Raw genomic sequence first — 93,691 nt, forward strand, 5'->3', positions numbered from 1 at the left:
CGGTACAGCCTCCTCACGGTACGCCTGCGCTGTGCATTGAAGCGCGACGAGGGTATCGGATGCCTGCGCGCGGGGATATGCCGGTGTCGCAGCAAGGATAGCCCCGGTCGCTGGCGGACGTTCTTCGCCTGCTCCGGCAACGGCCTGCGCAATCGATAACCCGACGTTATCAACTGGTGCCTGTAAATGTCGTTGGAATGTAAACAGGGATGCTAATAGATTTGAATCGTCCCTCTTTCCTGGGGCCCCAAAAACAATAAAAGGAAACCCGTCGTGACGACCTATAAGCATGACCGCTGCCGCTCAACAACAAGTTCGCCCCAATGCATATCGCCAAGTAAGCCATATGCACAATGCGAAGGAGGCAAGGTATGAATCGCTGCGACGACATCATTTGCGTAAAGAACGTCTATAAAGTGTTCGGCACTCATCCGGAACTGGCGATGAAGTTGATCGAAGAGGGCGCCTCGAAAGCCGAAGTGTTCAAGAAGACCGGCCAGGCCATCGGCGTGTTCGACGCCAACTTCTCGGTTCGGCGCGGCGAGATCTTCGTCATCATGGGGCTGTCCGGTTCGGGCAAGTCCACCATGGTCAGGCTGTTCAACCGCCTGATCGAACCCACCAGCGGCAGCATCTTCCTCAACGGCAAGGAAATCACCGGCCTGGGCGACAAGGACCTTTTGCAGGTGCGGCGCAAGGACATGGGCATGGTGTTCCAGTCGTTCGCCCTGATGCCCCACATGAGCGTCATCGACAACGTCAGCTTTGGCCTTGAGATCAGCGGCGTCGGCGAAAAGGAACGCTACTGCCGGGCCATGGGCGCCCTGGAACAGGTCGGCCTGGCCGGCCAGGAATTCAGCTTTCCCCATCAACTGTCCGGCGGCATGCAACAGCGTGTCGGCCTGGCCCGAGCCCTGGCCAACGACCCGGCGATCCTGCTGATGGACGAGGCGTTCTCCGCCCTCGACCCGATGATCCGCAGCGAAATGCAGGGCGAGCTGATCAAGCTCCAGGCCGAACAGGACCGCACCATCATTTTCATCTCCCACGACATCGAAGAGGCCGTGCGCATCGGCCACCGCATCGCGATCATGGAAGGCGGGCGCGTGGTGCAGATCGGCACGCCGCGCGAGCTGCTGTGCAATCCGGTCAACCAATACGTGCGGGACTTCTTCAACGGCTTCGACACCAGCCGGATCCTCAAGGCCGGCGACATCGCGCAGCAGGACGCGGCCATCACCTATACGCCGGGGCAGCAGACGCCCATCCGCGCCGAGGCCTCATTGAAGGAAATATTCCATCTTGTCGCCGCGTCGGCCGCGCCCATTCCGGTGGTGGATGAAGTGGGCCTTTATAAAGGTTCGATCTCCCAGGGGCATCTGCTTAGTTGCCTCTGCAATAACTGAACAGTTGTTCTTTCGAAATGCCAAGCGGTAGATGAAGGCGAGGTAGCATCATGTCGGACTTTAACTTTATGGATCCTTTCCAAAGTTTGAACATTCCTTTGGGAACTTGGGTCGAGACCGTCCTTAAATATCTGGTTCATAACTTCCGGGACGTGTTCCGTTCCATTCGCTGGCCGGTCGACCAAGTGCTCGACGGCGTCCAGTGGAGCCTGCTGTCGGTGCCGCCGACGGTGTTCATCCTCATCGCCGGCCTGATCAGCTGGCAGATCGGCGGCAAGCGCATCGCGATCTTCAGCGTGGCGACGCTGACCGGGCTCGGCCTGATCGGCGTGTGGAACGACGCCATGGTCACCCTGGCGCTGGTGCTGACCTCGCTGCTGTTCTGCGCGGTGATCGGCATCCCGCTGGGCATCCTCTGCGCCCGCAGCGACCGCACCGAAATGGTCATCCGCCCGGTGCTCGACGCCATGCAGACGCTGCCCGCGTTCGTGTACCTGGTGCCGGTGGTGATGCTGTTCGGCATCGGCAACGTGCCGGGGGTGATCGTCACGATCATCTTCTCCGTCGCGCCGCTGGTGCGCCTGACCAACCTCGGCATCCGCCAGGTGCCGGCGGACAAGGTCGAGGCGGCGCGAGCGTTCGGCTGCACGCCGACGCAGATGCTTATGAAGGTGCAACTGCCGCTGGCCGCGCCGACGATGATGGCCGGGCTGAACCAGACCCTGATGCTGTCGCTGTCGATGGTGGTCGTCGCGTCGATGATCTCGGTCGGCGGCCTGGGCTTGATGGTGCTCAGCGGCATCGGCCGCCTCGACATGGGCCTGGCCAGCGTCGGCGGCGCCGGGCTCGTGCTGCTGGCGGTGTTCCTCGACCGCCTGACCCAGGCCATGGGCGAGCGCAGCAGCGACCTGGCGACCGGCCAGCGCTGGTACCAGACCGGCCCGGTCGGCCTGGTCATGAAACTGAAGAAAAAGAAGAACGTGGCCCGCGCGGTCATCAACTGATCCTTTCTGCTCACCGAACAACACTCCTAAGCGTGGTGAAACATGAAATTGGCAAACCTTAAGCAAAGCGTCGTGGCGACCGTGGTGGCGTCTGTCCTGGGCACCTTTCTGAGCGCGGCGGCTTTCGCGGCCGACGCCGCCAAGCCCGGCGCCGGCGTGTCGATCACCCCGATTTTCCCGACCATCGCCGAAGAGCGCTTTCGCGGCGAGGTGGTGATCGCCGGCCTCAAGGAACTGGGCTACGACGTCAAGCCGCCGAAGGAGACCGACTACCCGGCGATGTTCCTGGCGCTGTCCTACGGCGATGCGGATTTCACCGTGCACGAGTGGGAGCACCTGCACGAATCGTTCTACGAGAAGGCCGGCGGCGACGACGTGATGGTCAAGGTCGGGCAGATCATGAAGGGCGTGCTGCAGGGCTACCTGATCGACAAGAAGACCGCCGAGGCCTACCACATCAAGGACCTCTCGGACCTGAAGAAGCCGGAGATCGCCAAGCTGTTCGACAGCAACGGCGACGGCAAGGCCGACCTCACCGGCTGCAACCCCGGCTGGGGCTGCGAAGTCATGGTCGAGCACCACATGAAGGCCTACGGCCTGGGGCCGACGGTGGTCGACAACCGCGGCTCGTACTTCGCCCTGATGGCGGACACCATCGCCCGCTACCAGCAAGGCAAGCCGGTGCTGTTCTTCACCTGGGTGCCGCAGTGGATCTCCAGCGTGCTGGTCGAGGGCCGCGACGTGGTCTGGCTGCCGGTGCCTTACACCGACCTGCCCGAGGGCAAGGAAAGCCAGGACACCTTCTACGAAGGCAAGAACCTGGGCTTCCCGGTGGACACGATCAACGCCGTGATGAACAAGGACTTCGCCGCGAAGAACCCGGTGGCCCGCAAGTTCCTGTCGGAGGTCAGCATCAGCACCGCCGACGAGAGCGCGCAGAACCTGCGGATGCAGAACGGCGAGAAGTCCCTGGCCGACATCAAACGCCATGCCGCCGAGTGGATCAAGGCCCACCAGGCCGCTTACGACGGCTGGCTCAGCGATGCGCGGGCCGCTGCGGGCAAGTGAGCCCGGGCGGCAGACAGGCGGCCGGGCAACGGCCGGTTCAACGAAGGTCAAGGGGAGGCGCGAGATGGACACTTTCCAGAGCACATTGAAACTGCAGAACATCGGGTTCCGGCCATCCGCGCATTCGGCGGGGCATGAGCGCACCGTGCGCGTGGCGTTCATCCTGCTCGACCATTTCTCGCTGACCAGCCTGTCCACCGCCATGGACGCCCTGGCCACGGCCAACCTGATCAACGGCGACACGTTCTACAAGGTCTCCACCTGGTCGTTGCAGGGCGGCCCGGTGGACAGCGACGTGGGCGTGCCGCTGTCGTCTGGCCGGTTGGTGGCCGAAGGCTTCAGCCATGACGCGGTGATCGTGGTCGGCGGCCAGCGCGTGCGGCTGTCGCCCCAGCCGCTGCTGCGCCGGGTGCTGAAACGCACGGCCGCCGGCAAAGGCGTAGTGGCGGGGTGCTGGAACGCGGCGTTCTTCCTGGCCGACGCAGGCCTGCTCGACGGCCAGGACTTCGCCTGCCACAGCGACAGCCGCGCGTTGCTCGGCGAGTACTTCCCGCACTTGAGCGACAGCGGCTGCGACGTCGCCTTCGGGCAGCGTCGGGCCACCTGCGCCACGGCGCCCTCGGCCCTGGACATGATGCTGGCGATCATGGAGGAACTGGGAGCGGGCAGCGATGCGTCGCGGGTGGGCGAAATCAAACGGGTTCACCAACCCCGGCCGCAGGTTCCGCCGCGCGGCGCCGAGGTTCGCCCGGCGCTGATCCCCAAGCCGCTGGACGCCGCGCTCTCGCTGATGGAACGGCACATCGAGGAGCCGCTGGAGATCGACGAGATCGCCAGCCACGTCGGTGTGTCCCGCCGGCAACTGGAGCGACGGTTTGCCCAGTACCTGAAGGCGGCGCCCAACCGCTATTACCTGGAACTGCGCCTGACCCGGGCGCGGCAACTGATCGTGCAGAGCGACCGCTCACTGACGGACGTGGCGCTGGCCACGGGGTTCGTCAGCTATCCGCACTTCTACAAGCGGTTCAAGGACCTGTTCGGGCTGCCGCCGATGACCTTCAGGGACTACCACCATGTGCATGAGCACCAGGGCGGGCGCTACGCCGTCGCCGCCGGCTTCTGACTGAAGCGCCTCCACCGGCGCTCCGTTCGACAGTTGTTCTCATCAAACGCCACTGCGCGCGTTCGCCGCGTGCCGGGTGCGGTTTGCCCTTTCGACACTAAACGGTTCAACACTATGAAAGTCAGTTCGTTGCCCGCCGATGATGACAGCTGCGGCTGGTTCCACTTAAGCCGCCCGCGCAGCCCCGAGCCCGGCCACCGGGGGCACACCAGCGCCCGTTGGGTGGTGGTGGGCGCCGGTTTCACCGGGCTCGCGGCGGCCCGGCGGCTGGCGCTGAATTTCCCCGACGACAGCGTGGTGCTGGTCGAGGCCCAGGAAGTGGGGCTGGGGCCGTCGGGCCGCAACGCCGGGTTCGCCATCGACCTGCCCCACGACATCGGCGCCGAGGACTACATCGGCGACATCGGCCTGGCCCGCACCAGCCTCAAGCTCAACCTGGCCGGGCAGTCGATCCTGCGCGAGCTGGTGGACCAGTTCGGCATCGAGTGCCAGATGAAGGCCTGCGGCAAGTACCAGGCCGCCGTGGAGGACCGCGGCATCGCGGTGCTGGATGCCTATCGCCTGGGCCTGGACAAGCTCGGCCAGCCTTACCAGATGATCGATGAGGACGAATTGCCCGAGCACCTGGGCACGCGGTTCTACCGCCGGGCGCTGTACACGCCAGGGGCGGTGCTGCTGCAACCGTCGGCGCTGGTGAAAGGGCTGGCGGACAGCCTGCCGGCGAACGTCACCCTGTACGAGCGCACGCCGATCCTGGAAGTGGAGTACGGCGCCAAGACCGTGCTCCGGCACGCCTACGGCAGCCTCACCGCCGACAAGCTGATCCTGGCCAACAACTCGTTCGGCATGCGTTTCGGTTTTCTGCAGGGCCGCATGCTGCCGATCTACACCTACGCCAGCATCACCCGGCCCCTGACCGCCGACGAGCAGGCGCGGCTGGGCGGCAAACCCTACTGGGGCGCGATCCCGGCCGACCCGTTCGGCACCACCGTGCGGCGCACCCCGGACAACCGCCTGCTGATCCGCAACAGCTTCAGCTTCAACCCCGACGGGCGCAGCAACCGCAAGTACAACGAACGCTTCGTGCGCCGCCACAAGGCCTCGTTCGACCAGCGCTTCCCGATGCTGCCGGACGTCACGTTCGAGTACACCTGGGGCGGGGCGCTGGCCATGTCGCGGAACCACAACGGCTTTTTCGGCGAGCTGGCGCCCAACGTCTACGGCGCGCTGGGCTGCAACGGCCTGGGCGTCACCCGCGGCACCGTCACCGGCCAGTTGCTGGCCGACTGGCTGGCCGGCGCGCGCGACCCCTTGATCGATTTCCTGCTCGAAGCCCCGGGGCCCAACGGCAATCCGCCCGAACCGTTCCTGTCGCTGGGGGTGAACATGAACCTCAAGTGGGGGCAGTACCGCGCGGGCCGGGAAAGCTGAACGCCACGTTTTCGCAACCGTTTGAACATCGCACACACTGGAGAAGACCCATGAACTTTGACGGCATCTTTACCCCCGCCATAACGCCGCTGTCCGCCGATGGCCAGATCGATTACGCCGCGTTCGCCGAGGTGATCGAGCACCTGATCGAATCCGGCGTGCACGGCATCGTCATCGGCGGTTCCACCGGCGAGTACTACGCCCACACCGCCGCCGAGCGGCTGAAGGTGGCCGAGCAGGCGAAGGCGTTCATCAAGGGCCGCGTGCCGCTGGTGATCGGCACCGGCGGCATCCGCACCGAAGACGCGGTGTACTTCGCCGAACACGCCAAGTCCCTGGAGGCCGACGCCATCCTGGTGGGCTCGCCGCCCTATGCGCTGCCGACCCAGCAGGAAATCGCCGCCCACGTACTGGCCGTGGACGAGGCCGCGGGCCTGCCGATCATGCTCTACAACTACCCGGCGCGGATGGGCGTGGGGATGGGCAACGAATTCTTCGACGCCATCGCCGGCTGCAAGAACATCGTCGCGATCAAGGAAAGCTCCGGCGACACCGCGCGCCTGCACCGTCTGGCCCACGCCCATCCGTCGATCCAGCTGTCCTGCGGCTGGGACGACCTGGCCCTGGAATTCTTCGCCTGGGGCGCCCGCAGCTGGGTGTGCGCCGGCTCCAACTTCCTGCCCCGCGAGCACGTCGCGCTGTATGAAGCGTGCGTCCTGGAAAAGAACTTCGACAAGGGCCGGCGGATCATGTCGGCGATGCTGCCGCTGATGGATGCGCTGGAAAGCGGCAAGTTCGTCCAGTCCATCAAGTACGGCTGCGAGCTGGCGGGCCTGCGCGCCGGCGGCGTGCGCAAGCCGATGCTGGCGCTGGACGCCGCCGAGCGGCAGGCGCTGGAGCGCGTCGTCACGACGCTCAAGGACAACGTCGCCCGCATCGTCGGGGAGGCCTGACATGAGCGATCTTCTGAGCCGTCAGCAATACCGGGACCTGGCCGCCGGGCTGGAACTGCGCAACCGCGCCTTCATCGACGGCGCGTTCTGCGCGGCGTTGTCCGGCAAGACCTTCACCACCACCAACCCGGCCACCGACGAGGTGCTGACCGAGATCGCGGCGTGCGGCGCCCAGGACGTGGACGCCGCCGTCGCCGCCGCCAAGCGGGCGTTCGACGACGGCCGCTGGCAATCGCTGGCGCCGTCGGCGCGCAAGTCGGTGCTGCTGCGCTTCGCCCAACTGCTGGAGGACAACGCCCACGAACTGGCGCTGCTCGAAAGCCTGGACAGCGGCAAGCCGATCCGCGAATGCCAGACCATCGACGTGCCCGAGACGATCCATACGCTGCGCTGGCACGCCGAACTGATCGACAAGGTCTACGACGCGACGGCGCCCACCGGCTCCGGCGCGGTGACGATGGTCGTGCGCGAGCCCATCGGCGTGGTCGGCCTGGTGCTGCCGTGGAACTTCCCGCTGCTGATGCTGGCCTGGAAAATCGGCCCGTCCTTGGCCGCCGGCTGTTCGGTGGTGGTCAAACCCGCCAAGGAAACCACCCTGAGCACCCTGCGCGTGGCCGAGCTGGCGCACCAGGCCGGGATCCCGGCGGGTGTGTTCAACGTGGTGCCCGGCGGCGGCAAAGAGGCGGGCGAGCCGCTGGGCCGCCACCCGGACGTGGCCATGGTCAGCTTCACCGGCTCCACCGACACCGGCCGGCTGTTCCTCAAGTACTCCAGCGAATCCAACCTCAAGCGCATCGTGCTGGAGTGCGGCGGCAAGAACCCGGCAGTGGTGATGAACGACGTCGAAGACCTCGACCACGTCGCCCGGCATGTGGTCAACGGCGCGTTCTGGAACATGGGCGAGAACTGCTCGGCGTCGTCGCGGCTGATCGTGCACGCCGACGTCAAGGAAGCCTTGCTCGAACGCATGCTGGCGCAACTGGCGGACTGGAAGATGGGCGACCCGCTGGATCCGGACAACCGCCTGGGGTCGATGATCAGCAAGGCGCATTTCGACAAGGTCCGCGGCTACCTCGACGAAGCCAGGGACCGACAGCTCTCGCTGCGGGTCGGCGGCGACACGGCCAAGGGCATCTTCGTCGAGCCGACGATCATCGATGGCGTCACCCGTGACAGCCGTCTGTTCCAGGAGGAAATCTTCGGCCCGGTGCTGGGCGTGACCACCTTCACCACGGTGGACGAGGCCATCGACCTGGCCAACGACACCGCCTACGGCCTGGCGGCGTCGGCCTACACCGGCAGCCTGCGCCATGCGCTGAAACTGTCGCGGGGCATTCGTGCCGGCATCGTCACGGTGAACTGCTTCGGCGAGGGCGACGCCTCCACGCCGTTCGGCGGCTACAAGGAGTCCGGCTTCGGCGGGCGCGACAAGTCGATCTGGGCCCACGACCAGTACACGGAGCTGAAGACGATCTGGATCGACGCCTCTTGACGCGCAGGCGTTAAGGGCCGGCGGCGTCTTCCACGGCGCCGTCGGCCGCCGGCTCGTCCCAGATCAGCCGCGGGTCGAAGCTCATCGCCGAGAGCATGGTGAACACCACCACCAGCCCGAAGAACAGAATGCCCGGCCGTGGCTCGATGTCGCCCAGGGCCTGGAACTTCACCAGTGCCGCCACCAGCGCCACCACCAGTACATCCAGCATCGACCAATACCCGATCAGCTCGACGAAGCGGTACAGCTTCGAACGCTCGCGCCGGGCCCAGGCGCTGTTGCGCTGCACGCTGACCAGCAGCAGCGACAGGGCGACGAACTTGATCCCCGGCACCGCGATGCTGGCGATGAAGATGATCAGGGCGATGTCCCAGGCGCCGTGCTCCCAGAACTCGATGACCCCGCTCATGATCGTGCTGTCGGCGCCGTTGCCCAGCAGGGTGGTGTTCATCACCGGCAGCAGGTTGGCCGGCACGTAGAAGGCCAGGGCCGCGAACATGTAGGCCCAGGTGCGCGCCAGCGAGTTGGTCTTGCGCCGGTGCAGCGGGGCGTCGCAGCGCGGGCAGGTGTGCGGTTCGCCGGTCATGTCGCAGGCCAGCCCGCAGCTGTGGCACAGGCACAGGTTGAGTTCGGCGGCGGTCGGCGGTCGGTTCATGGCAGCTCCCAGAGGTCGCGCACGTCGCGCCCGGCGATGCGGATCAGCAACAGGCTCAATACGGCGAGGGCGAACAGGCCGATGCCCGGCAGCACATCCAGCATGCCCGCCAGCTTGAACACCGCGACCATGGCGCCGAGCAGGCACACCTCCAGCATGCTCCAGGGGCGCAGGGTCTCCAGCCAGCGCATGCACAGCTTGAAGCCCGGCGCCCGGTGCGCACCGAGGGCGAAGCACAGCACCCAGATCAGCAGCACCAATTGGAACGCCGGGGCGATGATGATCGCGATCGCCGCGACCATGGCCATGAAGGTGATCGGCCCCTGGCTCAGGGCGAGCACCGAGTCCCACAGCGTCGCGCTGTTCTTCAGGCCCTTCATGCTGATGCTCATCACCGGGTAGAAATTGGCGAACAGCCACAGCATGGCGGCGGTGAAGCTCAGGGCCAGGCGCTGCTGCACGGTCATGCCGCTGTAGCGCTGGAGCACGCCGCCGCAGCGCACGCAGAGGGTCTTCTGGTGCTTGGCGAGCGTGGCCTTGCGGTACACGCCATCGCAGTGCTCGCAGATGATCAGGTCGGTGCTGGCCATGGGCGCGCTCGACGGAAAACGAAAGGGCGGGGACTCATTGAATATAGAAGGGCGGGGGCAATCGGCAAGCGCAAAAAAAACGGCCCGGAGGGGATTCCGGGCCGCTGGGTGGCGAGCGGTTAAAGGTGATCGGCGTCGATGATGGCCTGGGCGAACGCCTTCGGGTTCTCCTGGGGCAGGTTGTGGCCGATGCCGCCGTCGATCAGGCGGAACTGGTATTTGCCGGTGAAGCGTTTGGCGTAGTCCTCCGGGGCCGGGTGCGGCGCGCCGTTGGCGTCGCCCTCCAGGGTGATGGTCGGCACGCCGATGGACGGCGCGGTGGCGAGCTTCTGCTCCAGCGCCTCGTAGCGGCTCTCGCCCTGCACCAGGCCCAGGCGCCAGCGGTAGTTGAACACGGTGATGGCGACGTGGTCGGGGTTCTCCAGGGCCTTGGCGCTGCGGTCGAAGGTGGCGTCGTCGAAGGCCCATTTCGGCGAGGCGGTCTGCCAGATCAGCTTGGCGAAGTCGTGGGTGTTCTTCGCGTAGCCGGCGGCGCCGCGGTCGGTGGCGAAGTAGAACTGATACCACCATTGCAGCTCGGCCTTGGGCGGCAGCGGGTTCTTGCCGGCGGCCTGATTGCCGATCAGGTAGCCGCTGACCGACACCAGGGCCTTCACACGCTCGGGCCACAGCGCCGAGACGATGTCCGCCGAACGCGCCCCCCAGTCGTAGCCGCCGAGCACGGCTTGCTTGATCTTCAGGGCGTCCATGAAGTCGATGACGTCGCTGGCCAGGGCGGCGGGCTGACCGTTGCGCGGGGTCTGCTCGGACAGGAAACGGGTGTCGCCGTAGCCGCGGGCATACGGCATCAGCACGCGGTAGCCCTTGGCCGCCAGCTGCGGTGCGACGTCGTCGTAGCTGTGGATGTCGTAGGGCCAGCCGTGCAGCAGGATCACCACCGGGCCGTCGGCCGGGCCGGTTTCGGCGTAGGCCACGTCCAGCAGACCGGCCTTGACGTGCTTGAGCGGGCCGAACGGCAGGTCGGCTTTCACGCTGGCGGCGGCAGGCTGGGGCGCTTGCGAAGTGGCGGCCTGGGCCACGCCGAACGCGCCGAACTGCATCAGCGCGGCGGCAAGCACCGACAGGCCCAGCAGACGGCGGCTGGTGGCGCAAGAGGTGGCGTGCAGGGCTGGCTTCATGGGAACTCTCCTTGGCATGGGATGGGCGAGGGGTTCCGGCTGAACCCTTCAGGCTTGGGATCCATTAAAGCCCAGGGACGTATCCGGGCTGTTTCCGGTTGCGATGCCAGATGCCGGGGGATGTATCCCGAAGGCGTCTGTACACACTGAGATACAAACCTGCTGCAGTGGGAACCAGACCTGTGGTGTGCATGAATCTTGTGAACACCTGGGATACCTGTGGGAGCTGGCTTGCCAGCGATGGCGGTGGGTCAGGCAACTGAGATGTTGGCAGTGCTGGCCTCATCGCTGGCAGGCAAGCTCCTACAGGTTTTGCGGGGTGCCTGGATCTTGCGGGCAACCGGGATACCTGTGGGAGCTGCGGTGCGACGACTCGACTTGCCAGCGATGGCGGTGGGTCAGGCAACAGGGGTGTCGGCAGTGGTGGCCTCATCGCTGGCAAGCCAGCTCCCACAGGTTTCTGAGGTGTACAGGGATGCTGCGGGCAGCCGGGAATCCTTGTGGGAGCCAGCCTGCTGGCGATAGCGGTGGCTCAGGCAACAGCTGTGGTTCAAGCCGCAGGCGGTGGTTTCGCCAACTCGATGCCCTCGGCGCCCAGGCGTTTGAGGATCTCGAACAGCAGGTCGCTCTTGGTGATGCCGACGATCCGGGGGCTGGCGACGTAGCCGGTGACGGTCAAGGTGATGCCGTCGGGCGAGAGTTTGCTGAAGCGCACGAACGGCGCCGGTTTTTCCAGGAGGGTCTCGTGTTCGCGGTAGGTGTCCAGCAGCAGGTTCTTCACCTGCTCCGGGTCGATGTCCAGCGGGAACATCAGCTCCAGGGTCGCCACGCCCTGGGCGCTGCCGCCGAGGGTGACGTTGCGCAGGTTCTGCGAGATCAGCTGCGAATTGGGCACGATCACGATCGAGCGGTCGCTCAACTGGATCTCCGTGGCGCGCACGTTGATGCGGCGGATGTCGCCCTCCACGCCGCTGATGCTGATCAGGTCGCCGACCTTCACCGGCCGTTCGGTGAGCAGGATCAGGCCGGAGACGAAATTCTTGACGATCTCCTGCAAGCCGAAGCCGATACCCACCGACAGGGCGCTGACGATCCACGCCAGGTTCGTCCACTGCACCCCCAACGATGACAGCGTCAGCAGGATCACGAACGCATAGCCGATGTTGGAGAACAACGTGCTGAGGGACGCGCACATGCCCGGGTCCATGTCGGTCTTGGGCAGGAACTCATTGTCCAGCCAGCGGCGCAGGGCGCGGATCAGGTAGATGCCGATCATCAGCGCCAGCACCGCGTTGAGCAGATGCCCCGGCACGATGTTGAGCTTGCGCAGGCCGGCGCCGCCGAGGATCGCCACGATGTTGCTGACCAGTTGCCCGAGCGTGGTGCCGATGCCGCCGACGAACAGGGTGATCACCGTCAGCAGCAACAGCGCGGCGCGGCCGAAGCCGGCCAGCAAAATCGACAACTGATCCAGGCGCCGGTCGCTCATGCCCAGCAGGTGCTTGAGCGCCTTGCCGCTGGCGTGGCGGGGTGAGAACAGGAATTCGCAGCCGTCCTTGAACAGCTGCATCAGCAGGTAGAAACCGGTCAGGACGATGTAGCTCCAGATCAGCTCGTAGATCACGAAGCGGGCCAGGGACACGTACCCGGTGAGCAGGGCGATCAGCGAGACCACCATCGACACGCTGGTGATGGCGTAGATCGCCCCGGCCAGGGTGCTGACCTCCGCCGACGCGCCGTTGGCCATCACCAGCGCCTTGCGCACGTTGCCGGTGCGCACCAGCATCGTCACGATGATCGCCAGCACGAACAGGGCCACCAGCCCGCGGATGCCCATCACCAGTTGGCTGCTCATGCCGGCGGCGGCGCACATCTGCGACAGCGTCACCAGCACCAGCAGCGTCCCGGCCAGCAGCCGCGCAAACGGCTTGAGCGCTTTCGCCACCGGGTCGGCGATGTCTGGCAGGCGCCACGACGGGTGCTCGGTGGACAGCAATGCCCGGCTCAGGCCGGTGATCATCACGCAGGCGTACACGGTCTTCTCGAACTCGGCGGAAAAGCTCGCCAGCATCGGCGTCAACGGCTCGTTGCGGGTGCAGGCGTAGTACAGCAATTGCAGGGCCACGCCGGTGGTGAGGATGGTGGCGATCGCCGAGGCACTGGCCAGCGCGCTGCGGCGCAGGCGGCCCTCCGGCATGCGGTGGATGCAGAACTGCGCCATCTGGCGGTCGGCGAAGCGCCGGCCCAGCGTCCAGATCAGCAAGGCCAGCAGCACCAGCACCGTGGTGTAGAAACGCTGGCCGGGCTTCCACACCTCGGCGCCGGTCGCCTTCACCTGAGCGATGAATTCGCCCAGGCGCTGACGGTCGTCCGCCGACGGTTCGAGCATCGGCCGCCAGAAATCCGGGTTGAGGATGCTCAGCGTGCCCAGGGTCAGTTCGCTTTCCAGCAGGTTGCGACGGATGCCGGCGATCTGGTTGATCAGGTCGGCGGCGCTTTCCTTGAGGGTGGCCAGGTTCTTCAGGGCGGTGTCGACCCTGGCCTTCTGCGCCGTGAGCGAGGCCCGCTGCGCCGCGATGTCGGCCTGTTCCGGGGCCACGCCTTCGGCCGGCGCGGCGCCGAGCACGCCCAGTTGCACCGTCAGTTGCGCCTGTTGCGGCAGCAGCGCGGCGGAGAGCCGGTCGATGTCCAGGATGTAATCCTGCACCCGGTCCTGGGGCGCTTCGAGCTGGTTGTAGTTGCTGGCCGAGGAAATCTCCTGCTTGAGGCCGTCGAGCCGTTGTTGCAAGGCCTGCAGGTCATCCGTCGACACCCCCGGCAGCGGCGCGGCGCCGGCATCGGCGGCTTGCGCCACATCCTCGGCCGACACGCCGACGGCCATCGGGCCGAACAGCACCAGGGCGACGAACAGCAATGACTTCAAGGCGTTGCGCATGGGAAGGCTCGATTCCGGTTGATCACACAGTCTATGAGGTTAGGTGATCGAACCCGGCGCCGATGAAAAGTTTCACCACGCCCGGGGCCTGTCCGTAATCCTGGCTTAATGCCTGTCCGGTGAGATCGCCGGCACGTGTCCACCCACCCGCGTTTGCACGCACCCGAAGGCGCCACTAGACTCCTGGCCATGAAACGCTACCTGCGGCTTTGTCTCATCTTCCTGATCAGCCTGGCGCTTCCCCTCAGCGGGATGGCGGGCGTTCCGGCGCCGACCGAGCCTTGCCCGATGAAAACCATGGGCATGGCGATGATGGACGGCATGGGGATGGACTGCTGCCAGGACATGGGCAAGGACACCAAAGCCTCTCACGGCACGCCCTGCAAACCGGGCCAGGAATGCAAGACCGGCGGCCTGTTGCAGGTCGCCGTGTTCAAGCCGCCCGTCACCGTGTTCAGCCCCGTCACGCAATCCTTCTTCAGCGATTCCCTGCCGGCCTCGACCCCGTCCGGGGTGTGGCGACCGCCCCGCGCCTGATTCCTGCAATCCATTGAAACCCATTCCGCCCGACGCGGAATGAATGGGCTGTGCGCGCCGTTTGGCCCGCGCACAGCGGATGTGCACAGGAATCGACACCATGAAACTCAAGTGCTATGGCACCGGGTGGCCGCTCGCGGTCGGCCTGGTCGCCAGCGTGCTCGCCGGACCGAGCCTGGCCGGCAGCCTGACCCTCGACGAAGCGCTGCGCCTGGCCGAAACCGGCGCGCCGTCGTTGACCGCGCAGGACGCCAAGATCCAGGCCGCCGGCAGCGCGGCCATTCCGGCGGGCGAACTGCCGGACCCCAAACTGCTGCTGGGCGTGCAGAACTACCCCATCGGCGGGCCCGACCGTTGGAGCCTCGACCAGGACTTCATGACCATGCAGACGGTCGGCCTGCGCCAAGAGGTGCCCAACCGCGACAAACGCAACGCTCGCATCGAGGTCGCCGACGCGGCGGTGGAACGCGCCACCGCCGAGCGCCGGATCGAACGGCTCAAGGTGCGTCAGGCCACGGCGCTGGCCTGGATCGGCGCTTATTCGGTCGAACGCAAAGCCGCGCTGCTGGACGGCCTCAACCGGGAAAACCGCCTGCTGGCCGACACCGTCCGCGCCCGCATTGCCGGCGGCCGGGCGGAACCGGCGGACGCCGTGACGCCCAAGCAGGAAGCGGCGCAACTGGCCGAGCGCCAGGACGACCTGATCCGCGAACGCGCCCAGGCCCAAGCGGCGCTCAAGCGCTGGATCGGCCCGGCCGCCAGCGACACGCCGGCCGGCAGCCTGCCGGACTGGCCGGTGGACGCCCAGACCTTCAACCACCAACTGCAGCATCACCCGGAACTCGCCGCGTTCGCGCCCATGACCCGTGAAGCCGAGGCCAAGGTGCGGGAGGCCGTGTCGGAAAAACGCTCGGACTGGAGCTGGGAAGTGGACTACCAGCACCGGGGCCGCGAGTTCGGCGACATGGTCAGTGTGCAGCTGTCGTGGGATTTGCCGCTGTTCCCCGAGACCCGGCAGAACCCGAAGATCGCCGCCCGCCAGGCCGAACTGAGCCAGTTGGAGGCCGAGCGCGAGGCGCTGTCCCGCGAGCACACCGAGCAACTGGAAACCGACCTGGCCGAATACCAGCGGCTGGACCGTGCGGTGGCGCGCAACCGCGACAGCTTGGTGCCGCTGGCGAAGGAGAAGGCCGACCTGAGCCTGGCCAGCTACCGCGCCGGCAAGGGCGACCTCAACGCTGTGGTCAACGCCCGCCGTGAGCTGATCGAAACCCGCCTCAAGCAGATCGACGTGGAAGAACAGCGGGCCCTGACCGGCGCGCGCCTGCACTTTGCCTATGGAGACACACGCCCATGAACCTCAAACACTGGAACGGGGTACTGCTGGCCGGCCTGGCGCTGGCGATAGGCGCGGCCGGCGGCTACGGGATCGCCCGGCAAGGGCAGGGCGTTGAAGCAGTCGCTTCGGCGCCAGGCGCGCCGGCGCCGGACGAGCGCAAAGCGCTGTACTGGTACGACCCGATGTTCCCTGCGCAGAAATTCGATAAGCCCGGCAAATCGCCGTTCATGGACATGCAACTGGTGCCCCGGTACGCCAGCGGCGCGGGGGAGAGCGCCGCTGTCAGCATCGACCCCGGCCTGACCCAGAACCTGGGCCTGCGCCTGGCGCCGGTCAGCCGTGGGACGTTCGCCTCAAGCCTCGACGTGACCGGCGTGCTGGCCTTCGACGAGCGCGATGTGGCGGTGGTGCAGGCGCGCACCGCCGGGTTCGTCGAGCGGGTCTACGCCCGGGCACCCGGCGACGTGCTGCCCGCCGGCGCCGCCCTGGCGGACCTTCTGGTGCCCGACTGGGCCGCTGCGCAGACCGAGTTCCTGGCCCTGCGCCGCAGCGGCGACGCGGCGCTGCTGGCGGCGGCCCGGCAACGGCTGCAACTGAGCGGCATGCCCGCCGGCCTGATCGCCCAAGTGGAGCGCAGCGGCAAGGTGCAAGCCAACCTGACCGTCACCAGCCCGCTGGGCGGTGTGTTGCAGGAACTCAACCTGCGCACCGGCATGACCGTGGCCACCGGCGAGACCCTGGCCCGGATCAACGGGCTGGGCAACGTCTGGCTGGCGGTGGCCGTGCCGGAATCGGAAACCGGCTCGATCAGCGCCGGGCAAACCGTCGAAGCGCGGTTGCCGGCGTTTCCCGGCACGGTGCTGCGCGGCACGGTCAGCGCGATCCTGCCGCAGACCAACCCCGACAGCCGCACCCTGCGCGTGCGGGTCGAACTGCCCAACCCGGCCGGCCGCCTGCGGCCCGGCATGACGGCGCAAGTGCGCCTGACCCGTACCACCGCGCAAAGCGTGCTGTGGGTGCCGAGCGAAGCGGTGATCCGCACCGGCCGGCGTGCGCTGGTGATGCTCGCCGAAGACGGCGGCCGCTACCGCCCGGTGGAGGTGCGACTGGGCCAGGAAAGCGACGGCAAGACCGCGATCCTCGGCGGCCTGGAAGACGGGCAGCAAGTGGTCGCCTCCGGCCAGTTCCTGCTCGACTCCGAAGCCAGCCTCAAGGGCATCGTCACCGCGCCGCTGGACACCGACGGTAACGCAGCGGGGAACCAGCCATGATCGCCGCACTGATCCGCTGGTCCGTCGCCAACCGCTTCCTGGTGCTGTTGGCCACATTGTTCGTCACCGCGTGGGGCGTGTGGTCGGTGCAGAGCACGCCCATCGACGCGCTGCCGGACCTGTCCGACGTGCAGGTGATCATCCGCACGCCGTACCCCGGCCAGGCGCCGCAGATCGTCGAGAATCAGGTCACTTATCCGCTGTCCACGACGATGCTGTCGGTGCCCGGCGCGAAGACCGTGCGCGGCTATTCGTTCTTCGGCGACAGCTTCGTGTATGTGCTGTTCGAGGACGGCACCGACCTGTACTGGGCCCGCTCGCGGGTGCTGGAGTACCTGAGCCAGATCCAAGGCCGCCTGCCGGCCAACGCCAAACCGGCGCTGGGCCCGGACGCCACCGGGGTCGGCTGGATCTACCAGTACGCGCTGGTGGACCGCAGCGGCGGGCATGACCTGGCGCAGTTGCGCGCCCTGCAGGACTGGTTCCTCAAGTTCGAGCTCAAGACCCTGCCCAACGTCGCCGAAGTCGCCACGGTGGGCGGCATGGTCAAGCAGTATCAGGTGCAGCCGGATCCGGTCAGGCTGGCCAGCCTCGGCATCACCCTGGCCGAAGTGCGCGAGGCCATCGCCCAGGCCAACCAGGAAACCGGCGGCGCCGTGCTGGAAATGGCCGAGACCGAGTTCATCGTCCGTGCCTCCGGCTACCTCAAGACCCTCGACGACTTCCGGGCGATCCCGCTCAAGCTCGGCGCGGGCGGGGTGCCGGTGACCCTGGGCGACGTCGCCACGGTGCAGACCGGCCCGGAAACGCGCCGGGGCATCACCGAGCTCGACGGCCAGGGCGAAACCGTCGGCGGCGTGGTGATCCTGCGCAGCGGCAAGAACGCCCGCGAGACCATCGCGGCGGTCAAGGCCAAGCTCGACGACATGAAAAGCAGCCTGCCGGCCGGCGTGGAGATCGTCACCACCTACGATCGCAGCAAGCTCATCGACCGCGCCGTGGACAACCTCAGCCACAAACTGCTGGAGGAGTTCATCGTGGTGGCGCTGGTGTGCGGGATCTTCCTGTGGCACCTGCGCTCGTCGCTGGTGGCGATCATCTCGCTGCCGGTGGGCGTGCTGATCGCGTTCATCGTCATGCGCCACCAGGGGCTCAACGCCAACATCATGTCGCTGGGCGGGATCGCCATCGCCATCGGCGCCATGGTCGACGCCGCCGTGGTGATGATCGAGAACGCGCACAAGAAGATCGAAGCCTGGCACGCGGCCAATCCGGGGCAAGACCTCAAAGGTGAGCGCCACTGGCAGGTGATGACCGAAGCGGCGGCGGAGGTGGGGCCGGCGCTGTTCTTCTGCCTGCTGATCATCACCTTGTCGTTCATCCCGGTGTTCACCCTGCAAGCGCAGGAAGGGCGGCTGTTCGGCCCGCTGGCGTTCACCAAGACCTACGCCATGGCCGCGGCGGCGGGGCTGTCGGTGACGCTGGTGCCGGTGCTGATGGGCTACTGGATCCGCGGCAAGATCCCCGACGAGCGCCGCAACCCGCTCAACCGCTGGCTGATCCGGCTCTACCAACCGGCGCTGGACGCCGTGCTGCGTCGGCCGAAGCTGACCTTGGCGGTGGCGCTGCTGGTGTTCGTCAGCGCGGCGTGGCCGATGTCGCGGCTGGGTGGTGAGTTCCTGCCGCCGCTGGATGAAGGTGATCTGTTGTACATGCCGTCGGCGCTGCCGGGGCTGTCGGCGCAGAAAGCCGCGCAACTGCTGCAGCAGACCGACCGCCTGATCAAGACCGTGCCCGAGGTCGAGCACGTGTTCGGCAAGGCCGGGCGCGCCGAATCGGCCACCGACCCGGCGCCGCTGGAGATGTTCGAGACCACCATCCAGTTCAAGCCCCACGCGCAATGGCGCCCCGGCATGACCCCGGAAAAACTGGTGGAAGAACTCGACCGCGTGGTGCGGGTGCCGGGCCTGACCAACATCTGGATTCCGCCGATCCGCAACCGTATCGACATGCTCGCCACCGGGATCAAGAGCCCCATCGGCGTGAAGGTCGCCGGCAACGACCTGACCCAGATCGACGCCGCGACCCAAGCCGTGGAGCGCGCCGCCAAAGGCGTGCCCGGCGTCAGCTCGGCCCTGGCCGAACGCCTGACCGGCGGGCGCTACATCGACGTGGACATCGACCGCAGCGCCGCCGCCCGCTACGGCCTGAACATCACCGACGTGCAAGCCATCGTGGCCGGCGCCGTCGGCGGCGAGAACGTCGGCGAAACCCTCGAAGGCCTGGCGCGTTTCCCGATCAACGTGCGCTACCCGCGCGAATGGCGCGATACCCCCACGGCCCTGGAGCAACTGCCGGTGTACACGCCGTCCGGCAGCCAGGTCACCCTGGGGATGCTGGCGAAGGTCAAGGTCACCGACGGCCCGCCGATGCTCAAGAGCGAAAACGCCCGGCCGTCCGGCTGGGTGTACATCGACGTGCGCGGCCGCGACATCGCCTCGGTGGTCGGCGACCTGCGCCGGGCGGTCGGCGAGCAGGTCAAGCTGCAGCCCGGCATGAGCCTGAGCTACTCGGGCCAGTTCGAGTTTCTGGAACGGGCCAACGCCCGCCTGAAACTGGTGGTGCCGGCCACGCTGCTGATCATCTTCGTGCTGCTGTACCTGACCTTCGCCCGCTTCGACGAAGCCCTGCTGATCATGGCCACGCTGCCCTTCGCGCTGACGGGCGGGGCGTGGTTCCTGTACCTGCTGGGCTACAACCTGTCGGTCGCCACCGGGGTCGGCTTCATCGCGTTGGCCGGGGTGTCCGCCGAGTTCGGCGTGATCATGCTGCTGTACCTGAAAAACGCCTGGGCCGAACGCCAGGACCAAGGCGAAAACGGCGAAGCCGATCTTGTCGCCGCCATCCGCGAAGGCGCCGTGCAACGCGTGCGCCCCAAGGCCATGACCGTGGCCGTGATCATCGCCGGCCTGCTGCCGATCCTGCTGGGCAGCGGCACCGGCAGCGAAGTCATGAGCCGCATCGCCGCGCCCATGGTCGGCGGCATGGTCACCGCGCCGCTGCTGTCCCTGTTCGTCATCCCGGCGGCGTATCGCCTGATGCGCCGTCGCCGCCTGCCCGTTGCACACACTCAACCTGAAGGAGTCACCCCATGAAACTCATCCCCATCACCGTCGCCGGCACCCTGGTCGCCTTCGCGTTCGCCGCCGGGGCAGACGACATGCCCGGCATGAACATGGACGGCATGCCCAACATGCAAACGACCCCCGCCACCCAGCAAACCCCGGCGGCCGAGGCCCAAGGCACGATCAAGGCCCTCGACCCCGACAAACACACCGTGACCATCGCCCACGGCGAAGTCCCCACCCTGCAATGGCCGCCGATGACCATGGGCTTTGCCGCCACCTCGGCGCAGTTGGCCGGGTTGGCGGTGGGGGATCGGGTGAGGTTTTCGTTTCGGATGGAGGGGAGTAAAGCGGTGATCGTTTCGATCAAGCAGTAAGGTGCAGGCGTAAAAAAACCGGCGCGAGGGTTCGCGCCGGTTTTTATTTGTGCGGTGTTCAGATCGACCGCTGATTCACCCGCTCCGTCAGCGCCTGCGCCGACTCCTTGCGTTCCGAATAACGGTCCACCAGGTCCGGCCGCTCGCGCAGCAGCAGCGTGAACTTCACCAGTTCCTCCATGACGTCCACCACGCGGTCGTACAGCGCGGAGGGCTTCATGCGGTTGTGTTCATCGAACTCCAAGAACGCCTTGGGCACCGACGACTGGTTGGGGATGGTGAACATCCGCATCCAGCGGCCCAGCACGCGCAACTGGTTGACCACGTTGAACGACTGCGAACCGCCGCACACCTGCATCACCGCCAGGGTCTTGCCCTGGGTCGGGCGGATCGCGCCGAGGGCCAGCGGCACCCAGTCGATCTGCGCCTTGAACACCGCCGACATTGCGCCATGGCGTTCCGGCGAACACCAGACCTGGCCTTCCGACCACTGCATCAGCGTCAGCAGCTCCTGCACCTTGGGATGGTCGCTCGGCGCGTCGTCCGGCAACGGCAGGCCCGACGGATTGAAGATCCGCGTCTCGGCCCCGAAATGCTCCAGCAGCCGCGCGGCTTCCTCCACCAGCAAACGGCTGAACGAGCGCGGGCGGTTGGAGCCGTAAAGCAACAGGATGCGCGGCTTGTGCGCGGTCGCTTCCCGGTCGCCGGTTTGAATCAATGAAAGGTCGAGGTTAGGCAGCTGGGCAGTCATAAAAGGCTCCGGTTACAGGGTGCCGATGCGGTCGAGCTCACGCTTGAGCGCGTCCCGGTCCAGTTGGGCGAAGGGCAGGGCGAAGAAGGCGCGGCAGCGGGTGTCGATGCGGGCCAGGGTGGCGTGGAAGGCCGCGCGGACGGCGGCCTCGTCGCCCACCACGTCCGACGGATCCTCCAGCCCCCAATGGGCCTTCAGCGCCGGGCCGAAGTACACCGGGCAGGCTTCCCCGGCGGCCTTGTCACACACGGTGATGACGATGTCCGGCGGGTTCGCCGCAAAGGCGTCGTTGCCTTTGCTGCTCAACCCCTCGACGGCAATGCCGGCCTCGCGCAGCGTGGTCAGGCTGCGCGGCAGCACCTGGCCCTTGGGGAAACTGCCGGCGCTGACCGCCTCGAAACCCGCGGGCGCCAGGTGATTGAACAGCGCCTCGGACAGGATGCTGCGGCAACTGTTGGCGGTGCACATGAACAGAACACGCATGATGATTCCTCAGCAGCAGGCGGTTGAATTGAGCGGGCGATCCCCCATGGCCGCGAGCCGCGCCGTGTTGTCCGCAAGCCACGCCGCGTTGGCCGCCAGCGTGAGGTCCAGCATCTCGCGCACCCAGGCCGGCAACTGTGGATTGAGCCGGTAATACACCCACTGGCCCTGACGCCGGTCGAGCAACAGCCCGCAGGTGCGCAGCTGCGCCAGGTGCCGGGAAATCTTCGGTTGGCTGTCGTCCAGCGCACACACCAGCTCGCACACGCACAACTCGCCTTCGCGGGCGATCAACAGCGTTGCGCGGGCACGGGTCTCGTCGGCCAGGCATTTGAAAACGGAGGCGGGGTTGAGCATGGGGGAGGGCTCGGGGATATGTGAGGGTGCGAATATACGGATATCCATATATGTCGGGCAAGGGCTGTTTTGAAACGAACGCGGGTTATCGGACGAGATAACCCGCTTGTAGAGAGGGACGAGGCTGCATCGGCCTCAACGCTTGCTGAACGCCAACCGCGCCGCAAACAGCACAAAGATCATCCCGGTGGTGCGGTCCATCCAGCGGATCACGCTCTCGCGGCGCAGAAACCCCGACAGCGGCTGCGTCGCGCCGATCAGCACCATCGACCACACCAGCCCCAGCACCACATGAATGCTCACCAGCCCGAACGTCCACGCCACCAGCGGCTGCCCCTGGGGAATGAACTGCGGCAGAAACGACACATAGAAAATCCCGACCTTGGGGTTGAGCACATTGCCCAGCATCCCCTTCAGGAACCAGTTGCCCCCGGCCTTGCCGCTGGCCTCGGCCGGCGCCAGCGAACGGCGAGGGCGCAGCAGCATGTTCACCCCGAGCCACGCCAGGTACGCCGCGCCGCAATACTTCAGCAGGTTGTAGCCCAACTCCGACACCGCAATCAGCGCCCCCAACCCGAACGCCACCGCCGCACCCCACACCAGGCACCCGGCATTGATCCCTATCGCCGCCCGAAACGCCTGCCGCTTGCCCTCCACCGTGGCGGTGCGCAACACCAACGCCGTGTCGAGCCCCGGCGTGAGGGTCAACAGCGTGGCGGCAAACGTGAAGGCAAGAAGGTTGTCGGCGATGGACATGACGGCACAGGCTCCGGGTGAAGGTGCGGGCACGTTAGCCTGTTCAGGCCGGCGGATCCAGCAACGACACCAACCGCGCCTCCAGCGAACCGCCGTCCACCTCCAGCAACACCAACGTCACCGGCAACCTGAACCGCCGAGGCCCGGCACTGCCGGGGTTGATGTACAACCGCCCGTCGCGCCGCTCGATCAAGGGTTTGTGGGAATGGCCGGTGATGACAAGTGAAATGGCCGGGTCGAGATCGGCGGGGACGTCGGCGATGTTGTGCACGAGGAGGGTGGGGTGGCCGTGCAGGTCGAAGGTGAGCAGGTCGGGCAGATCCTGCGCCCAGGGACTGTTCACGTCGTTGTTGCCGCGCACGGCGTGGACGGGGGCGATGGCGGCGAGTTGGGTGAGGATGTCCGGGTTGCCGATGTCACCGGCGTGGATGATGAGGGAACAGCCTTGGATCGCGGCCAGGGCTTCGGGGCGGAGGAGGTTGTGGGTGTCGGAGAGGATGGCGGTGGGCATGGGGGGATCCCGGGTTTTTATAGGTGAAATGCGGAGAGCCAACTTGAACATTCTTTTGCCGTTTTCTTCCTGACTCACGTTTATCTGCTAGACATGATGAAGGCAAGTTGCCGCTTTGTATTCATAGGTGTGGTTGTACTGCGCCAAGGAGTAGGTGGGTGACGATAATTCAGGAAATACAAGCGTGGTCTAAAGGGCTGCCTGCTTGGCAGCAAGATGCAATCGCTCGTCTCTACCATGACCGCGTGCTCAGCTCCTCCGATCTCGACGATCTCTATGCTTTAGCCAAAGCCGCATCAGGGCTCCCTGATCCTGAGGGGCGAAGCTGCAAGAAGCTTGAGGATGCACTAATAGCTCAATCTAGCGATTTGGCAAGGCTAGTTCAGGTAACTGCGATCAAGAAGCTTCTCAATGTAAATGCTTTAGCTAATGGGGGAAGTGTCCCAATTTCCCCAATTGGCCTAACCGTTATTTACGGGGAGAACGGTACAGGGAAATCGGGCTACTCTCGGGTATTCAAACATGCGTGTCGCGCTAGGGATCGTCGTGAGCCAATTCTTCCCAACGCTAACCTAAATCCTAAGACTGCCGGTGTCGCTCAAGCTGTATTTGAAACTTTAATCGATGGTGTTGCTACAGATCTCCCTTGGCAATACGGTGGTGTTGCACCTGAACCACTTTCGGATATTGCAATTTTTGATACTTATTGTGCTCGTGCATACATTGATAATTATGGTGATTTTGCTTATGCGCCATATGGGTTAGATATTCTGGAAGGTTTGGCTGGTACATGTAACAAGCTTAAAACTCGTGCCATTCAGGAGAAAGCTGCAAATGCCCCAACTGATGCAGCTTATGCCGCCCTTGCGAGAGACCAGACACGAGTTGCTGCAGCATTACTCGGTATCCCGAGCACCACCCTCCCCGAGCAAATAGAGGCCTTGGCTACACTCGCGCCAGTCGAGATGGATAGATTAAATCTCTTGACTAAAACACTTGCTGAAGCAGATCCAAAGCAAAAAGCACAAGCATTGCGCCAAAAAGCAACGCGCTTCTTGGGTTTAAAGGATCGCTTAGCTACAGCAATTCCATTAGTTGGTGATAGTGCGGTCAATCAACTTAAGCAGTTAATTGAGAAGTCAAATGCTGCAAAAGCTGCGGCGGAGTTAGCTGCTCAGGAGTTTAAGAGAACGCCGGGTCAACTTGCGGGCACTGGAAGTGAAGAATGGAAGGCGCTGTTTGAAGCGGCCAGAGTTTTCGCTTTGCAGAGCCATCCTGGCCATGAGTTTCCAGAGCTTTCTGAAAAGTCTGAATGCCCTCTTTGCCAAAATGATCTTGGCAGGGAGGGGGTCGCGAGATTAGTCCGCTTTGATGCGTTCATTAAACAGGCAGCTGAAAGGGCTGCGAAGGAGGCCCGCGATACTGCGGCCAAAGCGTACAAAGTAGTACAAAAGGCTGGGCTTGATGTGATGTTTCGCGACGGGCTGGTAGAAGAGTTAACTGAGCTGGCTCCCGAACTCGCGGCAAACTGTACATTGATGCAGACATGTCTAAACACCCGACAGACTTCGATTCTTCGAGCTGCTGCGAGTGAAATTAAGTGGGAGGAGATAGTGGCACTCCCGATGGATCCGTGCCCAAATTTATCCATTATGATCGATGACTTACTAAATCAATCCAAAGCGCTGGACGCTACGGCTGATGAAAAAGTTAGAGCTCAAATGACGTCGGAGAAGCGAGAGTTAGATGCGCGAGTACATTTGGGTGAGATTAAACCTTCTGTTTTGGAAACGATGGCCAAGTATGAGGTGAGTCGAAAGCTGCAATTGTGCATTGATGGCTTTGACACCCGAGCTATCTCCAGAAAATCTACCGAACTTTCACGGACTACCGCTAGTCAGGAACTGGCGGACGCTCTTAACGACGAGTTAAAACAACTCAAGTTGCATCAGCTCCAAATTGTGATGAAGCCAGAGTCGCCAGGGGGTAAAACCCAATTTAAGCTCGTTTTGCAATTGCCTGGCGGAGGTACTCCAGCGGCTATTCTCAGTGAAGGGGAGCAGCGAGCTATCGCTATTGCATCCTTCCTTGCCGAGATCAGGCTTGGTAAAGGGCGTGGTGGAATAGTTTTAGATGATCCGGTCTCATCACTAGATCACAGACGCAGGTGGGAGGTTGCAGAGCGCTTAGCTTTGGAGGCACTACAACGGCAGGTGATTATCTTTACTCACGATATCTATTTTCTTTGCATTTTGGAGCAGAAAGCTGAGGAGCTTGGAGCCCAGTTGACCAAGAATTACATTCGTCGCACCGCAGACGGATATGGTGTGCACTCTCAGGATCTGCCATTCGACGTTATCGGAACAAAAGAACGTCTGGCAAGACTTCGACAAGAGTTGGTTGAGGTTCGAAAAGCACAGAAAAGTGGAGATGAAGATGAGCATCGTCGCTTGACCGCAGCTTGCTACGGTCGATTGCGTCTGGCATGGGAAAGATGTGTTGAAGAAGTTTTGCTAAACGGAGCAGTCCAAAGATTTGGCGAGGGTGTGTCGACACAGCGTCTGAAATTGGTCGTTGTCACCGACGATGATTATCGAGAAGTAGATAGTGGGATGACTAAGAGCTCAAAGTTTGAGCATGACGCGGCATCGCAAGTTGGAAGGCTTCCAATACCAGAACCTGACGAACTGGAGGCGGATATAGAAAGGCTAGCGGCGTGGAGGAGTACTCTAGATAAGCGTTCTAAAGAAACAGCTAAGGCTAGGGGCTAGCTAATGTTTGGGCCTATCCCGTGTCAACGAATGGGGCTTTATCTAATCACGGTTCACACCTCCAGCAGCACCGGCGTATCCGGCAACTTGAATCGCCGAGGCCGGCGCTGCCGAGGTTGATATGCAACCTCGCTTCGCGCCGTTCGTTCAGGAGGAGGCGATGATGACGATTTGGATGGGCGGGGCGAGATCGGTGGGGACGTTGATTTTGGATGAGGAAGATGGGGGAGCGAAAGTCGCAGCTGAGTAGATCGGGGAATAGGGGCGGGCGAGGGCGGAGAGTTGAGGATGTCGGGGTCGCCATGTCGCCCGTGTGAATGATGCGGGAGCGGCCAAGGCTTCAAGACGTTGTGGGTGTTGGAGAGGATAGTGCTGGGAAGGGCTACTTTCGGCCAAAGGCTGTCAAACAGGCTCTGCAAGATTGATGGCAACTCACCGCTTCAACCTGCGTTGAGTTAAAATTGTCGGCCACTCACATCAAACGTCATCTATATGAACTTCAAAGCTCTCGTTGTCGCCGCAATTATCGCTGTCTCCGCGATCGGGATAATTTGCTTTATCTATATCCTTGCATTCGGAACAACTCGCTCTGCGGATCCCGCGATCTGGGGGCAGTTTGGCGACTACTTCGGAGGAGTATTGAATCCGCTGTTCGCCCTTGCTGCGTTCTTATCTGCACTTTGGTCGATTAGCTTGCAGCAACGAGAATCTCGATTCGCCTCAAAGCAACTGGCGGAACAAACCGAGATTGCACTGAAAGAACTGGAGACACTGAGCTCCGAGAGGTTAGGAGAGGAATTCCTGCTCGTGATTCGGGATATTGATCAGCGACTCTCCACTCTGCTTCTAGAGGTCATATCCCCTCCGCATGCGTCTCAGATGGTCACAATCTTTCAAATGGTTGCTGAGGCTGACCGTATTGCGATGCACGGTGGGAGTTCTCCCGCGTTCACTGAATTCCTTCACTTCGCGAACGCTCCTGGTTCGGTAGTGGAAGCACCTGTTCGTGAAGTCAAATATCTCGTGAACAAACTGCGAGAGTTCTTGGATCTCTACTCAAAACACAAGGCAAAAGGCTTCGCGCCGGTTCTCGTATATTACGCTGACAAAGCCTATCAGCTCATGAACTTGCTAGAGGCGATTGGAGGAATGCCTCCTGATACTCGAGTATTTTTTGCGAGCGTTAGCACCACTCCCCATGGCTAAGCTCTTTCCTTTCCGCAAAAGTGATGACTCTTGCTACTTGTCCCATATATAAAGCGCCAAGATGGAGATGGATCTATTTTATATAGATATGTCTCCATCTTGGCGAAAAAATGCGAAGCTGCTTACTTTATTTTTCTTTTGTTTGTTTTTGAGTTTTATCTATGCTGGGTGGATCGGTTTCCAATGTGGTTGGAGACCGTGAGAAAGGAATTTTCCTGTCCATTAATCAACCCAATAAAGTCAAAATAGTTAACATTTATATTTGACAAAAGCCATTGTGTTTTTAGGTAGTCTCTGAAGACAACAGTTTTTGTATACCTGTCATTTATAGAGAAGGAAGCTGCCAGGCTGCAGACTATTTCTCTTGCCGCCTCGTCGAAAATTGGGGTGTCAGTTGACATTGCATCTAAAAACGCAAACGAGCCTGCCCAGTGACGTACATGATAAATCCCAACAGATGTCGCTCTATAATGTAGTTGGTCGTGGCGCTCATGCTCCGCAACCTGTATTTCACGATAATGTGCGTATGGCGTTTCAATTAGTCGTTTCGCAGCCAGAGCTTTGAAAGCCCTACTGATTTGATCATCTACGTAACCATGGCCAGTAAACTCCGCAGTTATGTTTCTACCAGATAGAAAGCCATCATTGTCTACAATTCCTGTGTTGGAACTCAGATAGGCAATAATAAGAAGTGATAGGAAGTGTTCGCGCGGATCTGCTGCGCCCATAACATCAAATATGTTGCACGCAACTAATGATGACTGCGAATTGAAGTAGGCGTACTCGCCTAGCAGACTATGCTTTGTAAACTCATGAAGTGGTATTCTGTACGCGCCCCTTTCTTCTTCAATTTTTACTATTTTCTTAGAGTCAACATTAGGGCTTCCAAAAAAACCAGTTATCAGTTCGATAACCGAACGGGTATTTCCTCCGGTTATATTGCTCAAGAATTGTTTAATGGAATCGCTGGTTCTTATTGATCGCAAAGTTGCATTCAAGAAAAGTACGACATTTTTCAAGTTTAGTCTAATGTCTTGCAAGGCAGCTGGTGCCACTTTGCCCTCAGCGACTCTTACAGCAAAAATTAGTCTTTTCTGGATTACTTCGTCGGCGGGTGGGGGAGATATGGTGAGAACCTTGTTTTGATATGCAGAAAGTGCACCTGTCGTTTTTGAGAGATAAAATGTACTAGGTCGCAATGCCACGAATACTGATAGGTTTCTAGATGCTGCAAACTCCTGGGCAATAAGGAACGTTTCTTGCTGTACTTCAAATGAGCGCTGGTCAGCATTGTCCAGAACCATTATGATTTGTTTGCTTCGGCCACGACTTAGATGTCCCAGTGCTGCCTGTAAATGCATATCCTTTTGATCAATTTTTTTAGTTAGAAATCGTGCTCGCTCTAAATTGTACTGTTCTGGGTTTGAATTTTTTAGGCTTCCATTGACAGTGCTGTCGAAGTCTATCAGGTCCTTGTGGTATATCGCATTTGCAAAATTTGCAGTATTGATGTCGATACTGTATTTGGTTTTAAGTATTCTTGGGACTTCCTCTAGTATGTAGGTTTTTATATCTCGGCTCAAAGTCGCCTTTATTCCGAGGTTGATGTTTAGGAAGTAAGTATTTGCCTGGTCTGTGCTGGAAAGGCTTTCAAATAAATTTTCAAAAAATGACGTTTTTCCGACGCCTACATCTCCAATTACGACTATGGGGCGAGAACCCATTTTTCCAAGTAGGGAAGGGTCGTTAATTTGTAAATTTCCATTTTGATCGATCCCTGTAATCTCATCGAGGGCTGAGGGTGCAACGCCGAGTTCGCCGGCCCGTCGGTAACGAGCGGTAATTATGCTTTTACTTAAAAGGAGATGCCTGTTATTGGCCTCAATGCCGATATAGCACTCTTTGTAGAAGTCGGACTTCAGCTCGGGGTTGTCCTCGATCTCTTCAAGAAGTAGAGATGATAACGATCTTAGATTCTCTTGAAATTCATTCCTGTATCGATATTTGAAAGGTTCGGCGATTACTGTAGAGCCTTTGGGGGGTATTCTCGGGTTACGATGAAGTGCTAGGTCTCGGTTCGCATGGTTTTCCTCTATTCCCTCTGGTGACAGTAATTTCCATAGAAGCGGAAAGTAGTCAATATACGACTGAAAACCATTAAAGAAGTAGCATTCGCCTTCTAAGGGACGGAGTCCCGGAGTGATTGCTTGAAAAATTGCAATCTGTGGCCCATTGCAGATAATCGCGATTTGTGCACCTTTTATTGCGCAGTAGGGAATGACCTGGGTTATGGCATCTTTAAAATTTTTGGATGCGGTAATTAAAGGTTGAAGCTTTCGAAGCAAAATGGTTGAGTTGGAAGGGGGGATGTCAAAAAGAATTGCCTCTTTTTTTGCTTCTAAAATTGCCTTCACGGGCAGCCCCAGTGCGTAATCCGCCCTGCCGTTCAGCTCATCCGTTAGCTCAACAGTAATATTAGGCTTTTCCCATCCCAAACACTCAGTCAGCAATCTGTCAATAAACTGAAATCGGTTTTGTGCCTCATTCCAATGTTCACTCCCAATGGGGTGGTTTTCTAATATTTTGCGCAGGCACACCATTCCCTCGGTCATTTCAAATGGTGCTCGCATAAGTTTCTCCCTGATGATCTGATAATGCTAATCACCATAGATCAAAGCACGAAAAAGAAAAGCCTACGTCTATCCAGCTAATGAAGCTGGTGCTTGAAAACACCGTTGATACCTATTTTTTCGTGCATTCGAAGTCAATCACGCCGTCACCTGACAGTTTCTCTTGGCTGCTAGTGAATGACGGCTGTTGGCCGAAACCGTCAGTCATGACGGCCCTCGGCCAAGTTCCGCTGCGATTAAAACTCACACGCCAGCCGCTGAACCCCCAAACCTACTTCGGCTCAACGTTATCCAACGCCTGATTCACCGCGACTTCCCCCAGCATCACCAACTGCGCAATGCCGATGGCCGTCTTGCGGTGCATCGGTTCCAACACCGCGGCAAAGTTGTTGAGCATCGCGCTCGCGGAGCCGAGGGATTCGCTGGCGTTGGCCAGTAGGGATTCGGTGTCGTAGACCGGGTTGGCCAGGTACATGGGTTCGGGTTCTGGGCGGGTGCCCATGATGTTGGGTGGGGGATTGAGGTAGTGGTCGAGGGCGCGTTCGGCGGCTTCGTTGAGTTTTCGGGACTCGGGGGATTCGTAGGGGGATGCCGGGTCGGTGACTGGTGGGTTTGGTGTTGGTTTGATCATGGTTAAACTCCCTTGTGTCGTCATAAGGAGCCATCACCCCCTCGCTACCAAACGATGGGTGGCGGCCATGCACAGGTTGGTAGACCGGGACACAAGGAGACCGGCGCGCCCGAAGACGCCCTGTGCATGACCACCATAAAACCGAGACGATAGAACGCCGCGATGGTGAGCTGTGCACCTTGTGTTGATCTCGGGCTACCAAACCCGATCACCGTTTTTCGATGACCCGGAAACAGTAAAACCCGCACCCTAGACGCACAAGCCGGCGGATTCTGGCGCAGGCGTAGGCAACGGCGCAAGGCGTTGTAGCCTTGGGGAAGTAACGGCGGGTGTCTTTAAACGCTATAAGAAAAGATTAAACGCGCCGCATGTTTCGCCGGGTTGAGGGTGCTGTTTTCCAGGTGCGCGAGAGCCGTTGGGGTCAACGGGTGGAGGCTTCGATACTGACTCGAAATGGAATAGTCAGACCTGACCTTGGAATCCCCAAACCCGCCCTCATAACATCGCCTACACCCACACCCCGAGAGGACAGACCATGACCCGTCAAACCGAAACCGCCATTCTCGCCGGCGGCTGCTTCTGGGGCATGCAGGATCTGCTGCGGCGCTATCCCGGCGTGCTGCACACCCGCGTCGGCTACACCGGCGGCGAGGTACCGAACGCCACGTACCGCAATCACGGCAACCACGCCGAAGGCATCGAGATCGTCTTCGATCCTGCGGTGATCAGCTACCGCCAGATCCTCGAATTCTTCTTCCAGATCCACGACCCCACCACGCCCAACCGTCAGGGCAACGACCGGGGGCCGAGCTACCGTTCGGCGATCTATTACCTGAACGAACAGCAACGGGACATCGCCGAGGACACCGCCGCCGATGTCGATGCGTCGGGCCTGTGGCCGGGTCGGGTGGTCACCGAGATCGAACCGGCGGGGCCGTTCTGGGAGGCGGAGCCGGAGCATCAGGATTACCTGGAGCGCATTCCGAACGGTTACACCTGCCACTTCATCCGGCCGAACTGGAAGTTGCCGAAGCGGGGTTGAGTCCGCAGGGGTGGGGGGGCCGGCGGCCTAAGGCGCCGGCAACTCAACCCGCGCCACCAACCCCGTCCCCGGCCGGTTGTGCAGCGTCAGATCCCCACCTTGCTCGCGCACAATCGCCCGCGCCGACGAGAGCCCCAGCCCGACGCCGCCGGTGTCGCGGTTGCGCGAGGTCTCCAGGCGCACGAACGGGTCGAACACCCGCTCCAGCGCGTCCTCGGGGATGCCCGGGCCTTCGTCGCTGACCTCGATGCAGATCGCGTGGGGGCCGACGCTCAGGGCGATGCGCGGGCGGCGGGCGTATTTCTCGGCGTTCTCCAGCAGGTTGACGATCACCCGTTTGATGCCCAGCGGACGGCCGTCGTACACCAGGCGGGCGGGGCCGCTGAAGTCGACGTCGATGCCCTGGTCGCGGTAGTCGTCGACGATGGTTTGCAGCAGCTCCGACAGGTCGAACGCGGTCGGCGCTTCCGGGCGGGTGTCTTCGCGGAAGAACGTGAGCGCGGCGTTGATCATCGACTGCATTTCTTCGATGTCGCGCACCAGTTTGTCCTGTTGGCTGAGGTCGTCCATGAATTCGCTGCGCAGGCGCATGCGGGTCAGCGGGGCGCGCAGGTCGTGGGAGATCGCCGCGAGCATGTGGGTGCGCTCGCCGATGAAGTGCTGGATCTGCGCCTGCATGGTGTTGAAGGCGATGATCGCCTGGCGGATCTCTTCCGGGCCTTCGGCCTTGATCGGCGGCGCGTGCAGGTTGCGGCCGAAGTGCCGGGCGGCGCTGGCGAAGCGTTGCAGCGGCCGCGCCAGTTGGCGGGTGGCGACCCAGGCGACCAGCACGGTGGCGATCAGGCCGAGCAGGATGACGATGGCGATGCGGGTGTGGATCTCCAGGCCCCAGCTGCGCGCCGGCGGCGTGAACGACAGCCAGCTGCCGTCGGCCAGCCGCAGGAGGGCGACGTAGCGGCCCTCGGTGCTGCCCGCCGGCCAGTCATTGGGGTTGTAGACCTCGATCGTGCGTCCGGTGCCCAGCAAGGTCTGCAGCACGGTCTCTCGGCCTGCCGAGGCGTCGTCGTCCACGTTGATTTGGCTGCCTTCCCCCGGCAGGCCGAAGTCGGCGCGTTGGGGCTTCCAGACCACATTGAGCAGCGGGCTGCTGGCGGCGCTGGCCAGTTGCGGCCGCAGCGGGGCGGGCGCGGCGTCGATCACGCGCACGGTCATGGCGATCTGTTCCAGCAGGCCGGTGCGCTCGATGGGCGGGCGCGCCCAGATGCCCGCCACCTGGACGAACAGGGCGTTGAGGGCCAGCGAGGCGACCATGGCCGCGACGATGGTCAGCGCGATGCGCCGGCTCAGGGTGTCGCGCCGCAGCAGTCGGCGGATCATGGGCGGGTGACCTTGGCGGAGAACATGTAGCCGCCGTTGCGCACGGTGCGGATCAGGTCCGGGCGTTTGCTGTCGGGCTCGATCTTGCGCCGCAGCCGGCTGACCTGCACGTCGATGCTGCGGTCGTAGACGTCGTGGCCCTGGCCGTGGGTCATGTCGATCAGTTGTTCGCGGGTGAGGATGCGTTGCGGGTGTTCGAGGAACAGTACCAGCAGGTCGAATTCGCCGCCGGACAGCGGGATCATCACGTTGTCCGGGGAGCGCAGTTCGCGGCAGGTGATGTCCAGGCGCCAACCGGCGAAGCCGATCACCGGCCGCGTGGGCTCGCTGACCGGGTCGGGCCGTTCGCCGGTGCGTCGCTGCACCGACCGCAGCCGGGCGAGCAACTCCCGCGGGGCGAAGGGTTTGGTCACGTAGTCGTCAGCGCCCAGCTCCAGGCCGACGACCCGGTCGCTGAGCTCGCCCATGGCCGTGAGCATGATGATCGGGATGCCCAGTTGCGTGTGCACCTTCTGGCACAGGCTCAGGCCGCCTTCGCCGGGCAGCATCAGGTCGAGGATGATCGTGTCCGGCCGCTGCCGGGCAATCGCCGCCCACATGGCCTGGCCGTCGGCGGCCACGTCCACCTCGTAGCCGTGCTGGACGAAGAACTTCTTCAGCAAGGACAGGATTTCCACATCGTCGTCGACGATCAGCAGTCTGCTCACGTTCACGGGGTTCCCTGGCGGCCCAAAAGAGGTGCGACTCTAAAACCATTCGGGTGTGCGGGTCATATATTTCAATCGAGCAACATTTCTGCGGCCCGGACATCAAGCGGACATCCTGCCGCAAAACCCCTCGTGCACTCTGCTCGCCATTCCAAACGAGGGGGCTTTATGACGATTCAGAAAAGCACATGCATTGCCGTCCGCCACGCCACGCAGCGCCCGTTGGTGCTGCGCCAGCGCACCACGGTGCCCAAGCACGACAAGCCGATCCTGTTCCAGGAGTCCTGCCTGGGCTTGAGCGACGACCAGAGCCAGATCGTGCTGCGCCGCTATTTCGAGCGGTACAGCCCGTCCGGCACCGAATGGGTGGAGTACGTGCACACCCTTCCGACGGCCGACCTCATCCACTGGATCATGATTCATGGCCAGCTGCGCGTCGAAGGCTCGGAAACCATCCCGCCCGCCCAAGCCTCCGCCTGACGGACACCCAGGAATTGCACGGATGAAAAACAGATATTCGGTATCGCTGCTGTTCGTCGCCACCTTGAGCCTGTCTGCGTGCAGCAGCAAGAAGGTCGAACCGGCCACGAATGCGGGCTTTCTGCGCGACTACAGCGTTTTGAAGGAACACCGCACGCCTTCCGGACAGACCGCCCTGAGCTGGGTCAGCCCGGCCTTGAAGCGGGGCCGGTACAAGCAGGTCTACATCGCGCCGAGCCGGTTCTACCCCGACGTCGCGCCGACCGAACGCATCCCCCAGGGCACGCTGTACACCGTGACCGCCTACTACGATGCCGCGCTGCGCTATGAGCTGGGCAAAGTCGTGCAACTGTCGTCGAAACCCGGCCCGGACACCTTGACGGTCCGGCCCGCCATCACCCGCGTCGCCGCCAGCACCCAGAGCCTGCGTTATTACGAATGGCTGCCGGTGACGCTGGTGGCCGCGGGCGTCAGCACCGCCACCGGCATCCGAGACCAGGACAGCGAAATCACCACGGAAGTGTCCTTCGAGGACGGAGCGACCGGCGAGGTCGTCGCCCAGGTGATGCGCAAAGGCACCGGCATACCGCTGGACGACGACAAGCAAGTGATGACCGCGGCCAACGTCAAGTCGGTGCTGGATGGGTGGGCCAGTGATTTGCGGGAGTCTTATGTGAGGGGGTATCGGTGAACGTCGCCGGCGTCGGCGGTGTGTGACGCTGCCGGTTTCTTCAGATCCCAATCGAGTGATAGCATGTGGCCTTCATGGAGGTGAGGCCCGGCTATCGGCCGCCTCGGTCACAGTGCAGGGACACGCGATATGAAGAACAAACTGGCCATCGGCAAACGTCACGAGTTCGCCATTTGGGGTGATTTGCTGAAGGAGGGGTTCGACGTCTTTCCCTCTTTGGTCGATGACAAAGGCATCGACGGCATCGTCGGGCACAATGGCCGTTACTTCGAAGTCCAGATCAAGAGCGGCCTCAACTGGAACAATCAGCGCGGGCTGAGTCGCGCCGCGGTCAGCGCGAACCCTGACCGGATCTTCCTCATCTACAACACGACAGCACGCCAAGTCCGCTACTTCACCGGTCAGCAGATCCTGAGTGAGGATGAATGGGCGCAGTCCATCGATTGGCGCCTGTCTCAAATCAAGCTTCCACAGCGCATGCTCGATAAGTACCAGACCCATAACTGGGACGGTTTTGTCGCTTATCTGCGCGCGGATCCATCGATTCCGGCCTGAGCCGCGAGCCACACTTTTCTTGCAGGGCAATGCGGTCGCGCAGTGCCTTCTTCCTTCCGCCCCATGCGAGCCGGCCGTCAACGATGACGTTGCCGGCGTTTCTTCAATACAGGGATTTACCACGTGAAAAAAATTGCCGTACCGCTGCTTGCATCGTTTCTGGCCTTGCAGGGCTGTGCAGAGATGCCGGACTACTCGAACGCAAACGCCGGTGAAACGGTCGATGAAGCGCGCTACACGGTGCTGGAAACCGAAACCTACGCAGTAAGGCCTCAGCGCCACTTTCTGGATCTTCAGCCGGACCTGAACATCATCAGGGTCAACGACGAGAAAGTGGGGAACATCCCGTTCTCCACCTACTACTACAAGAATGACTCCCCCCAGCGTGCGGTGTTGAAGCCCGGCAAGTACACGGTCCAACTGGAGTACCACTTGCCCAGGAAGTTCTTGTTCACGAACCTTGAGTTCGAGGGCAAGCCTGGCCAGAAGATCATTGCCCGCTCCAAATACGTGGGGCTGGACCGGCTGCAGATCTGGCTGGAGGATGTCGCGACGGGTGAAGTGGTGAGCAAGGGGATGCACTGACCGGCGTTCTTGAGCCCGAGTTGAAGGCGTTGGTTCGGTGCATCAAGTTTCGGTACATACGTGACAGGCACACAGACAACAAAAAGCCCGGCTGTTGAAGCCGGGCTTTTTGTTGTGCGCGTTGATCAAACCCACGGATTCAGACTGCCCGACGTTCGGCCAGACGGTCTGCGCCCCCTTCGGCGATGGCGTCACTGAACAGCGGGTCGGTCTCGGTGGCGGCGACCGCATCACTGAACAGCGGGTCGGTCTCGGTGGCGGCGACCGCATCACTGAACAGCGGGTCGGTCTCGGTGGCGGCAACGGCGTCGCTGAACAGTGGATCGGTTTCAGTGGCGGCAACGGCATCGCTGAACAGCGGGTCGGTTTCAGTCGCGGCAAAGGCGTTCAGGGCGAAGAGCGAGAAGGCGATGCCGAGGAGGGTTTGGCGTTTCATGGTGATCTGCTCCGGTGTAGTGGTTGGGTATGGCGCCGATCCTACGCTCCGGGGCAGATAAGAGAATTTCATTGAGTTAATGGTTGTTATTGATGTGGTCAATTATTCAGTCGCTGAACGACCCATCCTGATTCACCCCGATTCCAGCAACAGTGTTTGTCCAATCCCCCGATTTTTGCCCCGCCCGCCACCCCTTAGCATCGTCCCCAATCCGTGAATGAACACGGTTCCCCCAGAGACGGTGAACATCATGAACCTCAAGAAAATGGCGTGGGTTGTGCTCCTCGGCGGTTTCGGCGCGCAGGCGTTTGCGGCCACGGCGGACGCCGAAAACCTCCCGGTGGAGACCTACAGCTCCGCGACGCAACTGGACATCGAACACGTGATTTCCATCACCGAACCCGCCAACGAGTGCGCCCCGGTGCCGGTGCGGATGACGTATGAGGACTCCCACGGCGAGCGGCATGTCCTGCAGTATCAAGTGATGGGTTCGGGCTGCTCCAACGGTTGAGCCCGGTGCACGGGATGGAGGGTCGACACTCCATGTCCGCTGCGTTCAAACGGCCTTTGCGCCGACGATGTCTTCATCCGATGCCAGCAGTTGCGGTATCGCGGTCTTGAGAAACTCCACCCAGGTCTTGATCTTCGCATCGACGAACTTGCGCGACGGGTAGATCGCGAACAGGTTCAACTCCTCCAGCCGGTAATCCGCCAGCACCCGCACCAATGTCCCCGCCCGCAGGCCGTCCACGGCCGATGCGATCGGCTGTATGCCGATGCCCATGCCTTTTCTGATCGCGATGCTCATGCCGTCGGCGGTGTTGATGTGGAAGGGCGACAGGGGAATGGTGATGGTTTGCGTGCCTTCAGGCCCTTCGAATGTCCAGTTCTCCACCGGCATCACCGTGTTGACGATGCGCAGGCACTCGTGCGCGCTGAGTTCGCCGGGGGTGGCGGGTTTGCCGTGCTTGGCCACATAGCCGGGGGCGGCGCAGAGGATGCTGTAGGTGATGCCCAGGCGTTGGGCGACGAAGCCGGAGTCGGGCAGGTCGCGGGCCAGGACGATGGACATGTCGTAGCCTTCTTCGAGCAGGTCCGGGACGCGGTTGGTCAGGGTCAGGTCGAACATCACCGTGGGGTGGATCTCGCGGTAGCGGGCGATGGCGTCGATCACGTAGTGGTTGCCGATGGCGGACATGGCGTGGATCTTCAGGCGGCCGACGGGCAGGGTCTGGGCGGTGCCGGCCTCTTCGTCGGCTTCGCGCACGTCGTCGACGATCTTTTCGCAGCGTTGCAGGTAGCGCGCGCCGGCCTCGGTGAGCGCCAGGCGCCGGGTGGTGCGGTTGATCAGGCGCGTGTGCAGGCGAGCTTCGAGAGCGGAGACGGCCTTGGAGACATTGGTCGTGGTGGTGTCCAGCAGTTCGGCGGCGGCGGTGAAGCTGCCGCTTTGGGCCACGGCGATGAAGCAGCGCATGCTTTGGAATACGTCCATCGGGGTCGTCTCGGGTGGGGTGCGGGCATTATAGGGGCGGCGCAGGCGCTTTTTGTGGTGAGGGAGCCAGCGCCCTCACCACAGGGGCAAGTCAGCGTTTGTGGGTTTGGGGGATGAAGCCCGGCACGCCGGTTTCGACCACGGAGTTGAAGCGGATCCGCGTGGCGATGTCGTCCTTGATCTCCTGCATCGCCCGCATCGGCAGAGTGTCGATGTCGATGTTCTCCTGAATGTGCCCCGGCGTCGCCGACGTGGTGAGGAACGCGGTGCCGCGCTGCACCGCCCAGGCCAGCGCGACCTGGGCCGGGGTTTTGCCGACGCGCCGGGCGATGCCGGTGAGGACCGCGTCGTCCAGCACGTTGGGCGTCATGCCGTGGCCCAGCGGGGCGAAGGCCAGGAGGATGATGCCGTGGGCCTTGCAGAAGTCGAGCATCTCCCATTCCGGCAGGTACGGGTGGGATTCGATCTGCACGACGGCGGGTTTGATCCGGGCGGCGGCGACGATCTCCTTCAGCGCCTCCAGGGTGATGTCCGACAGCCCGATGGACTTGCAGCGGCCTTCATCCACCAGGCTTTCCAGTGCCCGCCAGGTGTCGATCAGGCGCACCTCGCCATCGTAGATAACGTGGCCGAACACATCGCGCGGATCCTGGTCGTCGCCGGCCTTGAAGGCGAACGGCGTGTGGATCAGGTAGCAATCGATGTAATCGGTGCCCAGCCGCTGGCAACTGGCCTCGAAGGCTGGTTTGACCCGCTCGGGGCGGTGATTGGTGTTCCACAGTTTGGTGGTGATGAACACGTCTTCGCGGCGTATGGTGCCGGCGGCGAACGTCTGCCGGAAGGCCTCGCCGATCTGCGCTTCGTTGCGGTAGCGCTCGGCGCAGTCGAAGTGGCGAAAGCCGGTTTCCAGCGCGCATTTGACCGCGTCGGTGGTGGTGCTCAGGTCGCGGAACAGGGTGCCGAACCCCACGGCGGGCATCGCGCCTGCGCCGTTGTTGAGCGGCAGGCGGGTGTCGCGCAGGGTGTCGTGGAAGGCTTCGTAGGTCATGGCGTTTCTCCGGGAGCGGGCGTTAAAGGGTGGTCGGGGCCGGGCGGCTGGCGAGGCGTTGGTTGTGGGCGCCGACGGCGTTGCCGCCGAGGGCCACGTACAGGCGCACGGCGTCGAGGTAGCGCGAGGTCTTCACCTGGATCTGCCCCAGCAGCGCCTGCTGATAGGCGCGTTCGGCCTCCAGCACTTGCAGCAGGCTGTTTTCGCCTTGGGCGAAGGCCTGCCGGTTGAGGCGCAGGCTGGTGTCGGCGGCGCGCAGGGCGTCGCTTTGGGCCTGGTCCTGTTCGGCGCTGTGGTTGATCGATTGCAGGGTGTCCGCCACTTGGCCGAAGGACTGGATCACCGTCTGCTGATAGCGGGCGAGGGCGGCGTTGTAGCCCTCGACGGCGCCTTGGCGTTCCGCCTCCAGGGTGCCGCCGTTGAAGATCGGCGCGGTCAGCCCGGCGGCGAAGCCCCACAGCGCGGCGCCGCCGTTGCCCGACGCGGCCTGGGCCAGCGAGGCCGACAGTTCGACGTGCGGATAGAGGTTGGCCGTCGCCACGCCCACCGCGGCGCTGGCGATGTGCAGCTCGGATTCGGCTTGCAGGATGTCCGGGCGGGTGCGGGCCGTCTCCGACGGCAGGCTGACCGGGATGTTCGACGGCAGGGCGAACTCGTCGAGGGTGAAGTCCGGCGCGATCCAGTCCGCCGGGCCTTTGCCGGCCAGCACCGACAGCGCATGCCGCGCCGCGTCCCGTTGCTGGGCCAGGGGCGGCAGCAGGGTGCGGTCCTGGGCCAGGCGGGTTTCGGCCAGCGACACGTCGATCCGGGTGCTGACGCCGCTCTGCTGCGCCTTGCGCACCAGGTCGAGGTTCTTCGCGTCGTTGGCCAGCAGGGTCTGCACCGCGCCGATCTGCGCGTTGGCCGAGGCCAGCAGCAAGGCCTGGCTGGCGACGTCGCCGGTCAGGGTGAGGTACGCGGCTTCGTAGCGGTGCCTTTGCAGGTCGGTCGCGGCTTGCTGCGCCTCGACCTGGCGCTTGTTGCCGCCGAACACGTCCAGGTCGAACGCGACCCGCGGACCGATGGCGTAAAAGTTCGACACGCTGGGCTGCGGGCCGTTGTGGGTGCGCTGGCGTCCGGCGGTGGCGGCGAAGTCCACCTGCGGGTACAGCGCGCCCTCGGCGGCGGCCACCGACGAGGCGGCCTGGCGCAGGGTGGCGTCGGCGGCCGCCAGTTCGAGGTTGCCGTCGATGGCGCGGCGCATCACTTGATCGAGCTTGGGCGAGCGCAGCGCCGCCCACCAGTCGCCGTCGAGGCGCTTGCCCATGTCGAAGCGCTGCTCGGCCTGCGGATCGTAATGCTGCGAGGTGGTGGTGGCGGGCCGCTGGAAGTCGGGCCCGACGGTGCAGGCCGACAGCGACACCAGCAGGGCCAGTGCGCTGAAGGCGGTCGGGATCGCAGACGGGGTGAAGCGTGCAGAAGTGTTCATAGTCCAGACTCCACGAAAATCAGTTGGCCGAAACGGGCTTGCGCAGGAACAGCACCAGCGGGCTCACCACCAGCATCGCCACCAGCAGGATCTTGAATTGGCCCATCACGGCGATGAACGCCGCCTGGTGGGTGACCAGGTGATTGAGGCCTTCGAGCGCCGGCAGCGAGGTCGGCAGGGCCGTGCGGTAGGGCGTCAGTTGGCTGACCAGCGCCGAATGCACCGCCTGGGTGTTGTTGAAGAAAAAGATCTGCACCACCGCCACCCCCAGGGTGCTGCCGTAGACGCGAATCAGGTTGAACAGGCCGGTGGCCTCGGGGCGCAGCTTCGGTTCGAGCGTGCTGAAGGCGACCTTGCTCAGGGCCGGCATCAGGATCCCCAGGCCGACGCCCTGGATGAACCCGCTCACCGCCACGGGCGTCCAGTCCATCAGCGGCGAATAGCCGAGCATGAGCCAGTTGGCGTAGCTCACCAGGGCAATGCCTGCGGCGATCAGCCAACGGGCGTCGACCCAGGCCGGCGCACGGATCGCCAGCAGGAACGCGCCGACCAGGCCGATGCCGCGCGGCACGGTCAGCAGGCCCGTGGTGTCCGGCGGGTAGCCGAGGATCTCGTCGAGCATCGGCGAGGTCAGGGCCATGGTCGACAGCAGCACGAAGCCGAAGGCGAAGAAGATCGCCATCGACAGCAGGAAGTTGCGGTCGGCGAACAGGGCCTTGTTGAAAAAATGCGCCTTGGCGGTCAGCACGTGCACGGCGAACAGGTAGAACCCAAGGGCGCAGGCCAGCGCCTCGGTCCAGATTTCCGGCGAATCGAACCAATCCAGCCGTTCGCCGCGGTCCAGGAGCATCTGCAGGCCGATCATGCCGAGGGTGAAGGCGCCGTAGCCGAAGAAGTCGAACGAGGGGCGCTGTTCGGCTTTCTTCTGCGCCAGCAACAGAGTGACCGCCAGAAAGATGTACGCCACCAGCGGCAGGCTGAGGTAGAACATCGGTCGCCAGTCGAAGTGCTCGCAGATCCAGCCGCCCAGGCTCGGCCCGCTGACGATGCCGAGCAGCACCAGCGCCGTCCATTTCGGCCCGAAGGCGGGGCGGCGTTCGGCGGGCAGCGTCTCCAGGGCGATACCCATCGACAACGGCGCCAGCACCCCGGCGGCGAGGCCTTGCAGGATGCGCGCGGCAATGAACGCCAGCGGCGTTTCGGCCAGGGTGGCGAGCCACAGGCCGAGGGCGAACGCGACCAGCGCCGTTTGATAGACGCGCTTGAGCCCGAAGCGCCCGGCCAGCCACTGCGCCACCGGCGTGGTGACGGCGCTGGCGGCCAGGTAAGCGGTGAAGATCCAGCCGGCCTGGTCGTCGGTCATCGACACGCTGCCCTGGATCAGGCGCAGCGCGGCGTTGGGCAACGGCAGGTTGGCCGATTGCAGGTAGGTCGCGAGCAGGGCGACGTACCGCAGCGCCCGCGCATCGGCCGTCGTGGACGCGGTGGCGGCGTTCATCACGCGTTACCTGCGCTGAGCAGCGATTTGAACGGATACCACCACGGCGTGCGGTGCCCGGTGTCGACGGTGACCGTGGCGCTGGTGCCGGAGAACAGCGGCAGGGCCGGGTCGACGTCGTCCAGTTCCAGACGCACCGGAATCCGCTGCACCACCTTCACCCAGTTGCCGGTGGCGTTCTCCGGCGGCAGCAGGGCGAAGTCGGCGCCGGCGCCGGGGCTCATGCTGATGACATGGGCCTGGAATTCGCGGTCCGGGTAGGTATCGAGGGTGATGGTGGCGCGCTGACCGGGCCGCATGTGGGTCAGCTGCGTCTCGCGGAAGTTGGCTTCGACCCAGACCTCCCGGTCGGAGATCAGCGCCAACGCCGCTGCACCGTTATTGACGTAGTTGCCCACCTGCAAGTCGTCGACCTTGGCGACGATGCCGTCCTCGGGCGCGGTGACCGTCGCGTAGGACAGGTACAGCTGCGCTTCGTCGAGCTGGGCCCGGGCCTCGCGCACGGTCGGGTGGCTGTCGGGGGCGATGTCCGGATTGCCGTTGAGGGCGATGACGGTGCTGGCGATCTGTTGCTCGATGGAGGCGATGCGCTGGCGCGACACCTTCAAGTCAGTCTCGGCGCGCTCGTACAGGGCCCGGGAGACGAACTCGGTGGCGATCAGGGCCTTCTTGCGGGCGAACTCCTTTTGGTCGAAGTCCGCCGACTCCTTGGCCGATTGCAGTTGCGCCTGCTGTTCGCGGTAGCTGGCCTTGAGGCCGTCGATGCGCAGGCGGGCGTTGCTGAGTTGGGCTTCGGCTCGGTCGACGGCGATCTGCAAGGGTTTGGGGTCGATGCGAAACAGTACCTGGCCCTTGCGCACGGACTGGTTGTCGTCGACGGCGATCTCGATGACCTGCCCGGACACCCGTGCATTGATCGATGCCTTGGGCACGCGGGCGTAGGCGTTGTCGGTGGACACGAACGGTTCGCCAGCCCGGTAGTGGCTGTAGCCGACCACGGCGAAGAGGGCGGGCAGGCCGGCCATCAGCCACGGTCGCAGCTTCTGCTTGAGGGGCTTTCTCGGCGGCGCGTCGTTCAGGCGCGGGCCTGGGTGTTCGTGGGCCGGTGCGGCGGTGAGGTCCAGTTGCTGTGTCATGATCGATACACCCTTGTCCGGGACATCGGGCCGACCGGTGCGCATTCGCCCGCGGCCCTGACGTGATTGGTTGCTGTGAGTCATCAAGTCCATGGGCGGCGGGAGGATCGCTCCACCGCTGTTTCGTCGTCGCTGCACCCGGTCCGAGCGCTGTTACAACAAACCCTGCCAACCAAGGAATTTCTGGTTCCTTGTTTTTGTGCGATGGTGTAAGAATATGAGCGAGAAATCTTTCCCGCAAGGAATTTATACGAGATGGCACAAAATAAACCGACAACAGGAAAAGGCCGCGGCCGCCCGCGTGCCTACGATCCGCAAACGGCGTTGCAACAGGCCCTGGGCGTGTTCTGGAACACCGGCTATTCCGCCGCCTCGCTGGACAGCATCGCCAGCGCCGCCGGCATGAACCGCCCGAGCCTGTACGCCGCGTTCGGCGACAAGCACGCGCTGTACATCAAGGCGCTCGACCAGTATTGGGACACGGCGCACGCCGCCATGCAGGCGGCGCTGAACGACGCCAGCCTGACCCTGGAACAGGCGCTGACGCGGTTCTACGAAGGGCAGTTGTCGATCTACTTTTCCGGCGACGGCGCGCCGCGAGGCTGCTTCGCCATCGGGACGGCGACCACCGAGGCGGTGGAGGATCCGGAGATCCGCGAGGTGCTGTCGCGGCGCCTCAGCCAGCTGGATGCGGACCTGGAGCAGCGCCTGCGCCGGGCCGTCGAGTCCGGCGAGCTGAAGGCTGGCGTGGATGCGGCGGCGTTGGCCCTGCTCGCGTCGTCGCTGCTGCACAGCATTTCGATCCGGGCGCGGGCGGGCAAGTCCCGTCAGGAACTGACCGAACAGGCCAAAAGCGCCGTGCGGGTAATCTGTGGGTGAGGGTGGCCATGGACGGGCTTGAGGACATTCTGGCGCCGGGGCTGTCCGTGGTGTTCTGCGGGATCAATCCCGGTTTGCTCGCTGCGGCCCAGGGGCACCATTTTGCGGGACGGGGCAACCGTTTCTGGCGCACCCTGCACCTGGCCGGGTTCACGCCCGACGAGCTGCGCCCGGAACAGGATCGCTCGATCTTGTTGCACGGCTGCGGGTTGACGGCGGTGGTGGAGCGGCCGACGGCGAGGGCGGATCAGTTGGCCGCCCATGAGTTCAGCGCGGCGGCAGCGGCGTTCGAGGGCAAGATCCTGCGCTACGCGCCGCGTGTCGTGGCGTTCCTGGGCAAGGCGGCCTACGCCGGGCTGACCGGCCAGAAGACGGTGGCGTGGGGGCTCCAGGCGCAGGCGTTCGGCAACGCGGCGGTGTGGATCCTGCCCAATCCCAGCGGACGCAACCGGGCGTTTTCACAGGATGAACTGGTGGCGGCTTATCGCCCGCTGCGCGAGGCGGTGGTTCAGCGGTCCTGAAGCCAGGTGTTCACCACTCGCCGGTCCAGCTCTTCCCAGTCCGCCATGCCCAGCACCCGCGTGGTGTTCAGCCCGCGCAGGTAGCCGCGCAGCTGATTGGCCACCGCCGTGACGCGCTCCGGTTCGGTCGCCTCGCCCAGGGCAGTCTCGTACTCCACCAGGTAGTCGGCCACGCGGTCGCGGAATTCGGGCAGGACGGTGTCGCGGATCAGGTCAAAGGTTCGCACTCGGGGTTTCCTCACGGGTTGTTCTGATTGTGGTCGCACGGCTGCCAGTCTGCACGGCGGGCAACTATTGCTTCAAGTAATAGTGACCATCAAGAAACGCAAGTTCTGCTTTGCGGCCGATGGGCGGAAAATCGCCTCCATCGAAACGCAGCTCAAGGAATTTGCGCGATGAAGACTCTGACCCGACTGGCTATGGTCGCCCTGATGATGGGCGGGGTGGCCGCGACCGCACCGGCCAACGCAGACGACGCCCGGTCGTGCCATTTTCTGCCCGTCGCCGCCAGTTCGGCAGGCTTGCAGCACTCCCAGACCGTTGGCGTGCTGTACAGCGAAAACACCCTGGAAAACCTGCAATACCTTGAGCGCTACCACGATGTGGCGGTGAACGGCGCCAAAGGTGCGCTGGATGCGCGGATCCGCGACGCCTTCGTCAGCAGCTCCGACCCGGAACTGGCCATCGATTGGCTGATGAGCTCGCTGCAACAGCAGTTTCTCTCGGTGACGGTCTACGACAGCCTCGATGCGCTGGTGCAGGCCCACCCGGACGTGGTGGTGATGCTCGACACCCACAACCGTCTGCTGACCCAACGCAACAGCCAGGTCGAGGCGCGTTTCGCCGCACGGTTCTACGACGCCGACCTGCAATACATCGGCAAGGCCGAAGGCGCCGTGGAAAAACAGATGCCGTCGGTGTGGGTGCATAACAAGGCGGCGCCGGAGATCGCCGCGCAGATCGCCCGGCAGCGCGACCTGCAACTGAACGCCCTGCGGCAGTTTGACGACTCGCTCAAGGCCCTGGTGGCCGCCGGCTGATCCGGGGCCCCGAAAAACACAACGGCAACGACGGCGCCCGTGACGCCAAACGTTGCCGACGAACCGAACCTTTGTTTTCAGGATGTGATCCATGCGTGCTTTTTTCTTCTCCGCTTTCGCCTTGGCCGTCGCGACGCTCGCCGGCTGCGCCAGCGCACCGAACGACCCGAGCCTGACCTTGCAGACCAGCAAGACACCCGCCGAGTACGCCGATTGCGTCGTGCCGAAACTGCAGGGCCGTGCGCTGAACCCGAGCGTGTCGCAGACCCAGCGCAGCTACCGCATCGTGGTGCCGAGCAAGGTCGCCGCCGACAACGTGCTGGAGGCCTACAAGTCCGGCAGCGGCGGCAAGGTGTTCGTCTACGAGCGCCACTTGCTGGCCTCCAACTTCACGCCGTCGAGTTTCGAACGCGCCGCCCAGGACTGCCTGTAACACGCAATACCCGCTTGCTCTGAACGCTCCTTTGGTTGGCCGCAACCAACCAAATTCCCTTGCCCCGCTCTGCGGGGCTTTTTTTTGCGCGCGCGGCCGGGCCGGCGTCTACAGTTCCCGGACGTCAACCGGAGAGGGCAGCCATGAACACGGAAAACACCCAATCAGCCTCCGCACTCATCGACCGAAGGATCGCCGAACTGGCCGACTGGCGCGGTGAAACGCTGGCGCATGTCCGCGCACTCATCCATCAGGCCGTGCCCGAGGTGGTGGAGGAATGGAAGTGGCGGGGCGTGCCGGTGTGGTCCTGCGGCGGCATCCTCTGCACCGGGGAAACCTACAAGTCTGCGGTCAAGCTGACCTTCGCCAAGGGCGCAGCGCTGGACGATCCCGCGGGGCTGTTCAACGCCAGCCTTGAGGGCAACACCCGGCGGGCCATCGATGTGCATGAGGGCGAGCGCCTGGACGAGGCGGCGTTCAAGGCGCTGATCCGGTCGGCCGCGGCCCTGAACGGTGCGAAGAAAAAGGCCTGAAGAACGGACGGATCGCGCAGGAACCGGACAGATCGCGCAGGGATTTGCGGCGGGCGGTGTTTTGTCATATTGAGCAACATTTGATTCCCGATAGTGGCCAGCCCAACGGTTTTCCATGAGGCTGCACTGTGTTCCGACGTCTTCTGTGTTCGCTGTCCGTTTTGAGCGTGTCCATCGCCACCGCCCAGGCCGCTGCCCTCGATACGCCTCGCCTGCAAGGCATCGACAACTTCCGCGACATCGCCGGCACCACCGACGCGTATGCCACGGCCCACGACGGCACGATGCGGGCCGGGGTGTTCTACCGCACCGCCGGCAAGGACCGCACCGTCTGGACCGCGGCGGTGCTGCGGAGCATCGCCGGGGTCGACAGCGCCACGATCATGAGCAAGCACCTGGCGACCAACGACTACACCGCCGCCCGGGTGGCGAAGACTGAAGCCTATGCCACAGGTATCCCGGGTGCTTGCAGGATCCAGCACACCACAGAACCTGTAGGAGCTTGCCTGCAAGCGATGAGGCCATCACAGCCGACATCTTCGGTGCCTGGCCCACCGCTATCGCCAGCAGCCCGTCTCCTACAGGCGCAAGCCTTTGCGCAACGCTGCCGGGCTCACGCCATAGGCTTGCTGAAAGTACTGGCAAAACCTGCCCATATTGCTGAAGCCCAACCGCAGCGCCACGTCGGTCCACCGACGGCGCGCCGCTCCGGGCCAGGATGTCGTGCGCATGCTCAAGCCGTACCCGGCGCTGATAGGCGACGACGGACATCCCCGCGAACCGTCGGAACCCGTCCTGCAAGGCGCGCAGGCTGACGTTGCTCAGCCGCGCCAATTCCGTGCCGCTGACCGGATCGTCGGGATGGGCCTGAAGGTAGTCGATGGGCCAGCCCGGTGCGGGCGACCCCCACCGATTCGGTGCGGTGGCTGAAGAGGATCTTGCCCGCCGTGGGCAGGACGAAAGTGATCTCATCGAACGGCTCCGCAAACGCCACCGGACAATCGCCCCGGTAATATGCGCCGGAAACAGCCCCGTGAACGGCGGCGCCGTCGCGACGGGCCCAATGCCTGCCGCGACGGCGTCGGGCGATCGTCAGCTCAACGTCCCCGGCGCGACCCCCAGCAACCCGGACAAGGTGTTGACGATGGCCTGCTGGCGGGCCCGGTCGGCCTGGTGCTGCGCTTCGGCGGCGGCCACGTCGGCGTCGCAGTGCGGGCATTGCGTCTCGTGGGCGTGGATGTATTGCAGGCAGTGCCTGCACAGCGCCAGTTGCTCGGGGATGCGGCCTTCCTCCGGGGATTTCTGCCCCTGGTTGAGCCAGGCCAGTTTGACCACTTGGCCGCTGTCGCTGACGCTGCTGACCCGCTCGCCGGTGTCGATGCGCTCGGTGATCAGGTCGAAGCGCCCGACGGCGAAGGACTGCGGCGCGGCGTCCTGCAGTTTGACGATGCGCTCGCGCAGCCCGCGCTTTTGCAGCTCCAGGGTGCGGTAATGGCAGTAGGGGTTGTTGCCGGGCTTGCCCAGCAGCGAGTGCGACGTCCAGGTGCAGCCGCCCCGGCAGACGTCGTTGTAGTAGCAGGTGCGGCAATGGCCCCACAGGTCGTCGACCGAGCGCAGCCGGCCGAAGTGGATGCCTTCGCTGTAGTGCCAGATGTCGTGCAGGCTCATGTCGCGCACGTTACCCCCGGAGAAGCCCACCGTCGCCAGGGACGGGCAGCCCTTGACCGTGCCGTCGGCCTCCAGCGCGAGCACGGTCTGGCCGGCGGCGCAGCCGCTCCAGTGCACGCGCTCGTCGCCGAAGCCGCGCCACAGATGTTCGTAAGGGCCGTAGTAGCCGATGTTGTTGCCGACGTTCATCAAAAGGCCGCGGTCCAGGCCTTCGCGGTAGAGGCGGGCGAGCAGCGGCATCACTTCCAGCAGTTGGTAGGGCTGCAGCAGCAGCTCCGGATGATCGACCGCGTTGCCCATGGCCACGGTCAGCTGGATCTGCCAGTGGGTGGCGCCCAGGCCGATGATGGTGTCCATCAGCTCGGGCAGGTCGGGCAGGGTGGCGGCGCCGATCTGGGTATTGACGCTCACCGCCAGCCCCGACGCTTTCGCCCGGCGCAGGGTGTCCACGGCCTTGTCGAACGAGCCGGGCACGTTGCGCACCGCGTCGTGCAGCGGCGCGAGGCCGTCGAGGGACACACCGACGCCATTGAGGCCGGCGTCCACCGCCGCCTGCATCTTGGCCGGCGTCAGGTTGCGGCCGCCGGTCTGGATGGCGCAGTACATGCCGTGGTCGCGGATGGCCTGGATCAGTTGCGTCCAGTCCTTGCGCAGGTAGGCTTCGCCGCCGATCAGGGTGACCTCGCGGGTGCCGAGGGCGGCCAGGGCGTCGATCACGTCCAGGCATTCGCGGGTGCTCAGCTCGCCGGTGCGCCGGTGGCCGGCGCGGGAGCCGCAATGCAGGCACTTGAGGTCGCAGGCCAGGGTGATTTCCCAGACCACGTGGACCGGCACGTAGCGTTTGAGGTCGGACTCGCTCAGGTAGCGGGCAGGGAGGGTGTCTGTCATGGCAGGTCCTTGCGCACGGTCGCGTGCGCGACACGGAGGGAGGGCGACAGAACCCGGCGGGGCCGTCGTGGCCCCGCCGGGGAGCGACGGTCAGCGCGCTTCCAGTCGGGCGATCTCCGCGTTCAGTTGCTCCAGGGCACTGCGCAGCGAGGCCTCGTGGGCCACTTGCTGTTCACCCTGCTGCACCACGGTCTTGAGTTGCGCCACGTCGCCGCCGGCCTGGGCATGCTGCACGGCCACGGCATACAGCGGGATGTGCGGATGCGGCACCGGCTTGACCTCGACGCTGGGCGCCTGATGCACCGCAACGTGCCTCACCACATTCCACTGGCCCTCGTACTCGTAGCGGTAATCGGCAAAGCCGCTGGCCCAGTCGTCGCCCAACAGGCCCTTGAGGTGGAACGTCTGGGCGATCTGGCTGAGCGGGCCGCTGGGGCTGCCGGCGAGGTCGAGGATGATGTGGTGCTCGGCCGAAGGCGCCAGCTTGAGCTGACTGTAGTTGCCCCAGACCCGGGCGTGGAAGTTGACCGGCGGCCAGGTGCTCTGAAAGACGCTGGCCACGCCGCTGACTTTCTTGGAGACGGTGTTGACGACAAGGTCCAGGGTCAGGACCGGTGCGCCCAGCAAATCGTTTCTGACGATGAGGCGGGTATGGAAAAGTCCGATCGACATGATGCTGCTCCCTAAAGTGAATGACGGTTCCGGTGGCCGATCAGCGGCTCAGCAGTTGGCTGAGTTCTTTCTTGGCGGATTCCAGCGCGATGCGCAGTTGCGGCAACTGCTCCAGTTGCTGCTTGCCGAGCTTGGCGAGGTTTTTCATCTGCGCCAGGTCGCCGGCGGCGATGGCGCTTTGGATCGGCGCGGCGTACAGCGGCATGATCGGGCGGTACGGCTCGATCACAGGGCCCGGCTCGAACGGCGGCAGCACATGGGACGGCACCGGTTGCAGGTGCGCCGGCACGTTGTTGACCTCAACCCACTGGGTGCCGTTGAGGTATTGGTAGTTGGCGACGCCTTCCTTCCAGTCGGTGCCGACCACCAGGTGCACCCTGAAATTGACGATGCTGTTTGAGCCCGGTCCGCCGTGGTTGCCCTGGGCGGTGATGAGGATTTTGCTGACCCCAGGCTTCATGACGGTCAGGTAGGTGTACTCGCCCCAGACATCGGAGTGCACGTCGAGCGGCGGGTTGGTCGCCTGGGTGACGGCGGCGGTGCCGGTGACTTCCTGCTGCGGCGTGGAGATCAGCAGGTTGAGCGCCAGGCTTTGCGCGCCGGGCTGGCCCGTGCCGATCCGGTAGCACACCGGGAACAGGCCGACGTTGTGTTGCGAAACAGAACCAGACATGGTGATTGCCTCCATTGCAATGCGGGTGATGGCCTTAGGGTCTTTCCAGACGGGACACTTCCTGGGCCAGTTTTTCGTACGCGGTTGTAAGCTCCTTGGCTTCAGGCTTCGTTGAATCGCGCTGCTTCAACAAACTCTTCATTTTCTGCAGGTCGCCGTCCGTGATCGCGCTCTGGATGGCGACCCCGTAAGGGGGAATGTTGTGAGACTTCGAGTCGCTCATGCCGAAGGTTTCCTTATGGGTGTGCACACTGTCCCCTGTCGTGCAGGGGGCCTTTCCTGGCGGTCAGGCCGAACGCCTGCACAAGAAAGGCTTCAGTGAGCTTTCCTGGCGGCGCGGGCCGGTCCGTCCGGATCCGATCAAAGGGCAGGGCGCGGGCGTGCGGGGCACGGCCGTCGCCTCAGGGGCAGGCGGCGTCAGCCGAAGCCGTCGGGGCTGGCCTGCGGGGCGGTCGCGAGGGGGTGTCGCAGCGACAAGGGGGTGGAACGCGCCTGTGCGTCGGTCATCTTTCTGTCCTTGATAGAAAGCCACGAACCACAGGGATCGCTCGAACGGTCCGCGAGCCTGCGCGTGCTTGCGCAGGCAAAAGAGACATCCCTGTTTTCCTTTCCAGTGCTGCTCCTGGCGTGCGTCCGGAGGACGGTGGCCGACGTGCTGGCATATCGCTGGCAACGCAACCCTAGATCCGATTCGGCGGGCCTGCCAGAAAAAGCGCCGAACGGTAGTGACCGGCGGGTCACGCTGTCTGGCCGACGGAGCCATCAGCGCCTGGGGAGGTGACTCAACCGGTTGATTCCCAAGAAAAAAGCCTCGCTGGCGCTGGCGGCCCGACCCCGTGGAACCAATCGAAATAACGCCGCCCCGATTCAGGCGTTTTGCGTTGCGCTCACACCGGCGGCAGGGCGCGCATCCCCCGCATCGGGTCGTCCAGCAGGCTGAACTGCTCGACCAGGAAATCGATCAGCTTGCGCAGCGACGGCAGCATGCCCTGACGGGTCGCGAACACCGCGTAGATCATTTCGGTGCGCGGCGTCCAGTCTGGCAGCACCACGGCCAGTTGCCCGCGTTCGATGAAGTCGTGCACCAGCGACATCGGCATCTGCGCCACGCCGATGCTGTCGATGGCCGCGCAGCGCAGCATCGGCAGGCCTTTGGTGATCAGTTGCGGGCGGTGCGCAAGGGTGAACTCCGCGCCGTCCTGGTGGAACAGCGTCCAGCTGTAGTCGCGCTGCGGGCTGCCGTGGTGGACGCTGGGGAAACGCGCCAGGTCCTGCGGCGCCTGAGGCTCGCCCAGGCGCGAGAGCAGCGCCGGGCTGGCCACCAGGCACTGCGGGCGCTGCGACAGCACCCGGCTGACCAGGTCCGAATCCTGAAGGGGCGGCGGGCGCACCCGCAGGGCCAGGTCGACGCCCTCGGCGACCACGTCCACCTGACGGTCGCAGGCGTCCAGGTGCACCTCCACCCGCGGGTGCTCGGCCATGAAACGGGTGATGAGGGCGCCGACGCATTCTTCCAGCAGCGTGGTCGGGCAGGTGACGCGCAGCACACCGCCGGGTTCGGCGTGGGTCAGGGCCACGGCGGCCTCGGCGGCTTCGGCTTCCTTGAGCATGGCGCGGCAACGGGCGTAGTAGGTCTGGCCCAGTTCCGTCACGGTGAAGTGGCGGCTGTTGCGGGTGATCAGGCGCACGCCCAGGCGTTCTTCCAGCAGCGCGATGCGCCGGCTCAGGTTGGACTTGGGAATGCCCAGGGCCCGCGCCGTCGGGGCAAAGCCGCCGTGGTCCACCACCATTACGAAATACTGCAGGTCATTGAGGTCCAGCACGGGGGACATTCGCTTGGCCGAGGGACGCCCACTATACAAGCGCAAAGGTCCGCCGTGTGGGACGCAGCGGACCGTTTTTCGCCTCTGGCGGGCGTGCCGGTCGAACCGCAGGATGGGCGGCTTTTGGAGGCCGGCCTTGAACAAACTCAACGAGATGCAAGCGTTCGTCACCGTGGCGGACACCGGCAGCATGTCCGAAGCCGCCCGGCAACTGGGGGCCGCCAAGTCCATGGTCAGCCAACGCATGGCGCAGTTGGAGAAGCGCCTGGGCAGCACGCTGCTTGAACGCGGGCGCCAGGCCCGGCTGACCGAGTCCGGCGAGGTGTTCTACCGCTATTGCCAACGGATCCTGGCCGAAGTCGATGAGGCCGAAGAGGCGGTGCAGGCGTTCGGCGCCAGCGTCAGCGGCACCTTGCGGCTGGCGGCACCGATGGCCTTCAGCGTGCGCTACCTGGCCCCGGTGCTGGCGGACTTCGCGGCGCGCTATCCGCAGTTGCGGCTGGACGTCGAGGTCGACGACCGTCGGGTCAACCTGCACGAAGAACGCTACGACGCGGCGATCCGCATCGGCGAACTGCCGGACTCCTCGCTGGTGGCCAAGACCATCACCGCCAACCGCCACATCATCTGCGCCAGCCCCGCGTACCTGGCCGCCCATGGCACACCGCAGACCCCGCAGGAATTGGCCCGGCATTTCGCGATCCACTACGTGAACCGCGAGCCCCACGGCACGTGGACGCTGCCGGTGAACGCTGGGCTGGAGTCGTTCCGGGTGCGCGGCCGGATGCGCACCAACAGCGGCCATCAACTGATGGCGGCGGCCAGGGCGGGGCTGGGCCTGACCATCCTGCCGACCTTTCTCGCCGCGCCCGACATCGTCTCCGGCGAACTGGTGGAAGTGCTGGCGCCCCATGCGCCGCGCGGGGGCAGCATCTCGATGGTGTACCGAAGGTCCCAACGGGCGTCGCCCAAGCTGCTAGCCCTGGCCGACTTCCTCGGCGAGCGGCTCGGTAACCCGCCGCCGTGGGAACGGATGCTGGCGGACCACGCCGCCGCCCGCCGCTGAACCGTTCGGAAAAAGCGAAACCGCGATTCGTTTTTCTGCGGCTTATGGGCCTGTCGGGCCTTCCCTAAGCTGGCGGGCGACAGGCGCGCTTCGACGCCTGACAGGGAAGAAACGCAATGAACGATACCCTTGATAATCCTGCCCGCCGCACCGTGCTGGCCGGTGGCGTCGTGGCGGCGGCCACGCTGGCGGCGGGCGGCCTGGCCCAGGCGCTGGAGTCCGCCGACAACACCAAGGCCGGTGCGCGGGCGCCGGTCGATGTGATCATCGTCGGCGCCGGTTCGGCCGGCGCGGTGCTGGCCCGGCGCCTGAGCGAAAACGGCCAGCGGCGGGTGCTGTTGCTGGAGGCGGGGCACAGCTATGCGCCGGACCGTTATCCCGCGACCGTGGCCAGCAGCGACATCGTCGGCGCAAACGGCAACCGCGAGTTCGAGTGGGGCTACACGGCCCGGCCGGGTTATGTCGGGCACCCCATCGGCGCCCTGCGCGGCAAGGTGCTGGGCGGCAGCTCGGCGATCAACGGCGCGGTGGCGATCCGCGCCCGCCGCGAGGATTTCCGGCGCTGGAACCTGCCGGGCTGGAGCTTTGAAGAGCTGCTGCCGGCGTTCAAGAAACTGGAGCGCCACAGCGGCGGCGCCAGCGCGATCCACGGCCATGACGGGCCGTTGCCGGTGCGCCAACTGTCCACCGCGGACGTCACGCCGATGCAGAAGGCGTTCATCTACGCCACGGTCGCCAACGGCTACCGGATGGTCGACGACTTCGACGGCGCCCAGGCCAACGGCGTCGGCCCGTACCCGATGAACATCGTCGACGGCGTGCGGGTCAACACCGGCATGGCTTACCTCACCGACGAGGTGCGGGCCCGCAAAAACCTGCAGATCCGCGCCGACAGCCTGGTGGACAAAGTGCTGTTCGAGGGGACGCGGGCGACCGGCGTGCAACTGGCCAACGGTGAGCGCCTGCCGGCGGGTGAAGTGATCCTGTCGGCGGGCACCTACGGCAGCGCGGCGATCCTGCTGCGCTCCGGCATCGGCCCCGGCGACGACCTGCGCGCCCTGCAGATCCCCCAGGTGGCCGAGCTGCCGGTGGGGCAGCGGCTGGTGGATCATCCGTTCTACTACAACGCCTACGCCGCCAAACCGGACCTGATCGGCCGCCAGTCGCCGGCCATCGGCGCCAAGCTGTGGACCCACAGCCGCAGCGCCGCACCCGGCGAGTTGGATCTGCACATCACCGCCACCCACCTGTTTCCCCATGAGCAGAGCCCGACCCAGGTCGGCTTCGTGCTCGCGGTGGCCCTGACCCGGCCGCTGTCGCGGGGCCGGCTGAAGCTGGCCAGCCGCGATCCGTTCGCCGCGCCGGACATCGATCTGAACTTCCTCGCCGAGCCCGCCGACCGCCGGCGCCTGCTGGACGGCATCCGCCTGGCGCGGCGGATCGGCGCCACCGCGCCGCTGGCCGGGATGATCCATGCCGAGCTGAACCCGGGACCGGGCAACGATTCCGACGAGGCCCTGCTGACCAGCGCCCGCGCCACCCTCGACACCTATCACCACCCGACCTCCACCGCGCCCATGGGACGGCCGGGGGACGCCCATGCCGTGGTCGACCTGCAAGCGCGGGTGATCGGCACGCAAGGGCTGCGGGTGGTCGATGCGTCGATCTTCCCTGACGTGCCTTCGGTCGCCACCAACGTGACCGTGATCGCCACCGCCGAACACATCGCGGGCCTCTACGCCTGACCCCAAGAAGCTATCCCAAGAAGCTATCCCAAGGAACTTTACCCATGAACAACACCCCGGTCTTGAACTGGATCGACGGCCTTTGGCTGGACTCCGGCGTACACCACGACTCCTTCGACCCGGCCACCGGCGAACGTATCGGCCACTACGCCGAAGGCGGCCTGGCCGAAGCGCAATTGGGCATCGCGGCGGCCCGCCGGACGTTCCGTGACACCCCGTGGAAGGACGACCGCGCCTGGCGCGCCCGTGCCTTGCTGGAACTGGCGGACGCCTTCGAGCGCCACGCCGAAGCGCTCATCGACACGTTGGCGCTGGAGAACGGCAAGATCCGTCCCGAGGCTGGCTTCGAGGTCGCCATGGTGCCGTCCAAGCTGCGCTACTACGCGGGCCTGGCCCGCACCGAATACGGCCGCGCCGCCGAGCCGAAGCCAGGGCGGATCTCGCTGGTGCTGCGCCAGGCGGTGGGCGTGGCGGGGATCATCGTGCCGTGGAACTCGCCGGTGGTGCTGATGATCCGCTCGCTCGCCCCGGCGCTGGCCGCCGGTTGCACTGCCGTGGTCAAGATGCCGGGGCAGACCGCGCAGACCAACGCGCTGGTGGCGAAGATCCTCAGCGAAGCGCCGTCGTTGCCCCGTGGCGCGGTGAACCTGTTCAGCGAGCAGGGCGCGGCCGGTTCGATCCACCTGGTGGAGTCGCCCGACGTGCCGGTGATCAGCTTCACCGGCAGCACCGGTACCGGCCGGGCCATCTCCGCCGCCGGGGCGCAGCACCTCAAGCGCTTCGGCCTGGAACTGGGCGGCAAGACGCCGATGCTGGTGTTCGACGATGCCGACCTTGAGACCGTCGTGCCGGTGCTGGTCAAGGCCCTGACCGTGTTCGCCGGGCAGTTCTGCATGACCGGCTCGCGCCTGCTGGTGCAGCGGGACATCGCCACGGCGCTGACCGAGCGCCTGGCCGAACGCCTGAGTGCGGTGCGGGTCGGGCCGTCGGCGGATCCGGCCAGCGACATGGGGCCGTTGATCGACAAGGCCAACGTGCAGCGGGTCGACCGGGCGGTGGAGGAAGCCATCGCCGCCGGGGCGCAGGTGATCGTGCGCGGTGGCCCGGTCACCGACGGACCGCTGGCCCGGGGCGCGTTCTATCGCCCGACGCTGCTGCGGGTCAGCGACCCGGACCTGGCCATCGTCCGGCAGGAGACCTTCGGCCCGGTGCTGACCTTGCAGGTGTTCGACAGCGAGGCCGAGGCCGTCGAACTGGCCAACCGCAGCGAGTTCGGCCTGGCGGCCAGTGTCTGGACGCGGGATGGCGACCGCTCCCTGCGGGTGGCCCGTGAACTGGAGGCCGGCACCGTGTGGGTCAACGACTGGGCGGTGGTCTACGACGAGTTCGAGGAGGGCGGCTTCAAGCAGTCGGGGCAGGGGCGGCTGAACGGTGTGGCGGCGCTGGACGATTTCGTCGAGTACAAGCACATCGCCCTCAACCCTGGCCGGGGTGAGGCGTGAGCCCGATGCGAGCGACCCGACCCGTTGTTGTCGCGCTGCTGGCGGGGGCGCTGGCCGCGTCCCCGACCTTCGCCGCCGACCTGTCCCCGTCCACCACAAGGAGCGCTTCCGTGCCTGAGGACACACTCTATGACGCCTTGCTCGATGCGCTGCAGGCGACCTTCGGCCACCATCCCGGCTTTCGCGCGACCCACGCCAAAGGTGTGCTGGTGACCGGCACTTTCGTCGCCTCGGCGGCTGCGGCAGGCCTGAGCCGCGCTGAACATTGGCAGGGCCAGGCAGTGCCGGTGGTGCTGCGGTTCTCCAACTTCAGCGGCGTGCCGGCGACGGCGGACGGCGATCCGCTGGCCAGCCCGCGCGGGTTGGCGGTGCGCTTCAGCCTTTCAGACGGGACGTTCACGGACATCGTGACCCACTCGTTCGACGGCTTCCCGGTGGCCACGCCCGAAGACTTCCTGGGGTTCTTGCAGGGCATCGCCGCCAACGTCGCCGCCCCGGCGGATCCGGCACCGCTGCAAGCCTTTCTGGCGGGCCGCCCGAGGGCCCGGCAGTTTCTGGAGGCGCCTAAGCCTGCACCGTCGAGTTTCGTCGGCATCGACTACTTCGGCGTCAACGCGCTGGTGTTCAGCGACCGTCAGGGCAAGGAGCAGGCCGTTCGTTACCGCATCGAACCGCTGGCGCCGGAACCGACCTTGAGCGAGGCCGAAGCCGCCGCAAGACCGGCGGACTACTTGCAGGAGGAACTGGCGGCGCGGCTGGCCAAGGGGCCGGTGACGCTGCGCCTGATCGCGCAATTGGCGGCGCCGGGGGATGCCGTGGCCGACGGTTCGCTGCCCTGGCCCAGGAACCGCCGTGAGGTCGAGCTGGGCCGTTTCACCCTCGATGCGCTGCTGCCCGCCGGCGAGCAGCAAGCGGCCCAGCAGCGTCTGGACTTCAGCCCCGGGCGCTTGACGGACGGCATTGCGGCCAGCGCCGATCCGATGATCGTGGCGCGCGACCGGATCTACCGGCGCGCCGTGCTGCGCCGGCAGCAGCCATGAGCGTGGAGGCGGTGCGCTGGAAGCAATGGCTGCTGTCGTGGCTGATCGTGTGGCCGCTGTCGGTGTCCATGCCCTGGGCGCTGGCGGCGGTCTTGGAGATGGGGGATCTGCGGGTGCCGGAGTGGCTGTTCAAGGCCCTCGTCGCCGGGCTGATTTCCTTCAACATGGTCTATTGGCTGGTGCCCCGCAGCCACCGGTTGATGGCCCGCTGGCTACTGCGCTAGGCGCGGCGCCTGCCCGTTCCCGGCGGGAGCGGGCAGGCGTCGGGCTCAGCTGTGATGGATCTCGCGGTCCTTGGTTTCCGGCATGAAGAAGATGCCGAGGACGGCGGTCATCACCGCGATCACGATCGGGTACCACAGGCCGTAGTAGATGTCGCCCGTGGCCGCGACCATGGCGAACGCCACCGTCGGCAGGAAACCGCCGAACCAGCCGTTGCCGATGTGGTAGGGCAGCGACATCGAGGTGTAGCGGATCCGCGCCGGGAACAGCTCCACCAGCCACGCGGCGATGGGGCCGTAGACCATGGTCACGTAGATCACCAGGACCGTCAGCAGGAGCAGCACCATCGGGTAGTGGGTCTTGGCCGGGTCGGCTTTCTCCGGGTAGCCGGCGTCCTTGAGCGCGGCGCCGAGGCTGGCGGTGAAGGCGTCGTTCTGGGTCTTGAAGTCGGCGGCGGGCAGGTTGCCGCCTTCGAAGCTCTGGATGACCTTGTCGCCGATCTTCACCTGGGCCACGGTGCCCGGTTCGGCCTTCTCGTTGTTGTACGGAATCGCCCGTTTGGCCAGCACGGTCTTGGCCAGGTCGCAGGAGCTGGTGAAGCGCGCCTTGCCCACCGGGTCGAACTGGAACGAGCACTGGCCGGGGGCGGCGACCACCGTCACCGGGTTCTTCGCCTGGGCGGCGAAGACGTCCGGGTTACCGTACTGGGTCAGCGCGTGGAAGATCGGGAAATAGGTCAGCGCCGCCAGGATGCAGCCGGCCATGATGATGCCCTTGCGGCCGATGCGGTCGGACAGGCTGCCGAAGATCACGAAGAACGGCGTGCCGATCAGCAGCGAACCGGCGATCAGCAGGTTGGCGGTCTGCGGGTCGATCTTGAGCGTCTGCAACAGGAAGAACAGCGCGTAGAACTGCCCGGTGTACCAGACCACCGCTTGCCCGGCGGTGCCGCCGAGCAGGGACATGATCACCACCTTGAGGTTTTCCCAGCGGGCGAAGGATTCGGTCAGCGGCGCCTTCGACGCCTTGCCTTCGGCCTTCATCTTCTGGAACACCGGCGACTCGCTCAGTTGCAGGCGGATGTACACCGAGATGATCAGCAGCAGGATCGACAGCAGGAACGGGATCCGCCAGCCCCACGCCTCGAAGGCTTCGGTGCCCAGCGCGGTGCGGCAGGCGAGGATCACCAGCAGCGAGAGGAACAGGCCCAGGGTCGCGGTGGTCTGGATCCACGAGGTGAAGAAGCCGCGCTTGCCTTTCGGCGCATGTTCGGCCACGTAGGTGGCCGCGCCGCCGTACTCGCCGCCCAGCGCCAGGCCTTGCAGCAGGCGCAGGCTGATCAGGATGATCGGTGCCGCGACCCCGATGGAGGCGTAGCCCGGCAGCAGGCCCACCACCGCCGTGGAGACGCCCATGATCACGATGGTGATCAGGAACGTGTGCTTGCGGCCGATCATGTCGCCCAACCGGCCGAACACGATGGCGCCGAAGGGGCGCACGGCGAAGCCGGCGGCGAACGCGAGGAGGGCAAAGATGAACGCGGTGGTCTCGTTGACGCCGGCGAAGAAGTGCTTGGCGATGATCGCGGCCAATGAGCCGTAGAGGTAAAAGTCGTACCACTCGAACACCGTGCCCAGGGACGAGGCGAAGATGACCTTGCGCTCCTCCTTGGTGATGCCCTGCCGCGTTGTGCTGCTGTCGTCGATTGCCGCCATGGGTCTTCTCCGTCGTGCTTTTTGTTGTCAGGCCGGAGCACCTCTTCAACGTTTTCGTACCCGGGCCCTGGGGCTTGAATCGGATAAGCGCTTGCATGCTGCGTGGACAGGTGGAAAGCCTCGCGTCGCGGCGAGGTTTCCTTGAGCATAATCAGCTTCGCGCAGATATCCACTCGCCATCACGGGAAGGCGCGGCCCGGGCGCTACGCCTTGACCCAGCGCTGGCGGCTCCAGGCGCTCAACGAGTCCACGGCGAACACCAGCGCCAGCATCGCCAGGATCACCGTGCTGGCCTGGGCTTCCTGGAACAGGCTGAGGCTCACGTACAGCATCTGCCCCAGGCCGCCGGCGCCGACGAAGCCCAGCACGCTGGCCATGCGGATGTTGTTTTCCCAGCGGTACAGGCAGTAGGCGATCAGCTGCGGCGCCAGGTTCGGCAAGGTGCCGTAGCAGAAGGCGAGCACCGGGTTGGCGCCTTGCCGGCGCAGGGCTTCGGCCGGTTCCGGCGGGGTGTTCTCCAGCGCTTCGGCGAACAGCCGGCCGAGCACGCCGGTGGTGTGCAGGGCGAGGGCGAGGGTGCCGGCGTTGGGGCCGAGGCCGGCGGCCAGCACCATCAGCGCCGCCCAGACCAGCTCGGGAATCGCCCGCAGGGCATTGAGCAGCAGGCGCGCGGCGCTTTGCCCCGGCCAGCCGAAACGTCCGGCGGCGGGCAGCGCCAGCACCAGCCCCAGGCCGGTGGCGAGCAGGGTGCCCAGGGCCGACATGGCCAGGGTCTCCAGCGCGCCGTGGAGGATCGCGGACAGGTAACCGGCGCTCAGGTCGGGGCTGAGGAAACGCTGCACATAGGCGCCCATCTGCTTCAGGCTGGCGGCGCTGCCCAGTTCCGCCAGGTCCAGTTCCAGATAGGCGAACGAGGCGACCACCGCCCAGCCGATGGCAAGGATCAGCAATGCGTTGACCAGGCGCCTCATGCCAGCCTCCCGCGCAGCAGGCGGCTCAGCTGGTCGGCGCCCAGCACCAGCAGCAGGAAGGTCAGCAGCATGCTGGCGACTTCGCCGCCGGCGAACATGCGGATCGACAGGTCGATCTGCTGGCCGAGCCCGCCGGCGCCGACGAAGCCCATCACCACCGAGGCGCGGATCGCGCATTCCCAGCGGTAGACCGTGTACGACAGCAGCTCCGACGCCACGTTGGGCAGGATGCCGTAGGCGAACGCGCCCAGGCGACCGCTGCCGGCCTGCATGAGGGCGTGGGCCGGGCGCTGGTCGGTGGACTCGAAGATTTCCGCGTAGACCTTGCCGAGCATCCCGGCGTAGGTGATCGCGATGGCCAGTACGCCCGCCGCCGGCCCGAGCCCGACGGCCCGCACGAACAGCAAGGCCCAGACGATCTCCGGCACGCTGCGCAGGAAGATCAGCAGGCCACGCACCGGCCAGCGCAACAGGCGCCCGCAACGCCCGGGACGCCCACCGCGCGAAGCGGCGGACAGCGACAGGGCGCGGCTGGCCAGCAGGCTGGCGGGCGCCGCCAACAGCAGCGCGAGCGTCATCCCGGCGGTGGCGATGGCCAGGGTCTGCAGGGTGGCCTTGAGCAGCAGTTGCATGAACGCGTCGTCGTGGGCCGGCGGCCAGAAGCCGGCCACGAAACGGCCCATCTCGCTTTGGCTGTCGGCGCGCAGCAGCACGCCGGGATCCAGTTCGCTGAGCTGCACGCCCGGCCACAGCAGGGCGACGGCCAGCAGCGTCAGCAGCAGGCGCGGCCAGGCGGCGGGGTCGCGGGAATCGGCGCTCAGCATCGGGGGATCTGCATGGTCAGGGGCGGCACGACCGTCGGCGGGGATTGCAGCTGTTCATTGGCGTAGAGCGCGTCGAGCCGCTCGCGGTCCACCTCGGCGGCGGGGCAGTCGAACAGGATCCGGCCTTCGCGCAGGCCAATGATCCGCGGGAAGTGCGCCAGCGCCAGCTCCACCGCGTGCAGGCTCGCCACCAGCGTGACCCGGTGCTCGCGGGCATGGCGCGAGAGCACCGACAGGGTATGCCCGGCCAGCACCGGATCCATCGCCGACACCGGCTCGTCGGCCAGCAGCACTTCCGGCGCCTGGTACAGCACCCGGGCGATGCCGATCCGTTGCAGTTGGCCGCCGGACAGTTGCTGGCACTGGCTGAACAGTTTGTCGCTCAGATCCAGTTTCGCCAGCGCCGCCCGGGCGCCGGCCACGTCCAGCGGATGCAGCAGGCTGACCAGGCTGCGTAACAGGCTCCACTGGCCGAGCTTGCCGGCCAGCACCGCCGTCACCACCCGTTGCCGGGGCGGCAGGGGCGGCGCCTGGTGCACCAGGCCGATGCGGGCGCGCAGGCGCTGGCGCTGACCGGCGGACAGCTGCCAGGCGCGCTGGCCGAGCACGTCGAGTTCGCCGCCGCTGGGCTGCACGGCGGTGGCCAGCACGTTGAGCAGGCTCGACTTGCCGGCCCCGGACGGGCCGATGATCGCCACCTGCTCGCCGGCGCCGATGTGAAGGTCCACGCCTTGCAGGGCGTGGACGCCGTTGTCGTGGTGCAGGCGTCCCTGGGTCAGGCGCAGGGTCATTTCAGCAGTTCGGCGGCGCGGGCGGCTTCCTCGATGCCTTTGTAGTTGTCCGGGCTGGTCTCGATGAAACGGCTGGCGGCCTGCAGGTCGAGGATCTTCTTCTGCTCGGGGTTGGCCGGGTCGAGGGCGAGGAAGGCCTTCTTGATCTTCGCCGCCAGGGCCGGGTCGAGGGTGCCGCGCACGGTCCAGTTGTAGTCGTAGTAGGCCGGGGTGGTGGCGAAGACCTTCACCTTGGCGGTGTCGACCTTGCCGGCGTCCACCAGCTTCTGCCAGACACTGGCGTTCAGCACGCCGGCATCGACCTTGCCGGCCTGCACCCAGGCGACGGTGGCGTCATGGGCGCCGGAGTAGCCGACGCGGCTGAAGTAGGTTTCAGGCTTGATGCCGTCCTTGAGCATGAAATAGCGCGGCATCAGGCTGCCGGAGGTGGACGACACCGAACCGAAGGCGAAGGTCTTGCCCTTGAGGTCAGTCAGGCTCTTGACGTTGGGGTCGGCGGTGATGAACTTGCTGGTGAACTGCGCATCCTGCTCGCGCTGCACCAGCGGGATCACCGGGGTGGTGGCGTCGGTCTTCAGGCGGGCCTGGACGAAGGTGAAACCGCCGAGCCAGGCCATGTCGAGGCGGTCGGTGGCCAGTGCCTCGACCACCGCCGGGTAGTCCGCCACGGGGACGAATTTCACTTCCATGCCCAGTTGCTGTTCCAGGTACTTGCCCAGCGGCTCGAACTTGCGCAGCAGTTCGGTGGGGGCTTCATCGGGGATCGCGCTGACCCGCAGCACCTCGGCGGCGTTCGCCAGCAGCGAGGAAAAGGTCAGGGCCAGGCCAGCGGTCAGTGCCAGGGTACGTTTGAGCATGGAATTCTCCGTTTCATGAGCGTCGCAATCGAAGCGCCCGCGAAGAAGCCGGGCGCAACGTCAGGTTAGACGAAACGGGCGGTGTTATACGCACTCATGCCGGCGTTGGCGAGTCTGCCGAAGGTGTCGGTGGCCGGCATGTGTGGCGATTTGTTGCGCCTGCTGCCGACACCTTGTCCGTAAGCCGGGCCGCGTGCCTCAGAACGCGTAGGGAATGCTGATCTTGGCCCAGAGCATTTCGCCCTCGGGGCGGTTTTCCACGTCGAACTCCTTGGCCCAGCGGATCTCCGCGCTGGCGTACTTGAGAAAGGTGAAATACAGGGCAGGACCTATGGCGAACACCTTGCCGCGCACGCCGTCGTTCACGTCTTCGCCGGCGAACTGCACGGTGTGGCCGAACTGCTTGTCGTCGGTGGTCTGCTTGAGGAAGTAGCCGTTGACGCCCAGGCGCAGGTTGTCGGTGACGCGGTAGCTGGCCGAATAATCGAAATGGAAGATCTGCCCGGACTTGTAGTCGGTGTCCTTGTTCTTTTCGTTGAAGCTGTAGGTGGTCTTCATCGACAGTTCGGTGCGCTCGGTCGGCAGCCAGGTGAACGAGAACAGTGGCTTGTACGTCCAGAAGTTGTTGCTGGTGTTGGCCAGGCGTTCGGCGTCGTACTCGCCGGTGGGCGCGGTGATCTCCACGGCGGCGCCGAGGGTGAGGTTCTTGCCCATGTCCCACAGGATGATCGGGGCGAACGTGGTGTCGCCCATGCTCTCGCGGGTGTCGCTGAGGCCGAACGCCGCCACTTCCTGCTTCATCCACGGCTGGGCGACGTAACCGGCGAGCCGCCCGCCGAGCACCCGCACCGGGCTCAGGTAATCGAGGCGCGGCACCACGGCGGTGGACTCGATCTCGACGTTCGGCACCTTGCCGCCCAGGGAACTGATGTTGAGCTTGGTCGCCTTGTAGTGGTTGTAGTAGAGGTTGAACGCGACCATGTTTTCCGGAAGGTTGTCGACGTCCAGCGGCAGGACGAAGAAACCGTCGGTGCCGGGGCCGATGTTGTCGACGCCGGACTCGGTGGCCAAGGCGGGCAAGGGGAGTGCGCCGACCGTCAGCATCAGGGCCAACGGGAAGGGACGTGTCGCGCGGTTCGGGCTCATGGTTGTCCTCGTTATTATTGTGATGGGGACGCGGCGCGGCCGCACGGGGCGCCGGCAGCCTAGGATCAAGCCTTTGGCGCACGCCGGGGCAGGGTATTGGCGGACACGCAGGGGGGCATCTGCGGACAGGCCGCCGGCCCTGTGCTAACTTCTTGTGACATAACCGGTTACAAAAATAACAACTCAGCACGATCCGGAATGTCCAGCCCCATGAACGTCAAAGTCCAAGACCCCACCTACGAACTGGCGCTGGTGTCGCCGTTCCTGCTGCAGACCCTGGCCGAAGTCGCGCAGCTCAAGGGCATCCAGCCGCAAACCCTGTGCCGTGGCCTGGGTTTCACTCTCGACGACCTGCAGGACCCGGCGCAGCGCATCTCCTACCGCCAGGCCGTGGCCATGATCCAGCGCGCGCTCAAGGCCTTGCCCAACCAGGGGCTGGGCCTGTGGGTCGGGGCGCAGAACGTGCTGGGCACGCTGGGCCTGCTGGGCCACGTGCTGTCGCTGTGCAAGACCCTGCGCGACGCCTTCGCCCTGGGCATCCGCCATCAGCACACCTCCGGCGGGATCGTGGTGTCCAGCGTGGACGTGGTGGGGGAGCAGGTGTTCGTCAACGCCGAATGCCGCCTACCGTTCGCCGAAGTGCAGATGTTCGCGGTGGAGGAGTTCTTCGCCAGCCTGCTGGTCTACGGGCGGGCTTTGGTGGGGGAGGACTTCAAGGCCATCGCGGTGGAGTTCGTCCACGCCGCGCCGGACTACCTCGACGAATACCGGCGCCTGCTGGGGCCGGACGTGCGCTTCGGCTGCCTGCACAACCGCATGCTGCTCGACGTGTGCTGGCTGGACGTGAACCTGCCCAACCACCATTCGCTGGCCTTGCGTCAGGCGGTCAAGCTGCTGGAACTGGAGGCGGCGCAGGTGCACCAGAAACTGGACCTGATCCAGGCCGTGGAGCGGGCGATCGCGCGGGACCTGAGCCGGGGCAGCCACATCGAGAAGATCGCCGGCGACCTGAACATGAGCAGCCGCACCCTGCGCCGACGCCTGACCGAGCATTCGCTGACCTTCGAAGCATTGCTGGAGCAAGTGCGCCAGGCCCGCACCATGAGCCTGTTGGCCAACCCGCAGATGCCCATCGAACGCATCACCGAGGAAGTCGGCTACAGCGACGTGCGCAGCTTCCGCCGGGCGTTCAAGCGCTGGACGGGGATGAGCCCCAGCGCGTGGCGCCATGACGGCGGCGCTCACGAATAACCTCTGTTCTGAACCCACACAAACCCTCCGGCTACAGTTAAACTCCGCGCTCTTTCCCAAGGAGTTCACATGAGTCACTACCAGCCGGGCATCCTCGCCACCCCCGTTCCGCCGCAGGCACGTCACCTGTTTTTCGCCCTTGAATCGCTTGAGGCGCTGCCGCAGGCGATCGACAACCTGCTGAACCTGGTGGACGGCAAATCGGCGGTGGTCGGTTTCGGCGAGTCCCTGGCCAAGGCGCTCAAGGTGGACATCGACGGCCTGCGCAGCTTCCCGGCGCTGACCGGCGTGGGCGTGGAGAACCCGTCGACCCAGCATGCGCTGTGGGTCTGGCTGCACGGCACCGACCGTGGCGAACTGCTCAACCGCAGCCACGCGTTCGAGGCGGCGCTGGCCCCGGCCCTGCGCCTGGTGCAGAAGCAGGAAGCCTTCCGCCACATGGGCGGCCACGACCTCACCGGTTACGAGGACGGCACCGAAAACCCCCACGACGAAGCCGCCGTGGCCGCCGCGCTGGTCAGCGAGGGCGCGCAGGGCCTGGTCGGCGGCAGCTTCGCCGCGATCCAGCAATGGCAGCATGACCTCAAGGGGTTCCACGCGCTGTCCGCCGAAGACAAGGACAACATCATGGGCCGTCGCCTGAGCGACAACGAAGAGATCGACGACGCGCCGGTCTCCGCCCACGTCAAACGCACCGCCCAGGAAAGCTTCGCGCCCGAAGCGTTCGTGGTGCGCCGTTCGATGCCGTGGATCGAAGGCGACCGCGCCGGCCTGATGTTCCTCGCGTTCGGCTTCTCCCTCGACGCCTTCGAAGCGCAGCTGCGGCGCATGAGCGGCCTGGAGGACGGCATCACCGACGGCCTGTACCGCATCAGCCGGCCGATCACCGGCGGCTATTACTGGTGCCCGCCGCTCCAGGACGGTCGCCTCGACCTGCGCGCCTTGCGCATCGGCTGAGGGCTCGGCATGGACGTGGTGCGGTGGGGCATGATCGGCTGCGGCAGCGTCACTGAACGCAAGAGCGGCCCGGCGCTGCGCAAGGCGCCAGGTTCGGCGTTGGTGGCGGTGATGGGGCGACGGCTCGACGCCGTCAGCGACTACGCCGCCCGCCACGGCGTCGGGCGGTTCTACACCGACGCCGACGCCCTGATCAACGACCCCGAGGTGGACGCGGTGTACATCGCCACGCCTCCCGACAGCCATCACGCCTACAGCCTCAAGGTCGCCGCCGCCGGCAAGCATTGCTGCGTGGAAAAGCCCATGGCGCTCAACGCCGGGCAAAGCCGCGAGATGCACCAGGCGTTCGCCGATGCCGGCCTGCACCTGTTCGTGTCCTATTACCGCCGTTCCCTGCCGCGCTTCCGGCAGGTGCGGCAATGGCTGGACGAAGGGCGGATCGGCGAGGTCCGGCTGCTGAGCTGGACGCTGACCAAGGCGCCGTCGACGACCGACCTTGAGGGCGGCGACAACTGGCGCACCGACCCGGCGGTGGCCGGCGGCGGCTATTTCGCCGACCTGGCCAGCCATGGCCTGGACCTGTTCCAGTACCTGCTCGGCGACATCGTCGACGTGGCCGGCTTCACCGCACGCCAGGCCGGGCTGTACGCGGCCGAAGATGCCGTCGGCGCCAGTTGGCGGTTCGCCGGCGGCGCCCTGGGCATGGGCTGCTGGAGCTTTGCCGCGGATCGGCGCGAGGACCGGGTCGAGATCGTCGGCAGCCGCGGGCGGATCGGTTTTTCCGTGTTCGACGAACAACCCGTCGAACTGCACGCCGATGAATACGTCAGCCTGCACATCTCCCATCACGAACACATCCAGTGGCATCACGTCCTGGGCATGAACGCCCACATCCGCGGCCAGGCGCAGCACCCGGCGGTGGCCGCCGAGGCCCTGAAGACCGATTGGGTGATGGACCGGATCCTCAAGCGCGGGTGACGCCCTGCGGCTTCCGGACTGACGCCATCGCCAGCAGGCTGGCTCCCACAAGGGATCTCGGTCGGCTGCAAGGTTGGCGATCACTGGAGAACAATGTGGGAGCCAGCCTGCTGGCGATGACGCCAGTGAGCGCACCGCAGGGCAAGACAGCCGCTCCCGCAGCCACCGCATCTAAGGTTATGCCCAAACAATATTTCTCAAGCCTGACACCGCTTCCCTAAGATCACGTCATAACTCGTTATGACAAGTGATCGCCGATGACCGACAACCTCCTTTCCCTGGGCAGCGTCCCGTTGCACACCCAACTGCGCGATGTGCTGCGCACGCGCATCCTCGACGGCCAATACCCGCAAGACAGCCAGATGCCCTCCGAAAGCGAGTTGGGCGCGATGTTCAAGGTCAGCCGCATCACCGTGCGCCAGGCGCTGGGCGATCTGCAGAAGGAAGGGCTGATCTTCAAGATCCACGGCAAGGGCACGTTCGTCGCCAAGCCCAAGACTTTCCAGAACGTCAGCACCCTGCAAGGCCTGGCCGAATCCCTGGCCGGCCGCGGCTACGAGGTGATCAACCGCCTGCGCAGCTTCAGGTTCATCGCCGCCGACGCGCGCATCGCCGAACGCCTGCAAGTGGCCGAAGGCGACACCGTAGCGCAGATCAAGCGCGTGCGGCTGATCAACCGCGAGCCGGTCTCGCTGGAAATCACCTACCTGCCCAAGCACCTGGGCGAGCGCCTGGAAAAGGCCGACCTGGTGACCCGCGACATCTTCCTGATCCTGGAGAACGACTGCGGCCTGGCGCTGGGGCATGCGGACCTGGCCATCGACGCGGTGCTGGCCGACGACGACCTGACCCAGGCGCTGGGCGTCGAGGCCGGTTCGCCGATCATGCGCATCGAGCGCCTGACCCACGATGCCGACGGCCAGCCCCTGGATTTCGAACACCTTTACTACCGCGGCGATGCGTTCCAGTACCGCCTGCGGATCGACCGGCAAAAAGGGGAGCGCACATGACGCAGGATTCGACGGCAGGCACCACCATCGAACAGGAATACGACATCGTCGTGATCGGCGGCGGCACCGCCGGCCCCATGGCGGCGATCAAGGCCAAGGAGCACAACCGCGACCTGCGCGTTCTGCTGGTGGACAAGGCCAACGTCAAGCGCAGCGGCGCGATCAGCATGGGCATGGACGGCCTGAACAACGCGGTCATTCCCGGCCATTCGACGCCTGAGCAGTACACCAAGGAAATCACCGTCGCCAACGACGGCATCGTCAACCAGGCGGCGGTGTACGCCTACGCCACCCACAGCTTCCAGACCATCGAGCAGCTCGACCGCTGGGGCGTGAAGTTCGAGAAGGACGAAACCGGCGACTACGCCGTGAAGAAAGTCCACCACATGGGCGCCTACGTGCTGCCGATGCCGGAAGGGCACGACATCAAGAAAGTCCTCTACCGCCAATTGAAGCGGGCGCGGGTGAGCATCACCAACCGTCTGGTCTGCACCCGCCTGCTGACGGACGAAGAGGGCACGGTCAACGGCGTCATGGGTTTCGACTGCCGCACCGCCGACTTCCATGTGATCAAGGCCAAGGCGGTGATCCTGGCCTGCGGCGCCGCCGGGCGCCTGGGCCTGCCGTCCTCCGGCTACCTGATGGGCACCTACGAGAACCCGACCAACGCCGGCGACGGCTATGCCATGGCCTACCACGCCGGGGCCGAACTGGCGAACCTGGAATGCTTCCAGATCAACCCGCTGATCAAGGACTACAACGGCCCGGCCTGCGCCTACGTCACCGGCCCCCTGGGCGGCTACACCGCCAACAACAAGGGCGAGCGCTTCATCGAATGCGACTACTGGAGCGGGCAGATGATGCGCGAGTTCCACCAGGAACTGGAAAGCGGCAACGGGCCGGTGTTCCTCAAGCTCGATCACCTGGCCGAAGAAACCATCCAGGACATCGAACAGATACTGCACAGCAACGAACGCCCGAGCCGCGGCCAGTTCCACGCCAACCGCGGCACCGACTACCGCACGCAGATGGTCGAGATGCACATCTCGGAGATCGGCTTCTGCAGCGGCCACTCGGCGTCCGGGGTGTGGGTCAACGAGCGGGCCGAGACCTCGGTCAAGGGCCTGTATTCGGCCGGTGACATGGCGGCGGTGCCGCACAACTACATGCTCGGCGCGTTCACCTATGGCGGGTTCGCCGGGCAGAACGCGGCGCAGTTCGTGGAAGGGCGCGGGTTCACCGCACTGGATGCCGAACAGATCGAGCGGGAGCGGGCGCGGGTGTTCGCGCCGCTTGCGCGCGAGCACGGCCTGCCGCCGGCCCAGGTCGAGTACAAGCTGCGGCGCTTCGTCAACGACTACCTGCAACCGCCGAAGGTGACCAAGAAGATGGAGATCGGCCTGCAACGCTTCAGCGACATCGAACGCGACCTCGAACAGCTCAAGGCCCACAACGCCCATGAACTGATGCGCGCCATGGAAGTCAGCGTGATCCGCGACTGCGCCGAAATGGCCGCCCGCGCCTCGCTGTTCCGCACCGAAAGCCGCTGGGGCCTGTACCACTACCGGGTCGACCACCCCGAGCGCAACGACCGCGAATGGTTCTGCCATTGCCACCTGAAGAAAGGCGAGGACGGGCGCATGACCAGCTTCAAGAAGCCCGTCGAGCCTTACATCATTCCCCTGGACGCCGTTGAAATGCAGGCCTACGACCGCCTGCGGGTCGGCGCCGCCTGAACCGCACCCAGAGAGAGCCCCGACCATGGCCCATCAAGCCCAGGATATCTTTTTCCGCTCCAACGCCCCCGTCACCGTGGACGAGGACAAATGCATCGCCGACAAGGGCTGCACCGTATGCGTCGACGTCTGCCCGATGGATCTGCTGGCGATCAACCCGGCCACGCAGAAGGCCTACATGGCCTTCGACGAGTGCTGGTACTGCATGCCCTGCGAAAAGGACTGCCCGACCGGGGCGGTGAAAGTGGAGATCCCGTACCTGCTGCGCTGATCCGTGGCGCGCTCACTGACGCCATCGCCAGCAGGGCTGGCTCCCACCGTTTTCTATCTGCCCCACAAGCCACCGTGCGGGAGCCAGCCTGCTGGCGATGAGGCCGCCACCGACAACGCAAGACGCCATCCGGCCACCCCGGACGCCAAGACAAGAACATCCCGCGTTTCCCACCGCCCACCGACAGCGGCGCAAACGCACCGTCCGAACCTAAGCCGTGGTGAGCCCATGACCTCTTTTTTTGCTGTGACCGACAACGCCGACATCCTCGCCCTGCAACCGCGCCTGACCGCCGAGGATCCGGGCGTGCGCCGCATCGCCCTGATCGACCTGGCCGACCTCGAAGAGCCCGACGGCCTGCTGTGGCTGGTGGACCGGCTGACGGACGATCCCGCCGAAGACGTGCGCGCCGAAGCGGCGCGCCTGCTGGAGGCCTGGGAAGACGCGCCGGTGGTCGAGGCCTTGTGCCGGGCCCTGACCGATCCGTCGCCGGCGGTGCAGGCCGCCGCGGCGCAAAGCCTGAGCCTGCTCAAGAGCGAAGCCGCAGGCCGGGTGATCCTGCCGTGGACGGCGCACGCCGCAACCTGTGTGCGCACGGCGGCCTGGCGGGCCCTGCGAGAACTGCGCCTGGCCGAAGCGGCACCGGCAGCGGTGGCGGCGCTCGACGACGCCGAGGCGGGCGTGCGCCGCGAAGCGGTGGGGGTGCTCGGCTGGCTCAAACGGCTCGATGCGCTACCGGCGCTGGCACGGCTGGCCAGCACCGACCCGGACAGCGAAGTGCGCCGCGCCGCCACCGGCGCCCTTGGGCTGGCGTCCGGCGCCGATGTGCTGCCCGCCCTGCAACGGGCGTTGCAGGACGCGGCCTGGCCCGTGCGCGAAGAAGCCGCCACGACCCTGGGCAAGGTCGGCCACCCCGACGCCGGCCCGGCCCTGATCCAGGCCCTGAGCGACGACTACTGGCAAGTGCGCCTGCGCGCCGCCCGCAGCCTCGGTCGCCTGCGCCATGTCGCCGCGTTGGATGCGTTGATCGAGACCCTGGGCCACCGCATCAGCAACCTGCGCAAGGAGGCGGCGTTGGCCCTGGGCGAACTCAACGACCGCGGCGCGGTGGCCGCGTTGCAGGCCGCCCAGGACGACGGCGACCCGGAAGTGCGCAAGGCCGTGCGCATTGCCTTGAGTCAGTTGCAATGAGCCCGTTGGCCATCGGCAATGCCTCGGCCGGGCAGACATTGCGCTTGAACTGGCCGGACGGGCGCGAACAGCGCCTGGGGCACGCGGAGTTGCGCCGCCGCTGCCCGTGCTCGCAGTGCCGGGCCTTGCGCCTGCGGGGCATGACACCGCAGGTCGATGAGCGAGTCCGGATCATCGAACTCAACCCCCAGGGCTATGGCCTGCAACTGGTGTTCAGCGACGGCCATCAGCGCGGGATCTACCCGTGGCAGTACCTGGCGCAACTCACCTGCTGACCTGCCGCAATTCCAACTGTGGGAGCCAGCCTGCTGGCGATGGCGGTGGATCAGCCTCGACAGGTGCAGGATGTGCCGGCGTCATCGCTTGCAGGCAAGCGCCTACAGGGTTTGCGGGGGCAGCAAATCCTGCATTCATCCGCCCCCGCATGGCTCACTGCGCAGCCGTCATCGCCGGCCGGCAGCCCCGGAAGATGTCCAGCCCCGGCTGGTACAGCGAGGTCTTGACTTCGAACAGCCCCAGCACCGAGTGGAACAGGTTGTCGTGGCTCAGGTCCGGCTGGCCGCTTTTGCCTTGCAGGCAGCCACGGTCGATGCCCATTTGCGCCAAGGTATTGTTGCCGAACCACATCACCATCGGCACATGGGTCTGCGCCTCGGGAGCCAAGGCGTAAGGCGCGGCGTGCAGGTACAGGCCGTTCTCGCCCAGGGATTCGCCGTGGTCGGAAACGTACAGCATCGACGTGTCGAGGGTGTCCTGGTTGCGCTTGAGCAGCTCGATCACCTTGGCCAGGAAGTGGTCGGTGTACAGGATCGTGTTGTCGTACACGTTCACCAGTTCCTCGCGGCTGCAACTGCCCAACTGGTTGGTGTGGCAGATCGGCTTGAAGCGTTCCTGCTCCTTCGGGTAGCGCTCGTAGTATTCCGGGCCGTGGCTGCCGTCGGCGTGCAGGACGATGATCGCGTGGCCCTTGAGGCTGTCGATGTAGCCCTGCAGGTCCGCCAGCAGCGCCTCGTCCAGGCAGTTGTTGCCGTCGCAGAACGGCCCCGGCTGGTTCTTGGCGATGTCGCGGTGCGGCACCCGCAGGCAGGTGCCCTTGCAGTCGCTGTTGTTGTCCAGCCACAGCACCTGCACGCCGGCGCGCTGGAGGATGTCGAGCAGGCCTTCGTAGGTCTTGCCTTTCTTGTCGCTGTAGTCCTCGCGGGGGAACATCGAGAACATGCACGGCACCGACACCGCCGTGGACGTGCCGCAGGAGTGCACCTGGGTGAAGTTGAGGATGTCCAGCTTGCTCAGCTCGGGGTTGGTCTCGCGCTCATAGCCGTTGAGCGAGAAGTGGTCGGCCCGGGCGGTTTCGCCGACCACGAACACCATCAGCGACTTCTTCCCGCGGGCGGTGGCCTTGGCGCTCATCACCGCGTCTTCGCCGACGGCCTGCACCACGAAGTGCTTTTTGATCCCCAGCCGCTGCTTGGCGTACTTGCTGATCGCGTAGATGTAGTTGGTCGGGTTGATGAAGTGGGTGAGCTTGTCTTCCTCGCGGAAGATCGGCGCGTAGGTCGAGTAGAACGCACCCACCGACGCGCCGATCACCAGCACGCAGGCCACCATCACCAGCACCTTGTTCAGCAGCCCGCGGAAGAACGGCCGGTACGCCACCGGCCAGCGCCAGATCAGCGCCGCCGGCACCACGCCGAGCACCAGCACATAGGCCAGCAGCTTGCCGCTGAGCAGCGCGGAGGCTTCTTCCGGGTTGGTTTCGAACACGTTCTGGATCATCACCGTGTCGATGGTGATGCCGTACTCGTTCATGAAATAGGCGGCGCAGGCCGAGAGCAGGGCGACCAGGGTCAGCGCCGGCTTCAGCGTCCAGCGGAACGACACCAGGGTCAGCAGCAGGGTGATGGCGGCCCACAGGAACAGGCCGAATGAGGCGAAGAACGCCAGCTTGTGTGCGCCCTGCAAGGTGATCAGCGTGCCCAGCGCCTTCCATGTCGCCAGGTTGTACAGCGCCACCAGCGCCAGGGAAAACAGCAGTACCAGACGGGTGGGGGTGATGGACGGTAAACGCAGTCCTTTGCCTGCAGCCATTGGGTTTTTTCCTCTACTCGAATAGAAAACACACGCGGTTCGCGTGCAACTGTAGAAGATCGTTGGTCAAAATTTCGTAAACATCCTGTAACAAACCTTCGGTGATGGTCAGGGTTCATGCGCCAGGACGATGGATGACCAGGATCCTTGTGGGCATAGAACTGCGGCCGCTGCTGAATTCTGTGGGAGCCAGCCTGCTGGCGATGGCGGTGTGCATGGATCCTGCGGACACCGGTGATACCTGTGGGAGCCGGCTTACCGGCGATGGCGGGGGGCCAGTCACCGCAGATGTCGGCAGTGCCGGCCTCATCGCTGGCAAGCCAGCTCCCACAGGTTTTTGCGGTGGGCACAGAACTGCGGCCGCTGCTGAATTCTGTGGGAGCCAGCCTGCTGGCGATGGCGGTGTGCATGGATCCTGCGGACACCGGTGATACCTGTGGGAGCCGGCTTGCCGGCGATGGCGGGGGGCCAGTCACCGCAGATGTCGGCAGTGCCGGCCTCATCGCTGGCAAGCCAGCTCCCACAGGTTTTTGCGGTGGGCACAGAACTGCGGCCGCTGCTGAATTCTGTGGGAGCCAGCCTGCTGGCGATGGCGGTGTGCATGGATCCTGCGGACACCGGTGATACCTGTGGGAGCCGGCTTGCCGGCGATGGCGGGGGGCCAGTCACCGCAGATGTCGGCAGTGCCGGCCTCATCGCTGGCAAGCCAGCTCCCACAGGTTTTTGCGGTGGGCACAGAACTGCGGCCGCTGCTGAATTCTGTGGGAGCCAGCCTGCTGGCGATGGCGGTGTGCATGGATCCTGCGGACACCGGTGATACCTGTGGGAGCCGGCTTGCCGGCGATGGCGGGGGGTCAGGCAACAGAGATGTCGGCAGTGCCGGCCTCATCGCTTGCAGGCAAGCTCCTACAGGTTTTGGCCTGACTGACGGTCGTTGCCAGAAAAACCCCGGTAGAGTACAAATGTACTCCATGACGACCCTGACTCCCCGCCGTACCGCCATCCTGACCTTCATCCGCGAACGCATCGCCGAACACGGTCAGCCCCCGAGCCTCGCTGAAATCAGCGAGGCTTTTGGTTTCGCCTCCCGCAGCGTGGCGCGCAAGCATGTGCTGGCGCTCACCGAAGCCGGGTTCATCGAGGTCAATCCGCATCAGGCCCGGGGCATCCGCCTGCTCAACCAGCCGCCGCGTCCGGAGCTGCTGGACGTGCCGGTGCTGGGCCGGGTGGCGGCGGGTGCGCCTATCGGCGCCGACGCCGAGGTCCACAACCGCCTGATGCTCGACCCGGCGCTGTTCGCCCGCGCACCGGACTACCTGCTGCGGGTGCAGGGCGACTCGATGATCGAGGACGGCATCCTCGACGGCGACCTGGTGGGCGTGCGGCGCAACCCCGAGGCGCTCAACGGCCAGATCGTGGTGGCGCGCCTCGACGGCGAGGTCACCATCAAGCGTTTCGAGCGGGTCGGCGATGAAGTCCGCCTGCTGCCGCGCAACCCCGCGTACCGGCCCATCGTGGTGCGGGCCGACCAGGACCTGGCCATCGAAGGGGTGTTCTGCGGCCTGGTGAGGCAAGGCTGATGGGCGCCGTCGTTGCGTTGGACACGCTGTTCAATGGCGGCCAGGTCTGGAAGGGCCGGCCCGCAGCCCCGGCCGCCAGCCCACAGCCCACCGGCCACCCTGCGCTGGATGCGGCGCTGCCCGGCGGCGGCTGGCCGGAGTCGGCGTTGAGCGAAATCCTGTTCGCAGGCCCCGGCGTCGGCGAGCTGCAACTGGTGTGGCCGACCCTGGCGCGGCTGTCGACGGCGGGCGAGCGCATCGTGCTGGTGGCGCCGCCGTTCGTGCCGTACCCCCAGGCCTGGGCCAATGCCGGCGTCGATCTGCGCCAGTTGTCGGTGATCCGGGCCGGCGAGCGCGAGGCCCTGTGGGCGGCGGAGCAATGCCTGCGCTCGGGCAGTTGCGGCGCGGTGCTGTGCTGGCCGCACAAGGCCGATGACCGGGCGCTGCGGCGCTTGCAGGTGGCGGCGGAAACCGGCCAGACCCTGGCGTTCGCCTGGCGCCCGTTGAGCGAAGCGGCCAACCCGTCGCCGGCGGCGCTGCGGATCGCCGTCGACGCCCGACCGGCGCAGCTGCGGGTGCTCAAGTGCCGTGGCGGGCTGGCCCGCACGGCGCCGATCGCCTTTGCCGTGGGGCATTGAGGCCGCCATGCGCTGGGTCTGCATCCTGTTTCCGCAATTGGCGCTCGACGCGGTGCTGCGTCAACGCCCCGATCCCGACCAACCGTTGGCGCTGCTCAGCGGCCCGGCCCAGCGCCGTGTGCTGCAGGCCGTGAACGACGCGGCCAGGGCCCAGGGCCTGCGCCCCGGCCAGTCGATGACCGCCGCCCAGGCCCTGACCCGGGATTTCGCCAGCGCCGAGTACGACATGGCCGAGGTCGAACACTGGCAATGCTTTCTCGCCGCCTGGGCCTACCGCTTCAGCGCGCAGGTCAGCGTGCATTACCCGCGCACCGTGGTGTTCGAGATCGAGTCCAGCCTCGGCCTGTTCGGTTCCTGGGCACAGTTCGAGGCGCTGCTGCGCTCGGAGCTGACGGCGCTGGGCTTTCGCCACCGTATCGTCGCCGCGCCCAACCCGGCGGCGGCGCGGGTGCTGGCCAACGTCGGCGACGGTCTGGTGGTGCCCGACGGCGAAGCCTTGCGCCATCATCTGGGACGGCTGCCCGTCGACCGGGTCGGGCTGGCGCCGAACGTGGCCACGGCGCTGGAGCGCATGGGCCTGCGCCACCTCGGCCAGGTGCAGGCCTTGCCGCGTCAGGCCCTGGCAAGGCGTTTCGAGGCGCAGGTGCTCAAGCACCTGGACACCCTGTTCGGCGCACGGCCGCTGGCGCTGGCGTTCTATCAGCCGCCGGACCGCTTCGACGTACGCATCGAGCTCAATTTCGACGTGCAGTCCCATCAGGCGCTGCTGTTCCCGTTGCGCCGCCTGACCGCCGACCTGGCGGCGTTCCTCTGCGGCCGCGACAGCGGTGTGCAGCGGTTCGACCTGCACCTTGAGCATGCCGGCCTGCCGGACACGTTGATCAAGGTCGGCCTGCTCAGCGCCGAGCGCGATCCGGCGATGCTGTTCGAACTGGCCCGCGGGCGCCTGGAACAGGTGCAGGTCGAGGCGCCGGTTCGCGGGTTTCGCCTGTGCGCCGAGGACCTGCCCGACTTCGTGCCCCAGCATCAGGAGCTGTTCGACGAGCGTCCCCAGCAGACCTTGCCCTGGGAACAGCTGCGCGAACGCCTGCGCGCCCGGCTGGGGGACGACGCGGTGCAGGGCCTGCGTTTCCAGGCCGATCACCGCCCCGAATGCGCATGGCAAACCGGTGTCGACAAACTGCCTTGCGCGCCGCTGCCGGGCGTGCACCGTCCGGGCTGGTTGCTGGACGAGCCGCAGGCGGTGCCCGAGGGGGCGGCGCGGATCCTCATGGGCCCGGAGCGCATCGAATCCGGCTGGTGGGACGGTGACGACGTGCGCCGCGACTACTACCTGATCCAGAACCGCGCCGGGCAGCAGGGCTGGGCCTACCGGACGGTGGGCGAGGGCGGTCCGCTGTGGCTGCAGGGCTGGTTCGCATGAGCGACGGCTACGCCGAACTGCACTGCCTGTCGAACTTCAGTTTCCAGCGCGGTGCCTCCAGTGCGCTGGAGCTGTTCCAGCGGGCGAAGCAGCAGGGCTACCAGGCCCTGGCGATCACTGACGAATGCACCTTGGCCGGGATCGTCCGGGCTTGGCAGGCGGCGAAATCCGTTGAACTGCCGCTGGTCATCGGCAGCGAGGTGCGCATCGACCAGGGCCCGAAACTGGTGCTGCTGGTGGAGACCCTCGAAGGCTATCAGGCCCTGTGCGGCCTGATCACCCGTGCCCGGCGGCGCACGCAGAAAGGCTGCTATCAGGTGCTGCGCGAGGACTTCAGCGAGCCGCTGCCGGGGTTGCAGGCGCTGTGGGTGCCGGACGCCACCGATGACATTGAAGAAGGCCGCTGGCTGCGGCAGGCCTTCGGCGAGCGCCTGTGGCTGGCGGTGCAGCTGCATTGCGGGCAGGACGACCGCCAACGGCTGGCGGCGTTGCTGGAACTGGCCGACGGGCTGGGCATCCCGGCGCTGGCCAGCGGCGACGTGCACATGCACGCCCGTGGCCGCCGGGCGTTGCAGGACACCATGACCGCGATCCGCCACCACGTCCCGGTGGCCGAGGCCGGGCTGCGCCTGCACCCCAACGGCGAGCGGCACCTGCGCAGCCTCGACGCGCTGCGCGGGCTCTATCCGCCGGCCCTGCTGCAAGCCTCGGTGGATCTGGCCCGGCGCTGCACCTTCGACCTGGGGCAGTTGCAGTACCGATACCCACAAGAGCTGGTGCCCGACGGGCACACCGGCCGTTCCTGGCTGCGGCGACTGACCAAGGACGGCATCGCCTGGCGCTGGAAAAAAGGGGCGCCCTACAAGGTGCTGAGGCAGATCAACAAGGAACTGAAACTGATCGCCGAGCTGGGTTACGAAAGCTACTTCCTCACCGTCCACGACGTCGTGAGGTTCGCCCGCGATCAGCGCATCCTCTGCCAGGGACGCGGCTCGGCGGCCAACTCGGCGGTGTGCTTTGCCCTGGGCATCACCGAGATCGACCCGGACCGCACCACGCTGCTGTTCGAGCGTTTCATGTCCAAGGAGCGCAACGAGCCGCCGGACATCGACGTGGATTTCGAACACGAACGCCGCGAAGAGGTCCTGCAGTATGTGTTCCGCCGTTACGGCCGCAGCCGCGCCGCATTGACGGCGGTGGTCAGCACCTACCACGCCGCCGGCGCCGTGCGCGACGTGGCCAAGGCCCTGGGCCTGCCGCCGGATCAGGTCAACGCGCTGGCCGACTGCTGCGGCCACTGGAGCGACGACGTGCCGCCGCTCGAGCGTTTGCGCGAAGGCGGATTCGACCCGGACAGCCCGATCCTGCGCCGGGTGCTGAGCCTGACCGGGCAACTGATCGGCTTCCCCCGGCACTTGTCGCAGCACCCCGGCGGGTTCGTGATTTCCCAAGAGCCGCTGGACACCCTGGTGCCGGTGGAGAACGCCGCCATGGCCGACCGCACGGTCATCCAGTGGGACAAGGACGACCTCGACGCGGTCGGGCTGCTCAAGGTCGACATCCTCGCCCTCGGCATGCTCAGCGCGATCCGCCGTTGCTTCGACCTGCTGCGCCGCCACCGCAACAGGGACCTGAGCCTGGCGACGATTCCGGCCGATGACCGGCCGACCTACGACATGATCAGCCGCGCCGACACCATCGGCGTGTTCCAGATCGAGTCGCGGGCGCAGATGTCGATGCTGCCCCGGTTGCGGCCGCAGAACTTCTACGACCTGGTGATCGAGGTGGCCATCGTCCGCCCGGGGCCGATCCAGGGCGGGATGGTGCATCCGTACCTGCGCCGCCGGAACAAGGAGGAAAAGGAAACCTATCCGTCACCGGAACTGGAGACGGTGCTCAAGCGCACCCTCGGCGTGCCGCTGTTCCAGGAGCAGGTGATGCAGATCGCCATCGTCGCGGCCGACTACAGCCCCGGCGAGGCCGACCAGCTGCGCCGCTCCATGGCCGCGTGGAAGCGTCATGGCGGGCTGGAGCCGCACAAAGAACGGCTGGCCGCCGGCATGAAGAAGAACGGCTACTCGCCGGAGTTCGCCGCGCAGATCTTCGAACAGATCAAGGGTTTCGGCAGCTACGGGTTTCCCGAGTCCCATGCCGCCAGCTTCGCCTTGCTCACCTATGCCAGTTGCTGGCTCAAGTGCCACGAGCCGGCGGCGTTCGCCTGTGCGCTGATCAACAGTTGGCCGATGGGGTTCTACAGCCCGGACCAGATCCTCCAGGACGCCCGACGGCATCATTTGCAGATCCGCCCGGTGGACGTGCGCGCCAGCGACTGGGATTGCGGCCTGGAACCCATGGCCGGCGGGCAGCCGGCGATCCGCATGGGGTTGCGCCTGGTCAAGGGCTTTCGCGAAGAGGACGCCCGGCGCATCGAGGCGGCGCGGGAGCGGGGCGCCTTCGCCGACCTCACCGACCTGGGCGGACGGGCAGGGCTCGACAGCCGGGCCCTGGCGTTGCTGGCGGACTGCGGGGCGTTGCGCGGGCTGGCGGGCCACCGCCACCGGGCGCGCTGGGAAGTGGCCGGGGTGCAGGCGCAGCTTGGGCTGTTCGCCGGGTTGCCGGGGCAGGATGAACCGGAAGTCGTGCTGCCCAAGCCCAGCGTCGGCGAAGACCTGCACGCCGATTACGCCACCCTCGGCACCACCTTGGGGCCGCATCCGCTGGCGTTGCTGCGCGATGAACTGAGGGCGCGGCGGTGCCGCAGTTCGCGGGAGTTGCAGGAGGTCGAGCACGGCCGGCCGGTCAGCATCGCCGGGCTGGTGACCGGACGCCAACGGCCGGGCACCGCCAGCGGCGTGACCTTCGTCACCCTCGAGGACGAGTTCGGCAACGTCAACGTGGTGGTCTGGCGCGACCTGGCCGACCGCCAGCGCCGGGTGCTGGTGGGCTCGCAACTGCTCAAGGTCGATGGCCGCTGGGAGCGCGAGGGCGAGGTGCGCCACCTGATCGCCGGACGGCTGAGCGACCTGAGCCCGCTGCTCAACGGCATCCGCGTGCAGAGCCGCGACTTCCACTGAGCCGGCCCAAAAAACTGTGGGAGCTGCGGTGCCCGCAACATTCAGGTTCACCCCAAAACCTGTAGGAGCTTGCCTGCAAGCGATGGGGCCGGCCCTGCCGACATCTCTGTTGCCTGACCCACCGCCATCGCCGGCAAGCCGGCTCCCACAGGTATCACCGGTGTCCGCAGGATTCATGTTCACCCCAAAACCTGTAGGAGCTTGCCTGCAAGCGATGAGGCCGGCACTCCTAGCATCTCTGTTACCTGACTCACCGCCATCGCCGGCAAGCCGGCTCCCACAGGTATCACCGGTGTCCGCAGGATTCATGTTCACCCCAAAACCTGTAGGAGCTTGCCTGCAAGCGATGAGGCCGGCACTGCTAGCATCTCTGTTACCTGACTCACCGCCATCGCCGGCAAGCCGGCTCCCACAGGTATCACCGGTGTCCGCAGGATTCATGTTCACCCCAAAACCTGTAGGAGCTTGCCTGCAAGCGATGAGGCCGGCACTCCTAGCATCTCTGTTACCTGACTCACCGCCATCGCCGGCAAGCCGGCTCCCACAGGTATCACCGGTGTCCGCAGGATTCATGTTCACCCCAAAACCTGTAGGAGCTTGCCTGCAAGCGATGAGGCCGGCACTGCCGACATCCCTGTTACCTGACTCACCGCCATCGCCAGCAGGCTGGCTCCCACAATGGATCTCGGGTGTCCGCAGGATTCATGTTCACCCCAAAACCTGTAGGAGCTTGCCTGCAAGCGATGAGGCCGGCACTGCCGACATCACTGTTACCTGACTCACCGCCATCGCCAGCAGGCTGGCTCCCACAATGGATCTCGGGTGTCCGCAGGATTCATGTTCACCCCAAAACCTGTAGGAGCTTGCCTGCAAGCGATGAGGCCGGCACTGCCGACATCACTGTTACCTGACTCACCGCCATCGCCAGCAGGCTGGCTCCCACAATGGATCTCGGGTGTCCGCAGGATTCATGTTCACCCCAAAACCTGTAGGAGCTTGCCTGCAAGCGATGAGGCCGGCACTGCCGACATCACTGTTACCTGACTCACCGCCATCGCCAGCAGGCTGGCTCCCACAATGGATCTCGGGTGTCCGCAGGATTCATGTTCACCCCAAAACCTGTAGGAGCTTGCCTGCAAGCGATGAGGCCGGCACTGCCGACATCACTGTTACCTGACTCACCGCCATCGCCAGCAGGCTGGCTCCCACAATGGATCTCGGGTGTCCGCAGGATTCATGTTCACCCCAAAACCTGTAGGAGCTTGCCTGCAAGCGATGAGGCCGGCACTGCCGACATCCCTGTTGCCTGACCCACCGCCATCGCCAGCAGGCTGGCTCCCACAAGGGATCTCGGGTGTCTGCAAGATCCAGGCACACCACAAAACCTGTGGGAGCTGGCTTGCCAGCGATGAGGCCGGCACAGCCGACATCTCTGTTGCCTGACCCATCGCTATCGCCAGCAGGCTGGCTCCCACAAAGGATCAGTCCATGTACACCACCAACCTTGTGGGAGCTGACAAGCCCGTTCCCACAAGGCACGGCGGCGGTCATTCGGCCGAAGGCCAAAGCCTTTCGCCGCCGCCCGGCGCTTCGGTCCAGGCCTGCAGCGAGCGGGTCGGCAGGTCGAAGTAGTCGCGGGTGCGGGCGTAGCCATGGCCGCCCATGCGGCCGATGGCGTCCAGGCCCAGTTGGTCGATGTACAGGGTCTTGGGGTCGATCAGTTCGTCGCGCACGTGGGCCATCAACACTTCGCCCAGGATGATTTCCCGGGACTGGCCGATGGACAGCGCCATCATCCGTCGGCATTCCAGCGCCACCGGCGCCTCGCCGATGCGCGGGCATTTGACCGTGGTGCCGGCGATGGCGGTCAGGCCGGCGGCGGTCAGTTCGTCGAAGCCCGGCGCGAAGGGCACGGCGCAGACGTTCATGGCCTCCACCAGGGCATCGCTGACGATGTTCACGGTGAACTCTTGATTCAGCTGGATGTTGCGGGTGGTGTCCTTGGGGCTCTGATCCTGATAGTTCTCGACGCCCAGGGCCAGGATCGGCGGGTCCGCCGACAGCGCATTGAAGAAGCTGAACGGCGCGGCGTTGACCCGGCCTTCGCCGTCCACGGTGGTGACCAGCGCAATCGGCCGGGGCACCACGCTGCCGATGAGGATCTTGTACTTTTCCCGCGGGCTGAGTCGGCTGAAATCGAAGCTGTGCATGGCAGAAATCTCTAAGGAAGGGGATCGATGGCGCTCAAGGGCGCGTCGGCGCTGTAGTCGTCGGCGAACGGGATGGCCGGGTGGAACAGGGTTTTCCAGTCCGGTCGGCCGAAGGCCCGGTCGCTGTGGCTGCGCATCAGTTTTTCGTATTGGCGCTGGGCCTGGCGCTGCAGGGACGGGTAGTCCACGCCAATGACCTGGCCGTCGCGCATCACGCAGCGGCCGTCGATGTAGCTGGCGATGCAGTCGTCGCCGCGTCCGGCCAGCAGCAGGTTCTTCAGCGGGTCGAACAGCGGCCCCAGGTGCATCCCGCGCAGGCTGAACACGGTGATGTCGGCCTTGGCGCCCGGCGCGAGCCGGCCGAGGTCGTCGCGGCCCAGCGCCTGGGCGCCGCCGAGGGTGGCGGCGTTGTACAGGTCCAGGCCGCAGGTCAGCGAGGGGCCGCCCTCCATCAGCCGGGCGATGTTCAGGCCGTGGCGCATGTTCGACAGCAAGTCCGCCGGCCAGGTGTCGGTGCCGAGGGCGAAGTTGACGCCTCGGGCCCGGTGGCGCCCGAAGGAGTCCAGCGCTTCGCCGTCCCGGGCGAACACCAGCGGGCAATGCACCAGGCTCGCGCCGCCGTCGATCAGCCGTTGCAGGTCGTCGTCGCCACGGGTGTAGATGCCGTGGGGCAGCAGGCTGCGCGGGGTCAGCAGGCCGAGCCGTTGCAGCCAGCCCAGCGGCGAGGTGCCGTGCAAGCGCTCGACCATCGCCACTTCCCCGGGCGCCTGACAGCAGTGCAGGCGCACCGGTGCGTTCAGTTCGCGGCTCAGTGCGGCGGTGCGTTGCAGCAGTGCCGGGGTGCAGGTCTGGATGCGATCGGGCAGCAGGGCGCCGCGGATCAGCCCGTCATGGGCGCCGTCGAAATCCTTGAAGAACCGCTCGGCGTCATCGAGCCCGGCCAGGCCCCGGCCTTCGTCCCAGTGATGGGCGAGGGTGCCGTCGGCGCGCCAGTAACTCATGCCGCTCATGTAGCAGGGGCCCAGGTAGGTGCGCAGGCCCAGCTCGGCGGCGACATCGGCGACCGCCGCAAACTCGTCGTAGCGCTCCGCCCATTCGCGGTAGTACATCGAGGTGATCGGCATCGCCGTGGTGATGCCGTTGCGGATCAGTTGGGTGAAGGCGTAGCGGTACTTGAAGACCTCTTCGTCGGCGCTGAACGACTCCTGCGGACCGGCCGCCAGATAGTCCGCCGACCACATGCGGCCCATGGCGCGCTCGTCGCCGTTGTCGAGAGTCAGCACCGTGGAGTCGAGGTCGCCGAGGGCGTCGAGGTCGATGAAGCCGGGACCGATCAGGGCATTGCCGTAATCGGTCCAGCTGTCCACCGGCCCCGGATAACCGCGCCCGACGAACACGATGCGAGAGCCTTCGAACACCACCTCGCCGTCGCGCCACAGCACATGCCGCGTGCCGTCGAAGCCGACCACGCAAGCGGCCTTCAGGCCCGAGCGCTTCACAAGCGGCTGCCCAGCAGGCGGCCGCCGTCGGCGATCAGTTCTCCGCCCCGGTAGACTTGCCGCACCGGCCGCGCCACCACCGCCTCGCCGAGGGTCTCCACCGGCATCAGCAGAAAGTCGGCCGCCCGGCCGATGCCGAAGCCATGCCCCTCGACGCCCAAGGCGCGGGCCCCGTTGACCGTGGCTGCGTCGAACGCCGCGGCCAGTTCCTCGTCCTTGTTCAGGTCGAACCGGAACGCCAGCAGCATCGCCCGTTCCAGCATGTCGCCGTTGCCCATCGGCGACCACGCGTCGCGGATGCCGTCCGAGCCCAGGCACACGTTGACCCCGACCTCACGCAGGGCCAGGAACGGCGGCACCGGGCAATCGGCCGGCGCCGAGCTCATCAGCGAAATCCCCAGCGCCGCCAGCCGTTCGGCCACCGGCCGGACCTGGCTCCACGGCAGCATGCCCAGGCAATAGGCGTGGCTGATCATCACACCGCCCTGCAGGCCGAAGCGTTCGGTGAAGTCGGCGATCCGGGCGATCTGCCACAGGCCCAGCTCGCCCTTGTCGTGCAGGTGAATGTCGACGCCGCGCCCGAATTCGGCGGCCAACGAAAACACGAAGTCCAGTTGCGCGATGGGGTCGTTGTCGATGCCGCAGGGGTCGAGTCCGCCGACGTTCTCCACGCCCAGGGCCATGGCTTCGCGCATCAGGTCGGCGGTGCCGGGGCGGCTGATCAGGCCGGTCTGCGGGAACACCACCAGTTGCAGGTCGATCAGGTCGTTGTAGCGTTCGCGCAGTTGCAGCATGGCTTCGACATGGCGCAGGCCGAATTCCGGGTCGATGTCGACGTGGCAGCGCATCGTCAGCGAACCGCGGGCGATGCAGTTCTCCAGCAGGGCCCCGGCGCGTACGGCGATCGGCGCGCGGACCTCGCGCAGCACCCGGCGTTCGTTGGCGATGTAGTCCTTGAGGGTCGGGCCTGCGCTGTTCGGGCGCCAGGGCTGGCCGTAGAGGGTCTTGTCCAGGTGGACGTGGCTTTCCACCAGGCTGGCGGTCAGCAGGCGGTGCTTGCCGTCGATGTCGGTGGCGGCCAGGGGCGCCGGGGACGCGGCGCGGCGCTGGGTGAAGCGGCCGTCCTCGATCAGCAGGTCTTCGGCGGGGGCGCCGTAGGGGCGTACGTTTCTGAGCCAGCGGGGGTGGGACATTTCATACCTCTATTTCGATGTTGTCGGGGCGGGCCTCATCGCTCGCAAGTCGAGTCGTCGCACCGCAGCTCCAGGCCTGTGGTGCCTGGACTGACGCCATCGCCAGCAAGCCGGCTCCCACAGGGGAATGTGCGCAAACCCAGGCTCCTGTGGGAGCGAGCCTGCCCGCGATGGCCGCGATGCGGTCTTCAGCCCTTGAGCTTGGACCAGATGCGGTCCTGCAGCTCCCGCGCCTTGTTGCTGCATTCCTTTTCCGGGCGCAGGCGCGAGGCGTATTCGTCGGGCATGTTGATGGCGTCCATGACCTTCCATTTCGCGTCGAGCAACTGATCGCTCTGGATGCCGTTGGCGTAGGCGATGGCGTTGGACACGGCGGCGGCGTTTTCCGGTTTCATCATCCAGTCGATGAAGATCTTCGCGTTGCCCGGGTGCGGCGCGCTCCTGGGTACGGCGAAGTTGTCCTGGAACATCGCCAGGCCTTCGCGGGGGTACACGTAGCGGATGGTGCTCTTCTGCAAGGTGGCGCGGGCGGTGGAGCCGTTCCAGTTCTGCATCATGATCACTTCGCCGGAGGCCATGCGGTCGACGGTGTTGTCGGAGCTGTACATCTTCAGGAACGGCTTCTGCTTCTGCAGCAGCTCCAGGATGCGCTTGGCGTCCTGCGGGTTTTCCGTGCACTCGTCGACGTTCAGGTAATGGCTGGCGGCGTTGATCACGCTGCTGGAGGTGTCGAGAGCGGCGAGCTGGCCTTGCAGTTCCTTGCGCGGTTCGAAGAACTCCTTCCACGAGTCGTCCAGCTTGCCGCCCGGCACCCGCGCGCTGTCGTAGGAGAACCCGGTGGTGCCCCACAGGTACGGCGCCGAGTATTTGCGGCCGGGGTCGAAGCTCGGGTCACGGAACGGCCCTTTGACGTACTGGAAGTTGCTCAGGCCCGGCGCGTCGATCTCCAGCAGCAGGTTCTGCTGGATCAGCGTCTGCATGATCGACTGCGACGGCACGATCACGTCGTACGCCGCGCCGCCGGCCTGCAGTTTGGCCAGCAGGGTCTCGTTGCTGTCGTAGCCGTCCATGGTGACCTTGATGCCGGTCTCTTTCTCGAACTTGGCCAGCAGATCCACCGGGTAGTAGTCGGTCCAGTTGTAGAAGAACAGCTCCTTGGGCTCGGCGGCGTGGGCGCCGAACGCGGTGAGACAACTCAGGGCCAGACCGGATACCGCCAGACGCATGCCTTTGGTTTTCATGAGAGCGCTCCAGGTTTTCTTCATTGTTGTTTGCCGCGCTGGCCCAGCCAGAAGGCCAGCACCACGAGCACGATGGAAATCACCAGCATCAGGGTCGAGATCGCGTTGATCTCCGGGGTCACGCCGGCCTTGATCGCCGAGAAGATGTACACCGGCAGCGTGGTGGAACCGGGGCCTGCGACGAAGAAGGTCATGATGAAATCGTCGAGGCTGACCACGAACGCCAGCACGGCGCCGGACAGCACCGCCGGCCACAGCAGCGGCAGGGTCACGCGGCGGAACACCTGCCACGGGTTGGCGTACAGGTCATTGGCCGCCTCCAGCAGGCTCCGGTCCAGATCGTTGAGGCGCGCGCGGATCGGCAGGTAGGCGAACGGGATGCAGAAGCCGATGTGCGCCACGATCACCGTCAGCAGGCCGAGCTTGATCCCCAGCGACATGAACAGCAGCAAGGTCGCCACGGCGGTGACGATCTCCGGCAGGATCAGCGGCAGGTTGATCCCGCCCTCGACCATCTTCTGCCCGTAGAACGGCCGGCAGGTGGCCAGCGCCGCCAGCAGCGCGATGGCCGTGGCGCATACCGTGGCGATGGCCGCGACGATCACCGAGTTCAGCGCCGCCGTCTGGATCGACGGGTTGGCCAGGATCCGCCCGTACCAGGCGAACGAGAACTCGGTCCACACGGTCGCCGAACGGTTGGCGTTGAAGCTGTAGACGATCAGCACCAGGATCGGCAGATACAGGTAGGCCAGGATCAGCAGGCTGATCTCCCGGGTGGCGGGCAGTTTCTTCAGGTGCAGGGCGATCATGGGCGGGCTCCCCGGTGGAGGTTCTTGGCCGCGTTGCGGCTGTAGAGGGCGTACAGCACCAGCGACAGCAACAGGATCCCCAGCAGCAGGAACGACAGCGAACTGCCCAGGGGCCAGTTGCGTGCGGTGCCGAACTGCTGCTGGATCAGGTTGCCGATCATCAGCGTCTTGCCGCCGCCCAGGATCGCCGGGGTGATGAACGCCCCCAGGCTCGGCACGAACACCAGCAGGGCGCCGGCGATCACGCCGGGCATCGACAGCGGCAGGATGATCCGGCGCAGCGCGTGCCAGCGGTTGGCGCCCAGGTCGTAGGCGGCCTCCACCAGGCGCCAATCGAGTTTCTCCAGGGTCGAGTAGATCGGCAGGATCATGAACGGCAGGAAGCTGTAGACCAGCCCGACGCTGACCGCGAAGTCGTTGTAGAGCAGGGTGATGCCGCCGGCCTGGGGCAACAGCGCGTTGAGGCTCTGGGCGACCCAGCCCTGCTCGCGCAGGATGATCAGCCAGGCGTAGTTGCGGATCAGCAGGTTGGTCCAGAACGGAATGGTGATGAGCAACACCATCAGGTTGCGCCGGCGCGGGGTCAGGCTCGACATCCACAGCGCCACCGGAAAGCCGAACAGGAAGCACAGCACCGTGGTGCCGCCGGCCTGGAACACTGAGCGCAGCAGGGCCTGGGCGTACACCCAGTTCAGTTCGAGACCGCCGTCGAAGCCTTCCTGGAAAAACAGCTGCACGTAGCTTTGCAGTTGCCAGTCGGCCTGCCAGTCGACGCCGCCGTAGAGGTTGCGCGGCAACAGGCTGATGTAGCCCATGATCCCCAGCGGAATGGCGATCAGGGCAAGCAGGGTCAACACCACCGGGCTGAGCAGCAGCGCGCGGTTGAGGGTCGGGGACGTGCCGGTGACGCTCATCTCAGGCCTCCATCAGCAGGCAGGCCTGGGGCGGCAGGTGCACCGCCACGCGCTCGCCGACGCTGCGGCCCTGGTGCAGGCCTTCGTTGTTCTCGCGCAGCATGACCTTGATGTCGTTGTTCAGCCGGCACTGGTACAGCGTGGCGGTGCCGACGTACAGCACCGCCTCGATCACCCCGCCCAGGTGATGGGGCTCGTGGGGTTCGACCAGCCGCGAGCGCTCCGGGCGGAACGCCAACTGCACGCTGGCGCCGTCGACGCCCTGGGGCGGGCAGGGAATCTCCACCGGCATGCCGTCGGGCACGAACAGGTTCTCGTTGCGCTCGCCGCGCTTGAGCCGGCCGGGGAGGAAGTTGATGTCGCCGATGAACTGGGCGACGAAACGGTGCTGCGGGCGTTCGTAGATCTCGGTGGGCGTGCCGATCTGCAGGATCTTGCCGGCCGACATCACCGCGATGCGGTCGGACAGGGTCAGGGCCTCTTCCTGGTCGTGGGTGACGAAGATGAAGGTGATGCCGGCTTCCTGCTGCACGCGCTTGAGCTCGACCTGCATTTCCTTGCGCAGCTTCAGGTCCAGCGCCGACAGCGGCTCGTCCAGCAACAGGACTTTCGGCTTGGGCGCCAGGGCCCGGGCCAGGGCCACGCGCTGCTGCTGGCCGCCGGACAGCTGCGCCGGCTTGCGCCCGGCCAGGTGCTGCATCTGCACCAGCGCGAGCATCTCTTCGACGCGGTCGGGGATCAGCTTGCGCTCAAGGCCCTGCATCTCGAGGCCGAAGGCGATATTCTGCGCAACACTCATGTGCGGAAACAGCGCGTAGCTCTGGAACACCGTGTTGACCCGGCGCTTGAACGGCGGCAAGTCGTTGACCGGCTCGCCGGCCAGGCGGATCTGGCCTTCGCTGACGTGCTCGAACCCGGCGATGGTGCGCAGCAGGGTGGTCTTGCCGCAGCCGGACGGACCGAGGAGGGTGAAGAATTCGTTGTCGGCGATGTTCACCGACACATTGTCGAGAGCCGGCGCCAGGCCGGGGTCTTCGGAGTACCGCTTGGAGACGTTGCGCACTTCAATTGCTATTGGTTGACCCATAATGGTGCAATCCTCTAATTATTGTATGCAATATCTGAATGCAATTTAGAAATACCCGGATTAATCTGGCTGTGCAACCCCCTTTTTCCGCGGCTGCGCTTTTTGGCAAGCAGCGCCGACGGACCGTTGCCGGCACTGAAGGAGCTTTGCAATGACCGAGAAAAAACCGGAAACCTTGGTCGACCGCGTCTACCAAGGGGTTTACGAGGCGATCAGCAAGCGCTCGCTGCGCCCCGGCATGAAGCTGGGCGAGGCGTCGCTGGCGGAACTGTTCAATGTCAGCCGCACGTCGGTTCGTGCGGCGCTCAAACAACTGGAGGCCGACGGCCTGGTCACCACCGAGCCCAATAAAGGTGCGTCGGTGTCGCTGCCCAGCGACGAAGAGATCCGTTCCCTGTTCGAAACCCGGCGGCTGGTGGAGATCGGCATCGTCACCGAGCTGTGCCGGCGCAAGGACACGGCGGCGATGCAGGACCTGCGCGACCACCTGCTGCTGGAGGACGAAGCCCATCAGGCCGGCGACCACGAGCGGTTGATCCACCTGCTCGGCGAGTTCCACATCAAGTTGGCCCGCAGCCTGAACAACCCGGTGCTGCTGGACTGGTTCCAGAAACTGATCTCCCGCGCCTCGCTGTACGCGGCCGCCCTGGACGACGACAGCCACGAAGCCTGCCGCGACGACGAGCACCTGCGGTTGATCGAGTACATCGAGGCCGGCAACCAGAGCGCCGCCGTCGAACTGACCTGCATGCACCTCAACGGCATCCAGAAGGCCATCCTCGACGTGGCGGCCCGGATCAAGACCGGCTATCACCCGCTCAAGCACTTGATCGAAGTCTGAAGGCCGGGGCGGGGGAAATCGGCTATACCTCTTATGCAACCATTTGCGGCGCGGGAGGTTCGAAACACAGGGGCGTGGCGTCACCGGGCGTTGCGATTGATCGGACTCACCACAGAGTGTTGAATCGGGCGATGCAGTTTCTATCCGACAACCATGGATGCGATGGCTGGAAAGGTGAAATGGCCGGGCGCATCCGTGCCTTTGACTGGGGCCGAACCGGTCTGGGCTCCCTCGAGACCTGGCCGGCCAGCCTGTGCAGCACGGTGCGGCTGATGCTCGCCTCGCCGTTGCCGATGGTCATGCTCTGGGGCCGTGACGGCTACATGATCTACAACGATGCCTATTCGCGGTTCGCCGGCGGACGCCACCCGTATCTGCTGGGTACGCCCGTGGAACTGGGCTGGCCGGAAGTCGCCGACTTCAACCGCCACGTGGTCGACACCTGTCTGGCCGGCGGCACCCTGGAATACCGCAACAAGGATCTGGTGCTGTTGCGCGACGGCGTGCCCGAAGACGTCTGGCTCGACCTCTACTACAGCCCGGTGGCCGACGACCGGGGCGCGCCGGCGGGGGTGATGGCGATGGTGGTCGAGACCACCGAGCTGGTGCTGTCCGAGCGCCTGCGCCAGGCCGCCGAGGACGCCTACCGCGCCGACAACGAACGGGTGCGCCTGGCGCTCAACGCCGGGGCGCTGCTCGGCTCCTTCGTGTGGGACGTGAAGAACGACGTGCTGTCGGCCGACGAGCGTTTCGCCCGCACCTTCTCCTATCCGTCGGGCCAGGACCTGACCAACCTGCCGCAGCACATCGCCGAAGCCCACATCCATCCCGACGACCGCGTCTGGGTCGCCGAGTGCGTCGAGCAGGCAGTGCTCACCGGCGAACCCTACAACGCCGAGTACCGGGTGCTGCGCGCCGACGGCAGCTTCCTGTGGGTGCTGGCCAGCGGCGCCTGCGAATTCAACGAACGGGGCGAGGCGTTCCGCTTCCCCGGCGTGCTGATCGATATCCATGAGCGCAAGACCGCCGAAGAGTCCTTGCTCAAGTTCACCCGCAACCTCGAGCAGCGGGTGGCCGCCGAAGTCGAGGCGCGGCTGGCGGCCGAGGAGCAGTTGCGCCAGTCGCAGAAGCTGGAGGCCATCGGCGGGCTGACCGGCGGCGTGGCCCACGACTTCAACAACCTGCTGCAAGTGATCGCCGGCAACCTCAACCTGCTGGCCCGGCACGAGCGCGACAACCCCAACGTACAGCGTCGGGTCAACGCTTCGCTGGCGGCGGTGGACCGCGGCGCCAAGCTGTCGTCGCAATTGCTGGCCTTCGCCCGGCGCCAGCCGCTGACGCCAGCGGTGTGCAACCTGGCGGACATCTTCGACGGCCTCGGCGAACTGCTGCAGCGGGCCCTGGGCGAGACCATCCGGATCGACGTGCACTTGCCGCACAAGCCCTGGCGGATCAACGTCGACCGCAACCAACTGGAAAACGCCGTGCTCAACCTGGCGATCAACGCCCGGGACGCCATGAAGGGCGAGGGCACGATCACCCTCAGCGCGGACAACCTCACCCTGGACCAGTCGTTCTGCGCCGGCAAGGGCATCCTGCCGGGGGATTTCGTGCGGATGTCGGTGGGCGACAGCGGCGTCGGAATCGCTGCGAACCTGCTGGAGCAGGTGTTCGAGCCTTTCTTCACCACCAAGGCCGACGGCCAGGGCACCGGGCTCGGGCTGAGCATGGTGTTCGGGTTCGTCAAACAGAGCGGCGGCCATGTGGAGATCGACAGCCGAGTGGGCGAGGGCACGCGGGTGCAATTGTTTTTCCCGCGCAGCCTGCAGCCGCTGCGGGACGAATCGCCGGGCGCCGGCCGCCAGCAGCAGGGCGGCCATGAGACCTTGCTGGTGGTCGAGGACAATGATGCGGTGCGCGGCTCCACAGTGGAGCTGCTGCGCGAGGAAGGCTACCGGGTGCTGACCGCCGGCAACGGCGACGCGGCGATGCAGTTGCTGCTCGACGGCGCCTCGGTGCAGCTGATCTTCACCGACGTGGTCATGCCCGGCCTGATCAAGAGCGCCGAGCTGGCCGCCTGGGCCAAGGTGCAGTCGCCGCCGGTGGCAGTGCTGTTCACCTCCGGCTACACCCGCGACATCATCTCGCGCAACCACCAGCTCAGCCCCGACACCCACCTGCTCGGCAAGCCCTACAGCCCCCAGGCGCTGCTGCGGATGATCCGCACTTTGCTCAGCGCCTGAGGCCCGGCGGGGCGGACGTCACTTGCTCGGGTGCTTGGCCTGCAGATCCTTGGCCTGGGCCAGGTGCTTCTCCAGGGCCGGCAGCATCTTCTGGGCGAAGGCCTTGAGCTCGGGGCCGCCCTTGACCTTGTCGTCGGTCACGGTGTTGGCTTCTTTCTTGAACAGCTCGATGGCTTCTTCGTGGGCCTTCACCTGATTGTTGGCGTAGGCCGCATCGAAGGATTCGTCGCGCAGTTCGAGGATCTTTTCCTTGGCCTGCTTGGTCAGGGTGGTCTCGTCGGGCACTTCGATGCCGTGGGCCTTGGCGATGGTGGCCAGTTCGTCGTTGGCGTTGCCGTGGTCGGTGATCATCATCGTCGCGAAGGCCTTGATGTCGGCCGAGGCGCTTTTCTCCAGGGCCAGGCGGCTCGCTTCGATCTCAGCGATGCCGCCGGCGGCGGCGTTGTCGACGAAGGTGTTGGAGGTGGCGGCGAAGGCGCTGCCCATGCCGGTGCACAGGGCGACGGCCAGGGTCAGGTGACGCAGGTTGAATCCGTCCATTGGTCATTCTCCACGCATTGGTTGTGAGCGTTATCCAGTGGAGGGAGATGGGCCGGCAAAGGTTTGGTCCGGTTGGCGCCAGGGCGACGAACGGTCGTTTGCCGCCTGGCCGGCAGTCGACAGAACCCGCAACCGAGGCCATCCTGATAGCTGGCGAACGCAATAGGGCGTGTTGGCCGCGATCAATTGACGGAGGTGTTCCATGCCGGTTAAGCATGACCTGCTTGCGGATTTGAAGATTACCAAGGAAGCGTTCCAGCAATTACGCACCCAAAGGCCGCATCTGGATTCATTGGCCAGCCAGTATCTGGACATGGACGACGTCGTGGTCAAGGCTGAGAACGCCACCTCGGATGCCCCCAGCGATGACACCTTGAAGAAGCTCAAGGAAAAGCGCTTGCAGATCAAGGACAAGATTGTCCAGGAACTGCAGCGACAGGCCTGAGCCTGGCCGATCCGCCGACCATCGGCGGCGGATCGGCCGGAACGTTGAACCCGCCCGGCACCTCGAATGTTCAGAGCCCGCATGCAGCGGCTCCCGGCGAGGTGCCCCATGAACCGTCCCACCCCCTCCCAAGACAAGTTCCCCAGCGAAGAGCAGGGGGCCTACGACCCCGTGCCGACCCACCCTGAGCCCAACAGCCCGGCGCACACCTACCGGCATCCGAAACGGGAGCCGGCGGCGGATGAGACCGAGCCGGACAAGCCTCAGACGCCCGGCGCCTGACCGGCCGCCATCGCCAGCAGGCTGGCTTGTATGCTGGTACTTGAAGGGAGGAGGAGGGACTAGGCTGGATTCTGACTGTTGACGCAGTACAGACCGTGGGAGATTTC

86 protein-coding genes and 1 pseudogene are annotated in these 93,691 nt (G+C 65.2%); 47 read left to right on the forward strand and 40 right to left on the reverse strand.

Annotation, left to right across the window (positions count from 1 at the left end):
* The first annotated feature begins 371 nt into the window (after positions 1–371).
* From CAG29_RS21210 to CAG29_RS21240, 7 genes are all read left to right on the forward strand, one after another.
* Positions 372–1,406 carry a glycine betaine/L-proline ABC transporter ATP-binding protein gene (locus tag CAG29_RS21210; protein WP_085632892.1) on the forward strand — a complete coding sequence of 345 codons (1,035 nt, stop codon included), beginning with the start codon at positions 372–374 and terminating at the stop codon, positions 1,404–1,406.
* Positions 1,407–1,456: 50 nt separating this feature from the next.
* Positions 1,457–2,410, forward strand: coding sequence for a glycine betaine/L-proline ABC transporter permease ProW (gene proW / locus CAG29_RS21215; protein ID WP_085585600.1), 954 nt, complete (start codon positions 1,457–1,459; stop codon positions 2,408–2,410).
* Positions 2,411–2,452: 42 nt separating this feature from the next.
* Positions 2,453–3,478 (forward strand): glycine betaine/L-proline ABC transporter substrate-binding protein ProX, encoded by a 1,026-nt coding sequence (gene proX, locus CAG29_RS21220; protein WP_085632894.1) that lies wholly within the window; start codon positions 2,453–2,455, stop codon positions 3,476–3,478.
* 64 nt (positions 3,479–3,542) lie between these two features.
* Positions 3,543–4,601, forward strand: a complete 1,059-nt coding sequence (locus CAG29_RS21225; RefSeq protein WP_085695095.1) for a GlxA family transcriptional regulator — start codon at positions 3,543–3,545, stop codon at positions 4,599–4,601.
* Between the two features lie 114 nt (positions 4,602–4,715).
* Complete coding sequence (locus CAG29_RS21230; protein WP_085585607.1) at positions 4,716–6,032, forward strand: FAD-binding oxidoreductase; 1,317 nt, start codon at positions 4,716–4,718, stop codon at positions 6,030–6,032.
* A gap of 50 nt (positions 6,033–6,082) precedes the next feature.
* Positions 6,083–6,985, forward strand: coding sequence for a dihydrodipicolinate synthase family protein (locus tag CAG29_RS21235; protein WP_085585610.1), 903 nt, complete (start codon positions 6,083–6,085; stop codon positions 6,983–6,985).
* A 1-nt stretch (position 6,986) separates the two neighbouring features.
* Positions 6,987–8,477 (forward strand): aldehyde dehydrogenase, encoded by a 1,491-nt coding sequence (locus CAG29_RS21240; RefSeq protein WP_085585612.1) that lies wholly within the window; start codon positions 6,987–6,989, stop codon positions 8,475–8,477.
* A 10-nt stretch (positions 8,478–8,487) separates the two neighbouring features.
* Here the strand turns inward: CAG29_RS21240 and CAG29_RS21245 are convergent, their stop codons facing one another.
* The 4 genes from CAG29_RS21245 to CAG29_RS21260 form a co-directional block, all read right to left on the reverse strand.
* The gene (locus tag CAG29_RS21245) at positions 8,488–9,132 is read right to left on the reverse strand and encodes a paraquat-inducible protein A (RefSeq protein ID WP_085585614.1); all 645 of its coding nucleotides are present in this window, start codon (positions 9,130–9,132) and stop codon (positions 8,488–8,490) included.
* Positions 9,129–9,722: a paraquat-inducible protein A gene (locus CAG29_RS21250; RefSeq protein ID WP_085585616.1), complete on the reverse strand. Its 594-nt coding sequence runs from the start codon at positions 9,720–9,722 to the stop codon at positions 9,129–9,131. The genes CAG29_RS21245 and CAG29_RS21250 overlap by 4 nt, the downstream gene beginning before the upstream one ends.
* A 119-nt stretch (positions 9,723–9,841) precedes the next feature.
* Complete coding sequence (locus CAG29_RS21255; protein WP_085585618.1) at positions 9,842–10,900, reverse strand: alpha/beta fold hydrolase; 1,059 nt, start codon at positions 10,898–10,900, stop codon at positions 9,842–9,844.
* A gap of 550 nt (positions 10,901–11,450) precedes the next feature.
* Positions 11,451–13,835, reverse strand: a complete 2,385-nt coding sequence (locus tag CAG29_RS21260) for a DUF3772 domain-containing protein (RefSeq protein WP_085585620.1) — start codon at positions 13,833–13,835, stop codon at positions 11,451–11,453.
* A 189-nt stretch (positions 13,836–14,024) separates the two neighbouring features.
* Here CAG29_RS21260 and CAG29_RS21265 point away from each other — a divergent pair, with 189 nt between their 5' ends.
* From CAG29_RS21265 to CAG29_RS21285, 5 genes are all read left to right on the forward strand, one after another.
* Positions 14,025–14,372: a hypothetical protein gene (locus tag CAG29_RS21265; RefSeq protein WP_085585622.1), complete on the forward strand. Its 348-nt coding sequence runs from the start codon at positions 14,025–14,027 to the stop codon at positions 14,370–14,372.
* Between the two features lie 100 nt (positions 14,373–14,472).
* A complete protein-coding gene (locus CAG29_RS21270; RefSeq protein WP_085656453.1) occupies positions 14,473–15,729 on the forward strand; it encodes a TolC family protein in 1,257 nt (418 codons plus the stop codon).
* Positions 15,726–16,982: an efflux RND transporter periplasmic adaptor subunit gene (locus CAG29_RS21275; RefSeq protein ID WP_085695096.1), complete on the forward strand. Its 1,257-nt coding sequence runs from the start codon at positions 15,726–15,728 to the stop codon at positions 16,980–16,982. Before CAG29_RS21270 ends, CAG29_RS21275 begins: the two co-directional genes overlap by 4 nt.
* The gene (locus CAG29_RS21280; protein WP_085695097.1) at positions 16,979–20,137 is read left to right on the forward strand and encodes an efflux RND transporter permease subunit; all 3,159 of its coding nucleotides are present in this window, start codon (positions 16,979–16,981) and stop codon (positions 20,135–20,137) included. Before CAG29_RS21275 ends, CAG29_RS21280 begins: the two co-directional genes overlap by 4 nt.
* The gene (locus CAG29_RS21285; protein WP_085695098.1) at positions 20,134–20,484 is read left to right on the forward strand and encodes a copper-binding protein; all 351 of its coding nucleotides are present in this window, start codon (positions 20,134–20,136) and stop codon (positions 20,482–20,484) included. The genes CAG29_RS21280 and CAG29_RS21285 overlap by 4 nt, the downstream gene beginning before the upstream one ends.
* A gap of 58 nt (positions 20,485–20,542) precedes the next feature.
* On the opposite strand, the gene arsH is transcribed toward CAG29_RS21285, so the two are convergent.
* From arsH to CAG29_RS21310, 5 genes are all read right to left on the reverse strand, one after another.
* Complete coding sequence (gene arsH / locus CAG29_RS21290) at positions 20,543–21,235, reverse strand: arsenical resistance protein ArsH (protein WP_085695099.1); 693 nt, start codon at positions 21,233–21,235, stop codon at positions 20,543–20,545.
* Positions 21,236–21,247: 12 nt separating this feature from the next.
* Positions 21,248–21,718, reverse strand: a complete 471-nt coding sequence (locus CAG29_RS21295; protein WP_085632922.1) for an arsenate reductase ArsC — start codon at positions 21,716–21,718, stop codon at positions 21,248–21,250.
* 9 nt (positions 21,719–21,727) lie between these two features.
* Entirely contained in the window at positions 21,728–22,075 is a 348-nt protein-coding gene (locus CAG29_RS21300; RefSeq protein ID WP_085585636.1) for a metalloregulator ArsR/SmtB family transcription factor, read from the reverse strand.
* Between the two features lie 135 nt (positions 22,076–22,210).
* Complete coding sequence (locus tag CAG29_RS21305) at positions 22,211–22,831, reverse strand: LysE family translocator (RefSeq protein ID WP_085695100.1); 621 nt, start codon at positions 22,829–22,831, stop codon at positions 22,211–22,213.
* A 43-nt stretch (positions 22,832–22,874) separates the two neighbouring features.
* Complete coding sequence (locus tag CAG29_RS21310) at positions 22,875–23,342, reverse strand: metallophosphoesterase family protein (protein WP_085695101.1); 468 nt, start codon at positions 23,340–23,342, stop codon at positions 22,875–22,877.
* 158 nt (positions 23,343–23,500) lie between these two features.
* Between CAG29_RS21310 and CAG29_RS21315 the strand changes: the two genes are divergently transcribed.
* Entirely contained in the window at positions 23,501–26,113 is a 2,613-nt protein-coding gene (locus tag CAG29_RS21315) for an AAA family ATPase (protein ID WP_085695102.1), read from the forward strand.
* Positions 26,114–26,605: 492 nt separating this feature from the next.
* Positions 26,606–27,319, forward strand: a complete 714-nt coding sequence (locus CAG29_RS21320) for a hypothetical protein (RefSeq protein WP_085695103.1) — start codon at positions 26,606–26,608, stop codon at positions 27,317–27,319.
* A gap of 155 nt (positions 27,320–27,474) precedes the next feature.
* Here the strand turns inward: CAG29_RS21320 and CAG29_RS21325 are convergent, their stop codons facing one another.
* Both CAG29_RS21325 and CAG29_RS21330 read right to left on the reverse strand, forming a co-directional pair.
* A complete protein-coding gene (locus CAG29_RS21325; protein ID WP_085695104.1) occupies positions 27,475–29,949 on the reverse strand; it encodes a hypothetical protein in 2,475 nt (824 codons plus the stop codon).
* 271 nt (positions 29,950–30,220) lie between these two features.
* A complete protein-coding gene (locus CAG29_RS21330) occupies positions 30,221–30,580 on the reverse strand; it encodes a DUF6124 family protein (protein ID WP_085639237.1) in 360 nt (119 codons plus the stop codon).
* Between the two features lie 535 nt (positions 30,581–31,115).
* Here CAG29_RS21330 and msrA point away from each other — a divergent pair.
* Complete coding sequence (gene msrA / locus CAG29_RS21335; protein ID WP_085585650.1) at positions 31,116–31,622, forward strand: peptide-methionine (S)-S-oxide reductase MsrA; 507 nt, start codon at positions 31,116–31,118, stop codon at positions 31,620–31,622.
* A 27-nt stretch (positions 31,623–31,649) separates the two neighbouring features.
* Here the strand turns inward: msrA and CAG29_RS21340 are convergent, their stop codons facing one another.
* Positions 31,650–32,999, reverse strand: coding sequence for an ATP-binding protein (locus tag CAG29_RS21340; RefSeq protein ID WP_085585652.1), 1,350 nt, complete (start codon positions 32,997–32,999; stop codon positions 31,650–31,652).
* Entirely contained in the window at positions 32,996–33,706 is a 711-nt protein-coding gene (locus CAG29_RS21345; RefSeq protein ID WP_085656481.1) for a response regulator, read from the reverse strand. Before CAG29_RS21345 ends, CAG29_RS21340 begins: the two co-directional genes overlap by 4 nt.
* A 168-nt stretch (positions 33,707–33,874) precedes the next feature.
* Here CAG29_RS21345 and CAG29_RS21350 point away from each other — a divergent pair, with 168 nt between their 5' ends.
* The 4 genes from CAG29_RS21350 to CAG29_RS21365 all read left to right on the forward strand — a co-directional run bounded on the left by CAG29_RS21350 (position 33,875) and on the right by CAG29_RS21365 (position 36,017).
* Positions 33,875–34,186, forward strand: coding sequence for a hypothetical protein (locus CAG29_RS21350; RefSeq protein ID WP_085585654.1), 312 nt, complete (start codon positions 33,875–33,877; stop codon positions 34,184–34,186).
* A gap of 22 nt (positions 34,187–34,208) precedes the next feature.
* Entirely contained in the window at positions 34,209–34,877 is a 669-nt protein-coding gene (locus CAG29_RS21355; RefSeq protein WP_085585656.1) for a DUF3313 domain-containing protein, read from the forward strand.
* A gap of 129 nt (positions 34,878–35,006) precedes the next feature.
* Entirely contained in the window at positions 35,007–35,432 is a 426-nt protein-coding gene (locus tag CAG29_RS21360) for a hypothetical protein (RefSeq protein WP_170930011.1), read from the forward strand.
* Positions 35,433–35,555: 123 nt separating this feature from the next.
* Entirely contained in the window at positions 35,556–36,017 is a 462-nt protein-coding gene (locus CAG29_RS21365; RefSeq protein ID WP_085585660.1) for a hypothetical protein, read from the forward strand.
* Positions 36,018–36,156: 139 nt separating this feature from the next.
* On the opposite strand, the gene CAG29_RS21370 is transcribed toward CAG29_RS21365, so the two are convergent.
* The gene (locus tag CAG29_RS21370) at positions 36,157–36,453 is read right to left on the reverse strand and encodes a hypothetical protein (RefSeq protein ID WP_085695105.1); all 297 of its coding nucleotides are present in this window, start codon (positions 36,451–36,453) and stop codon (positions 36,157–36,159) included.
* A 250-nt stretch (positions 36,454–36,703) separates the two neighbouring features.
* On the opposite strand from CAG29_RS21370, the gene CAG29_RS21375 reads away from it, so the two are divergent.
* Positions 36,704–36,964, forward strand: a complete 261-nt coding sequence (locus CAG29_RS21375; protein ID WP_085585781.1) for a DUF2790 domain-containing protein — start codon at positions 36,704–36,706, stop codon at positions 36,962–36,964.
* 45 nt (positions 36,965–37,009) lie between these two features.
* Here the strand turns inward: CAG29_RS21375 and CAG29_RS21380 are convergent, their stop codons facing one another.
* The 5 genes from CAG29_RS21380 to CAG29_RS21400 form a co-directional block, all read right to left on the reverse strand.
* Positions 37,010–37,945, reverse strand: coding sequence for a LysR family transcriptional regulator (locus CAG29_RS21380; protein ID WP_085639207.1), 936 nt, complete (start codon positions 37,943–37,945; stop codon positions 37,010–37,012).
* Positions 37,946–38,036: 91 nt separating this feature from the next.
* Positions 38,037–38,993, reverse strand: coding sequence for an aldo/keto reductase (locus tag CAG29_RS21385; protein ID WP_085632946.1), 957 nt, complete (start codon positions 38,991–38,993; stop codon positions 38,037–38,039).
* A gap of 22 nt (positions 38,994–39,015) precedes the next feature.
* Positions 39,016–40,461, reverse strand: coding sequence for an efflux transporter outer membrane subunit (locus CAG29_RS21390; protein WP_085695106.1), 1,446 nt, complete (start codon positions 40,459–40,461; stop codon positions 39,016–39,018).
* Positions 40,462–40,480: 19 nt separating this feature from the next.
* Positions 40,481–41,959, reverse strand: a complete 1,479-nt coding sequence (locus tag CAG29_RS21395) for a DHA2 family efflux MFS transporter permease subunit (RefSeq protein ID WP_085695107.1) — start codon at positions 41,957–41,959, stop codon at positions 40,481–40,483.
* Positions 41,959–43,095 (reverse strand): HlyD family secretion protein, encoded by a 1,137-nt coding sequence (locus tag CAG29_RS21400; protein WP_085695108.1) that lies wholly within the window; start codon positions 43,093–43,095, stop codon positions 41,959–41,961. The genes CAG29_RS21395 and CAG29_RS21400 overlap by 1 nt, the downstream gene beginning before the upstream one ends.
* Positions 43,096–43,350: 255 nt before the next feature.
* On the opposite strand from CAG29_RS21400, the gene CAG29_RS21405 reads away from it, so the two are divergent.
* Together CAG29_RS21405 and mug are read left to right on the forward strand one after the other, a co-directional pair.
* Positions 43,351–43,974, forward strand: a complete 624-nt coding sequence (locus CAG29_RS21405; RefSeq protein ID WP_085585676.1) for a TetR/AcrR family transcriptional regulator — start codon at positions 43,351–43,353, stop codon at positions 43,972–43,974.
* A gap of 8 nt (positions 43,975–43,982) precedes the next feature.
* Positions 43,983–44,495 (forward strand): G/U mismatch-specific DNA glycosylase, encoded by a 513-nt coding sequence (mug, locus tag CAG29_RS21410; protein ID WP_085695109.1) that lies wholly within the window; start codon positions 43,983–43,985, stop codon positions 44,493–44,495.
* Here the strand turns inward: mug and CAG29_RS21415 are convergent.
* Complete coding sequence (locus CAG29_RS21415; protein ID WP_085632956.1) at positions 44,483–44,722, reverse strand: hypothetical protein; 240 nt, start codon at positions 44,720–44,722, stop codon at positions 44,483–44,485. The genes mug and CAG29_RS21415 overlap by 13 nt on opposite strands.
* A 168-nt stretch (positions 44,723–44,890) precedes the next feature.
* Here CAG29_RS21415 and CAG29_RS21420 point away from each other — a divergent pair, with 168 nt between their 5' ends.
* The 4 genes and pseudogenes from CAG29_RS21420 to CAG29_RS21435 all read left to right on the forward strand — a co-directional run.
* Positions 44,891–45,535 (forward strand): ATPase, encoded by a 645-nt coding sequence (locus CAG29_RS21420; protein ID WP_085585682.1) that lies wholly within the window; start codon positions 44,891–44,893, stop codon positions 45,533–45,535.
* A 91-nt stretch (positions 45,536–45,626) separates the two neighbouring features.
* Entirely contained in the window at positions 45,627–45,968 is a 342-nt protein-coding gene (locus CAG29_RS21425; protein ID WP_085585684.1) for a hypothetical protein, read from the forward strand.
* Between the two features lie 143 nt (positions 45,969–46,111).
* A complete protein-coding gene (locus tag CAG29_RS21430; RefSeq protein WP_085695110.1) occupies positions 46,112–46,501 on the forward strand; it encodes a DUF1801 domain-containing protein in 390 nt (129 codons plus the stop codon).
* A gap of 128 nt (positions 46,502–46,629) precedes the next feature.
* Positions 46,630–46,944: pseudogene (locus CAG29_RS21435) on the forward strand (tyrosine-protein phosphatase); the annotation flags it as partial.
* A gap of 649 nt (positions 46,945–47,593) precedes the next feature.
* On the opposite strand, the gene CAG29_RS21445 reads toward CAG29_RS21435, so the two are convergent.
* The 5 genes from CAG29_RS21445 to CAG29_RS21465 form a co-directional block, all read right to left on the reverse strand.
* The gene (locus CAG29_RS21445) at positions 47,594–49,057 is read right to left on the reverse strand and encodes a GDL motif peptide-associated radical SAM/SPASM maturase (protein ID WP_085695111.1); all 1,464 of its coding nucleotides are present in this window, start codon (positions 49,055–49,057) and stop codon (positions 47,594–47,596) included.
* A gap of 90 nt (positions 49,058–49,147) precedes the next feature.
* Positions 49,148–49,729 (reverse strand): DUF1842 domain-containing protein, encoded by a 582-nt coding sequence (locus CAG29_RS21450; RefSeq protein WP_085585690.1) that lies wholly within the window; start codon positions 49,727–49,729, stop codon positions 49,148–49,150.
* 40 nt (positions 49,730–49,769) lie between these two features.
* Positions 49,770–50,402 (reverse strand): DUF1842 domain-containing protein, encoded by a 633-nt coding sequence (locus CAG29_RS21455; protein WP_085585692.1) that lies wholly within the window; start codon positions 50,400–50,402, stop codon positions 49,770–49,772.
* A gap of 34 nt (positions 50,403–50,436) precedes the next feature.
* Complete coding sequence (locus CAG29_RS21460) at positions 50,437–50,625, reverse strand: DUF1843 domain-containing protein (protein ID WP_085585694.1); 189 nt, start codon at positions 50,623–50,625, stop codon at positions 50,437–50,439.
* Positions 50,626–51,289: 664 nt separating this feature from the next.
* On the reverse strand, positions 51,290–52,234 hold the full coding sequence (locus tag CAG29_RS21465; protein ID WP_085695112.1) for a LysR substrate-binding domain-containing protein: 945 nt from the start codon (positions 52,232–52,234) through the stop codon (positions 51,290–51,292).
* Positions 52,235–52,361: 127 nt separating this feature from the next.
* Between CAG29_RS21465 and CAG29_RS21470 the strand changes: the two genes are divergently transcribed.
* From CAG29_RS21470 to CAG29_RS21490, 5 genes are all read left to right on the forward strand, one after another.
* Complete coding sequence (locus CAG29_RS21470) at positions 52,362–53,291, forward strand: LysR family transcriptional regulator (RefSeq protein ID WP_085695113.1); 930 nt, start codon at positions 52,362–52,364, stop codon at positions 53,289–53,291.
* A 116-nt stretch (positions 53,292–53,407) separates the two neighbouring features.
* Positions 53,408–55,036 (forward strand): GMC family oxidoreductase, encoded by a 1,629-nt coding sequence (locus CAG29_RS21475; RefSeq protein WP_085695114.1) that lies wholly within the window; start codon positions 53,408–53,410, stop codon positions 55,034–55,036.
* A 44-nt stretch (positions 55,037–55,080) separates the two neighbouring features.
* Positions 55,081–56,538 carry an aldehyde dehydrogenase family protein gene (locus CAG29_RS21480; RefSeq protein ID WP_085656438.1) on the forward strand — a complete coding sequence of 486 codons (1,458 nt, stop codon included), beginning with the start codon at positions 55,081–55,083 and terminating at the stop codon, positions 56,536–56,538.
* Between the two features lie 5 nt (positions 56,539–56,543).
* Complete coding sequence (locus tag CAG29_RS21485; RefSeq protein WP_085656437.1) at positions 56,544–57,578, forward strand: catalase family peroxidase; 1,035 nt, start codon at positions 56,544–56,546, stop codon at positions 57,576–57,578.
* A complete protein-coding gene (locus tag CAG29_RS21490; RefSeq protein ID WP_085585706.1) occupies positions 57,575–57,802 on the forward strand; it encodes a hypothetical protein in 228 nt (75 codons plus the stop codon). The genes CAG29_RS21485 and CAG29_RS21490 overlap by 4 nt, the downstream gene beginning before the upstream one ends.
* Before the next feature lie 45 nt (positions 57,803–57,847).
* Here the strand turns inward: CAG29_RS21490 and CAG29_RS21495 are convergent, their stop codons facing one another.
* The 6 genes from CAG29_RS21495 to CAG29_RS21520 form a co-directional block, all read right to left on the reverse strand.
* Positions 57,848–59,515: an MFS transporter gene (locus CAG29_RS21495; protein WP_085695115.1), complete on the reverse strand. Its 1,668-nt coding sequence runs from the start codon at positions 59,513–59,515 to the stop codon at positions 57,848–57,850.
* A gap of 203 nt (positions 59,516–59,718) precedes the next feature.
* Complete coding sequence (gene phnE, locus CAG29_RS21500) at positions 59,719–60,486, reverse strand: phosphonate ABC transporter, permease protein PhnE (RefSeq protein WP_085632974.1); 768 nt, start codon at positions 60,484–60,486, stop codon at positions 59,719–59,721.
* Positions 60,483–61,310 (reverse strand): ABC transporter permease, encoded by an 828-nt coding sequence (locus tag CAG29_RS21505; protein WP_085585712.1) that lies wholly within the window; start codon positions 61,308–61,310, stop codon positions 60,483–60,485. Before CAG29_RS21505 ends, phnE begins: the two co-directional genes overlap by 4 nt.
* A complete protein-coding gene (locus CAG29_RS21510; protein ID WP_085695116.1) occupies positions 61,304–62,101 on the reverse strand; it encodes a phosphonate ABC transporter ATP-binding protein in 798 nt (265 codons plus the stop codon). The genes CAG29_RS21505 and CAG29_RS21510 overlap by 7 nt, the downstream gene beginning before the upstream one ends.
* On the reverse strand, positions 62,098–62,958 hold the full coding sequence (locus CAG29_RS21515) for a putative selenate ABC transporter substrate-binding protein (RefSeq protein ID WP_085695117.1): 861 nt from the start codon (positions 62,956–62,958) through the stop codon (positions 62,098–62,100). Before CAG29_RS21515 ends, CAG29_RS21510 begins: the two co-directional genes overlap by 4 nt.
* A gap of 198 nt (positions 62,959–63,156) precedes the next feature.
* A complete protein-coding gene (locus CAG29_RS21520) occupies positions 63,157–64,104 on the reverse strand; it encodes a transporter (protein WP_085585718.1) in 948 nt (315 codons plus the stop codon).
* A gap of 210 nt (positions 64,105–64,314) precedes the next feature.
* On the opposite strand from CAG29_RS21520, the gene CAG29_RS21525 reads away from it, so the two are divergent.
* From CAG29_RS21525 to CAG29_RS21560, 8 genes are all read left to right on the forward strand, one after another.
* A complete protein-coding gene (locus CAG29_RS21525; RefSeq protein ID WP_085656432.1) occupies positions 64,315–65,355 on the forward strand; it encodes an AraC family transcriptional regulator in 1,041 nt (346 codons plus the stop codon).
* Positions 65,356–65,424: 69 nt separating this feature from the next.
* The gene (locus tag CAG29_RS21530) at positions 65,425–66,312 is read left to right on the forward strand and encodes a Dyp-type peroxidase (RefSeq protein ID WP_085585722.1); all 888 of its coding nucleotides are present in this window, start codon (positions 65,425–65,427) and stop codon (positions 66,310–66,312) included.
* A 9-nt stretch (positions 66,313–66,321) separates the two neighbouring features.
* On the forward strand, positions 66,322–67,290 hold the full coding sequence (locus CAG29_RS21535) for a Gfo/Idh/MocA family protein (protein WP_085695118.1): 969 nt from the start codon (positions 66,322–66,324) through the stop codon (positions 67,288–67,290).
* A gap of 257 nt (positions 67,291–67,547) precedes the next feature.
* Positions 67,548–68,300, forward strand: coding sequence for a GntR family transcriptional regulator (locus CAG29_RS21540; RefSeq protein ID WP_085695119.1), 753 nt, complete (start codon positions 67,548–67,550; stop codon positions 68,298–68,300).
* On the forward strand, positions 68,297–70,036 hold the full coding sequence (locus CAG29_RS21545) for a fumarate reductase/succinate dehydrogenase flavoprotein subunit (RefSeq protein WP_085585728.1): 1,740 nt from the start codon (positions 68,297–68,299) through the stop codon (positions 70,034–70,036). Before CAG29_RS21540 ends, CAG29_RS21545 begins: the two co-directional genes overlap by 4 nt.
* Before the next feature lie 25 nt (positions 70,037–70,061).
* The gene (locus tag CAG29_RS21550) at positions 70,062–70,307 is read left to right on the forward strand and encodes a ferredoxin family protein (RefSeq protein WP_085585730.1); all 246 of its coding nucleotides are present in this window, start codon (positions 70,062–70,064) and stop codon (positions 70,305–70,307) included.
* A gap of 228 nt (positions 70,308–70,535) precedes the next feature.
* Entirely contained in the window at positions 70,536–71,498 is a 963-nt protein-coding gene (locus tag CAG29_RS21555; protein WP_085695120.1) for a HEAT repeat domain-containing protein, read from the forward strand.
* Positions 71,495–71,773 (forward strand): DUF971 domain-containing protein, encoded by a 279-nt coding sequence (locus CAG29_RS21560; protein WP_085585734.1) that lies wholly within the window; start codon positions 71,495–71,497, stop codon positions 71,771–71,773. Before CAG29_RS21555 ends, CAG29_RS21560 begins: the two co-directional genes overlap by 4 nt.
* Positions 71,774–71,927: 154 nt before the next feature.
* Here CAG29_RS21560 and CAG29_RS21565 read toward each other — a convergent pair whose 3' ends face one another.
* Complete coding sequence (locus CAG29_RS21565; RefSeq protein WP_085656429.1) at positions 71,928–73,586, reverse strand: phosphoethanolamine transferase; 1,659 nt, start codon at positions 73,584–73,586, stop codon at positions 71,928–71,930.
* A gap of 962 nt (positions 73,587–74,548) precedes the next feature.
* On the opposite strand from CAG29_RS21565, the gene lexA reads away from it, so the two are divergent.
* From lexA to CAG29_RS21585, 4 genes are read left to right on the forward strand one after another with little or no spacing between them, the layout of a single operon-like run.
* Entirely contained in the window at positions 74,549–75,166 is a 618-nt protein-coding gene (gene lexA, locus CAG29_RS21570; protein ID WP_085639156.1) for a transcriptional repressor LexA, read from the forward strand.
* On the forward strand, positions 75,166–75,783 hold the full coding sequence (imuA, locus tag CAG29_RS21575) for a translesion DNA synthesis-associated protein ImuA (RefSeq protein WP_085639153.1): 618 nt from the start codon (positions 75,166–75,168) through the stop codon (positions 75,781–75,783). Before lexA ends, imuA begins: the two co-directional genes overlap by 1 nt.
* Before the next feature lie 7 nt (positions 75,784–75,790).
* Positions 75,791–77,206, forward strand: coding sequence for a DNA polymerase Y family protein (locus CAG29_RS21580; protein WP_085585742.1), 1,416 nt, complete (start codon positions 75,791–75,793; stop codon positions 77,204–77,206).
* Entirely contained in the window at positions 77,203–80,280 is a 3,078-nt protein-coding gene (locus CAG29_RS21585) for an error-prone DNA polymerase (RefSeq protein WP_085695121.1), read from the forward strand. Before CAG29_RS21580 ends, CAG29_RS21585 begins: the two co-directional genes overlap by 4 nt.
* Positions 80,281–81,827: 1,547 nt before the next feature.
* Here CAG29_RS21585 and CAG29_RS21590 read toward each other — a convergent pair.
* The 7 genes from CAG29_RS21590 to CAG29_RS21620 form a co-directional block, all read right to left on the reverse strand.
* A complete protein-coding gene (locus tag CAG29_RS21590) occupies positions 81,828–82,490 on the reverse strand; it encodes a flavin reductase family protein (protein ID WP_085632997.1) in 663 nt (220 codons plus the stop codon).
* Between the two features lie 11 nt (positions 82,491–82,501).
* A complete protein-coding gene (locus tag CAG29_RS21595; protein ID WP_085695122.1) occupies positions 82,502–83,989 on the reverse strand; it encodes an amidohydrolase family protein in 1,488 nt (495 codons plus the stop codon).
* Complete coding sequence (locus CAG29_RS21600; RefSeq protein WP_085639144.1) at positions 83,986–85,182, reverse strand: amidohydrolase family protein; 1,197 nt, start codon at positions 85,180–85,182, stop codon at positions 83,986–83,988. The genes CAG29_RS21595 and CAG29_RS21600 overlap by 4 nt, the downstream gene beginning before the upstream one ends.
* A gap of 188 nt (positions 85,183–85,370) precedes the next feature.
* Positions 85,371–86,423, reverse strand: coding sequence for an extracellular solute-binding protein (locus CAG29_RS21605; protein WP_085585752.1), 1,053 nt, complete (start codon positions 86,421–86,423; stop codon positions 85,371–85,373).
* Positions 86,424–86,443: 20 nt separating this feature from the next.
* Positions 86,444–87,232 (reverse strand): ABC transporter permease, encoded by a 789-nt coding sequence (locus CAG29_RS21610; protein ID WP_085585754.1) that lies wholly within the window; start codon positions 87,230–87,232, stop codon positions 86,444–86,446.
* A complete protein-coding gene (locus tag CAG29_RS21615; protein ID WP_085585756.1) occupies positions 87,229–88,146 on the reverse strand; it encodes an ABC transporter permease in 918 nt (305 codons plus the stop codon). The genes CAG29_RS21610 and CAG29_RS21615 overlap by 4 nt, the downstream gene beginning before the upstream one ends.
* Before the next feature lies 1 nt (position 88,147).
* Positions 88,148–89,233, reverse strand: coding sequence for an ABC transporter ATP-binding protein (locus tag CAG29_RS21620; protein ID WP_085695123.1), 1,086 nt, complete (start codon positions 89,231–89,233; stop codon positions 88,148–88,150).
* A 151-nt stretch (positions 89,234–89,384) separates the two neighbouring features.
* Here CAG29_RS21620 and CAG29_RS21625 point away from each other — a divergent pair, with 151 nt between their 5' ends.
* Both CAG29_RS21625 and CAG29_RS21630 read left to right on the forward strand, forming a co-directional pair.
* Positions 89,385–90,074 carry a GntR family transcriptional regulator gene (locus CAG29_RS21625; protein ID WP_085585760.1) on the forward strand — a complete coding sequence of 230 codons (690 nt, stop codon included), beginning with the start codon at positions 89,385–89,387 and terminating at the stop codon, positions 90,072–90,074.
* Between the two features lie 131 nt (positions 90,075–90,205).
* Entirely contained in the window at positions 90,206–92,317 is a 2,112-nt protein-coding gene (locus tag CAG29_RS21630; protein WP_085656424.1) for a PAS domain-containing sensor histidine kinase, read from the forward strand.
* Between the two features lie 18 nt (positions 92,318–92,335).
* Here CAG29_RS21630 and CAG29_RS21635 read toward each other — a convergent pair whose 3' ends face one another.
* Positions 92,336–92,857 (reverse strand): DUF4142 domain-containing protein, encoded by a 522-nt coding sequence (locus CAG29_RS21635; RefSeq protein ID WP_085656423.1) that lies wholly within the window; start codon positions 92,855–92,857, stop codon positions 92,336–92,338.
* A 202-nt stretch (positions 92,858–93,059) separates the two neighbouring features.
* Between CAG29_RS21635 and CAG29_RS21640 the strand changes: the two genes are divergently transcribed.
* Entirely contained in the window at positions 93,060–93,302 is a 243-nt protein-coding gene (locus tag CAG29_RS21640) for a DUF465 domain-containing protein (protein WP_085639135.1), read from the forward strand.
* A gap of 108 nt (positions 93,303–93,410) precedes the next feature.
* Positions 93,411–93,584 carry a hypothetical protein gene (locus CAG29_RS28555; protein ID WP_170930391.1) on the forward strand — a complete coding sequence of 58 codons (174 nt, stop codon included), beginning with the start codon at positions 93,411–93,413 and terminating at the stop codon, positions 93,582–93,584.
* Positions 93,585–93,691: the final 107 nt, after the last annotated feature.

Source organism: Pseudomonas sp. B7(2017), from assembly GCF_002112745.1.
GTDB classification, from domain to species: domain Bacteria; phylum Pseudomonadota; class Gammaproteobacteria; order Pseudomonadales; family Pseudomonadaceae; genus Aquipseudomonas; species Aquipseudomonas ekonensis.

Excerpts from the sequence above, each read along its gene's own strand:
- CAG29_RS21210 (WP_085632892.1), top strand. The coding sequence starts at position 372 with ATGAATCGCTGCGACGACATCATTTGCGTAAAGAACGTCTATAAAGTG.
- proW (WP_085585600.1), top strand. The coding sequence starts at position 1,457 with ATGTCGGACTTTAACTTTATGGATCCTTTCCAAAGTTTGAACATTCCT.
- proX (WP_085632894.1), top strand. The coding sequence starts at position 2,453 with ATGAAATTGGCAAACCTTAAGCAAAGCGTCGTGGCGACCGTGGTGGCG.
- CAG29_RS21225 (WP_085695095.1), top strand. The coding sequence starts at position 3,543 with ATGGACACTTTCCAGAGCACATTGAAACTGCAGAACATCGGGTTCCGG.
- CAG29_RS21230 (WP_085585607.1), top strand. The coding sequence starts at position 4,716 with ATGAAAGTCAGTTCGTTGCCCGCCGATGATGACAGCTGCGGCTGGTTC.
- CAG29_RS21235 (WP_085585610.1), top strand. The coding sequence starts at position 6,083 with ATGAACTTTGACGGCATCTTTACCCCCGCCATAACGCCGCTGTCCGCC.
- CAG29_RS21240 (WP_085585612.1), top strand. The coding sequence starts at position 6,987 with ATGAGCGATCTTCTGAGCCGTCAGCAATACCGGGACCTGGCCGCCGGG.
- CAG29_RS21245 (WP_085585614.1), bottom strand. The coding sequence starts at position 9,132 with ATGAACCGACCGCCGACCGCCGCCGAACTCAACCTGTGCCTGTGCCAC.
- CAG29_RS21250 (WP_085585616.1), bottom strand. The coding sequence starts at position 9,722 with ATGGCCAGCACCGACCTGATCATCTGCGAGCACTGCGATGGCGTGTAC.
- CAG29_RS21255 (WP_085585618.1), bottom strand. The coding sequence starts at position 10,900 with ATGAAGCCAGCCCTGCACGCCACCTCTTGCGCCACCAGCCGCCGTCTG.
- CAG29_RS21260 (WP_085585620.1), bottom strand. The coding sequence starts at position 13,835 with ATGCGCAACGCCTTGAAGTCATTGCTGTTCGTCGCCCTGGTGCTGTTC.
- CAG29_RS21265 (WP_085585622.1), top strand. The coding sequence starts at position 14,025 with ATGAAACGCTACCTGCGGCTTTGTCTCATCTTCCTGATCAGCCTGGCG.
- CAG29_RS21270 (WP_085656453.1), top strand. The coding sequence starts at position 14,473 with ATGAAACTCAAGTGCTATGGCACCGGGTGGCCGCTCGCGGTCGGCCTG.
- CAG29_RS21275 (WP_085695096.1), top strand. The coding sequence starts at position 15,726 with ATGAACCTCAAACACTGGAACGGGGTACTGCTGGCCGGCCTGGCGCTG.
- CAG29_RS21280 (WP_085695097.1), top strand. The coding sequence starts at position 16,979 with ATGATCGCCGCACTGATCCGCTGGTCCGTCGCCAACCGCTTCCTGGTG.
- CAG29_RS21285 (WP_085695098.1), top strand. The coding sequence starts at position 20,134 with ATGAAACTCATCCCCATCACCGTCGCCGGCACCCTGGTCGCCTTCGCG.
- arsH (WP_085695099.1), bottom strand. The coding sequence starts at position 21,235 with ATGACTGCCCAGCTGCCTAACCTCGACCTTTCATTGATTCAAACCGGC.
- CAG29_RS21295 (WP_085632922.1), bottom strand. The coding sequence starts at position 21,718 with ATGCGTGTTCTGTTCATGTGCACCGCCAACAGTTGCCGCAGCATCCTG.
- CAG29_RS21300 (WP_085585636.1), bottom strand. The coding sequence starts at position 22,075 with ATGCTCAACCCCGCCTCCGTTTTCAAATGCCTGGCCGACGAGACCCGT.
- CAG29_RS21305 (WP_085695100.1), bottom strand. The coding sequence starts at position 22,831 with ATGTCCATCGCCGACAACCTTCTTGCCTTCACGTTTGCCGCCACGCTG.
- CAG29_RS21310 (WP_085695101.1), bottom strand. The coding sequence starts at position 23,342 with ATGCCCACCGCCATCCTCTCCGACACCCACAACCTCCTCCGCCCCGAA.
- CAG29_RS21320 (WP_085695103.1), top strand. The coding sequence starts at position 26,606 with ATGAACTTCAAAGCTCTCGTTGTCGCCGCAATTATCGCTGTCTCCGCG.
- CAG29_RS21325 (WP_085695104.1), bottom strand. The coding sequence starts at position 29,949 with ATGCGAGCACCATTTGAAATGACCGAGGGAATGGTGTGCCTGCGCAAA.
- CAG29_RS21330 (WP_085639237.1), bottom strand. The coding sequence starts at position 30,580 with ATGATCAAACCAACACCAAACCCACCAGTCACCGACCCGGCATCCCCC.
- msrA (WP_085585650.1), top strand. The coding sequence starts at position 31,116 with ATGACCCGTCAAACCGAAACCGCCATTCTCGCCGGCGGCTGCTTCTGG.
- CAG29_RS21340 (WP_085585652.1), bottom strand. The coding sequence starts at position 32,999 with ATGATCCGCCGACTGCTGCGGCGCGACACCCTGAGCCGGCGCATCGCG.
- CAG29_RS21350 (WP_085585654.1), top strand. The coding sequence starts at position 33,875 with ATGACGATTCAGAAAAGCACATGCATTGCCGTCCGCCACGCCACGCAG.
- CAG29_RS21355 (WP_085585656.1), top strand. The coding sequence starts at position 34,209 with ATGAAAAACAGATATTCGGTATCGCTGCTGTTCGTCGCCACCTTGAGC.
- CAG29_RS21360 (WP_170930011.1), top strand. The coding sequence starts at position 35,007 with ATGAAGAACAAACTGGCCATCGGCAAACGTCACGAGTTCGCCATTTGG.
- CAG29_RS21370 (WP_085695105.1), bottom strand. The coding sequence starts at position 36,453 with ATGAAACGCCAAACCCTCCTCGGCATCGCCTTCTCGCTCTTCGCCCTG.
- CAG29_RS21375 (WP_085585781.1), top strand. The coding sequence starts at position 36,704 with ATGAACCTCAAGAAAATGGCGTGGGTTGTGCTCCTCGGCGGTTTCGGC.
- CAG29_RS21380 (WP_085639207.1), bottom strand. The coding sequence starts at position 37,945 with ATGGACGTATTCCAAAGCATGCGCTGCTTCATCGCCGTGGCCCAAAGC.
- CAG29_RS21385 (WP_085632946.1), bottom strand. The coding sequence starts at position 38,993 with ATGACCTACGAAGCCTTCCACGACACCCTGCGCGACACCCGCCTGCCG.
- CAG29_RS21390 (WP_085695106.1), bottom strand. The coding sequence starts at position 40,461 with ATGAACACTTCTGCACGCTTCACCCCGTCTGCGATCCCGACCGCCTTC.
- CAG29_RS21395 (WP_085695107.1), bottom strand. The coding sequence starts at position 41,959 with ATGAACGCCGCCACCGCGTCCACGACGGCCGATGCGCGGGCGCTGCGG.
- CAG29_RS21400 (WP_085695108.1), bottom strand. The coding sequence starts at position 43,095 with ATGACACAGCAACTGGACCTCACCGCCGCACCGGCCCACGAACACCCA.
- CAG29_RS21405 (WP_085585676.1), top strand. The coding sequence starts at position 43,351 with ATGGCACAAAATAAACCGACAACAGGAAAAGGCCGCGGCCGCCCGCGT.
- mug (WP_085695109.1), top strand. The coding sequence starts at position 43,983 with ATGGACGGGCTTGAGGACATTCTGGCGCCGGGGCTGTCCGTGGTGTTC.
- CAG29_RS21420 (WP_085585682.1), top strand. The coding sequence starts at position 44,891 with ATGAAGACTCTGACCCGACTGGCTATGGTCGCCCTGATGATGGGCGGG.
- CAG29_RS21425 (WP_085585684.1), top strand. The coding sequence starts at position 45,627 with ATGCGTGCTTTTTTCTTCTCCGCTTTCGCCTTGGCCGTCGCGACGCTC.
- CAG29_RS21430 (WP_085695110.1), top strand. The coding sequence starts at position 46,112 with ATGAACACGGAAAACACCCAATCAGCCTCCGCACTCATCGACCGAAGG.
- CAG29_RS21445 (WP_085695111.1), bottom strand. The coding sequence starts at position 49,057 with ATGACAGACACCCTCCCTGCCCGCTACCTGAGCGAGTCCGACCTCAAA.
- CAG29_RS21450 (WP_085585690.1), bottom strand. The coding sequence starts at position 49,729 with ATGTCGATCGGACTTTTCCATACCCGCCTCATCGTCAGAAACGATTTG.
- CAG29_RS21455 (WP_085585692.1), bottom strand. The coding sequence starts at position 50,402 with ATGTCTGGTTCTGTTTCGCAACACAACGTCGGCCTGTTCCCGGTGTGC.
- CAG29_RS21460 (WP_085585694.1), bottom strand. The coding sequence starts at position 50,625 with ATGAGCGACTCGAAGTCTCACAACATTCCCCCTTACGGGGTCGCCATC.
- CAG29_RS21465 (WP_085695112.1), bottom strand. The coding sequence starts at position 52,234 with ATGTCCCCCGTGCTGGACCTCAATGACCTGCAGTATTTCGTAATGGTG.
- CAG29_RS21475 (WP_085695114.1), top strand. The coding sequence starts at position 53,408 with ATGAACGATACCCTTGATAATCCTGCCCGCCGCACCGTGCTGGCCGGT.
- CAG29_RS21480 (WP_085656438.1), top strand. The coding sequence starts at position 55,081 with ATGAACAACACCCCGGTCTTGAACTGGATCGACGGCCTTTGGCTGGAC.
- CAG29_RS21485 (WP_085656437.1), top strand. The coding sequence starts at position 56,544 with ATGCGAGCGACCCGACCCGTTGTTGTCGCGCTGCTGGCGGGGGCGCTG.
- CAG29_RS21490 (WP_085585706.1), top strand. The coding sequence starts at position 57,575 with ATGAGCGTGGAGGCGGTGCGCTGGAAGCAATGGCTGCTGTCGTGGCTG.
- CAG29_RS21495 (WP_085695115.1), bottom strand. The coding sequence starts at position 59,515 with ATGGCGGCAATCGACGACAGCAGCACAACGCGGCAGGGCATCACCAAG.
- phnE (WP_085632974.1), bottom strand. The coding sequence starts at position 60,486 with ATGAGGCGCCTGGTCAACGCATTGCTGATCCTTGCCATCGGCTGGGCG.
- CAG29_RS21505 (WP_085585712.1), bottom strand. The coding sequence starts at position 61,310 with ATGCTGAGCGCCGATTCCCGCGACCCCGCCGCCTGGCCGCGCCTGCTG.
- CAG29_RS21510 (WP_085695116.1), bottom strand. The coding sequence starts at position 62,101 with ATGACCCTGCGCCTGACCCAGGGACGCCTGCACCACGACAACGGCGTC.
- CAG29_RS21515 (WP_085695117.1), bottom strand. The coding sequence starts at position 62,958 with ATGCTCAAACGTACCCTGGCACTGACCGCTGGCCTGGCCCTGACCTTT.
- CAG29_RS21520 (WP_085585718.1), bottom strand. The coding sequence starts at position 64,104 with ATGAGCCCGAACCGCGCGACACGTCCCTTCCCGTTGGCCCTGATGCTG.
- CAG29_RS21525 (WP_085656432.1), top strand. The coding sequence starts at position 64,315 with ATGAACGTCAAAGTCCAAGACCCCACCTACGAACTGGCGCTGGTGTCG.
- CAG29_RS21530 (WP_085585722.1), top strand. The coding sequence starts at position 65,425 with ATGAGTCACTACCAGCCGGGCATCCTCGCCACCCCCGTTCCGCCGCAG.
- CAG29_RS21535 (WP_085695118.1), top strand. The coding sequence starts at position 66,322 with ATGGACGTGGTGCGGTGGGGCATGATCGGCTGCGGCAGCGTCACTGAA.
- CAG29_RS21540 (WP_085695119.1), top strand. The coding sequence starts at position 67,548 with ATGACCGACAACCTCCTTTCCCTGGGCAGCGTCCCGTTGCACACCCAA.
- CAG29_RS21545 (WP_085585728.1), top strand. The coding sequence starts at position 68,297 with ATGACGCAGGATTCGACGGCAGGCACCACCATCGAACAGGAATACGAC.
- CAG29_RS21550 (WP_085585730.1), top strand. The coding sequence starts at position 70,062 with ATGGCCCATCAAGCCCAGGATATCTTTTTCCGCTCCAACGCCCCCGTC.
- CAG29_RS21555 (WP_085695120.1), top strand. The coding sequence starts at position 70,536 with ATGACCTCTTTTTTTGCTGTGACCGACAACGCCGACATCCTCGCCCTG.
- CAG29_RS21560 (WP_085585734.1), top strand. The coding sequence starts at position 71,495 with ATGAGCCCGTTGGCCATCGGCAATGCCTCGGCCGGGCAGACATTGCGC.
- CAG29_RS21565 (WP_085656429.1), bottom strand. The coding sequence starts at position 73,586 with ATGGCTGCAGGCAAAGGACTGCGTTTACCGTCCATCACCCCCACCCGT.
- lexA (WP_085639156.1), top strand. The coding sequence starts at position 74,549 with ATGTACTCCATGACGACCCTGACTCCCCGCCGTACCGCCATCCTGACC.
- imuA (WP_085639153.1), top strand. The coding sequence starts at position 75,166 with ATGGGCGCCGTCGTTGCGTTGGACACGCTGTTCAATGGCGGCCAGGTC.
- CAG29_RS21580 (WP_085585742.1), top strand. The coding sequence starts at position 75,791 with ATGCGCTGGGTCTGCATCCTGTTTCCGCAATTGGCGCTCGACGCGGTG.
- CAG29_RS21585 (WP_085695121.1), top strand. The coding sequence starts at position 77,203 with ATGAGCGACGGCTACGCCGAACTGCACTGCCTGTCGAACTTCAGTTTC.
- CAG29_RS21590 (WP_085632997.1), bottom strand. The coding sequence starts at position 82,490 with ATGCACAGCTTCGATTTCAGCCGACTCAGCCCGCGGGAAAAGTACAAG.
- CAG29_RS21600 (WP_085639144.1), bottom strand. The coding sequence starts at position 85,182 with ATGTCCCACCCCCGCTGGCTCAGAAACGTACGCCCCTACGGCGCCCCC.
- CAG29_RS21605 (WP_085585752.1), bottom strand. The coding sequence starts at position 86,423 with ATGAAAACCAAAGGCATGCGTCTGGCGGTATCCGGTCTGGCCCTGAGT.
- CAG29_RS21610 (WP_085585754.1), bottom strand. The coding sequence starts at position 87,232 with ATGATCGCCCTGCACCTGAAGAAACTGCCCGCCACCCGGGAGATCAGC.
- CAG29_RS21615 (WP_085585756.1), bottom strand. The coding sequence starts at position 88,146 with ATGAGCGTCACCGGCACGTCCCCGACCCTCAACCGCGCGCTGCTGCTC.
- CAG29_RS21620 (WP_085695123.1), bottom strand. The coding sequence starts at position 89,233 with ATGGGTCAACCAATAGCAATTGAAGTGCGCAACGTCTCCAAGCGGTAC.
- CAG29_RS21625 (WP_085585760.1), top strand. The coding sequence starts at position 89,385 with ATGACCGAGAAAAAACCGGAAACCTTGGTCGACCGCGTCTACCAAGGG.
- CAG29_RS21630 (WP_085656424.1), top strand. The coding sequence starts at position 90,206 with ATGCAGTTTCTATCCGACAACCATGGATGCGATGGCTGGAAAGGTGAA.
- CAG29_RS21635 (WP_085656423.1), bottom strand. The coding sequence starts at position 92,857 with ATGGACGGATTCAACCTGCGTCACCTGACCCTGGCCGTCGCCCTGTGC.
- CAG29_RS21640 (WP_085639135.1), top strand. The coding sequence starts at position 93,060 with ATGCCGGTTAAGCATGACCTGCTTGCGGATTTGAAGATTACCAAGGAA.
- CAG29_RS28555 (WP_170930391.1), top strand. The coding sequence starts at position 93,411 with ATGAACCGTCCCACCCCCTCCCAAGACAAGTTCCCCAGCGAAGAGCAG.